This window comes from Indioceanicola profundi (assembly GCF_003568845.1).
Classification (GTDB): domain Bacteria; phylum Pseudomonadota; class Alphaproteobacteria; order Azospirillales; family Azospirillaceae; genus Indioceanicola; species Indioceanicola profundi.
Genome location: NZ_CP030126.1, coordinates 2,645,172 through 2,758,047, shown reverse-complemented (window position 1 = coordinate 2,758,047; position 112,876 = coordinate 2,645,172). Strand labels below are relative to the sequence as shown.

104 protein-coding genes, 2 tRNA genes and 1 pseudogene (2 of these 107 only partly in view) are annotated in these 112,876 nt (G+C 68.8%); 43 read left to right on the top strand and 64 right to left on the bottom strand.

Annotation, left to right across the window (positions count from 1 at the left end):
- On the bottom strand, positions 1-747 hold the 5' portion of the coding sequence (locus DOL89_RS13110) for a pirin family protein (RefSeq protein WP_119679554.1). The gene continues 117 nt to the left of window position 1, outside the view; the window shows 747 of its 864 coding nt (coding positions 1-747); the start codon lies at positions 745-747; the stop codon falls past the left edge of the window.
- Between the two features lie 237 nt (positions 748-984).
- Between DOL89_RS13110 and DOL89_RS13105 the strand changes: the two genes are divergently transcribed.
- Complete coding sequence (locus DOL89_RS13105) at positions 985-2,193, top strand: adenylate/guanylate cyclase domain-containing protein (RefSeq protein WP_119679553.1); 1,209 nt, start codon at positions 985-987, stop codon at positions 2,191-2,193.
- Between the two features lie 41 nt (positions 2,194-2,234).
- Here the strand turns inward: DOL89_RS13105 and DOL89_RS13100 are convergent, their stop codons facing one another.
- The 14 genes and pseudogenes from DOL89_RS13100 to DOL89_RS13030 all read right to left on the bottom strand — a co-directional run bounded on the left by DOL89_RS13100 (position 2,235) and on the right by DOL89_RS13030 (position 12,086).
- Positions 2,235-2,540 (bottom strand): hypothetical protein, encoded by a 306-nt coding sequence (locus DOL89_RS13100; RefSeq protein WP_119679552.1) that lies wholly within the window; start codon positions 2,538-2,540, stop codon positions 2,235-2,237.
- A gap of 85 nt (positions 2,541-2,625) precedes the next feature.
- A pseudogene (locus DOL89_RS13095) lies at positions 2,626-3,281 on the bottom strand (TerC family protein).
- 200 nt (positions 3,282-3,481) lie between these two features.
- Entirely contained in the window at positions 3,482-3,910 is a 429-nt protein-coding gene (locus DOL89_RS13090; protein WP_119679551.1) for a MarR family winged helix-turn-helix transcriptional regulator, read from the bottom strand.
- A 164-nt stretch (positions 3,911-4,074) separates the two neighbouring features.
- Positions 4,075-4,251 (bottom strand): hypothetical protein, encoded by a 177-nt coding sequence (locus DOL89_RS24910; protein WP_162937498.1) that lies wholly within the window; start codon positions 4,249-4,251, stop codon positions 4,075-4,077.
- A gap of 588 nt (positions 4,252-4,839) precedes the next feature.
- Positions 4,840-5,061 carry a hypothetical protein gene (locus DOL89_RS13075; RefSeq protein ID WP_119679548.1) on the bottom strand — a complete coding sequence of 74 codons (222 nt, stop codon included), beginning with the start codon at positions 5,059-5,061 and terminating at the stop codon, positions 4,840-4,842.
- A 122-nt stretch (positions 5,062-5,183) separates the two neighbouring features.
- Entirely contained in the window at positions 5,184-5,606 is a 423-nt protein-coding gene (locus DOL89_RS13070) for a DUF1622 domain-containing protein (protein ID WP_205574583.1), read from the bottom strand.
- Between the two features lie 107 nt (positions 5,607-5,713).
- A tRNA-Arg gene (locus tag DOL89_RS13065) sits at positions 5,714-5,790 on the bottom strand.
- An 84-nt stretch (positions 5,791-5,874) separates the two neighbouring features.
- Complete coding sequence (locus DOL89_RS13060) at positions 5,875-6,411, bottom strand: DUF1697 domain-containing protein (protein ID WP_119679547.1); 537 nt, start codon at positions 6,409-6,411, stop codon at positions 5,875-5,877.
- Between the two features lie 61 nt (positions 6,412-6,472).
- On the bottom strand, positions 6,473-7,642 hold the full coding sequence (gene hemW / locus DOL89_RS13055; RefSeq protein ID WP_119680421.1) for a radical SAM family heme chaperone HemW: 1,170 nt from the start codon (positions 7,640-7,642) through the stop codon (positions 6,473-6,475).
- A gap of 76 nt (positions 7,643-7,718) precedes the next feature.
- Positions 7,719-8,258, bottom strand: a complete 540-nt coding sequence (locus DOL89_RS13050; RefSeq protein ID WP_119679546.1) for a type 2 periplasmic-binding domain-containing protein — start codon at positions 8,256-8,258, stop codon at positions 7,719-7,721.
- A gap of 105 nt (positions 8,259-8,363) precedes the next feature.
- Complete coding sequence (locus DOL89_RS13045; RefSeq protein WP_162937497.1) at positions 8,364-8,990, bottom strand: outer membrane protein; 627 nt, start codon at positions 8,988-8,990, stop codon at positions 8,364-8,366.
- Between the two features lie 365 nt (positions 8,991-9,355).
- Positions 9,356-10,369, bottom strand: coding sequence for a cobaltochelatase subunit CobS (gene cobS, locus DOL89_RS13040; RefSeq protein WP_225889791.1), 1,014 nt, complete (start codon positions 10,367-10,369; stop codon positions 9,356-9,358).
- A gap of 44 nt (positions 10,370-10,413) precedes the next feature.
- Positions 10,414-11,019 (bottom strand): J domain-containing protein, encoded by a 606-nt coding sequence (locus tag DOL89_RS13035; RefSeq protein ID WP_119679544.1) that lies wholly within the window; start codon positions 11,017-11,019, stop codon positions 10,414-10,416.
- A 104-nt stretch (positions 11,020-11,123) separates the two neighbouring features.
- Complete coding sequence (locus DOL89_RS13030; RefSeq protein WP_119679543.1) at positions 11,124-12,086, bottom strand: DMT family transporter; 963 nt, start codon at positions 12,084-12,086, stop codon at positions 11,124-11,126.
- A 35-nt stretch (positions 12,087-12,121) separates the two neighbouring features.
- On the opposite strand from DOL89_RS13030, the gene DOL89_RS13025 reads away from it, so the two are divergent.
- Entirely contained in the window at positions 12,122-12,484 is a 363-nt protein-coding gene (locus DOL89_RS13025; protein ID WP_318658505.1) for a BolA family protein, read from the top strand.
- A 159-nt stretch (positions 12,485-12,643) separates the two neighbouring features.
- Positions 12,644-13,057, top strand: a complete 414-nt coding sequence (locus tag DOL89_RS13020; RefSeq protein ID WP_162937496.1) for a ribbon-helix-helix domain-containing protein — start codon at positions 12,644-12,646, stop codon at positions 13,055-13,057.
- Between the two features lie 21 nt (positions 13,058-13,078).
- Here DOL89_RS13020 and DOL89_RS13015 read toward each other — a convergent pair whose 3' ends face one another.
- Entirely contained in the window at positions 13,079-13,696 is a 618-nt protein-coding gene (locus DOL89_RS13015; RefSeq protein WP_119679542.1) for a DUF2889 domain-containing protein, read from the bottom strand.
- Positions 13,697-13,923: 227 nt separating this feature from the next.
- On the opposite strand from DOL89_RS13015, the gene DOL89_RS13010 reads away from it, so the two are divergent.
- Positions 13,924-14,754: a substrate-binding periplasmic protein gene (locus DOL89_RS13010; protein ID WP_119679541.1), complete on the top strand. Its 831-nt coding sequence runs from the start codon at positions 13,924-13,926 to the stop codon at positions 14,752-14,754.
- Positions 14,755-14,789: 35 nt separating this feature from the next.
- Here DOL89_RS13010 and DOL89_RS13005 read toward each other — a convergent pair whose 3' ends face one another.
- Positions 14,790-16,169, bottom strand: a complete 1,380-nt coding sequence (locus DOL89_RS13005) for an HlyC/CorC family transporter (protein WP_119680417.1) — start codon at positions 16,167-16,169, stop codon at positions 14,790-14,792.
- A gap of 271 nt (positions 16,170-16,440) precedes the next feature.
- Here DOL89_RS13005 and pyrF point away from each other — a divergent pair, with 271 nt between their 5' ends.
- Both pyrF and DOL89_RS12995 read left to right on the top strand, forming a co-directional pair.
- The gene (pyrF, locus tag DOL89_RS13000; RefSeq protein WP_119679540.1) at positions 16,441-17,166 is read left to right on the top strand and encodes an orotidine-5'-phosphate decarboxylase; all 726 of its coding nucleotides are present in this window, start codon (positions 16,441-16,443) and stop codon (positions 17,164-17,166) included.
- Between the two features lie 259 nt (positions 17,167-17,425).
- Positions 17,426-18,070: a phosphoribosylanthranilate isomerase gene (locus DOL89_RS12995; protein ID WP_119679539.1), complete on the top strand. Its 645-nt coding sequence runs from the start codon at positions 17,426-17,428 to the stop codon at positions 18,068-18,070.
- A gap of 40 nt (positions 18,071-18,110) precedes the next feature.
- Here the strand turns inward: DOL89_RS12995 and DOL89_RS12990 are convergent, their stop codons facing one another.
- Positions 18,111-18,545 carry a hypothetical protein gene (locus tag DOL89_RS12990; protein WP_162937495.1) on the bottom strand — a complete coding sequence of 145 codons (435 nt, stop codon included), beginning with the start codon at positions 18,543-18,545 and terminating at the stop codon, positions 18,111-18,113.
- Positions 18,530-19,210: a winged helix-turn-helix domain-containing protein gene (locus tag DOL89_RS12985; RefSeq protein ID WP_119679537.1), complete on the bottom strand. Its 681-nt coding sequence runs from the start codon at positions 19,208-19,210 to the stop codon at positions 18,530-18,532. The genes DOL89_RS12990 and DOL89_RS12985 overlap by 16 nt, the downstream gene beginning before the upstream one ends.
- A gap of 88 nt (positions 19,211-19,298) precedes the next feature.
- Here DOL89_RS12985 and DOL89_RS24905 point away from each other — a divergent pair, with 88 nt between their 5' ends.
- Together DOL89_RS24905 and prmB are read left to right on the top strand one after the other, a co-directional pair.
- A complete protein-coding gene (locus DOL89_RS24905; RefSeq protein ID WP_162937494.1) occupies positions 19,299-19,865 on the top strand; it encodes a hypothetical protein in 567 nt (188 codons plus the stop codon).
- A gap of 195 nt (positions 19,866-20,060) precedes the next feature.
- Positions 20,061-20,996: a 50S ribosomal protein L3 N(5)-glutamine methyltransferase gene (gene prmB / locus DOL89_RS12975; RefSeq protein WP_119679535.1), complete on the top strand. Its 936-nt coding sequence runs from the start codon at positions 20,061-20,063 to the stop codon at positions 20,994-20,996.
- 155 nt (positions 20,997-21,151) lie between these two features.
- Here the strand turns inward: prmB and DOL89_RS12970 are convergent, their stop codons facing one another.
- Entirely contained in the window at positions 21,152-22,108 is a 957-nt protein-coding gene (locus tag DOL89_RS12970; protein ID WP_119679534.1) for a LysR family transcriptional regulator, read from the bottom strand.
- A 161-nt stretch (positions 22,109-22,269) separates the two neighbouring features.
- On the opposite strand from DOL89_RS12970, the gene DOL89_RS12965 reads away from it, so the two are divergent.
- From DOL89_RS12965 to DOL89_RS12925, 9 genes are all read left to right on the top strand, one after another.
- On the top strand, positions 22,270-23,703 hold the full coding sequence (locus DOL89_RS12965) for a form I ribulose bisphosphate carboxylase large subunit (protein WP_225889790.1): 1,434 nt from the start codon (positions 22,270-22,272) through the stop codon (positions 23,701-23,703).
- Between the two features lie 29 nt (positions 23,704-23,732).
- On the top strand, positions 23,733-24,167 hold the full coding sequence (locus DOL89_RS12960) for a ribulose bisphosphate carboxylase small subunit (protein WP_119679532.1): 435 nt from the start codon (positions 23,733-23,735) through the stop codon (positions 24,165-24,167).
- Positions 24,160-24,885 (top strand): ribulose-phosphate 3-epimerase, encoded by a 726-nt coding sequence (rpe, locus tag DOL89_RS12955; protein ID WP_119679531.1) that lies wholly within the window; start codon positions 24,160-24,162, stop codon positions 24,883-24,885. Before DOL89_RS12960 ends, rpe begins: the two co-directional genes overlap by 8 nt.
- Positions 24,882-25,805, top strand: a complete 924-nt coding sequence (gene cbbX, locus DOL89_RS12950) for a CbbX protein (protein WP_225889789.1) — start codon at positions 24,882-24,884, stop codon at positions 25,803-25,805. Before rpe ends, cbbX begins: the two co-directional genes overlap by 4 nt.
- A gap of 239 nt (positions 25,806-26,044) precedes the next feature.
- Complete coding sequence (locus DOL89_RS12945; RefSeq protein WP_318658504.1) at positions 26,045-27,142, top strand: class 1 fructose-bisphosphatase; 1,098 nt, start codon at positions 26,045-26,047, stop codon at positions 27,140-27,142.
- A 13-nt stretch (positions 27,143-27,155) separates the two neighbouring features.
- Positions 27,156-28,031, top strand: a complete 876-nt coding sequence (locus DOL89_RS12940; RefSeq protein ID WP_119679529.1) for a phosphoribulokinase — start codon at positions 27,156-27,158, stop codon at positions 28,029-28,031.
- A 177-nt stretch (positions 28,032-28,208) separates the two neighbouring features.
- Entirely contained in the window at positions 28,209-30,254 is a 2,046-nt protein-coding gene (gene tkt / locus DOL89_RS12935) for a transketolase (protein WP_119679528.1), read from the top strand.
- Positions 30,255-30,453: 199 nt separating this feature from the next.
- Positions 30,454-31,584 carry a class II fructose-bisphosphate aldolase gene (fba, locus tag DOL89_RS12930; RefSeq protein WP_119679527.1) on the top strand — a complete coding sequence of 377 codons (1,131 nt, stop codon included), beginning with the start codon at positions 30,454-30,456 and terminating at the stop codon, positions 31,582-31,584.
- Position 31,585: 1 nt separating this feature from the next.
- Positions 31,586-32,395: an HAD-IA family hydrolase gene (locus DOL89_RS12925; protein ID WP_119679526.1), complete on the top strand. Its 810-nt coding sequence runs from the start codon at positions 31,586-31,588 to the stop codon at positions 32,393-32,395.
- 7 nt (positions 32,396-32,402) lie between these two features.
- Here DOL89_RS12925 and DOL89_RS12920 read toward each other — a convergent pair whose 3' ends face one another.
- From DOL89_RS12920 to DOL89_RS12905, 4 genes are all read right to left on the bottom strand, one after another.
- Positions 32,403-32,747, bottom strand: coding sequence for a hypothetical protein (locus tag DOL89_RS12920; protein ID WP_119679525.1), 345 nt, complete (start codon positions 32,745-32,747; stop codon positions 32,403-32,405).
- A 69-nt stretch (positions 32,748-32,816) separates the two neighbouring features.
- Positions 32,817-33,182 carry a sensory rhodopsin transducer gene (locus DOL89_RS12915; protein ID WP_225889974.1) on the bottom strand — a complete coding sequence of 122 codons (366 nt, stop codon included), beginning with the start codon at positions 33,180-33,182 and terminating at the stop codon, positions 32,817-32,819.
- A 156-nt stretch (positions 33,183-33,338) separates the two neighbouring features.
- Positions 33,339-33,412 (bottom strand) — tRNA-Gly (locus tag DOL89_RS12910).
- A 69-nt stretch (positions 33,413-33,481) separates the two neighbouring features.
- Positions 33,482-34,195, bottom strand: coding sequence for a GNAT family N-acetyltransferase (locus DOL89_RS12905; protein ID WP_119679523.1), 714 nt, complete (start codon positions 34,193-34,195; stop codon positions 33,482-33,484).
- A gap of 371 nt (positions 34,196-34,566) precedes the next feature.
- Here DOL89_RS12905 and apaG point away from each other — a divergent pair, with 371 nt between their 5' ends.
- From apaG to thpR, 5 genes are all read left to right on the top strand, one after another.
- Positions 34,567-34,959, top strand: coding sequence for a Co2+/Mg2+ efflux protein ApaG (gene apaG / locus DOL89_RS12900; protein ID WP_119679522.1), 393 nt, complete (start codon positions 34,567-34,569; stop codon positions 34,957-34,959).
- Positions 34,960-35,205: 246 nt separating this feature from the next.
- On the top strand, positions 35,206-35,838 hold the full coding sequence (gene folE / locus DOL89_RS12895) for a GTP cyclohydrolase I FolE (protein ID WP_225889973.1): 633 nt from the start codon (positions 35,206-35,208) through the stop codon (positions 35,836-35,838).
- 148 nt (positions 35,839-35,986) lie between these two features.
- Positions 35,987-36,343: a tRNA-binding protein gene (locus DOL89_RS12890; RefSeq protein ID WP_205574581.1), complete on the top strand. Its 357-nt coding sequence runs from the start codon at positions 35,987-35,989 to the stop codon at positions 36,341-36,343.
- Between the two features lie 31 nt (positions 36,344-36,374).
- Positions 36,375-37,418: an aldo/keto reductase gene (locus DOL89_RS12885; protein ID WP_119679521.1), complete on the top strand. Its 1,044-nt coding sequence runs from the start codon at positions 36,375-36,377 to the stop codon at positions 37,416-37,418.
- Positions 37,419-37,488: 70 nt separating this feature from the next.
- Positions 37,489-38,061, top strand: a complete 573-nt coding sequence (thpR, locus tag DOL89_RS12880) for an RNA 2',3'-cyclic phosphodiesterase (protein ID WP_119679520.1) — start codon at positions 37,489-37,491, stop codon at positions 38,059-38,061.
- Positions 38,062-38,094: 33 nt separating this feature from the next.
- Here the strand turns inward: thpR and DOL89_RS12875 are convergent, their stop codons facing one another.
- Positions 38,095-39,300 (bottom strand): S41 family peptidase, encoded by a 1,206-nt coding sequence (locus tag DOL89_RS12875; RefSeq protein ID WP_119679519.1) that lies wholly within the window; start codon positions 39,298-39,300, stop codon positions 38,095-38,097.
- Positions 39,301-39,511: 211 nt separating this feature from the next.
- On the opposite strand from DOL89_RS12875, the gene DOL89_RS12870 reads away from it, so the two are divergent.
- Both DOL89_RS12870 and DOL89_RS12865 read left to right on the top strand, forming a co-directional pair.
- Complete coding sequence (locus DOL89_RS12870) at positions 39,512-39,706, top strand: hypothetical protein (protein WP_119679518.1); 195 nt, start codon at positions 39,512-39,514, stop codon at positions 39,704-39,706.
- On the top strand, positions 39,703-39,963 hold the full coding sequence (locus DOL89_RS12865) for a hypothetical protein (protein WP_119679517.1): 261 nt from the start codon (positions 39,703-39,705) through the stop codon (positions 39,961-39,963). The genes DOL89_RS12870 and DOL89_RS12865 overlap by 4 nt, the downstream gene beginning before the upstream one ends.
- 34 nt (positions 39,964-39,997) lie before the next feature.
- Here the strand turns inward: DOL89_RS12865 and DOL89_RS12860 are convergent, their stop codons facing one another.
- The 7 genes from DOL89_RS12860 to DOL89_RS24900 all read right to left on the bottom strand — a co-directional run bounded on the left by DOL89_RS12860 (position 39,998) and on the right by DOL89_RS24900 (position 46,950).
- On the bottom strand, positions 39,998-40,489 hold the full coding sequence (locus tag DOL89_RS12860; RefSeq protein ID WP_119679516.1) for a hypothetical protein: 492 nt from the start codon (positions 40,487-40,489) through the stop codon (positions 39,998-40,000).
- A 14-nt stretch (positions 40,490-40,503) separates the two neighbouring features.
- Complete coding sequence (locus DOL89_RS12855) at positions 40,504-41,262, bottom strand: anti-sigma factor family protein (protein WP_119679515.1); 759 nt, start codon at positions 41,260-41,262, stop codon at positions 40,504-40,506.
- Positions 41,259-41,810 carry a sigma-70 family RNA polymerase sigma factor gene (locus tag DOL89_RS12850; RefSeq protein WP_162937493.1) on the bottom strand — a complete coding sequence of 184 codons (552 nt, stop codon included), beginning with the start codon at positions 41,808-41,810 and terminating at the stop codon, positions 41,259-41,261. The genes DOL89_RS12855 and DOL89_RS12850 overlap by 4 nt, the downstream gene beginning before the upstream one ends.
- Positions 41,811-41,958: 148 nt before the next feature.
- Positions 41,959-43,149, bottom strand: coding sequence for an NAD(P)/FAD-dependent oxidoreductase (locus DOL89_RS12845; RefSeq protein ID WP_119679513.1), 1,191 nt, complete (start codon positions 43,147-43,149; stop codon positions 41,959-41,961).
- A complete protein-coding gene (locus DOL89_RS12840) occupies positions 43,104-43,811 on the bottom strand; it encodes a methyltransferase domain-containing protein (RefSeq protein WP_205574580.1) in 708 nt (235 codons plus the stop codon). Before DOL89_RS12840 ends, DOL89_RS12845 begins: the two co-directional genes overlap by 46 nt.
- Positions 43,808-44,881 carry a type III polyketide synthase gene (locus DOL89_RS12835; protein ID WP_119679512.1) on the bottom strand — a complete coding sequence of 358 codons (1,074 nt, stop codon included), beginning with the start codon at positions 44,879-44,881 and terminating at the stop codon, positions 43,808-43,810. The genes DOL89_RS12840 and DOL89_RS12835 overlap by 4 nt, the downstream gene beginning before the upstream one ends.
- Before the next feature lie 74 nt (positions 44,882-44,955).
- On the bottom strand, positions 44,956-46,950 hold the full coding sequence (locus DOL89_RS24900; protein ID WP_162937492.1) for an AI-2E family transporter: 1,995 nt from the start codon (positions 46,948-46,950) through the stop codon (positions 44,956-44,958).
- Positions 46,951-47,076: 126 nt separating this feature from the next.
- Between DOL89_RS24900 and DOL89_RS12825 the strand changes: the two genes are divergently transcribed.
- The 4 genes from DOL89_RS12825 to DOL89_RS12810 all read left to right on the top strand — a co-directional run bounded on the left by DOL89_RS12825 (position 47,077) and on the right by DOL89_RS12810 (position 52,567).
- Positions 47,077-50,370, top strand: coding sequence for a DEAD/DEAH box helicase (locus tag DOL89_RS12825; protein WP_162937491.1), 3,294 nt, complete (start codon positions 47,077-47,079; stop codon positions 50,368-50,370).
- A 112-nt stretch (positions 50,371-50,482) separates the two neighbouring features.
- Positions 50,483-51,130, top strand: a complete 648-nt coding sequence (locus tag DOL89_RS12820) for a hypothetical protein (protein ID WP_119679510.1) — start codon at positions 50,483-50,485, stop codon at positions 51,128-51,130.
- 187 nt (positions 51,131-51,317) lie between these two features.
- On the top strand, positions 51,318-52,103 hold the full coding sequence (locus tag DOL89_RS12815; RefSeq protein WP_119679509.1) for an alpha/beta fold hydrolase: 786 nt from the start codon (positions 51,318-51,320) through the stop codon (positions 52,101-52,103).
- Between the two features lie 86 nt (positions 52,104-52,189).
- On the top strand, positions 52,190-52,567 hold the full coding sequence (locus DOL89_RS12810; RefSeq protein WP_119679508.1) for a hypothetical protein: 378 nt from the start codon (positions 52,190-52,192) through the stop codon (positions 52,565-52,567).
- Here the strand turns inward: DOL89_RS12810 and DOL89_RS12805 are convergent.
- The 3 genes from DOL89_RS12805 to DOL89_RS12795 form a co-directional block, all read right to left on the bottom strand.
- Entirely contained in the window at positions 52,564-53,505 is a 942-nt protein-coding gene (locus tag DOL89_RS12805) for an alpha/beta hydrolase (RefSeq protein WP_119679507.1), read from the bottom strand. The genes DOL89_RS12810 and DOL89_RS12805 overlap by 4 nt on opposite strands.
- Positions 53,506-53,656: 151 nt before the next feature.
- Entirely contained in the window at positions 53,657-56,443 is a 2,787-nt protein-coding gene (locus DOL89_RS12800; protein ID WP_119679506.1) for a TonB-dependent receptor plug domain-containing protein, read from the bottom strand.
- 538 nt (positions 56,444-56,981) lie between these two features.
- Complete coding sequence (locus tag DOL89_RS12795; protein WP_119679505.1) at positions 56,982-59,756, bottom strand: TonB-dependent receptor plug domain-containing protein; 2,775 nt, start codon at positions 59,754-59,756, stop codon at positions 56,982-56,984.
- A 594-nt stretch (positions 59,757-60,350) separates the two neighbouring features.
- Here DOL89_RS12795 and DOL89_RS12790 point away from each other — a divergent pair.
- Positions 60,351-60,572 carry a hypothetical protein gene (locus DOL89_RS12790; protein ID WP_119679504.1) on the top strand — a complete coding sequence of 74 codons (222 nt, stop codon included), beginning with the start codon at positions 60,351-60,353 and terminating at the stop codon, positions 60,570-60,572.
- A 49-nt stretch (positions 60,573-60,621) separates the two neighbouring features.
- Here DOL89_RS12790 and DOL89_RS12785 read toward each other — a convergent pair whose 3' ends face one another.
- The 4 genes from DOL89_RS12785 to DOL89_RS12770 form a co-directional block, all read right to left on the bottom strand.
- Entirely contained in the window at positions 60,622-60,840 is a 219-nt protein-coding gene (locus DOL89_RS12785; RefSeq protein WP_119679503.1) for a DUF1150 family protein, read from the bottom strand.
- A gap of 92 nt (positions 60,841-60,932) precedes the next feature.
- Positions 60,933-61,406 carry an Hsp20 family protein gene (locus tag DOL89_RS12780; RefSeq protein WP_119679502.1) on the bottom strand — a complete coding sequence of 158 codons (474 nt, stop codon included), beginning with the start codon at positions 61,404-61,406 and terminating at the stop codon, positions 60,933-60,935.
- 507 nt (positions 61,407-61,913) lie between these two features.
- Positions 61,914-62,213, bottom strand: coding sequence for a flagellar motor switch protein FliN (fliN, locus tag DOL89_RS12775; RefSeq protein WP_119679501.1), 300 nt, complete (start codon positions 62,211-62,213; stop codon positions 61,914-61,916).
- Positions 62,214-62,322: 109 nt separating this feature from the next.
- Positions 62,323-63,243: a methyltransferase domain-containing protein gene (locus DOL89_RS12770; RefSeq protein WP_119680412.1), complete on the bottom strand. Its 921-nt coding sequence runs from the start codon at positions 63,241-63,243 to the stop codon at positions 62,323-62,325.
- A 118-nt stretch (positions 63,244-63,361) separates the two neighbouring features.
- Between DOL89_RS12770 and DOL89_RS12765 the strand changes: the two genes are divergently transcribed.
- The 3 genes from DOL89_RS12765 (at position 63,362) to DOL89_RS12755 (ending at position 65,356) form a co-directional block, all read left to right on the top strand.
- A complete protein-coding gene (locus DOL89_RS12765; RefSeq protein WP_119679500.1) occupies positions 63,362-64,147 on the top strand; it encodes a ComF family protein in 786 nt (261 codons plus the stop codon).
- Between the two features lie 118 nt (positions 64,148-64,265).
- Positions 64,266-64,526, top strand: a complete 261-nt coding sequence (grxC, locus tag DOL89_RS12760; protein ID WP_119679499.1) for a glutaredoxin 3 — start codon at positions 64,266-64,268, stop codon at positions 64,524-64,526.
- Entirely contained in the window at positions 64,526-65,356 is an 831-nt protein-coding gene (locus DOL89_RS12755) for a carbon-nitrogen hydrolase family protein (RefSeq protein WP_119679498.1), read from the top strand. Before grxC ends, DOL89_RS12755 begins: the two co-directional genes overlap by 1 nt.
- 141 nt (positions 65,357-65,497) lie before the next feature.
- Here DOL89_RS12755 and DOL89_RS12750 read toward each other — a convergent pair whose 3' ends face one another.
- Positions 65,498-66,034 (bottom strand): Mpo1 family 2-hydroxy fatty acid dioxygenase, encoded by a 537-nt coding sequence (locus tag DOL89_RS12750; protein ID WP_119679497.1) that lies wholly within the window; start codon positions 66,032-66,034, stop codon positions 65,498-65,500.
- Between the two features lie 142 nt (positions 66,035-66,176).
- Complete coding sequence (locus DOL89_RS12745; protein ID WP_205574579.1) at positions 66,177-68,279, bottom strand: S8 family peptidase; 2,103 nt, start codon at positions 68,277-68,279, stop codon at positions 66,177-66,179.
- Positions 68,280-68,779: 500 nt separating this feature from the next.
- On the opposite strand from DOL89_RS12745, the gene DOL89_RS12740 reads away from it, so the two are divergent.
- A complete protein-coding gene (locus tag DOL89_RS12740) occupies positions 68,780-69,718 on the top strand; it encodes a LysR family transcriptional regulator (protein WP_119679495.1) in 939 nt (312 codons plus the stop codon).
- Here DOL89_RS12740 and DOL89_RS12735 read toward each other — a convergent pair.
- The 4 genes from DOL89_RS12735 to DOL89_RS12720 all read right to left on the bottom strand — a co-directional run bounded on the left by DOL89_RS12735 (position 69,715) and on the right by DOL89_RS12720 (position 73,578).
- The gene (locus DOL89_RS12735; protein ID WP_119679494.1) at positions 69,715-70,149 is read right to left on the bottom strand and encodes a response regulator; all 435 of its coding nucleotides are present in this window, start codon (positions 70,147-70,149) and stop codon (positions 69,715-69,717) included. The genes DOL89_RS12740 and DOL89_RS12735 overlap by 4 nt on opposite strands.
- 32 nt (positions 70,150-70,181) lie before the next feature.
- Positions 70,182-70,583: a response regulator gene (locus tag DOL89_RS12730; protein ID WP_119680411.1), complete on the bottom strand. Its 402-nt coding sequence runs from the start codon at positions 70,581-70,583 to the stop codon at positions 70,182-70,184.
- On the bottom strand, positions 70,484-72,853 hold the full coding sequence (locus tag DOL89_RS12725) for a PAS domain S-box protein (RefSeq protein WP_162937489.1): 2,370 nt from the start codon (positions 72,851-72,853) through the stop codon (positions 70,484-70,486). The genes DOL89_RS12730 and DOL89_RS12725 overlap by 100 nt, the downstream gene beginning before the upstream one ends.
- Positions 72,854-72,951: 98 nt before the next feature.
- A complete protein-coding gene (locus tag DOL89_RS12720; RefSeq protein ID WP_119679492.1) occupies positions 72,952-73,578 on the bottom strand; it encodes an ATP-dependent Clp protease proteolytic subunit in 627 nt (208 codons plus the stop codon).
- A gap of 249 nt (positions 73,579-73,827) precedes the next feature.
- Here DOL89_RS12720 and DOL89_RS12715 point away from each other — a divergent pair, with 249 nt between their 5' ends.
- Positions 73,828-74,973, top strand: a complete 1,146-nt coding sequence (locus DOL89_RS12715) for a DSD1 family PLP-dependent enzyme (RefSeq protein ID WP_119679491.1) — start codon at positions 73,828-73,830, stop codon at positions 74,971-74,973.
- Between the two features lie 75 nt (positions 74,974-75,048).
- Here the strand turns inward: DOL89_RS12715 and DOL89_RS12710 are convergent, their stop codons facing one another.
- On the bottom strand, positions 75,049-78,423 hold the full coding sequence (locus tag DOL89_RS12710; RefSeq protein WP_119679490.1) for an SIS domain-containing protein: 3,375 nt from the start codon (positions 78,421-78,423) through the stop codon (positions 75,049-75,051).
- Positions 78,424-78,544: 121 nt separating this feature from the next.
- Positions 78,545-79,150: a YceI family protein gene (locus tag DOL89_RS12705; protein ID WP_225889788.1), complete on the bottom strand. Its 606-nt coding sequence runs from the start codon at positions 79,148-79,150 to the stop codon at positions 78,545-78,547.
- 177 nt (positions 79,151-79,327) lie between these two features.
- On the opposite strand from DOL89_RS12705, the gene arsC reads away from it, so the two are divergent.
- Positions 79,328-79,663 carry an arsenate reductase (glutaredoxin) gene (gene arsC / locus DOL89_RS25555; RefSeq protein ID WP_225889787.1) on the top strand — a complete coding sequence of 112 codons (336 nt, stop codon included), beginning with the start codon at positions 79,328-79,330 and terminating at the stop codon, positions 79,661-79,663.
- Positions 79,664-79,670: 7 nt separating this feature from the next.
- Here arsC and DOL89_RS12695 read toward each other — a convergent pair whose 3' ends face one another.
- The 7 genes from DOL89_RS12695 to DOL89_RS12665 form a co-directional block, all read right to left on the bottom strand.
- Entirely contained in the window at positions 79,671-81,677 is a 2,007-nt protein-coding gene (locus DOL89_RS12695) for a sensor histidine kinase (RefSeq protein ID WP_119679488.1), read from the bottom strand.
- A gap of 136 nt (positions 81,678-81,813) precedes the next feature.
- On the bottom strand, positions 81,814-83,016 hold the full coding sequence (locus DOL89_RS12690) for a multidrug effflux MFS transporter (RefSeq protein ID WP_225889786.1): 1,203 nt from the start codon (positions 83,014-83,016) through the stop codon (positions 81,814-81,816).
- 225 nt (positions 83,017-83,241) lie between these two features.
- A complete protein-coding gene (locus tag DOL89_RS12685; protein WP_318658503.1) occupies positions 83,242-84,015 on the bottom strand; it encodes a creatininase family protein in 774 nt (257 codons plus the stop codon).
- Between the two features lie 49 nt (positions 84,016-84,064).
- Positions 84,065-84,979 (bottom strand): phenylalanine 4-monooxygenase, encoded by a 915-nt coding sequence (gene phhA / locus DOL89_RS12680; protein ID WP_119680409.1) that lies wholly within the window; start codon positions 84,977-84,979, stop codon positions 84,065-84,067.
- A 175-nt stretch (positions 84,980-85,154) separates the two neighbouring features.
- The gene (locus DOL89_RS12675; RefSeq protein ID WP_119679485.1) at positions 85,155-86,072 is read right to left on the bottom strand and encodes an alpha/beta fold hydrolase; all 918 of its coding nucleotides are present in this window, start codon (positions 86,070-86,072) and stop codon (positions 85,155-85,157) included.
- A gap of 106 nt (positions 86,073-86,178) precedes the next feature.
- Positions 86,179-86,553: a response regulator gene (locus DOL89_RS12670; protein WP_119679484.1), complete on the bottom strand. Its 375-nt coding sequence runs from the start codon at positions 86,551-86,553 to the stop codon at positions 86,179-86,181.
- Positions 86,554-86,664: 111 nt separating this feature from the next.
- Positions 86,665-87,249, bottom strand: a complete 585-nt coding sequence (locus tag DOL89_RS12665; RefSeq protein WP_119679483.1) for a class I SAM-dependent methyltransferase — start codon at positions 87,247-87,249, stop codon at positions 86,665-86,667.
- Between the two features lie 111 nt (positions 87,250-87,360).
- On the opposite strand from DOL89_RS12665, the gene DOL89_RS12660 reads away from it, so the two are divergent.
- Positions 87,361-87,786 carry a DUF1178 family protein gene (locus tag DOL89_RS12660; protein WP_119679482.1) on the top strand — a complete coding sequence of 142 codons (426 nt, stop codon included), beginning with the start codon at positions 87,361-87,363 and terminating at the stop codon, positions 87,784-87,786.
- A gap of 28 nt (positions 87,787-87,814) precedes the next feature.
- On the opposite strand, the gene DOL89_RS12655 is transcribed toward DOL89_RS12660, so the two are convergent.
- Both DOL89_RS12655 and ubiG read right to left on the bottom strand, forming a co-directional pair.
- On the bottom strand, positions 87,815-89,434 hold the full coding sequence (locus tag DOL89_RS12655; protein WP_162937487.1) for a sensor histidine kinase: 1,620 nt from the start codon (positions 89,432-89,434) through the stop codon (positions 87,815-87,817).
- A gap of 151 nt (positions 89,435-89,585) precedes the next feature.
- Positions 89,586-90,341, bottom strand: a complete 756-nt coding sequence (gene ubiG, locus DOL89_RS12650; RefSeq protein ID WP_119679480.1) for a bifunctional 2-polyprenyl-6-hydroxyphenol methylase/3-demethylubiquinol 3-O-methyltransferase UbiG — start codon at positions 90,339-90,341, stop codon at positions 89,586-89,588.
- 209 nt (positions 90,342-90,550) lie between these two features.
- Here ubiG and DOL89_RS12645 point away from each other — a divergent pair, with 209 nt between their 5' ends.
- Entirely contained in the window at positions 90,551-91,786 is a 1,236-nt protein-coding gene (locus tag DOL89_RS12645; protein WP_119679479.1) for an aspartate kinase, read from the top strand.
- 50 nt (positions 91,787-91,836) lie between these two features.
- On the opposite strand, the gene DOL89_RS12640 is transcribed toward DOL89_RS12645, so the two are convergent.
- From DOL89_RS12640 to DOL89_RS12620, 5 genes are all read right to left on the bottom strand, one after another.
- The gene (locus tag DOL89_RS12640; protein WP_119679478.1) at positions 91,837-92,226 is read right to left on the bottom strand and encodes a hypothetical protein; all 390 of its coding nucleotides are present in this window, start codon (positions 92,224-92,226) and stop codon (positions 91,837-91,839) included.
- Between the two features lie 8 nt (positions 92,227-92,234).
- Positions 92,235-93,368 carry a flavodoxin-dependent (E)-4-hydroxy-3-methylbut-2-enyl-diphosphate synthase gene (ispG, locus tag DOL89_RS12635; RefSeq protein ID WP_119679477.1) on the bottom strand — a complete coding sequence of 378 codons (1,134 nt, stop codon included), beginning with the start codon at positions 93,366-93,368 and terminating at the stop codon, positions 92,235-92,237.
- 105 nt (positions 93,369-93,473) lie between these two features.
- The gene (locus tag DOL89_RS12630; protein WP_119679476.1) at positions 93,474-94,793 is read right to left on the bottom strand and encodes a helix-turn-helix domain-containing protein; all 1,320 of its coding nucleotides are present in this window, start codon (positions 94,791-94,793) and stop codon (positions 93,474-93,476) included.
- Between the two features lie 157 nt (positions 94,794-94,950).
- Complete coding sequence (gene ptsP / locus DOL89_RS12625; protein WP_225889785.1) at positions 94,951-97,248, bottom strand: phosphoenolpyruvate--protein phosphotransferase; 2,298 nt, start codon at positions 97,246-97,248, stop codon at positions 94,951-94,953.
- 499 nt (positions 97,249-97,747) lie between these two features.
- A complete protein-coding gene (locus DOL89_RS12620; protein ID WP_119679475.1) occupies positions 97,748-98,782 on the bottom strand; it encodes an NAD(P)H-dependent flavin oxidoreductase in 1,035 nt (344 codons plus the stop codon).
- A gap of 259 nt (positions 98,783-99,041) precedes the next feature.
- Here DOL89_RS12620 and DOL89_RS12615 point away from each other — a divergent pair, with 259 nt between their 5' ends.
- The 3 genes from DOL89_RS12615 (at position 99,042) to prmC (ending at position 101,497) form a co-directional block, all read left to right on the top strand.
- A complete protein-coding gene (locus DOL89_RS12615; protein WP_119679474.1) occupies positions 99,042-99,395 on the top strand; it encodes a DUF1428 domain-containing protein in 354 nt (117 codons plus the stop codon).
- 141 nt (positions 99,396-99,536) lie between these two features.
- Positions 99,537-100,577: a peptide chain release factor 1 gene (gene prfA / locus DOL89_RS12610; RefSeq protein ID WP_404813497.1), complete on the top strand. Its 1,041-nt coding sequence runs from the start codon at positions 99,537-99,539 to the stop codon at positions 100,575-100,577.
- Positions 100,578-100,636: 59 nt separating this feature from the next.
- Complete coding sequence (gene prmC / locus DOL89_RS12605) at positions 100,637-101,497, top strand: peptide chain release factor N(5)-glutamine methyltransferase (protein WP_119679473.1); 861 nt, start codon at positions 100,637-100,639, stop codon at positions 101,495-101,497.
- 56 nt (positions 101,498-101,553) lie between these two features.
- Here prmC and DOL89_RS12600 read toward each other — a convergent pair.
- Positions 101,554-102,382 (bottom strand): IS5 family transposase gene (locus DOL89_RS12600; protein WP_119678677.1). Its coding sequence is split into 2 segments (ribosomal slippage): positions 101,554-102,012 and positions 102,014-102,382, totalling 828 coding nucleotides; the frame shifts between segments, so codons are not numbered across the junction.
- Between the two features lie 285 nt (positions 102,383-102,667).
- Between DOL89_RS12600 and DOL89_RS12595 the strand changes: the two genes are divergently transcribed.
- On the top strand, positions 102,668-103,102 hold the full coding sequence (locus DOL89_RS12595) for a DUF4167 domain-containing protein (protein WP_119679472.1): 435 nt from the start codon (positions 102,668-102,670) through the stop codon (positions 103,100-103,102).
- A gap of 186 nt (positions 103,103-103,288) precedes the next feature.
- Here the strand turns inward: DOL89_RS12595 and polA are convergent, their stop codons facing one another.
- Together polA and DOL89_RS12585 are read right to left on the bottom strand one after the other, a co-directional pair.
- Positions 103,289-106,225, bottom strand: coding sequence for a DNA polymerase I (gene polA, locus DOL89_RS12590; RefSeq protein ID WP_119679471.1), 2,937 nt, complete (start codon positions 106,223-106,225; stop codon positions 103,289-103,291).
- 136 nt (positions 106,226-106,361) lie between these two features.
- On the bottom strand, positions 106,362-107,723 hold the full coding sequence (locus DOL89_RS12585) for an OmpP1/FadL family transporter (protein ID WP_162937486.1): 1,362 nt from the start codon (positions 107,721-107,723) through the stop codon (positions 106,362-106,364).
- A 207-nt stretch (positions 107,724-107,930) separates the two neighbouring features.
- Here DOL89_RS12585 and DOL89_RS12580 point away from each other — a divergent pair, with 207 nt between their 5' ends.
- Entirely contained in the window at positions 107,931-109,493 is a 1,563-nt protein-coding gene (locus DOL89_RS12580) for a bifunctional metallophosphatase/5'-nucleotidase (RefSeq protein ID WP_119679469.1), read from the top strand.
- Positions 109,494-109,581: 88 nt separating this feature from the next.
- A protein-coding gene (locus tag DOL89_RS12575; protein ID WP_119679468.1) for an ATP-binding protein crosses the window boundary here: on the top strand, positions 109,582-112,876 show its 5' portion. Its footprint extends 707 nt past the window's final position; only the first 3,295 of its 4,002 coding nucleotides appear in the window; its start codon is at positions 109,582-109,584; its stop codon lies beyond the right edge, outside the window.

Sequence of the window (112,876 nt, the reverse complement as noted above, 5' to 3'; positions counted from 1 at the left end):
TTGGCCGTGGCCGAACAGGAGCACGGCGCCGGAGGCGGACTCGATCCGTATCTCATCGCCGTCGCGGCTCATCTCCACCAGATTGAACTGCGGCACCTTCCGTCCCGCCAGCGCGACCTCCCCCCGGACCACATAGAAGAAGACGTTGCGGTCCTGCGGCGCCGCCAGCGCCGCCTCCGCTCCTGGCTCGAGCGTGACGGTGGACATCATGATGCCGGTCAGGGACTGGATCGGGCCGGCCGTGCTGTCGAAGCTGCCGGCGATCAGGTTCATCCGTGCCTGGCCCCCGGCCAGGGAGAGAACGGGGATATCCGGCTGCTGAACGCCGGTATAGGCCGGCTGCACCATCTTCAGCCGGCCGGGCAGGTTGATCCAGAGCTGCAGGATCTCCAGCGGGCCGCCGCTGCGCTTGAAGCGGTCGGGCGACAGTTCGGAATGGATCAGGCCGGAACCGGCCGTCATCCATTGGATGCCGCCAGGACCGATGATGCTCTCATGACCGGCGCTGTCCCGGTGCGCCAGCTCCCCCTCCAGGATGAAGGTCAGCGTCTCGAACCCGCGGTGCGGGTGGGGGCCGAAGGGAAGGCCCTGGTTGCCGGGAGGGTAGGTCTGGGGGCCGTGATGGTTCAGGAACAGGAACGGATCGATCTGCGGCACGGCCGGACCGGGCAGCGGACGGCGCGTCTGCAGGTCGCGGATATCGTCCCGGTGGGCCGGGTGGACGGCCTTGAGGCTGCGTGCGGTCATGGGGAACCTCCTGGTCGGGAAAGCGCGACGCCTCGGCGCCATCGGATCGTCGTCATGTGCGCCGGGCAGTGGCGGGAACAATAGTCCGATCCTGGACGGAGTGTCGCCGCTGTCGCACAAATCGCGCTGAAGTCCGGTACGCCAAGCGCATCCGCCCACCCGCCGTCTGTAATGAGCGTCACCGACAGGGCGCGCGGAATCGGGCATACTGGGAATGGGATTGGGAGAGGCGGCACCATGCTTGACGGCGATATCGAGCGGATTTCCGCCTGGCTGGTCCAGAGCGGACTGTCCGGGGCGTCGGAGACCGAGCTGCTGACCGGACTGGCGGCACGGTGCTGCGAGGCCGGACTGCCGCTGGCCCGCGCCTTGGTGATGATCGACACGCTGCACCCCGTTCATGAGGGCCGGAGTTTCATCTGGCACGATGATGGCGGGGAGGACGGAACGGTCTTCGCCTATGGCCGCAGCCAGGAAGGCAAGGGGGCGGAGGCGTGGCGGCAGAGTCCTTTCTTCCACATGCTGGCCGATGGGTTGGACGAGCTGCGCTTTTCCCTGCGCGGGAACGAGCCGTTGGGGTTCCCGGTGCTGGAGCAGATGCGGGCCGACGGGCATACCGACTACGCGGCCATGATCCACCGGCTGACCGGCGGGCGCATCATCGGGGAGATGGATTGCGTCTATTCCTCATGGTCCACGCGCAGCCCCGAAGGCTTCACCGAGGCGGGCATGGCCGCCCTGCGGCGGTTGGCGCCGTTGCTGGCGCTCGGGGTGAAGAGCGCCTCGCTGGCGCGGGTGGCGGAGACGCTGGTGGAGGTCTATCTGGGCCGCGACCCCGGCCGCATGGTGCTGGGCGGCCGCATCTCCCGCGGGGAGACGGAGAAGATCGGGGCGGTGATCTGGTATTCCGACCTGCGCGGCTTCACCACCATCGCCGACGCAGCCCCGCCGGACGAGTTGATCCCGCTGCTGAACGACTATGCGGATGCCGTGATCTCCGCCGTGCACGATGCCGGGGGCGACGTGCTGAAGCTGATGGGCGACGGTGTGCTGGCGATCTTCAAGGCGGCGGACCCGGCCACCGCCTGCCGCTGCGCGCTGACCGCCGAAGGGGCGTTGCGCGAGCGGCTGCGGGCGCTGAATGCGCGGCGCGCGGCCGAGGGGCGCCCGGTCACCACGGTCTATCTGGGTCTGCATATCGGGGACGTGTTCTACGGCAATATCGGCAGCGAGGAGCGGCTGGACTTCACCGTGGTCGGCCCCTGCGTCAACGAGGCCAGCCGCATTGCCTCCATGTGCCGGTCGGCGGACCGGGAGGTGCTGGTTTCCTCGGAGTTCGCCGCGGCGACGCCGGAGCCGGAACGGCGTCACTTGGTCTCGGTCGGGCGCTACGCCCTGCGCGGCGTGGCCCGTGCGCAGGAGCTGTTCACGCTGGACCGGGCATAGGCCGGATCGCGGCTTCGATCCGGCCCGCGGGTGTCCGCCGGTTACTGCCCGGTGTCCTTGCCCACCGTCATGGTGGTGCCGGGGCCGCGATTCTGGGCGCTGCCGTCGGGATTGCGGGTGTCCTCGCTGCCCGCGGTGCCCATGCCGGTCCCGGATTTGGCGCCGGAAACCCCGCCGGCGCCGGCGCCGGCCGGCGGCATATGGGACGAACCGCCGGAGCCGGCGGCCTTGTCCCGGCCATTCTGGTCCTGTTCCTGGCCTTCCATGCCCTTGGGGGCTTGGCCGCCATTGGCATTGTCGGTGATGTCCACACCGCCGCCGCTACGGGTCGCGTGCTTCTCCGCCATGCTGTCCTCCTGACACTGATCGGACCCGCGCCAACAGGGATGGCGGATGCTGGTTCCGTGGGGATGGGGAGGGCAGTAGCGGCGATCAGCCGCCGGCGCTGTTCACGGTATCGAATACTTCGAACCCGCCGGTCCAGATCATGTTGACGGCCACCCAGCCGATCACGGCCAGGCCGATATAGGCGATCCAGTGGTGCCGCTCCAGCACGCGGGCGATCACGGTAGCCGCCACGCCCATCAGCACCACCGACATGGCCAGCCCCACCACCAGCACCCATTCATGGTCCTGGGATGCGCCGGCCACGGCCAGCACATTGTCCAGCGACATGGAGACGTCGGCCAGGATGATCTGGCGGATGGCGACTCCCACCGGCTTGGTGCCCTCATCGGGCAGCGCGTCGGCCCTCGGATGCGGGGCATGTTCGCCCGCGGCTTCCGCCACCAGCTCGGCTCCGGTGTCCTCCTCCGCCTGCTGGCGCAGTCCGCGCCAAAGTTTCCAGCAGACCCAGAGCAGCAGGACGCCGACCGCCAGCGTGATGCCGATGATGGCCAGCAGCTGGGTGGTCAGCAGGGCGAAGACGATGCGCAGCACGGCCGCCGCCGCGATGCCCCAGAAAATGACGGTGCGGCGCTGGCTGCGCGCCACGCCCGCGGCGGCCATTCCGACCACGATGGCATTGTCGCTAGCACAAGGTCGATGAACAGCACCTGTGCCAGGGCGTACAGCTCTTCCCAGATCATTTGCGCGGATAACTTCGACGGACGGCCCGGCGGACCCTGCCGGACCGGCGGGCGTGTATCCAAAAGGCCGCCAGAAGGCAATCCAGCTCACGCGCGCCGCAGCCCCGCCTGCAAAGGGCGGCGGCGGGACCGGCCGCACGCGATCGACGGCGCGCATCCGCTCCCCCCGGAAGCTGGGATGAACAGAAGCGGGAAGGGGATCAGCCGGCGCGGGCGCGGCGCAGGGGCGCTTCGTCGGCATCACCGCCGCGGCCGCCGCCCTGGCTGCCGTCACCGCCGATAAGCTCGGCCAGATGACGTGCCAGGGTGCGGCCCTTCGGGGTCAGGGTCACGATCTTGCGCCGGCGCTCGCGAGGGTCCTCCTCCGCCTGCACCAGATCGTGGCCCTCCTTGCCGAAGCTGTGCCATTTGGACAGCGCCGCCACATTGCGGCTGGCGCTGCTCTGCGCGATGCCCAGCCGCTCCGACAGGTCGCGGATGGACATGCCTTCATTCTGGGCGATGGTCAGAAAGCTCAGCGCGTACTGGATGGGCAGGTCCGGGTCCAGAAGGCGGAACGCCTCCAGCACCCGGACCAGCGGATCGAGCTGTTCAGGCCGCAAGCTTGCGGCTGCTCGGGTCTTGTCCATCGAACGTGGGTCCAATCGTGGGGCCTCCAATCGTCGGACCGCGGGTTTCCGGCCGCCAACGGGCCGGCGTGTAGATAACGTGCAGCCTGCCGAGCCAGATCAGGACTTCCCCATTCTCACGGCGGATGTCCAGGCCCCGAGGGGCGTCGGCCCAGCGGGCCAGCTCAATGAAGAATTTGGGCCCGGCGCCCAGCGATACGAAGATGCTCATGTCTTCCCTCTTTCAAACGATATTTGACGAGACGTCGCGCCTTGGGCGCGCCTTCCACGACGCCCGCGGCAAAGGGAGAGTTGGCGCACAGCAGGACGCCGGTCCCGTAGCTCATCAGGGTCATGGTCATGTCTCGATCTCCTTCTCGTTCAGAGGGGATTTCTCTTCTGACACCGCCGGAACCGGATCGTTCCGCCAGCTTCGTACACCGCTCTCACCGCCGGGCACGTCGAACCCGGCATCCACCGGCGGCAGTCAGGCCGCCAGCGAACCGGCAATGTTGTGCCGGAAATCCGAAACGGATGCAACAGCCGATCTGTCCCTCAACTCAACCAGTTCCGATGCCGGATGGGTCCGGAACGAAAAAGGACGCTTGGACGGGGCGGTATCCTGCTCCCGCGGAGAGACAGCGATCATCCGGATATGCGACCCGTCCAGCCCCACATCACGGAGCAGGTTTGGCGGAATTCCGCTGAAATCGGCCCGCGGCGGGCCGGAAACGAGGGCGCCGAGGCGCCTGAGAACATGCGCGATCATGGGAAATCTCCCGATACGGCCTGGTATTGGCGGGCCCACAGCAGATATGTGCGGGAAAGCAATACATCCTGTATCGGATGAGATTGGTCAAGCTGAGACGGCCGCATGGCGCCCATGCCCTACAAGGCGGGAACCAACCTGCGACCGTCGGTCGGTGCGGTTTCGGGAGTGCCGGACGGCGTCAGCCGGCTCCGCGGTAGCTGCGGCTGTCGGTGGCGCCGTGCTTCTCGGCCGGAATTTCGATCCAGGGCAGCGGCGGCGCCTTGGCGCCGTTGTTCAGGCGCTCGCAGACTTTTATGGCCGCATCCTCGCCGGCGGGAACAGGGCACCAGAGATTGGTCTGGCGGTCATGGATGCCCCAGTGCTTGGAAATTCGGGGCACACGGGTGACGACATAGGCCATGACAGACCCTCCCTGGATTGCGGCGCTTCCGGCTGATTGCACGGGGAACGCAGCCGGAGCCGCTTTGTTCCGTCCGGGGAGGGGAGCGGCACGTTCGGAGGAGGTGGCGCGCCGAACGGGCGTCAGCCGTGGCGGGAGATGCTGTCGGCCGGATCGGTGGGCTTCTGCCAGGGCCAGCGCCCCTCGATCTCCACTTCCAGGGAGAAGCTGAGGAAGGTGCGGATGATGACGATCAGGCCCAGCGCATAGAGATTGTCCAGGGTGGGTTCCACTGCCACTGTGCCGATGATGTCGGCGGCCACCAGGAATTCCAGCCCGAGCAGGATGCCGCGCGCCAAGCTGGTGCGCAGCCGGTGGTACGCCTTGGCCCAGCCGACCCCTCTCGACAGCGCCATGGCGAAGATCGCCACCGCCGCCAGGATGCCGAACGCGATCACAGCCACCCCGGCCAGTTCGATCAGCATGGCGGCGTAGTGGAGCGTCGCGTCGAACCAGGCCGGTTCCGCCACATCCATGCCCTGCGCGCCCGCACCATTCTCATTCATTCCGCCGGGTCCTTTCCGCACCTTCGTTCGGGGATGCAGGCAGAACAGCACCATACGCGGCAGCGTTGCGTGCCGGATGAACAGCGGGACCGAGGATGAGGTTGGGGTGGTGCGCCCGGCAGGACTCGAACCTGCTGCCTCAAGTTTAGGAAACTCGCGCTCTATCCTGATGAGCTACGGGCGCGCCGCGGCCAATTTAGACGGGGGCGCGCCGCTTTCCAACCCGAATCTGGGCAAGGCGGGGGTTCTATTCCAACGCGCGGGACCATCACCTCCCGGCGAGGTCCAGCAGCTTCATCGCGGTGGCGAGATTGCGCGTGGTACCGGCGTCCCCCAGCGCCTTGAAGGCCACCTCCGCCAGCCTGCCCGCCGATATGCCGTCCGGGCAGAGCAGATAGGCGGCCTGTCCGGTCACCGCGATCCGCTCCGGCGTCCAGTCGGTCGCTTCGAGCACGCGCAGCCGCTCCAGCCCGCCGGCATCCCCGACGAAAGCGATCAGCAGGCGGGCGGGGTCGACGTCGATATCGGCAAAGGGGTTCTGCGCGATGGCGGCCGCAAGCTCATCCGCGGGAAACACGAAGACTCGCGCCTTAATGCCGGCCGCGGCGGCAAGCGCGGCCTCGATCCGGGCCGCGATCCGCGCCGGCTCCTCCCCATCGGCGTCGAGCACCACATTGCCGCTGTTCAGAAGGGTGCGGACGCGGCCGTAACCCAGCTCCTCCACCAGCCTGCGCAGATCGGCCATGGCGATGCGCTTCGCCTTGCCGACATTCACCCCGCGCAGCAGCGCCGCATAGCTCGGCATGTTCCGCCTGTTCCGAGAGGATTCCAGCCCCCACTGTGATGGAGGCCGGGGCGGAAGTCACCTACACCAGCTCCGCCAGCACGCCGTTCAGGCGGGTCCGTCCCTCATGGCTGGCGCGCAGGCGCTCGGGCGACAGCTCCAGCAGGCCATGGCGGGACAGGCGGTCGATGCGGTCCAGCTTCAGCACCTCGCGCCAGTGCCGGCCCGCCTCCTCCTCCACCCGCGCCAGCGGCACGCCCTCGGCTAGACGAAGCCCCATCATCAGCAGCTCGGTCAGCCGGTCCTCATGGGCGATGGGCTCGAAGGGCTTGGCGCCGGTGCCGCCGGCTTCCACCCGTTCCAGCCAGATCTCGGGGGCGCGGTGGGTGTTGGTGCCGACCTTGCCGGCGTCCGGCAGCGTCAGGCGGCCATGCGCGCCCGGCCCGATGCCGACATAGTCGCCATAGCGCCAGTAGGTGAGGTTGTGCCGGCTCTCCTCGCCCGGACGGGCGTGGTTGGAGATTTCATAGGCCGGCAGGCCGGCGGCGGTGAGAAGCTCCTGCGTGGCATCGTACAGCTCGCCCTGCAGCTCCTCCTCCGGCATCACCAGCTCGCCCCGGCTGTAGAGGGTGTGGAACTTCGTCCCCTCCTCGATGGTGAGCTGGTAGAGGGAGAGGTGGCCCACCGCCTCTTCCAGCGCGCGCGTCAGCTCCGCCTGCCAGCCGGAAACGGTCTGGCCAGGGCGGGCATAAATCAGGTCGAAGCTGAAGCGGGGGAACAGCTCCCGCGCCAGACGGATGGCCCCCAGCGCCTCCTCCGCCGAATGCTCCCGGCCGAGGAACTTCAGGTCGGCGGCGTTCAGCGCCTGGATGCCAAGACTGACGCGATTGACGCCGGCGGCGCGGAAGGCGCGGAATTTGCCGGCTTCCACACTGGTGGGGTTGGCCTCCAGCGTCACCTCCGTTCCGGCGGGCAGGCCCCAGCGCTCATCGGCGCGCTTCAGCACGGCCTCCACCGTCTCCGCCTCCATCAAAGAGGGCGTGCCGCCGCCGAAGAAGACGGAGGTCAGGGTGCGGCCGGGGGTCAAATCGGCGAAATGGTCCAGCTCCCGCAGCAAAGCGGCGCGCCAGCGGGCGTGTTCCACCCGCGCGCGGACATGGGAGTTGAAGTCGCAATACGGGCACTTGGCCTTGCAGAAGGGCCAGTGGACATAGAGCGCGAAACCGGGGGCGGTGGGGGCGGGGCTGGTCATGCGGCCCCATATGGCGCGAAACGCGGCTGGACGGAAGAGGCCGGCGATGCCCGCTGCAGGGCGGGCCATGCCGGCGTTACTCGGCGCGGTCGGCGACCTGCACGTCGGACATGTCGAGAATGGTGTCGGCTCCCAGCGGAACGGCTGCCAGCCGGCCGTCCGGGATGCTGGCGGATGCGAGCCCGGCGGCTTGCTCCGCGAAGGCGCGGCTGACGCCGTCGCCGAGGTCGATCATGCGCAGGCGGCAGCTTTCCGGCAGGACCGCCAGCCGGATATCGTCCGGGCCGGACATGGTGGCCAGGGCGGGAATGTCGTCGGCGCAGACGGCCTGCACCGCCTCCTCCAGGGAAAGCCTCTGCCAGTGGGCGCGGTCGGCATCGCTCCAGCCATGGGCGTCGGTGAGCCGGGTCAGCAGCCGCCCGGTTCCGGGAGCCGCCGGGTCGATGGCGAGGCTGCGCCCGGCCAGCGACCAGAGTTGCCCGGCGAAAGCGCCGTCCCTGGCCAGGATCATCAGATACTGCCCGCCGGGCGGACCTGCCTCGACCGGGGCTGCGGCGGCGGGCGTCTGCAGCAGGGCGGCGAGAAGCAGGGCGGTAAATCCGATCCGGGTGCGCATGGCGGGCCTCCAAGAAAGTCCGCCCCTCCGGCGGGCAGGCCGGAGGGGCGGTAGATCGGTCACGACCCCAGGGGAGGGGCAGGCGCAGGGCCGCGGCCGGAACGGTCAGAACCGATAGGCGAGACCGACATTGACGGTGTGGGCGTTGGGCTCCAGCCCGCCGACGGAGGTGCCGACGGTCACGTCGTACTCGTCATAGTCGGTGTAGGTGTACTCGACGCGGCTCAGCAGATTGTCGGTGATCGCCACCTCGACGCCGCCGCCGAAGCGCCAGCCGTCAAAGGTGCGGTCGAAGCTGACCGCGGTGGTTCCGGCCGCAGCCGTGCCCTCGAACTCGGTCCACTGGTAGCCGACGCGGCCATAGGCCAGGACGGTCGGGGTCACCAGATAACCGGCGCGGGCGGACAGCCCGTAGGTCCAGTCGGTCTCGAAGCTGGTGGCCAGCCCGCCGACAGTACGGTCACCATCCAGGTCGGAGTAGGCGACCTCGCCCTCGCCGCCGACATAGAAGCGGTCGAAGGTCTTGCCGTAACCGGCATAGCCGCCGAAGGTGAAGCCATCGACACCGACATCGTCGGCGATGGCGCCAACCGTGGTCTCAACGTCGCCATCGCTGTAACCGGCGAAGGCGCCGACATACGGGCCGTCGAACGGGCTGCGGGCCATGGCCGGCGCGGTGGCAACCACCGTCAGCGCAGCACCAGCAAGCAGAGCGAAAGCAAAACGACGCATGATGCATCTCCTGATAAGGTTCCCAGCGGAGGGTCGGCGCTGATCCATAGTCCGGCCTGCTCCGTGGACTGGTATTCATGCCAGTCCATATTCCACTGGATCGGGGAGGTGACTTGCTGTCAGGCCCCGCCGTCCGTGATGGGATTTGTATAGGCCCGCATCTCGGGCCGAACTGTGCGGCCGGTCACAGGAGCAATGCAGCGAGCGGGGGAGGCGTCATGATGCAAGCGCATGCGGTGTGACGGCGCTCACGCCGCCATCCGACAGGCGCACGGACATGAAAAAGGCCGCTGGGTTCATCCAGCGGCCTTTTCCTCACGGGGAGTGGTGCGCCCCGGCGCTCACTCTTCAGACCAGACCGGCCTTCAGACCAGATCGGCCTGTACGCCCGACTGCGGCAGCTCCTTGCCGAAGCAGCGCTGATAATATTCGGCCACGGTGGGCCGCTCCATCTCGTCGCACTTGTTCAGGAAGGTCAGGCGGAAGGCGAAGCCGATGTCTCCGCCGAACATCTCCGTGTTCTGTGCCCAGGTGATGACCGTGCGCGGGCTCATGACGGTGGAGATGTCGCCGGCCATGAAGCCGGCCCGGGTCAGGTCGGCCAGCCGCACCATGGCGCTGATCTTCTTCCGCCCCTCGTCGCTGTCATAGCCCGGCACCTTGGCCAGGACGATCTCCGTCTCCTGGTCGTGCGGCAGGTAGTTCAGCGTGGTGACGATGGACCAGCGGTCCATCTGGCCCTGGTTGATCTGCTGGGTGCCGTGATACAGGCCCGTCGTGTCGCCCAGCCCCACCGTGTTGGCCGTGGCGAACAGGCGGAAGGCGGGGTGGGGGCGGATCACCTTGTTCTGGTCCAGCAGGGTCAGCTTGCCTTCCACCTCCAGCACGCGCTGGATCACGAACATCACGTCCGGGCGGCCGGCATCATACTCGTCGAAGACGATGGCGCAGGGGTTCTGCAGCGCCCAGGGAAGGATGCCCTCCCGGTACTCCGTCACCTGCTTGCCCTCGCGCAGCACGATGGCGTCCTTGCCGATCAGGTCGATGCGGCTGATGTGGCTGTCCAGGTTGACGCGGATGCAGGGCCAGTTCAGGCGGGCCGCCACCTGCTCGATATGGGTGGATTTGCCGGTGCCGTGATAGCCCTGGACCATGACGCGGCGGTTGTAGGCGAAGCCCGCCAGGATGGCCAGGGTGGTTTCCCGGTCGAAGCGGTAGGCCGGGTCGATTTCCGGCACATGCTCGGTCGGCTGGGAGAAAGCGGGCACCATCATGTCGCTGTCGATGCCGAACAGCTCGCGCACGGAAACCCGGATGTCCGGCAGGTTCGTGTGCGCCAGCGTCTGGGCGTGTGCGGTCGCGGCTTGGGTAGGTGCCATTTGGGATGCCATCTTCTCGTTCTGTGGATTGGTGCGGGCGTCGATCATTGGTCCTGCCGGGCGCCGGCGGCGAAGCTGGCCTTCAGAGTGTTATAGGCCTGGTTGATCCGCTTCAACTTTTCCTCGGCCGCCTTGTCCCCGCCATTGGCGTCCGGATGGTGCAGCTTGGCAAGCTCGCGGTAGCGGGCCTTCACCTTGGCCATGTCGGCCGGCGGTTCCAGGTCCAGCTCGGCCAGCGCCTCCTCCTCCGGGGTGCGGGCGCGCCGGCGGCGCTGCTCCCGCTTGGCCTCGCTGGAATCCGCGCCGGTCCAGCCGGCTCCGAAGGCGAAATCCTCAGCGAACACGCCCTCGCGCATGGCTTCCTCGCGGGCTTTCCAACTGCCCATCGGCCAGGTCGGACGCTGCCATGTGGTGTCCCGGCGGACATGCGCCTCGATCTCCTGCTCCGACATTCCGGCGTAGAAGTCCCAGGCCTTGTTGTAGGCCCGGACATGGTCCAGGCAGAACCAGAAATAGTCGTTCAGCCGGTCGCGGCCCTTCGGCGCCCGGTGTTCCCCAAGCTCCACGCAGCCGGGATGGTCGCAGGACCGCACATTGGCGCGGCCCGCTTCCCGGAAATCGAAGGACAGGTTCGGACGGTTCTTCTGCATGGGCGAAGTATGGGTGCGGCGCGCAGTGCTGGCAAGGCACCCGGGCGGGGTGCATGAGCGGGGCGCGCCGGGCGCGGGTTCAACGGCCCCAAGTCCCCGTGCGGTCAGCCTTTCCGCCGCTCCGCCAGCAGCACCATGACCAGCCCCGCGGCGATCAGCCCCAGCCCGCCCAGGTTGGTCGCGGTCACCCTCTCCCCCAGCAGCCAGGCGGAGGCCAGAAGCCCCACCACGGGCGTGCCCAGCGTGCCCAGCGAGGTGGTGATGGCCGGCAGCGCACGGTTCACCGAAACCAGGGCCCAGAAGCAGAAGGCGGTGGCGATAGGGCCGTTATAGGCCACCACCAGCGCCAGGTCCGTGCCCCAGACGATGGGCTTCCCCCAATCCGCCCAGACCGCCGCCGGCAGCAGGGCGGTCGCCCCCACCAGCATCTGCCACGGCCCCAGCGACAGCGGCGTGCCCTCCCATCGGTGGCCGCGGACCTGCACGATGTTGACGGCCCACAGCAGCGCCCCCAGCATCAGCAGCCCGTTGCCCAGCAGCACCGCATCGTCGGTCCAGTCGAAGGCGGCCGGGTTGAACAGCACGGCGACCCCGCCCAGCCCCAGCGCCAGGCCCAGGACCTTCAGCCTGTTCAGCCGCTCCCCCAGGAAGACCAGCGCCAGCGGCACCACCCAGAGCGGGGTGGTGTAGGCCAGGATGGCGGAGCGTCCGGCCGGCACGTACTGCAGGGCAATGCCGATGCAGAGCAGGAACCCCGCCATCTGCAGCAGCCCCACCGAGATGACGATGGGCAGGTCGTGGCGCGAGGGCAGGCGCAACTGACCCGCCATCGCCGCCACCCCGAACAGGGTGATGGCCCCCAGGAACAGCCGCAGGCAGGAGAAGGTGAGGGGCGGGATCAACTGCACGCCCACCTTCATCACCGGCCAGTTCACGCCCCAGAGCAGGATCACCAGCGCCAGCAGCACCGCCGCGGTTACCGGCCGGACGGGCCTGCTGGACCGGGGCGGCGGGGCGGTGGGTGCTGCCTGCGCGGCGGGGGCCGGGCTGGAATGGGTGTCTGGCATGATTGTTACTGGTCCGTGCGACGGGAATGGCGGGCATGAGCCGGTTGAATGGCGCCCGGCGGCGGGCCAAGCTGTCGGCCCTTCCGACCCAGACTGGAACAGGCGCGATGGATTACCGGACCCGCATGGAAACCAAACTCGTCCAGGCTCTAGCGCCGCAGGCGCTGACCATCAAGGATGTCTCGCACCTGCATGCCGGCCATGCAGGGGCCGATCCGGCGGGGGAGACCCATTTCAACGTCACCGTCGTCTCCGACCGGTTCGACGGGATGACGCGGGTGGCGCGCCAGCGGCTGGTCTACGACCTGTTGGCCGATGAGCTTCGGGAGCGGGTCCACGCCCTCCAGCTCCGCACCCTGACTCCCGCCGAACAGTCGGCCCGGACCGCACAGGAATAGGGTTTTCGGGCGAACCCGGTTGTGACCGGAGGATTCTTGACAACGCCAGCGATAAGGGGGTTGAAGCGGTCATATGTCTTAGCATTAATAATTATGCAGAGACCAGTTCGCGACCGTCCCTGTCATCGCAATGGCGGCCGCGCTTGACCGAGGGAGGCCATGTTGCCGCCGCGATCCAAACGCCTGTCCGCAAATGCCGCCCCCGGGGAATCCAACCTGGTGATCCGGAACGTCACCGTGCTGGGCAAGCGCACCAGCCTGCGGATGGAACCGCAGATGTGGGACGCGCTCATCGATGTGTGCGAGCGGGAACGGCTGACCGCCCACGACGTGTGCAGCAGGATCGCGGACCGCAAGGAACCGGAGGCGTCGCTGACCGGCGCCATCCGTGTGTTCCTGCTTTCCTACTTCCGGCATGCGGCGACGGAGGAGGGGCATCTGAGGGCCGGCCATGGCAACGGGCGGCTGCTGAACCTGGATGAGGTTTTCGCCGACACGCAGAAGCAGATGCAGCCGCGGCGTGGCCGCGCCAAGGCCCCGGCCGCCGGCAACTCGTCGGCGACGCCGGCCTGATGGGTCCATGACCGGCGGGCGTCAGTCCCGCCGGGACTCTGTTCCCGCCGCTTCCTTGTCGGGGCCGGTATAGAAGTCCGGCCAGGCCGCCTTGACGACGGGGCCGTCGCTACGGAAGGCGTGGCAGGTGTTCAGCAGGGGCGGTCGCTTCGGCGCCTGTTTCGGCGCACCGGCTGCTTCCGCGGCCTTCCGCCGTTCCTCCTGCTCCTTGTTCAGAAGCGGCATGATGGTCTGGAAGGCGGTGGTGGCTACCGGGCCCAGCAATTCCACCAGATGGGTGCAGCCCTGGATGCCGCTCAGCCGCTCCTTCACCGCCGCGGTCCAGCCGGCGGCGATGCGCAGCCCGATCAGGCGCTGGAAGTTTGGCGTGATGGCCGGGCAGACGGGGAAGGGCGAGTGGTCCGTCACCGCCTCCACCGCCTGGACGGTCAGCGTGTCGTCCACCGTCAACCGCACCCACATCTGGTGGATGAAGTCCCCCGGCTCCAGCCGGCCGCGGTAGGGATTCTCGAACGGATAGGTCTTCTCGTCGGTGATGTGTCCCTCGATATCCCAAAGCCCGTCCGCCCGGCGGTAGCCGGTGCAGGTGACCTTGCGGGTATGGATGTGCTGGCGCTCCACAGGCGGCGACAGTGGCATGACCGAACTCCGGATCTCCGTTGCGGTGCAGTATCCGGGTGGCGGGAAAGCAAGGTCAAGCCAATACGAACGTTCGCGCTTTTCCGGGCCTCGCCCTTGAGGGCTGCCGGCGACGCCCTCCGTCCCGCGCGATGCGAATACGCCGATATGCGAGTTGTTGGAAGCGCCGCGGAAATCATTATAGATAGATATATCAGGAACAGACTTACCCCGAACGAAGAGGCTCGATGGTCCGGTTGTCTCCCTGCCGCGCGGCCATCCTGCTGATGACGGTGTTCGCACTGGCGGGACCTTCAGCGTTTGCGGAAGAGGTGTCCTCTATCCGTCTGGTGAGCGGTCCCAGCTACGCGCCTCTTGTCGGTTCTGGTCTACCGGACGGCGGCATGCTGTCCAGGATCGTGCGGGCCAGCTTTGCCGCGGCCGGGCTGAACACCCGACCGGTCGTGTTCGAGCCGTGGCTGCGGGGCCTGGAAGGCACCGCAGCCGGGCGGTATGACGCGACGTTTCCGTATCAGGTCACGGACGCCCGGCTGAAGCGTTTCATCTTCTCCGATCCTCTGATCGAGGTGAAGACAGTGGCCGTCTTCACCGTGCAGTCCGGCCGTGAATACAAAAGCCCGGAGAGCGTCCGCGGCCTGCGGCTCTGCAATCCGCTGGGCTTCGCCCTGAACCGGGCGGTGTCGGCGCTGGTCCAAAGCGGGGATGTGGAGGAAATCCTGTCTCCGGATGTGGAGAGCTGCCTGCGCATGATGCTGCACGGCCGCCTTGATGTCTTCATCGGGAACGAGTTCCTTGTCCGCCATGCGTTGGCCTGTACGCCGGGCGGAAGGGAAGGGCTGAGCTACGCCGGCCAGCCGGTGGGCCATACGCCCCTGCACCTGGCCGTTCCCATGGACAGGCCGAATGCGAAGGCACTGGTGGACGCCTTCAATAAAGGGCTGGCGCAACTCCGGGCGACCGGGGAGTGGCAGCGCATCATCGACGCTTATCCAATGGGCACGGAAGACTGCTTGGAGGAGGAACCGGCGGACCCGCTTCGCGCTCCGCCGCCTGCCTGAAGCTTTTCGCCTGCCCGGAGCCGCTTTGGATCAGGTCACGCCGCCGGCTTTGGACCCTCGGCCCGTTCGCCCGCGGGGAGCTGGACGGCAGCGCCGGTCATGGCCGCGGCGCGGGTTCCGGGAGCCGCGACGCTGGGCAGGCTGATGCGCAGATGCTCCGGCGGGGTGACGCGCAGGGCCGTGATCTGGTTGCGCTGGCGGCGCAGGATCTCGAAACGGAAGCCGTAGAAGCTGAAACTCTGCCCCACCTCCGGAATCCGCCGCGCCTCGTACAGCACCAGCCCGGCGATGGTGCTGGCCTGCTCGTCCGGCAGGTTCCATTCATACTCGCGGTTCAGGTCGCGCAGCGTGACCCAGCCGTCGATGATGTAGGTGCCGTTCGGCTGCGGGCGGACACCGGCGACGTGGACGTCCAGCTCGTCGCTGATTTCGCCCACGATCTCCTCCAGGATATCCTCCAGCGTGACGATGCCCATGATGGTGCCGTACTCGTCCACCACCAGGGCGAAATGCTCCCGCCGCTTGCGGAACTGCTGAAGCTGGTCGAACAGGGTGGTGGTGTCGGGGATGAACCAGGGCTTGGCCGCCAGCGCCTTGACGTCGATGCCCGACGGGTCGCCCCCGCGCGCGCGCACCTCCCGCAGCAGCGCCTTCACATGCAGCAGCCCGACGATGTTGTCGGGATTGTCCTCGTACAGCGGCACGCGGGTGAAGGGGCAGGCTAGCACCTCGTCCACGATCTGCTCCGCCGGCTGGTTCACGTTGATGGCGATCACGTTGCGGCGGTGGGTCATGATCTCCAGCACCTCCACGTCGGCGAGGTCGAGGATGGAGCGCAGCATGGCCCGCTCGTGCCGCACCTCCTCCTCCGGACCCTGGTGCAGCTCGATGACGCCGCGCAGCTCATCGGCATGGTCGCCCACGGTGACATTGCGGACATCCGCCCCGATCAGCCGCAGAACGCCGCGGACGATGGCGGTAATGGCCATGGTGATGGGCGACAGCACGATCACCACCATCCGCACCACCGGCGCCACCGCCAGCGCGGCCCGGTCGGCATAGTGCAGCGCATAGGTCTTGGGCAGCACCTCGCTGAAGATCAGGATCAGCAGGGTCATGGCCAGCGTCGCCACCGCGACCCCCGCTTCCCCCACCAGGGTGATCAGCAGGGAGGTGGCAAGGGCGGAGGACAGGATGTTGACCAGGTTGTTGCCCAGCAGGATGGCGCCGATCAGCCGGTCCTTCTGCTCCCGCAGCTCATTGACCATGGCCGCACGCTTGTCGCCTTCCTTGGCCATGGAATGCAGCCGCGCCTTGCTGGCCGCCGTCAACGCCGTTTCCGAACCGGAGAAGAAGGCGGACAGGATCAGCAGCACCAGGATGGCGCCGACCATCATCCACATCGTCAGGTCCATGATCGTACTCCAGGCAAAGGCGGGGCCGCGCGCCCGATCCGCGGCGCCCTGCGGTGTGGCGGTACGGGACGGGAACGGCCCGATGCTGTCAAGCATCAGTGGAACAGGCAAAGGGCCCGCATGTCGGCCCCTCCGGCCTGCGCATGGCAGGCAGGGGCAACAGCGGGCTTCGCCTCGGGCGTGATTGACGCTACATGGTTGTCCGGCCCCGCCGCCGTCAAGGGCGCGCGGCGCTGGGCCGCGGCAATCGAGACAGAGCTGAGGCAGCGCCATGACCATCCCGCCCCGACCCACCGACCGCATCTTCGTGGCGCTGGACATGGCGGATGTGGCCGGCGCCCGCGCCATGGCGGCGCAGGTCGCAGGGCTCGCGGGCGGGGTGAAGCTGGGGCTGGAGTTCTTCATGGCCCAGGGACCGGCCGGCATCCGAGCCGCCATGGACGGGCTGGAGCTGCCGCTGTTCCTGGATGTGAAGCTGCATGACATCCCGAACACGGTGGCGGGGGCCGTGCGCTCCGTGGCCCCGCTGGCCCCGAAATTCCTGACCGTGCATGCCGGCGGCGGCCCCGCCATGCTGCGCGCCGCCGCCGACGCGGCGGGGGAGGCGGCGGACCGGCTGGGCGTGCCGCGCATGAAAATCCTGGCCGTCACCGTGCTGACCAGCCTGAACGAACAGGACCTGGAGGCGGTGGGCCAGCGCGGCCCGGTGGCCGACCAGGTGCTGCGGCTGGCGGAAACGGCGCGGGCGGCCGGCGCGGACGGCATCGTCTGCTCCCCCGCGGAGATCGCGCCGGTGCGGGCGCGGCTGGGCCGGGAGCTGGTCCTGATGGTTCCCGGCATCCGCCCGGCCTGGGCCGCCGCCAATGACCAGAAGCGCATCATGACCCCGCGCGAGGCGGTGGAGGCCGGCGCCGACCATCTGGTCATCGGCCGCCCCATCACCGCCGCCCCCGACCCCGCCGAAGCCGCCCGCCGGATCGCGGCGGAGCTGGGGTGAGACGAGGCGACCCGCATGTCCTCGCCCTAGCCGCCTTCGGCGTCTGCCTTCGGCAACGACAGGCTCAGGGTGAGGAATTGCTGATCAGCCGGCCTACCCGGCCCATTAAGAATACAGAACTCAGGGGGCACCCTCACCCTGAGCTTGTCGAAGGGCGAGGGGGCGAGTCTGAGTACCCTGAGCCTGTCGTTGCCGAAGGCGGCCAGGGCGAGGGTGCGGGTCTCGCTGTCACAGCAAACGCCGGATTTGAGAGGACATCATGGCCACCCAGGTCAAAATCTGCGGCATCAACCATCCCGACGCCATGCAGGCGGCGGTGGAGGGCGGGGCGCGCTATGTGGGGCTGGTGTTCTATGAGCGCTCGCCGCGCCATGTGCCGGGCCCGCTGGCGGCCCAGCTTGCCCGTCTGGCGCCGACCGGCGTGCGGGTGGTGGGGCTGTTCGTGGACCCCGACGACCGGTATCTGGACCAGATCGTCACCACCGTGCCGCTGGACATGATCCAGCTCCACGGGGAGGAGACGCCGGCCCGCGTGGCGGAAATCCGCAAGCGCTACAATATCGAGGTGATGAAGGCGGTGAAGGTGGGCGAGGCGGCCGACCTGGACCGGGCCGCCGCCTATCTGGACAGCGCCGACCGGCTGCTGTTCGACGCCAAGCCGCCGAAGAACGTGGCGGCCCTGCCCGGCGGCAACGGCCTGTCCTTCGACTGGACCCTGCTGGCCGGGCGGAGCTGGGCCAAGCCCTGGATGCTGTCCGGCGGCCTGAACCCGGACAATGTGGCCGAGGGCGTGCGCCTGACCGGGGCCGCCTCCGTCGACGTCTCCTCCGGCGTGGAGAGCCGCCCCGGCAGCAAGAGCCCGGAGAAGATCCGGGATTTCCTGAAGGCGGCCATGAACGGCTAGCCCGGCCCGAAGCCCGTCGGGGAAGCGGGCGGCCGGCCCGCTACCCGTTTCCGCCCAGGCCCCGCCGCGCGACGATCATGGCGCCCACGATGCAGGCGCCGAACAGCACGCCTTCCAAGGCGCCCGTCGCGACCTGGCTGATCGGCCCGAAACCGCTCTCGCCGAACAGGCCGCCGATGTGGTCCAGCCGCAGGCGGGATTCCGGGAAGCTGCGGGCCAGCAGGTCGAGGCTGCCGCCCATCAGCCGCCCTCCCAGCAGTGTTATGAGGATGCCGGCGGCAGCGCCCGACAGGGCCGCCATGGCGATGCCGCTGCGGAGCGAGAGGGTGCCCGCCCCGCGGTTCGCCAGCCAGAACCCCAACCCGACCGCACCGCCCAGGACCAGCCCCTCGGCCGCCCCGGTGATGTTGCCCGGCGACCGGCCGAACAGCAGGTTGAAGGCGTCCAGCCCCAGCAGTTTCACGACGGCCCCCACGACCAGCCCCCGGCCGCACCGCCGGCGACGCTCCACTGCCATAGGCGGCTGGAGGCGAAGCCCGCCGCCGCGATCCCGAAACTGACCCCCGCGCCCCCGACCAGCGCCATCAGGATGGTGAGGCAGGTCAGGACCAGCAGCACCGAGACGGCCCCCATGCCGGGCTGCAGCGGGTGCGAGGCCCCCACGAAGCCGTAGAACAGGCCGCCGATGATGCCGGACACCCCGGCGCCGGTCATTCCGGCCCCGCCGAGCAGGAGGAACTGCTGCCAGGAATAGGGCCGCGGGGCTATTGCCGTAGAAGATGCGGGGACCGCGGCTTGCGCGGGCGGCGCGGCTTCATGACCGACCCATTCGACGGGCGCTATGAAGCGGTAGCCATGCTTCGGGACCGTCTCGATGAAGCAGGGGCTGGCGGCGCTGTCGCCGAGCTGCCTGCGGAGCGTCTTGATGCATTGGGTCAGGGCCTCGTCGGTGACGGGCACGCCCCGCCAGACCTCTTCGAAGAAGCGGTCCTTGGAGACGAGCTTGCCCTGCTCGCGCACCAGCAGGACCAGGGCGTCGAAATACCGGCTGTTCATCTCCACCGGCACGTCGTCCAGCAGGAGCTGGCGCTCGCGGGTGTCGAGGAAGAAACGCTGGAAGCGGAAGCCGCCGGAATCCATTGCTCAGCAAAACCTCAGAAGTTTCTCATGCCGCTCACCAGCCCCGCGGGCAAGGGTGGAAGCCTCACCCAAGCATGGAGGCAAGGCAATGACGGAAAATGAGGGGAATGGTGGCGTGCGGCGCGGGAACGGTTGGAGAGGGGCGGGCTGGGGCGCCGCTTGTGTCCTGTTCCTGCTGCCCGTCATCGGGGAGCTGGTCACCGATGAAATGAACTGGGGCGCCGAGGATTTCATCATCTTCGGCGCGATGCTGGCCGCCGCCGGGGGTGCCTTCGAGCTGGCCGTGAGGATGTCGGCCAGCACGGCTTACCGGGTCGGCGTCGGCGTCGCCCTCGCCACTTCGTTCATCCTCGTCTGGATGAACCTCGCCGTCGGCATCATCGGGTCCGAGGACAACCCCGCCAACCTGATGTATGCCGGCGTGCTCGCCATCGGCATCGTCGGCGCCCTCATCGCACGTTTCAGGCCCCATGGAATGGCGCGCGCGCTGGTCGCGACCGCCATCGCCCAGGCGCTGGTCGGCCTGATCGCCCTGGTCGCCGGCTGGGGCTTCGTCCTGATCTTGACGGCGGGCTTCGTCGCGCTGTGGCTGCTGTCGGCTTGGCTGTTCCGGAAGGCGGGGCGGGAGCAGACCTCCGCGCGCACCGCATCCTGAGGGCTGGGCAGTCCAGCTTCCCGTTCACCACGGCCCCAGGGCGGGGAACCGCTCCGCCCGGGGCCGTGGCTCCCGCCGGCCTTCCCGGCCCGCGGAAATGACGATTTGGGGAGGGGCGGGCCTCGCCCTTGCTGAGGAAGCCGCCGGCCTGATAATCAGGCCCTGCCCATTCCTCCACACCGGAACCGCCCCGCCGTGACCAAGACCATCACCGTCGATGCCGCCGCCGCCGCGGCCGAGCTGCGCACCGTCCGCGACTTCATCCGCCACGGGGTGAGCCGCTTCCGCAGCGCCGACCTGTTCCACGGCCACGGCGCCACGACCCCCTTCGACGAGGCGGTGTTCCTGGTGCTGGAAACGCTGAAGCTGCCGGTGGACCAGCTCGACCCCTATCTGGATGCCCGGCTGACGGCGGTGGAGCGGCAGGCGCTGGCGGACATCATTGAGGCGCGGGTCGCCACCCGCAAGCCGGCCGCCTACCTCACCCAGCGCACCTATATCCAGGGCGTGCCCTTCTATGTCGATGAGCGGGCGATCGTGCCCCGCAGCTATATCGGGGAGCTGCTCTTCTCCGACATCGTCGGCGGGGAGGAGTTCACCATCGTGGAGGACCCCGGCGAGGTGGAGAAGGTGCTGGACCTCTGCACCGGCTCCGGCTGCCTCGCCATCCTGGCGGCGCTGGTCTTCCCGGACGCTGTGGTGGATGCGGTCGACCTCTCCAAGGACGCGCTGGAGGTGGCGAAGATCAATGTCGCCGACCACGGGATGGAGGGGCGGGTCAACCTGATCCACGGCGATCTGTTCAAGCCGCTGAAGGGCCGCAAATACGACCTCATCATCACCAATCCGCCCTATGTGGACGCCGACGCCATGGCCGCCCTGCCGCCGGAATACCGGGCGGAGCCGGAGATGGCGCTGGCCGGCGGGCCGGACGGGCTGGACATCGTGCGCCGCATCCTGAAGGAAGCGCCCAAGCACCTCACCGCCGATGGCGGCCTGCTGGTGGAGATGGGCACCGGCCGCGAAATCCTGGAGGAGGAGTTCCCGGACACGGACTTCCTCTGGCTCCAGACCGCCGAAAGCTTCGGCGAGGTCTTCTGGCTGAGCAAGGAACAGCTCGACGATATGTAAGAAGGCACAACTCCCGCCCCCTCTCCCCCACGGGGAGAGGGCTGGGGAGAGGGGGTGGCCCTCTCCAGCCTGCCCGGTGCAGGCAAAACCACGATATGTGAGGAGGCGCAACTCTGCCCCCTCTCCCCGCGGGGGAGAGGGGGCTTACGCGCGGATCACCCCGCCGCCCGCGCCGCCCCCATCTGCTGGTGCCTGGCATCCAGCTCGTCGATGATCTCCTGGCCGCGGCGCAGCAGGAAGTCCTGCAGCCGCGCATGCACCGGCAGCAGCGGCAGGCTGCGGCGGTGGGCCACGTACCAGGCCCGCATCAGCGGCAGCCCCTCCACATTCATCACCCTCAGCATGCCCAGCCCCAGCTCCAGGCTGATGGTGTGGCGGGAGATCAGGGCGATGCCCATGCCGGCCATCACGGCCTGCTTCAAGGTCTCGTTGCTGCTGCTGGTCATGACGATGCGGGGCGTGAAGCCCTGCTTCTGGAAATAGCTTTCCGTCATGGCGCGGGTGCCGGCCCCCTGTTCCCGCGCCACGAACTCCTCCTCCGCCAGATCCAGCAGCTTCAGCTTCGGCGCATCGGCCAGCGGGTGGTTGGGGGCGCAGACGATCACGCTAGGATGCTGGGCGAAGGGCTCGGCGACGACGTCCGCATCCTCCAGCGGGCGGCCCATGATGGCTAGGTCGACATCGCCCCGCGCCACCGCCTCGTTCACCTCCCGCCGGTTGCCGTCCTGGAGATGGACGGACACGCCGGGCCGGTCGGCCTGGAAGCGGGACAGCATGTGCGGGACGATGTATTTCGCAGTACTGACCAGCCCGATATTGACGTGCCCGCCGGTCAAGTCTTTCAAACTCTGCATACGCCGGTCCGCATCGGTCAGCGCCTTCAGGATCACGCTGGCATGTTCCAGCAGGCCGCTTCCCGCCTCCGTCAGCACCACGCGCCGGCCCACCCGCTCGAACAGGGGGAAGCCGCAATGCCCCTCCATCTGCTTGATCTGGAAGGAAACGGCACCCGGAGTCAGCCCGAACTGCTCCGCCACGCGGGCAAAGGACAGGGTGCGGGCGGCGGCGGCGAAGATCTGCATCTGCCGCAATGTGGCGTGCTGAAGGGTCATCGGCCAGCCTCCATACGTGAGGAATCCCTCACCATAACCGTCAGCATATTTGAATTTAGCTATCCAGACCAGCTTGGTACCGTTTCCCCACGCCCAAGACCACCGCACTCACAGGCGAGGTAATCAAAATGAATTTCGTGGCAGGGAAGGAAACGTCCGACATGAAGGCCCGGTACAAGCCCGGCGTCCTCAAGTATCGGCAGATGGGATACTGGGTACCGGACTACGAACCGAAGGACACGGACGTCCTCGCCGTCTTCCGCATCACCCCGCAGGAGGGTGTCGAGCCGGAGGAGGCCGCCGCGGCCGTTGCCGGCGAAAGCTCCACCGCCACCTGGACCGTGGTGTGGACCGACCGCCTCACCAATTGCGAGCACTACCGCGCCAAGGCCTACCGGGTCGATCCCGTGCCGGGCGCGCCGGACCAGTTCTTCGCCTACATCGCCTACGACCTCGACCTGTTCGAGGAGGGGTCGATCGCGAACCTCACCGCCTCCATCATCGGCAACGTCTTCGGCTTCAAGCCGCTGAAGGCCCTGCGGCTGGAGGATATGCGCATCCCCACCGCCTACATGAAGACCTTCCAGGGTCCCGCCACCGGCATCGTGGCGGAGCGGGAGCGGATGAACAGCTTCGGCCGCCCGCTGCTGGGCGCCACCATGAAGCCCAAGCTGGGCCTGTCCGGCCGCAACTACGGCCGCGTGGTGTACGAGGCGCTGAAGGGCGGCCTCGACTTCACCAAGGATGACGAGAACATCAACTCCCAGCCCTTCATGCACTGGCGGGACCGCTACCTCTACTGCATGGAAGGCGTCAACCGCGCCATGGCGGAGACGGGGGAGATCAAGGGCACCTACCTGAACGTCACCGCCGCCACCATGGAGGACATGTACGAGCGCGCCGAGTTCGCCAAGTCGCTGGGCAGCGTCATCATCATGATCGATCTCGTGATCGGCTACACGGCCATCCAGTCCATGGCCAAGTGGGCGCGCAAGAACGACATGATCCTGCACCTGCACCGCGCCGGCCACTCCACCTACACAAGACAGAAGTCGCATGGCGTCAGCTTCCGCGTCATCGCAAAGTGGATGCGCATGGCCGGCGTCGACCATATCCACGCCGGCACCGTGGTGGGCAAGCTGGAGGGCGATCCGAGCGTGATCCGCGGCATCTACGACACCTGCCGGGAAACGAACGTGACCCAGAACCTGCAGCACGGCATCTTCTTCGACCAGCCCTGGGCCGGCCTGAAGCGCATGATGCCGGTGGCGTCGGGCGGCATCCATGCCGGCCAGATGCACCAACTCCTGACCTACCTCGGCGAGGATGTGGTGCTTCAGTTCGGTGGCGGAACGATCGGCCATCCGGATGGCATCCAGGCCGGCGCCACGGCCAACCGCGTCGCCCTCGAGGTGATGGTCAAGGCCCGCAACGAGGGACGCGACATCTGGAACGAGGGGCCGGAGATCCTGCAGGAGGCCGCCCGCTGGTGCAGCCCGCTGAGTGCTGCCCTCGACACCTGGAAGGACGTCACCTTCAACTACGCCTCCACCGACAGCGTGGATTACGTCCCCACCCCCACGGTCGCCGCCTGAGCCGGCGCTTCAGATAGAGGAGCAGACCCATGCGACTGACCCAAGGCCAGTTCTCCTTCCTGCCGGAGCTGACGGACGAGGAGATCACGATGCAGGTGCAGTACGCCCTGGACCAGGGCTGGGCCGTGGCGGTGGAGCACACCGACGATCCGCACCCGCGCAACACCTACTGGACCATGTGGGGCACCCCCATGTTCGACCTCCGCGACGCCAAGGGCGTGATGATGGAGGTGGATGCCTGCCGCAAGGCCAACGCGGACAGCTATGTGAAGGTGCTCGCCTTCGACAGCTCCGAAGGGTTCGAGACGGTGCGGATGTCGTTCATCGTCAACCGCCCGGCGGTGGAGCCCGGCTTCGAGCTGGTGCGGGCCGAGGGTCCCGGCCGGCAGGTCAACTACACGATCCGCAGCTACGCGACCAACCGCCCGGCCGGCCAGCGCTATGCGGAGGCGGGTCATGGCTGAGCGTGTGAGGGGGCAGCGCCTTGCCCCCTCCATCCTCTCCGCCGACTTCTCCCGCCTGGGGGAAGAGGTGGAGCGGGTGGTGGAGGCCGGGTGCGACATCATCCATTTCGACGTGATGGACAACCACTATGTGCCGAACCTGACCATCGGCCCGCTGGTGTGCGAAGCCATCCGTCCGCGGACGAAGGCCCCCATCGACGTGCATCTGATGGTCCGCCCGGTGGATGCTTTGGTGCCCATGTTCGCCAAGGCGGGCGCCGACATCATCAGCTTCCATCCCGAGGCGTCGGACCATCTGGACCGCACCCTGTCCCTGATCCGCGACCAGGGCTGCCGCGCCGGGCTGGCGTTCAACCCGGCCACGCCGCTGCACTATCTTGACCATGTGATGGACCGGCTGGACCTGATCCTGGTCATGTCGGTCAATCCCGGCTTCGGCGGGCAGAGCTTCATCCCGTCGGCCCTGGACAAGATCGCGGACATCCGCCGCCGCATCGACGAGCATGCGGCGCGCACCGGGTCCGACATCTGGCTTGAGGTGGATGGGGGCATCAAGCCGGCCAACATCCGCGCCGTGGCCGATGCCGGGGCCGACACCTTCGTCGCCGGCTCCGCCATCTTCGGCAGCCCGGATGCGGGCGGCGGCTATCGCGGCGTGGTGGGCCGGATGCGCGATGAGCTGGCGGCGCCCCTGGCGGCGCAAGGGAGGGCAGCATGACCTCGGCAGCCGAAATGCTGGACCGGGCGGACGCGGCTCCGCCCGCCGCCGCCGCCGGCACGGTGGACCTGGACGCGCTCTACCGCGAGTCCGGTATCGGGGAGATACTGGGCCAGATGGACCGGGAGCTGGTCGGGCTGAAGCCCGTCAAGACCCGCATCCGGGAGATCGCCGCCCTGCTGCTGGTGGAGCGCGCCCGGCGCAAGCTGGGGCTGGAGGCGGAACCGCCGCCGCTGCACATGTGCTTCAGCGGCAATCCCGGCACCGGCAAGACCACGGTGGCCCGCCGCATGGCCGGCATCCTGCACGCGCTGGGCTATATCCGCCGCGACCATGTGGTCAGCGTGACCCGCGACGATCTGGTGGGTCAGTATATCGGCCACACCGCGCCCAAGACCAAGGACGTGCTGAAGCGCGCCATGGGCGGCGTGCTGTTCATCGACGAGGCCTACTATCTCTACCGGCCGGAGAATGAGCGCGACTACGGGCAGGAGGCGATCGAGATCCTGCTCCAGGTGATGGAGGACAACCGGGACGACCTCGTGGTGATCCTGGCCGGCTACAAGGACCGGATGGACACCTTCTTCAAGTCCAACCCCGGCATGGCGTCGCGCATCGCCCACCATGTGGACTTCCCGGACTACGAGGCCGGCGAGCTGATGCAGATCGCCCGGCTGATGATGGACGGGATGAGCTACCGTTTCACCCCGGAGGCCGAGACGGCCATGCAGGACTACATCCTCCGCCGCATGGAGCAGCCCCGCTTCTCCAATGCCCGCTCCATCCGCAACGCGCTGGACCGCGCCCGCCTGCGCCAGGCCAACCGCCTGTTCGAGCAGCGCGGCGAGGCCATCGGCATCGAGGCCCTCCAGACCATCACGGGGGAGGATATCCGGAAGAGCCGCGTCTTCGCGCAATAGCCGCGCTAGGCTGAAATCAGCTCCCTCTCCCCAGCGGGGAGAGGGATGGGGTGAGGGGGTATCGGAGCCGTCGCGGGTCAGGACGGTGAGGAACCGCCCCCTTTCCCGGCCTCTCCCCGCTGGGGAGAGGGGAAAATGACCAAACCAGCCGCCCGCGAATGGCGGCGGACATAAAGAGAAGCGTGGTCGAACAGGAAGGCCGCACGAAACACGGGGGAAACGCAATGCCGCATCGTCGAATGACGTTCAGCAAGTTCATCATCGAGGACCAGCGCCGCCGCGGCGGTTGCGACACCGACCTGACGGCGCTGCTGAACGATGTGCAGACCGCCTGCAAGTTCATCGCCACCGCCGTTGCCCGCGGTGCGCTGAAACAGGCCCCCGGCCCCGCCGGAACCCAGGCCGCCGCCCCCGGCACCAACGTGCATGGCGAAGCGCAGAAGCCGTTGGACATCATCGCCAATGAGATTTTCCTGCGCACCTGCGAATATGGCGGCCAGCTCTGCGGCATGGCGTCGGAGGAGATGGAGGAGCTGTACCGCATTCCCCCGCAATATCCGCGCGGCCGCTACCTCCTGGTCTTCGATCCGCTCGACGGCTCCTCCAATCTGGACGTCAACGTCACGGTCGGCACCATCTTCTCCATCCTGCGCGCCCCCGAAGGCATCGACGAGCCGGAGCTGGAGCACTTCCTGCAGCCCGGCACCGAGCAGGTGGCCGCCGGCTTCGCCCTCTACGGCCCGGCGGACATGATCGTCGCCACCTTCGGCGCCGGCGTGCACGGCTTCACCCTGGACCGGGAGATCGGCGCCTACACGCTGACCCATCCCAACATGCGCATCCCGGAGAATGCCTGCGAGTTCGCCATCAACAGCTCCAACGAGCGGTTCTGGGAGCCCCCCGTCCGCCGCTATGTGGAAGAGTGCGTGGAGGGCAAGGCCGGCATCCGCGGCCAGGATTTCAACATGCGCTGGATCGCCAGCCTGGTGGCGGAGGTCTACCGCATCCTGATCCGGGGCGGGCTGTTCATGTATCCCCGTGACACCCGCCCCTCCTGCAAGCCGGGCCGGCTGCGCCTGCTCTACGAGGCCAACCCCATCGCCATGGTGGTGGAGCAGGCCGGCGGCGCCGCCACAACGGGCCGGGAGCGCATCCTGGACATCCAGCCGGAGTCGCTGCACCAGCGGGTTCCGCTGATCCTGGGATCGAAGGCGGAGGTGGAGCGGCTGGTCGCCTACCACACGGCCCACGACAAGGGCGAGGATCTGGAATTCTCCGCCCCCTTGTTCGGCACCCGCTCCCTCTTCATCACCCCCGTTCCCGCCACCCAGGACTGAGGAGGCCCCGCACATGTCGGTCAAGCATCCGATCATCGCGATCACCGGCTCCTCCGGGGCCGGCACCACCACCGTCACCCGCACCTTCCAGCAGATTTTCCGGCGCGAGGGGGTGACGGCCGCCATCGTGGAGGGCGACAGCTTCCACCGCTACGACCGCAAGGAGATGCGGGGCAAGATGAAGGAGGCGCAGGAGAAGCAGCTCACCAGCTTCAGCCATTTCGGCCCCGACGCGAACCTGTTCGAGGAGCTGGAGGAGCTGTTCCGCGGCTATGGCGAAACCGGCAGCGGCCGCACCCGCAAATATCTCCACGACGACAAGGAGGCGGAGCCCTACGGCCAGGAGCCCGGCACCTTCACCCCCTGGGAGGATGTGGAGCATGGCACCGACCTTCTATTCTACGAGGGCCTGCACGGCTGCGTTCAGACCGAAACGGTGGATATCGCGCGCTATGTCGATCTGAAGATCGGCGTCGTCCCCATCGTGAATCTGGAATGGATCCAGAAGATCCACCGCGACCGCAACATGCGCGGATATTCGGAGGAGGCGATCGTGGACACGATCCTGCGCCGGATGCCGGACTATGTGAAGTACATCTGCCCGCAGTTCAGCGTCACCGACGTGAATTTCCAGCGCGTCCCCATGGTGGACACCAGCAATCCCTTCGTCGCCCGCGACATCCCGACCTCCGACGAAAGCATGCTGGTGATCCGCTTCGCGAAGCCCAAGGGGATCGACTTCCCCTATCTGCTCTCGATGCTGAAGGACAGCTTCATGAGCCGCCCGAACACCATCGTCTGTCCGGGCGACAAGATGGCGCTGGCCATGCAGCTCATCTTCACCCCCATGATCTGGCAGCTCATGGACCGGAAGAAGCGGGCGTTCTGAGGGAAAACCGTCACCCAGGCCCGTAGGTCGGATTAGCGCAGCGTAATCCGACATTTCCTGCGCAGCGTGTCGGATTACGCGGGCATCCGCCCGCCAATCCGACCTACGGGTCTCGCCGACGACGCCCATGGGCGTCCAGGCCCAGTGAAAAATAAACAGCAGCGGAGGAGACCGCCAATGACCGCGACCGTCGAGGTCCGCGAACAGGACCGCCTTGCCCCGATGCAGGCCGGACTGCACGACCGCCGCCGCCTGGCGAACGCGATCCGGGTTCTCGCCATCGACGCGGTTGAAGCCGCGAAGTCCGGGCATCCCGGCATGCCCATGGGCATGGCCGACATCGCGGAGGCGCTGTGGCGGCGCAATCTCCGCCACAACCCGGCCGACCCGCGCTGGCCCGACCGCGACCGCTTCGTGCTGTCCAACGGCCACGGCTCCATGCTGCTCTACGCCCTGCTGCACCTCACCGGCTACGATCTGCCGATGGAGGAGCTGAAGCGCTTCCGCCAGCTCCACGCCAGGACGCCGGGCCACCCCGAATACGGCATCACGCCGGGGGTGGAGACCACCACGGGCCCGCTGGGCCAGGGCATCGCCAATGCCGTCGGCATGGCGCTGGCGGAGCGGCTGCTGGCGGCCGAGTTCAACCGGCCGGGGCATGAGATCGTCAACCACCGCACCTGGTGCTTCGTCGGCGACGGCTGCCTGATGGAGGGCATCAGCCACGAGGTCTGTGGCCTGGCCGGAACGCTGGGGCTGGACAAGCTGGTGGTGTTCTACGACGACAACGGCATCTCCATCGACGGGCATGTGCAGGGCTGGTTCGCGGACGACACGCCGGGCCGGTTCGAGGCCTATGGCTGGCGGGTGATCCGCGGCGTGGACGGCCATGACGGCGCCGCCCTGGACGCCGCCATCGCGGAGGCGATGGAGCCCTGCGGCAAGCCCACCCTGATCTGCTGCCGCACCGTGATCGGCTGGGGCAGCCCCGGCAAGGCCGGCACCCACGATGTCCACGGCGCGCCCCTGGGAGCCGAGGAGACCGCCGCCGCCAGGGCGGAGCTGGGCTGGACCTCCGCCCCGTTCGAAATTCCGGACGATGTCCATGCCGGCTGGGACGCCCGCGCGGCCGGGGCGGAAGCGCAGAGCCGCTGGCAGTCCGCCTTCAACCGCTACGCAGGCGAGTTCCCGGAGCTGGCCGCGGAATTCACCCGGCGGATGAGGGGCGGCCTGCCCGCCGACTTCGCGCGGAAGGCCGATGACTGGATCGCGGAAACCGCCGCCCGCACCGATACCGTCGCCAGCCGCAAGGCGTCCCAGCAGGCGATCCAGGCGCTGGCCGCCATGCTGCCGGAAATGCTGGGCGGCTCCGCCGACCTCACCGGCTCCAACCTCACCGACTGGAAGGGCTGCGCGGATGTGCGCAAGACCGGCGGGGGCAGCTACATCCATTACGGCGTGCGGGAGTTCGGCATGGCCGCCGTGATGAACGGCATCGCCCTGCATGGCGGCTACCTGCCCTTCGGCGGCACCTTCCTGGTCTTCTCCGACTATGCCCGCAACGGGTTGCGGCTGGCCGCACTGATGGGGATCAGGGTGGTTCATGTCTTCACCCATGACAGCATCGGCCTCGGCGAGGACGGCCCCACCCACCAGCCGGTGGAGCATGCCGCCAGCCTGCGCCTGATGCCCAACATGGATGTCTGGCGGCCCTGCGACGCGCTGGAGACCGCTATCGCCTGGCGCTCCGCCGTGGAGCGTGCGGACGGCCCGACCAGCCTGCTCCTCTCCCGCCAGGGTCTCCCCGCCCAGACGGGCGAGGGCCGGGCGGAGGGAGCGGCGCGGGGCGGCTACATCCTGGCCGATGCGCCGGACGGCCGGCCCTCCCTGGTGCTGATCGCCACCGGCTCGGAGGTGGTGCTCGCCATGCAGGCCCGCACCCTGTTGGCCGACCGCGGCATCTCCGCCCGTGTCGTCTCCATGCCCTGCTGCGAGGCCTTCGACCGGCAGGACGGGGCATGGCGGCGGGAGGTGCTGCCGCCCGGCGTGCCGCGGCTGGCGGTGGAGGCCGGGGCCGGCGACCTCTGGCGCAAATATGTGGGCCTCTCCGGCGACGTGGTCTCGCTCGACCGCTTCGGCGAATCCGCCCCCGCCGGCGACCTCTTCACCTATTTCGGCTTCACCGCCGAGGCCGTGGCGGACCGGGCGGCGGCGCTGCTGTGACGGCCTGAACCGCGGACGGAGGGGCCGGGGCGGCCCCTCCTCTCCGTCATCCCGGCGAAAGCCGGGACCCAGGAGTCACAAGCACCGGTGCAAGCGGCCCCTGGGCCCCGGCTTCCGCCGGGGTGACGGATGAATGTGAACGGGAGGGCATGGGACCCGGCCCGCACCAGAATGACGAACCGAACAGGAGAGGACCCCGATGGCCCTGATTTCCCTTCGACAGCTCCTGGACCATGCCGCCGAGCATGGCTATGGCGTGCCCGCCTTCAACATCAACAACATGGAGCAGATCCAGGCCATCATGCAGGCGGCCGAATCCTGCAAAAGCCCGGTGATCCTCCAGGCCTCCGCCGGAGCGCGGAAATATGCCGGCGAGCCGTTCCTGCGCCGGATGGTGGAGGCGGCGGTGGAGATGTGGCCGCAGATCCCGATCTGCCTGCACCAGGACCATGGCGCCAGCCCGGCCATCTGCCAGCAATCCATCCGCTCCGGCTTCACCAGCGTGATGATGGACGGCTCCCTTATGTCGGACATGAAGACCCCGGCCAGCTACGACTACAATGTCCGGGTCACGGCCAAGGTGGTGGAGTTCGCCCATGCCGTCGGCGTCTCGGTGGAGGGGGAGCTGGGCTGCCTCGGCTCGCTGGAATCCGGCATGGCGGGGGAGGAGGACGGATCGGGGGCGGAGGGCAAGCTCAGCCACGACCAGCTCCTGACCGACCCGGACGAGGCCGCGGATTTCGTGGCGCGGACCGGGGTGGACGCCCTGGCCATCGCCATCGGCACCAGCCACGGCGCCTACAAATTCACCCGCCAGCCCACGGGCGACGTGCTGGCCATCTCCCGCATCCGGGAAATCCATGACCGCATCCCCAACACCCATCTGGTGATGCACGGCTCCTCCTCTGTCCCGCAGGAATGGCTGGAGGTGATCCGCGCAAACGGCGGGACGATCAAGGAGACCTATGGCGTGCCGGTGGAGGAGATACAGGAGGGCATCCGCAACGGTGTGCGCAAGGTCAACATCGACACCGACATCCGCCTCGCCATGAGCGGTGCGGTGCGCCGGCTGCTGACGAAGAAGCCGGACGAGTTCGACCCCCGCAAGTTCCTGGCGGAGGCGACGAAGGCCGCCCGCGACCTCTGCGTGGAGCGGTTCGAGGCGTTCGGCTCCGCCGGCCAGGCGGAGAAGATCAACCCGCTGCCCTTGGAGCGGATGGCCGCCCTCTACGCCGCGGGCGCGCTCGATCCCGCCATTCCCGCGGCTCCGCCCGCGGCGCGCGGGGCAGGGGTCATGCCGGCCGCCGCCGTGGCCCACCGGGAGGTGTAGGATGCCGCCGTCCGAAGCGGCAGGGTGCCCTGTGGCCGCGCCCCGGTCCGGGCCGGCCGCCCGTCCCCGCGCCATCATCTTCGACGTGGACGGCACATTGGCGGAGACGGAGGAGCTGCACCGTCTCGCCTTCAACGGCGCGTTCCGGGAGTTCGGGCTCGACTGGGACTGGAGCCCGGACCTCTATCGCCGCCTGTTGAAGGTGACCGGCGGCAAGGAGCGGCTGGCCCACTACATCGCCGCCCACACCCCGTCCCGCGGGGCGGAGATGCTGGAGCGGGTGGCGGAGCTGCACGCCGCCAAGACGGCGCGCTACACCGCCCTGGTCGAGACCGGCCCCACCGTGCTCCGCCCCGGCATCGCCCGGCTGATCCGGGAGGCGCGGGCGGAGGGTGTCGCCGTCGCCCTCGCCACCACCACCAGCCCGGAGAATGTGGCGGCCCTGCTGCGCGCGGCCGGGCGGGAGGTGGAGAAGGCGGTGGGCGTGATCGCCGCCGGCGACATGGTGGCCCGCAAGAAGCCGGCCCCCGACGTCTACCACCTCGCTTTGCGCATGCTGGAGCTGGAGGCGGAGGAGTGCCTGGCGGTGGAGGATTCCGCGGCCGGTGTGGCGGCGGCGCGGGCGGCGGGGCTGCCGGTGCTGGTCACCTGCTCCAGCTACACCGACCCCGGCCCGCTGGAGGGCACGCTCTGCGCCCTCAGCGACCTGGGGGAGGCGGACGCCCCTTGCCGCCGGATCGGCGGCAGCGCCGCGGCGGACGGGCCCATGGTCACCCTGGCCACGATCCGCCGCTGGATGGCTGCCGCCTGATCCTGGCTCAGCCCCGGTCCGGGGCGGACCCGCCGCCCTGGCCGACCTTGCCGATGTTCCCCGGCGCGCCGGTCTCCGGCCGCATGCCGCCTGGCTGAAGGCCGGAGGACACGCCCGTGGACGCCGCCGGGCCGCCGGCCACGGTGCCGCCGGCACCGCCACCGCCACTGCCGCCGGCGGCTGCGGGCGGCAGGCCGTGCTCCTTCGGGTTCTCGGCGGGCGACCGCTCAACCGGTGCGCCATGCCCGCCGCCGCCCGTGGCGCTGCCCTGGGAGGAATGGCCCTTGCGCTGGAGGTCCACCTCCGGCACCTGGGGGTTGGTGGGCGGCTGGTCCTTGCGATCCGTCGTCATCGGCCTTGTCCTCTGCTGCGACAGTTGGACGGTTCCAACAGGCCGCACGGGTGCGGGTCACGCGGTTCCCTAATCCTCGGCATAGGCGATGGTGGACAGCAGCGCATTCTCGGCCTGCCGGCTGTCCAGGCGGGTATGCTGCACCACCACCGGCACGTCGGACACGATGGTGCTGGCATATTCGGTGCCCAGCGGCACCGGCTCCGGGTCTTTCAAGTCGTTGAACCGCACATGCCGGGTGCGCCGGGCCGGCACGGTCAGCCGGTAGGGGCCGGCCGGGTCGCGGTCGCTGAAATAGACCGTGATCTCCACCTGTGCGTCCTGGCTGCCGGTATTCAGGATGCAGACCGATTCATGGCTGGTCATCGTGGGAGCCGGCCCGTTGCTCCCCTCCGGAATATACCCCTCCGCAACCGCCCACCGCCGCCGCCCCATACCCATCCCGCATCTCCCGCCGCTGCATGTTCCGCTTCGGAACCGCAACAGCGCCAGGGCCGCGGGATCGCGGAGATGCGCACGCACGCTATCGCTGCCGGCGGAAGCCGGAGCGGTTCACAAACTGCGATGCGGGGTTCGGTGGCCGGAAGAGATTGGAGCGGGTGAAGGGAATCGAACCCTCGTCGTAAGCTTGGGAAGCTTCTGCTCTACCATTGAGCTACACCCGCGCCGGCCCCGTGTTTATAAGCGGTTCGGGGACGGTGTTCAAGCGGTCCGTGATGCGCGGAAGCGGTGGTTCAGCGCATCGAACGGCGTAGGCGTCGTCGGCTGCCGCCAGCCGCCGCGGCCAGCGGGGCCGCCGCCATCATGTCCGCATCCGCCTGCACCTCGGCCGCGGCCGGGGCGGGCAGGCCCTGGATCACCGTGCCGTCCTGGGCGGTCGGGGCGATGCTGCGGATGCGGGCAGCGGCACCGGATCGAACAGCCCCCCGCAGGGTGGCGCGGGCCGGGGCGGCGCGGCCGACCATGCCGGTCAGGCCGTCCATGGCCCCCTCCGCCAGCTCCAGCCCCAGGAACCGGTCGGGATCGACCGGGCCGGGCAGGGACAGGCCCAGGGCCTTCTCCCGGCTGAAGCCGAAGCGGACATAATAGGGGGCGTCGCCCACCAGGATCACGATGCGGTGGCCCAGCAGCTTCGCCTGCTCCAGGCTGTAGCGGATCATCGTGGCGCCCAGGCCGGCGCTGCGGTAGGCGGGGTCGACCGCGATCGGGCCCAGCATCACGGCCTGCACCGAACCGCCGATCAGCACCGGCCAGTAGCGGATGGTCGCGACCAGCTTCTGCCCGCCCTGGCCGTCATCGTCCATGGCCACGAAGGACAGTTCCGGAAGGTGGGCCACGCCGCGGCGCAGCTTGTAGACGGTCTTGGTGTGACGCTTCGGGCCGAAGGACCCGTCGAGCAAGGCTTCGATGGCGCCGGCGTGCGCCGGCAGCTCATGGGTGATGATCATTGGGTTTGGGTGTCCCGGCATCCAGAAGATGGGCCGCCGCAGGGGCGGTGGGGGCCGGGTCCCCCGTCGCGTCAACCGCGCCGCAGGACCCCGGCCGCAACGATGCGCCGCCCGGCAAACGGGCGTGCCATCGGTCGTCGTCGCAGGCAGAGGGGGCGCAGCATCGCGCGGCTCATGGGTGGTTTCACCTGGACCGCTATATGAGGCCAATGCCCCCTTCACGCAAGACCCATTTTCGGGCAAGGCGGCTACGTGATTTCCGCAAGGTTCGGCGACGCAACCGTGTGCCCGGAAGAGATAAGGATTGTGCCCTGCGCGGCGGCGTCTATATCTGCGCACGAGCCCGTTCCGAGCAATAGAGAGCAGCGCCGGTGTACAGTGCCACGACGCGGTCCATCGCGGTGACCGTCACCCCCACCTACCTGGAAGACCAGTCCTCGCCGGCCGAAGGCCGCTATGTCTGGGCCTATCAGGTGCGACTCGAGAACAAGGGCGATCTGACGGTCCAGCTCCGCTCCCGCTATTGGAAGATCACGGACGCCCTGGGACGGGTGCAGGAGGTGCGCGGTCCCGGCGTCGTCGGCGAACAGCCGGTTCTGGAGCCCGGCGGCGAGTACGAATACACCTCCGGCTGCCCGCTCACGACCCCGTCCGGCATCATGGAGGGCAGCTACCAGATGGTGGACGATCTCGGCGACCGGTTCGATGTCCAGATCCCCGCCTTCTCCCTGGACAGCCCGCACCAGGCACGCAGCCTGAATTAGGCCGGCGCTGGCACCGCCGTGACGCCATGTGCTAATTCGTCGGCTCCAATGTGCCGGGGCCGCTTGAACCGGGTCCCGTCCGCGCCACCTGCATGTGGCGGAGCGCACCGCCGCCGGTCCTTCGCCGGCCAGCGGCCCCGCCCCGGCCACCCTGCGTTTTAAGACCCGCCAGCGCCGGTTTCCGGCCGTCTGGCGTCGAGAAGGAGCCTGCCCGTGACCTCATCCAATTCCTCCACCGCGGAAAAGATCGTGGCCGGGCCCGTCCATCAGCGCCGCACCGCGGCGGCTCCGCAGAAGCCGACCCGCGCCGAGGCGGAGGAGGCGGTGCGCACCCTGATCCGCTGGGCCGGCGACGATCCGGCGCGGGAAGGGCTGCTGGGCACGCCGGACCGTGTCGTCCGCTCCTACGAGGAGTTCTTCGCCGGCTATGACGAGGACCCGGTGGAGCTGCTGAAGCGCACCTTCGAGGAGACGGGCGGCTATGACGAGATCGTGCTGCTGAAGGACATCCGGTTCGAGAGCCATTGCGAGCACCACATGGTGCCGATCATCGGCCGGGCGCATGTCGCCTATCTGCCGCGCACCCGCGTGGTGGGCATCTCCAAGCTGGCGCGGGTGGTCGAGGTCTATGCCAAGCGGCTGCAGATCCAGGAGAAGATGACCGCCCAGATCGCCAACACCATCGAGGAGGTGCTGCAGCCCCTGGGCGTGGCCGTGGTGATCGAGGCGCAGCACCAGTGCATGACCACCCGCGGCGTGCATAAGCCCGGCGTCAGCATGGTGACCAGCCGGATGCTGGGCGCTTTCCGCGACAATCCCACCACCCGGCGGGAATTCCTGTCCATGGTCGGCAACCCGTCCTCCCGCGTGGAGGCCTGAGCCGCTTCGGGGTTTTGAGAAGGGCGCGCGGGCCGGTCCGGTCCGCGCGCCCTTTTTCGTTCCGGGCCGCGTTGGCCGCAGGGCGGGCTTGCCCGCCGGGCGGCCTGTCCTATGATGCGCGGGTCGTTCAAGAACCGGAACAGGACCGATGACAGACTCCGCCGCTATCGGCACCGTGACCTATGACGATTTCCAGGCCGTGGACATCCGCGTCGGCACGGTGGTGAAGGCCGAGCCGTTCCCGGAGGCGCGGCGGCCTGCCATCAAGCTCTGGGTGGATTTCGGGGAGCCGATCGGCGTCCGCAAATCCTCCGCCCAGATCACCCGGCACTACACGCCCGAAACGGTCGTGGGGCGGCAGGTGATGGCGGTGGTGAATTTTCCGCCGCGGCAGATCGGCAAATTCATGAGCGAGGTCCTGGTTCTGGGTGTTCCCGACAAGGACGGGGAGGTCGTGCTGCTACGGCCCGATCTCTCCGTTCCCGATGGCGGCCGGATGTACTAGGGCCGCCTTCCGTTTCCTCCAGGAGTTTCCGATGCAGAACCGCCCCCTTGGCCGCACCGGCATCACCGTTCCCCCGGTCTGCCTCGGCACCATGACTTTCGGGGCCGCCACCGACCCGGACGGCGCCTTCGCCCAGATGGATTTCGCCGTCGACAACGGCCTGACCTTCTGGGACACGGCGGAGATGTATGCCGTTCCGCCCTCGCCGGAGAGCTATGGCCGGACGGAGGAGATCATCGGCGACTGGTTCGTTCGCACCGGCCGGCGGGATGAGATATTCCTCACCAGCAAGGTGATCGGCCGCCCGCGCGGCGGCTTCGAATGGATCAGGGACGGGAAGAACCGCCTGGACCGGGCCAACATCACCCGCGCGGTGGAGGACAGCCTGCGCCGGCTGAGGACGGACCGTATCGACCTCTACCAGATCCACTGGCCCGACCGCCCCATGGCGCTGTTCGGCTCCGGCACGGTGGAGGGGGAGGCGGGGGACCAGGGCGTACCGATCCCTGAGACGCTCGAGGTGTTGGGCGATCTGGTGAAGGCCGGGAAGATCAGGGCTGTCGGCGTCTCCAACGAGACGGCCTGGGGCCTGATGACCTGGCTGAAAGCGTCGGAAACGGCGGGGCTGCCGCGCATCGTCACCATCCAGAACGCCCTGAACCTCCTGAACCGCACCTTCGAGGATGCGCTGATGGAGGTCTGTCTGCGGGAAGGTGTGGGCCTGCTGGCCTATTCCCCGCTGGCCGGCGGCACGCTGACCGGTAAATATCTCGGCGGCACCATGCCGGAGGGATCGCGCCGCGACCTCGACCCGCGCAGGTCACGTTACGACCGCCCGCGCGGCGACGAGGCCACCGCCGCCTATGTGGAGATCGCCCGCCGGCACGGGCTGGAGCCGGCGCACATGGCCATCGCCTGGGTGCGCAGCCGGCCCTATGTCACGGCCACCATCATCGGGGCGACCCGGCTGGACCAGCTCAAGCGCAACCTGCCAGCCTTCGACGTCCAGCTCACCCCGGAGGTGCTGGAGGAGATCGAGGCGGTGCACCGCGCCATTCCGAATCCCTGCCCCTGATCTTCCTGCCCTTGGAGCCGCCGCCTGCAATGCGGCGGCCCGCCTGAAATCCGAGCTGGGGAGGACGCACATGATCCGTCTGTTCGCCGCCATTCCGCTGCCCGAGGCGATGCGGGAGCGGCTGTCCCGCCTGAATGGCGGGGTTCCCGGCGCCCGCTGGGTGGCGCCGGAGAACATGCACATCACCCTGCGCTTCATCGGCGAGGTGGATGAGGGCCGGGCCCAGGATATCGACGCGGCGCTGGACACTGTCACGGCCCAGCCGTTTCCGCTGACTCTCTCCGGCCTTGGAAATTTCGGCCGCGGTCACCGGGCGCACACGCTCTGGGTGGGGGTGGAGAAGAACCCGGCCCTGCACCACCTGCGGGACAAGGTGGAATCCGCTGTGGTCCGCGCCGGCCTTCCCGCGGAGGAGCGGAAATACAGTCCGCACATCACCCTGGCCCGGCTGAAGGACACCAATTCCGCCAAGCTGGGCCGGTTCCTGGAGGAGAACGGCATGTTCCAGGACGGCCCCATCATGGTGGAGCGGTTCTGTCTTTATGAGAGCATCCTCGGCCGCAGCGGTCCCGTCTATCATGAGGTCCGCAGCTATCCGCTGGGCGGCTGGTCCCCGGGCGGGGATGAGGCGGGTGAGGAATAGAGGCAGCGGCGGTCTTCCCGCCGAGGCCCGACCTCACGCACCCGTGCGCAGCAGGGACAGGGCAAGGGCGAGCTGCGGATCGGCGCCGGCTTCGGCCTGTGCCGAAGCCCCGCCCGCCGGGTCCGGCATCGCTACCTGATGGTCGGGCGAGATGCCGACCTGATCCACCGGATGGCCTTCCGGCGTGCGGTAGCGCGCGGTGGTCAGCTTGATGGCGCCGCCGTCATGGACAGGCAGGAAGGACTGGATCACGCCCTTGCCATAGGTCCGCTGCCCGACCAGCACGGCCCGGCGATTGTCCTGCAGGGCGCCGGCCAGGATTTCCGCGGCGGAGGCGGACTTGCTGTCCACCAGCAGCACCAGCGGCAGCCCGCCGGCGACATCACCCTTATGGGCATGCTCGGTCGGCCCCTCGGCGCCGGCGCGCAGTTCCTGGCGCAGGATCACGCCGCCCTCAAGAAAGGCGTCCGCCGTGTCCACGGCCGCCTTCACCAGCCCTCCCGGATTGCCGCGGAGGTCGAGGATCAGGCCCCGCAGCATCGCCCCCTTTTCCTTGCGCAGCGTTTCCACCGCCCGGGTGACGCCGGGATAGGTCTGCCGGTCGAAACGGGCGATGCGTACATAGCCCACATCGTCCATGGCCTTGTATTCGACGGACTGGAGCGTCAGCAGGTCGCGGGCCAGGGTCATGCTCACGGCCTGCCGGGCGTCCGTGCCGCCGCGCTCCACCAGAAGCCGTACGGTCGAGCCGCGGGGACCCTTCAGCGCCTTGGTGGCGGTTTCCTGATCCATGCCGCCGGCCGGCACGCCGTCAACGGCGGTGATCAGATCGCCCGCTTGCAATCCCGCACCGGCGGCGGGCGACCCCTCGACGATGGAGGTCACGGCAAGGCCGGCGTCCGAGCGCGTATAGGTCAGACCCAACCCCACCATCGCGCCGTCGCGCTTCAGCCGGGTCTCCTCGTACTGGCCGGTGGAGAGATAGGTGGACCAGCGGTCCTGCTGCACCATGGCGCGGGCCGCGGCCTCCGCCAGCTCCTGCGCGGGAACCGGGTCCACATAGCTGGTCCGGACGGCGCGGAAGGTCTCCAGGAACAGCTTCACCGCCGCTTCCTCCTCCGCCCGCGCCGCTTCCGTCTGCGGGGCGGCCGAGACGGGGCGCGCGGCAGGAACGGCGTTGGGCACGCCGGTGGTCAGCAGAAGGGCGACGGCGGCAAGGGCGAGCGGGCGCTGGCGCATGGAACCGGACCTGAACTGGGGTGTACCGGTTCAGCATCGCAGAAGTTCCTTAACGCGTCGGTTAACGGGCATTTCCGGAATCGCAGCGGAAATCTGCCACTTTCGAAGGGATTAGCTCCCTGTTTATCTCCGGAATTCCCGCCTGCGCGAGGGATGAACCGCTTACCCTGAACGTTGTTCCTGCATTGATCAGCACCAGGGATGCCTTGCGATGCAGACCGTCGGCCGCGAACCCGCCGGGATTCCGCGCACCATCCGTTCCTTCATGCGGCACAGCACGGGGGCGCCCGAGCGCGACCTGGAGCGGGCCCGCCGCATCATGCAGCGGCTCTGGCGCCTCAAGACCGGCGAATCTCCGCGGGAAGCTCCGCCGGCGCGCGTGGCGCGGCTGTGGATCGCGCCATGACCCGCTTTCCGATCTCCACGCCGGCCGGCACCATAATGTTCGATGAGGATGCTGCCTTCATCACCCGTCTGGTGGCGATGGCGATCCGTCATGGGGTGGAACTCGGCGGCAGCCCGTCCGACCATCTGGCGGAGGCGCTGACCACCATCGCCATCCGTTGCGGGCTGGATGCAGAGGATCTGTTGGAAATCGCCTTCGACATCGCGAACGATCCCGCCGCCCGCCTGGACGATCTGGCGATCTTCCGCCGGGATTAGGGCCGCGCGCCGGCCTCCCGCGCCTGCGGCGGCGTCAGTCGCCGACCGGCACCGGCAGGTCCCGCCGGCTGCCATCCCTCCACTCATAGCGCGCCGCTGCCACCCGTCCCTCACGGCAGGACAGCACTACCCGGCGGGGCAACCGCCCGCGTGCATCTTCCAGCATGGGCAGGCTGATGACCTGCCCGTAGCGATGCACTCCATCCTCCCCGTCCGTGGCGGGGCGGAACTCCAGGCTGATCCCCGGCTCCGCCGCGGTCCCGTCCAGGGGACCGACGCGAAGGGGCAGGTTCCTGGATGCGGCCCGCAGAAGATCCAGCGGCAAGGCGATGTCCGCATCGCTGCCGCCGATATCGCAGGTGGTATGAAGGACCTCGGTCAGGGCGGAGCGGGAGCGGTCGACGGCAAAGACGATGGCAGCCATGGTGACCAGTGTCAGACCGGTCGCTCCGGCGGCCAGGAGCCGTCGGCGCCCCCATCGGCTGGGGCGCTTCCGCTTGCCGTCCAGCGTGGCGGCGCCATCCATCGCAGCCCCTCCGGTCAGGGTCGCGGCGCGCCGACCGCCGAGGCGATCTCCGCCATTTGCAAGGGGGTGGATTTGGCGATCAGCGCATAGGCGAAGCGCTGGCCCCGCCAATAGCCGACGATGAACCCGTCGGCCTCCTGAAGGTGGAGCTGGTCCGGACCCTCAAGCTCGTCCGGTGCGAGGGAGAAGGTGAGGCGCTTGTGCTGCGCATCCTCATAGATCAGCACCGCGCCGGCCCCGTCCTCCGTGCCCATCAGGCGGGCACCGACCAGTTGCAGGCCCATGGAGCGCAGCTCCGGCACCTCCACCGGTTCGCCGAGCTTGGCGGAAAGCCAGCGGACCACATCGTTGCGGTTGCCGGCGGGCAGCTCGATGGAGGCTTCCAGCGGTTCGGCGAAGGCCTCGTGCGATTGCAGCGCCTCCCGCGCATAGGCCGGCAGGCCGCCGCGGGCCAGATGGTCCGCCACGCCGTGCGCGACCCAGCCCAGGGCGAAGGTCAGCACGATGGCGGCCGCTTGCGCCATCCGGGGCAGTGTGCGGGGGCGGAGGGCTCGAGCATGGGCCGCCGGAGCGGCGGGGATGGGGCGCAGGCTGTGCCGCAAGTCGCCATCCAGGGTCGCCGCGCGCAGCAGCAGGTTCTGCTCCGCAATGGCGCGCATACGCTCCTTCGCCTCCGGATTCACCTCCAGCCAGGCCAGCAGCTCCTCTTCCCGCTCGGGGTCGAGCTGCCCGTCCAGATAGGCCTGGAGGTCCAGATCGCCGATGCCGTTCATTTGTCCTGTCCCCGCTTGCCGCCCCCGACAATCCTCAACGGCGGTGGTCGCCGCTTCCCGTCCGCCTGCCGCCCCTCCATGATGTTGCGCAACGCTTCCCGTCCCCGCGACAGGCGCGACATGAAGGTTCCGACGGGAATACCCAGCCGGCGGGCCGCATCCTCATAGCGCAGATCATCCAGCGCCACGGTCAGGATCACGTCCCGCTGCGTTTCCGGCAGGGCCTGCAACGCGTCGACGACCTGGCGCGCCTCCAGCCGCAACTGTTGATTCGGGTCCAGATGCGTCTCCCACTGCTCGGCCGCATGCACGCGCTCCCGGACCTGCCGCTTGCGCATCAGGCTGATGTGGGAGGTGTAGAGAATGCGGAAGAGCCAGGCGCGGAGGTCGGTCCCCGGCTGCCATTGTGCGGACGACGCCATTGCCTTGACCATGCAGTCCTGCACCAGATCCTCCGCCTCCGTACGATTGCGGGTCAGGACGATGGCGTAGCGGCGCAGCGCATCCAGATGCGCGGTAAGCTGGTCTTCGAACTCAAGCGTCGCCATGGCCGGCCCGCACCCCGGGAGAAAGTGGCCCCGCCGCCGCGTGGGGCTGCGTGCGGCGGCGGAGCCAGTTCGTATGGATGCGAACCGTCCCACAAACGTGCGGGTCCGCCGCTTCATCCGTGCTTTCCGGAAAGCATATCGCTTTTTTTTACAGCGCGGCGCGGTCCCGCCCGGAATGGTTGGCGTCATGGGCCAGCCTGGTGCGTGCCGCCGCCCAGGACAGCAGTCGGGGCAACCTGGACGCGGCGGCCAGTACCGCCCGTTGCAGATGCGGTCCCTCCATCGCCCGTGCCGCGCGGGCGGCCAGCCGCACGCCGGCGAAGCGCCGTGCGGCGGCAAGGTGATAGTTTGCCGCCCCGTCGCCGCCCGTCCCCTGCGCCTCCGCCCAGGCGTCCACCGCCAGCCGGGCGGAGCGGAGCGCGATGGCGATGCCGTCCCCGGCGAAGCTGGGAATCACCGCCATCTGGTCGCCCAGCCGGTAGACCGGCCCGACCTCCTCCGGCGCGACATGGCCGTAAGGCACGCCATAGATGGACAGGGGCCGCTGCCACAGCTCCCGCGCCCCGGCCATCCGCGCCCGCCAGAGGGGCGACCCGGCGGCCAGTTCCGCCATCAGCCGGGGCCAGCAGCGGTCCAGCCGCTGGTACCGTTCCCGCCGGACCAGCAGGCACAGATTGGCGCGGTTCCCGTCCACCGGCTGCAAACCGGCATAGCCGCCGGGGAACAGCAGCAGCTCGGTCGCCCCCGCCAGGTCGGCGGCCTGCGCCGGGTCCAGCGCCAGATGCATCTTCAGCCCGATCATCCCGGTCTGGATGCCAGGTCCCCGCGCCATCCCGCGCAGCTCGTGCTTGCCGGTCGCCAGGAACAGGGTACGGGCGGTGACCTCCCCGCCGTCGGACAGCAGGATGCGGACGCCATCCGGTGCGACCTCCACCCCGCGCGCGGCGACGCCCCGGCGCAGCTCCGTACCCCGCGACGCCGCCAGCTCCAGCATGGCCTCGTCCAGCACCCGGCGGGACAGGCTCATGGCCGGGAAGGGCAGGGGCGACTGGGCGGCCCGCCCGCCGCCCACCAGCCGCACCCGGTCGATGGGCACCGCGCCGAGCCCCTCCAGGTCGAGACCGAGCCCGCGCAGCAGCCCCACCGCCTCCACGCTCACGAATTCGCCGCAGACCTTGTCGTGGGGACCGGCGGTGCGTTCCAGCAGGATCACGCGCGCACCCGCTTCCGCGGCCCAGGCGGCGGCGGCGCTGCCGGCCGGGCCGCCGCCGATGATCGCGATGTCGGCCCCGCTCATCCCGCCATCCAGCCCACGCCCCAGCGGAAGGGGAAGTGCCATTCCACGGTGACGCCCTCCAGCTCCGCCCTGCGGATCAGCCGGTCCCAGTCCGCACGGGTGAAGCTGCGGGCCACGGACAGCGGCGCGTCGTGCCGGACCAGCCGATTGACGGGCAGCAGCCGCGCCGCCGCGCCGACGAAGCCGTAGGGGATAGGGTGGCGGTGCAGATCGTTGATGAACCAGCCGGCCCGCGCCCGCTCCCGCATCCAGCGTAGGAACCGCACCAGCTCCGCATCCGGCAGGTGATGGGTGAACAAGGCGCTCAGCACCACATCCACCGGCTCGTCCTGCCGCCATTCGAAGACGTCGCCGACATGGTAGGCGATGGGCATGTCCGGCGGGGTGGCCGCCTGGGCGGAGCGGGCGGACCAGGGGCTGAGGTCCACGCCCACCAGCCTGACCGGCACGCCGCGCGCCCCGGCCCAGCCGGCGACCCGGCGCAGCATGTCGCCATGGCCGAAGCCCACATCCAGGATGGTCAGCGGCGCGGCGGCTCCCCGCCGTTCCACCAGCCGGTCCAGCCAGCGCAGGGTGGGGCGGTAGCCCAGCGAGGCGCGGTTGATCCGCTCCAACTGCCGCAGGCAGTCCTGGAACTCGGGATAGGGCACCTGCTCCGTATCCATCAGCTCCAGGGCGCGGCTGCGGCCGGCCAGCACGCTCACGCGGCACCTCCGGCGGAACGGAACACCATGGTCTCCGCCGTCAGGCCGGGGCCGAAGGCCATGGCGACGCCGGCCTGTTCCGGCTCCGCCTCCTCCATCAGCGCCTTCAGCACGAACATCACGGTGGGCGACGACATGTTGCCGTAGCTGCGCAGCACCTCCCGGCTGGCGGCCATGGCGCTGGGCGGCAGGTCCAGCGCGCCCTCCACGGCATCCAGCACCGACCGTCCGCCGGGATGCACGGCCCAGAGCGCCAGATCGTTGATGCGGAAGCGGTTGCGCAGGCCGTCCATCACGCCGGGCAGGCCGCGGGCGATCGTGCCCGGCACCCGGCCGGACAGGCGCATGTCGAAGCCCTGGCTGCCCACCCGCCAGGTGATCTGGTCGTCGCTGTCCGGGATCACGGCGGCCCCGAACCCCTTGATCTCCAGCCCTACCGGCTCCGCACTCACCAGGCTGGCGGCGCAGCCATCGGCGAAGACCATGAAGGACAGCAGCGTGTCCAGATCCTGGGTTTCCTGCATGTGCAGGGTGCACAGCTCCACATTCACCATCAGCACCTTGGCCGCCGGCTCCGACCGCACGATGTGGTGCGCCAGCTTCAGCCCGTTGATGGCGGCGTAGCAGCCCATGAAGCCCACCACCGTGCGCTCCACCCCGCCATCCAGCCCCAGCCGGCGCAGCAGGTCCAGGTCGATGCCCGGCGCGTGCAGCCCGGTGCAGGTGGTCAGGATCAGATGGGTCGGCTGCTCGGCCTCCGTCAGCTTCAGCCGCTCCACCCCCTCCGCCGCCAGCTCCGGGGCGTGCCGCTCGTACAGCTCCATGCGGGCCTGGGTGCCGGGGAAGGCCCCGCGCTGGAACAGGCCGGTGCTGTCCAGCCGCTCTGGCTCCGGATCGGGCTCCAGCACGGAATAGCGCGCCTCGATCCCCGACCGCTCCGCCATGCGGTTCAGCAGCTTGCGGCGGCGGGTGTCCTCCAGCAGTGCGGGCGCATAGTCCAGGAACTTGCCGTGAACCTCATGCGGCGGGACCGCCGTGGCGATACGGTTGATATAGGCGGTTGCCGTCATGCACTGACTCCGGAGCGGGTGCTTCTCTGAAGTATCGAACAGTTCGCCGGGCGAAATGGCCGGCCGCTACTACGTCAGGAAGCGGCTACAGTGGTTCCTGTCTCGGGACGGGTCCCAGTGTCGGTTCCGAGATGGGTGACCAGGGCCACCGCCTCCGCCAGTGACCGTGCCACGGCATCTGCGCCGGTCACCTGCGGCCGGGCCGTTTCCTGCGCTTTCGCGTCCGTATCCTCTTTCAACTCGCCATCCGCTTGGATCGTCGGGGTCCAGTCTCCGATCACTACCGGCATCTGCGGCCCGAAATGACGCTTCAGCCGCCGAACCAGCCGCGCCGCATGCCGGCCCGACCCGATGTCGAGGTAGGAGACGACCAGGGCCTCCACCCCTTCCCGCCCCAGTCGGGGCAGGGTGCGCACACCCACCGATTCGCAGGGCAGGACCTCCGCCTCCAGCCCCTTGTCGTGCAGCAGGTCGGCCAGCAGAACCCCCGCCGCCTCGTCCAGATGCCCGCGGGAACTGATGCACAGCACGCGGCCGGCGCCGGGCGGCACCGGCTGGTCCTCGTCGTCGCGCCCGTCGATCAGGTGGTCCACCAGGGCTTCAACACCCTGCAGGATCACCGCCTGGCTTTCCTGGGACAGCTTGGCTGTCCGCCGGTCCTGCTCCGCCATACGCAGGGCGGGCAGCAGCAGCGTGTCGTAAATCCAGGTCGCCCCCTTCGGCTCCGTCGGCTGGTCCACCGCCTCGGCTTCGCCCTCTGTCCGGGCCATGTCGTTGGCGATCAGCGCCGCTTCGTCCGGTGCGCGCGCCAGCAGGCGCTGATAGATGCGGGCAGGGGCGGGCAGGGCCGGCTGGTTGCCCAGCAGCACCTCCAGGAATCCCAGTTGCGGAACATGCTTGCCCAGCACCACCAGGCAGACCGTCAAGGGGGTGGCCAGCAGCAGCCCCACCGGCCCCCAGAGCGCAGTCCAGAAAATGGCGGCCAGCACCACGGCGAAGGGGGACAGGCCGGTGCTGCTTCCGTACAGCCACGGCTCCAGCACATTGTTGCTGAACAGCTCCAGCCCCATGAACAGGGCGATGGTCAGGACCGGCAGGGTCCAGCCGGGATCGACCGCGACGGACAGCGCGACGGGGAAGCTGGCGGCGATCACCGGTCCCAGGAACGGGATGAAGCGCAGAACGGTCGCCAGCAGCCCCCAGAGCGCCGGGTTCGGCACCCCGATCAGCCACAGCCCGATGCCCACCGGCACGCCGTACAGCAGGTTCAGCACCAGATGGGTCAGCAGATAGCGGCTGACCCGCTGCCCCGCCTCGTCCAGGGCGGCTGTCGCTCGGCGCATGTCGCGGGTGCCGGCCAGGCTGATCATCCGGTCGCGAAGGTCGTAGCGCTGCAACAGCATGAAGATGACGAAGACCAGGACCAGCCCCGCCGTCGCGGCCGGCGCGATCACCGGTCCCGCCACCTCGCGCAGAACTTCGAACGGCGTCGCCGGCGCCGGTTCCACCCGGACCAGGACGGGTTCCTTGGGCGCGTCGGCAGGTCTCTGGCTGATGGGCGCGCGGGGGGAGGTGGGCGGAGGCTCTTCCTTATCCTGGCCGGAGATCTCCTGGCCGATATCCTCGATCACCGCCGCCGTCCGCTCGAACAGACCGCCGCCCGCGGCGCCGGACTTCAGGTCGCGGATCTTGGCGCGGATGTTCGTCTCGTACTGCGGCAGATCCTCCGCCAACTGGATGAGCTGGCCGCCCAGGACAGACGCGACCCCCACCAGCACCGCCATGGCGATGGCGACCGCCAGCAGCACCGACCCGATCCGGCCCAGACGCCAGCGCTGGAACCGCGCCACCAGCGGCGCCAACGCGAAGCTCAGCAGCGCGCCCAGGGCCAACGGGACCAGCAGATCCTGCCCGACATAGAGAGCCACCACCACCGTGACCCCGATGGCGAGCACGGTCAGCGCATCTGCCCGTGGCCCTGCGGAAGGCAGGGCAATGCTGGGGCGGTCTGCGGCGGGCGGATCGGCCGCGGGAAGTATGCCCGGTGGGCTTGGGATATCGGCCGGCATGGAGGTGAGAACCCGGCGATGCCGCGCCGGTTCCCGCCTCATCCTTCATGGCGGTCCGTTCCCCGCCGCCGCAACGGCAGAGGCCCGCCGGCTGTTGTCGGCAGCCCGCGATATGGAGAGTTCACCGTGGATGCACAGACCGCCGCCGCGTCCGAGACCCGCCCCCTGACAGAGGGCGAAACGGCGGTACGCCTGATCGCGGCGGCGCGGGCCGCCGGTCGCCGCGGACTGGTCCATGTGGCCCGCTCGTCCGACCGGGCGGACCGGCTTGCAGCCCTCGCCAGGGCGCTCGACCCGCATCTGCCCGTGCTGGCGCTGCCGCCCTGGGACTGCCTTCCCTATGACCGCGCCCCGCCCTCGGCGGAGGTGATGGGGCGGCGCATCGCCGCCATGGCGCGGCTGGCGGCCGGGATCGACGGGCCGCATCTGGTCGTCTCATCAGCCTCCGCGCTACTCCAGCGGGTGCCGCCGCGGGATGTCTGGGCCCGCTCCATCCTCCGCCTCCGGCCGGGGCAGGAGCTGGATATGGAGGAGCTGCGCGCCTTTCTGCTGCGCACCGGCTACTGGGTGGACGACCGGGTGGATGAGCCGGGCGAGGCCGCGATCCGGGGAGAGGTGGTGGATCTGTTCCCCGCCGGAGCCGCCGGCCCCTGCCGCATCGACCATGCCGACGGGCGGGTCGCCGGCATCCGCAGCTACGACCCCGCCACCCAGCGCACCATCGGCGAGATCGACCTTCTGGAACTCCACCCGGCTTCCGAAGCGGTGACGGAACCCGGGGCGGAGCGGCCCTTGGATATCGAGCATCACCTCCCCGGCCTTTACGGGCGGCTGGAAAGCCCCTTCGAACTGATGCCGGAGGCGGAGCTGGTGTTGGAACCGGAAGTGCCGGACCGGCTGGAGTCCTTCCTGGAGCTGATCCGCGACGCCTACAGCACGCGCACCCGGCTGGCCGCCGGCCGTCGATCGGACTCCGGCCCCCGTCCCGGCCCGGAGGAGCTGTTCCTGACGGCGGAAGAGTGGGAACAAGCCCTACAGGGCCGCACCAGTCGTCAACTGGAGCAGGACGGCGCCGGCGAGCGCCCGCCCCGTTTCGCCACCCAGCGCGATCCCGGCCGCCGCTTCGCCGCCTTCGCCGCGGACTGCCGCGGACAGGGCGACCGGCTGGTGCTGACCGGTCCTGCCGGCCCGGTTCTGCGCCGCCTGTCCCGCTTCGCCGAGCGCAGCCTGGGCGCGACCCCCCGGCGCGTCGCCGGCTGGCAGGAGGTGGAGCAGGCCCCGCCCGGTTCCGTGCTGCTGCTGGCTGCCGATCTGGCGGAGGAATTCCGGTCGGATGGCGTCGTGGTTCTGACCGCTGGCGGCGTGCTGGGCAGTCGTGCCGCCAGCGCCGGTCCCGACCCGTCCCCCTTCGCCAGCGCCACCGCCGCCCCGGCGCCGGGCGAGGCGGTGATCCATGCCGACCACGGGCTGGCCCGGCTGGAAGGGCTGGTGCGGGTGGATGGACCCCAGGGTGCGGCCGAGACGGTGCGTCTGGTCTTCCGCGACGGCGACACGCTGATGCTCCCCACCACGGAGTTGAGCCGGGTCTGGCGCTACGGCGGCGACGCGGACAGCGTCAGCCTGGACCGCATGGACGGGGCAAGCTGGGCCAAGCGCCGCGACAAGGTGGAGGCGGAGGTTGCGGAGGCGGCAGCGGAGCTGGTGCGCCGCGTCCAGGACCGGCTGGGCCGGGAGGCCCCCGTGCTGGTCCCGCCCCGCCAAGCCTATGAGCGCTTCGCCGGCCGTTTCCCCTTCACCGAAACGCCGGACCAGTCAACCGCCATCGCCGCGGTGCTGGACGATCTGGCCGCCGGCCGGCCCATGGACCGGCTGGTCTGCGGCGATGTCGGCTACGGCAAGACGGAGGTGACCTTGCGCGCCGCTGCCGCTGCCGCCCTGGCCGGGAAGCAGGTGGCCGTGGTGGCCCCCACCACCGTGTTGGCCCGCCAGCATCTGGAAACCTTCCGCAGTCGCTTCGCCGGGACGGGGCTGGAGATCGGCCACCTCTCCCGCCTGGCCGGCACGGCGGAGGCCAGGGCCGTCAAGGCCGGCCTCAAGGACGGGCGCGTCCGCATCGTCGTCGGCACCCATGCCCTGGCCGGCAAGGGGATTGAATTCCACGATCCCGGCCTGCTGATCGTGGATGAGGAGCAGCGCTTCGGTGCCAAGGACAAGAACGCCCTGCGGCAGTTGGGGGAGGGGCTGCATGTGCTGACCCTCACCGCGACGCCGATCCCGCAGACCCTGCAATCGGCCATGGTGGGGCTGCGCGACCTCAGCCTGATCACCACCCCGCCCGCCCGTCGCCAGCCCATCGCCACCTTCACCGTGCCCTGGGACCCGGCCACGGTGCGCGAGGCCCTGATGCGGGAGCGGCAGCGGGACGGGCAGAGCTTCATCGTCTGCCCCCAGGTCAAGGACCTGGAGCGTCTACAGGCCGAACTGGCGGAGCTGGTGCCGGAACTCGACATCCTGGCCGCACACGGCCAGATGAAGCCCGAGGTGGTGGACGACGCCATGGTCCGTTTCGCCGGCGGGGATGGGGACGTGCTGCTGGCCACCAACATCATCGAAAGCGGCCTCGACGTGCCGCGGGCCAACACCATGCTGGTCTGGCGGGCCGACCGCTTCGGCCTGGCCCAGCTCCATCAGTTGCGCGGGCGGGTCGGGCGCGGGCGGGTGCGCGGGGTCTGCTACCTGATGACAGCTCCGAACAGCGACCTCGGCGACACCGCGCTGGAGCGGCTGCGCACGCTGGAAGCTTTCGACCGGCTGGGCGCGGGATTCGCCATCAGCGCCCGCGACATGGATCTGCGCGGGGCCGGCCACCTGCTGGGGGAGGAGCAGGCCGGGCATGCCCGTCTGGTCGGCATCGGCCTCTACCAGCACATGGTCGCCCGCGCCATGGCCCAGGCCAAGGGGGAGCCGCCGCCCCAGGACTGGACGCCCGATATCCGCATCGGCGGCGTGCCCTCCGCCATGCCGGAGGAGATGGTGCCGGAGCAGGAGCTGCGTCTGCGCCTCTATGCCCGCGCCAGCCGGCTGGACAGTGCGGAGGCCGCCGCGGATTTCGCGGACGAGGTGGAGGATCGCTTCGGCCCGCCCCCGCCCGCCATGCAGGCCTGGCTGAACCTTGTGGCCCTGCGCCCGGACTGCTACCGCCACGGCATCAAGCGGCTGGAAGCCGGGCCGAAGGGGGCCGTCGCCGACTTCCAGGACGAGGCGGCGCGGGAGCGGGCGCGCACGGCGCTGTGCGAGGGCGGCGACGGGCTGGGATGGAGCGGGGAACGGTTGCTGCTCCGCCGCGCGGCGGAAACGCCGGAGGCGCGGCTGGCCGCCGCCCGCGACCTGCTGGACAGCCTCGGCTCCGCACCGGGCTGACGCCACCGGGCTTGCCCCCTACCATTTTGCACTGCACCATGGGCGGGGTCCCTATGTTTTGATGGGCATCGGGAATCAAGCAAGGACGCCACCGGCGTCCTGGGAGGATCAAATGGCAGAGAACGACACCAACCAGCCGGCCGACCAGACCAACCAGTCTGCAGAGGCTGCCGAGACGAAGCGGCGCAGGAAGGCGGCGTCCGCCCCCGACAATGCCTTGGCCGACACGGCGCGGGAGGCTACGGCTGCCGGCGCGGAGGGAGCGGAGAAGGCGATCGACGCCGCCGTGCATGCCACCACCGGCATCACCGAGGAGACCGGTCACAGTACCGAGAACCTGGTCGGCGCCGGCGCTGGAGCCATGAGCCGGGCCATGGAGGCAGGGCGGGCCGCCGCAGCCGGTCTTGCCGCCGCTGCGGAGCCGCCGCGGCCGCGCGCCGTGGCGGGAGCTGCCTTCCCGCCGGCCGTAGCCGCCGGTTCCGCGACGGACGGTGCTGCCAAGGCGGCTAAGGCCGGCAGCGATCAGATCGCCGCCGCCGCGGGCGAGCTGTCGGAACAGCTCTCCGCCCTGATGGAGGACAATGGGGAGCTGTTCGAGCGGCTGACCCAGGCCCGCAGCGTGCCCGCGGTCCTTTCCGCCTATCAGGGCTGGATGGTGAAGCGGATGGGCCGCGCCGCCGGCCTGAACTGGGCGATCTGGAACGCCTGGACCCGCACCGTCCAGTCCTCCATCTCCTCCCAGCCCGGCCCCGGCCGGTAAGGGCATCGGAGAATAGGGCGGCGGGACGCTTCATCCCGCCGCCCCGTTCCGCGGAGACCGGGCCCGGCGTCATGGCAGGGCATTCATGCTGGACATGGGTCGGTTGGGGAGGATGGGGGCGCATCGCGGCCCCGCCATCTGCTAGCATCGCGGCAGCATCCGACAGATTGAACGAGCAGACCGATCCATGTCCGACAGCCTGCCCCTGACCTTCCTCGAAGCACATCCGCAGCAGCCGACTGGGCGCACGCCGCTGGTGATCCTACATGGACTCTTCGGCTCCGCCCGGAACTGGCAGATGTTCGTGAAGCGGTTCGGGCAGAGACAGGACGCTTACGGGCTCGACCTGCGCAATCACGGCGGCAGCCCCTGGAACGACCGCATGGACTATCCCGCCATGGCGGGCGACCTCGGGCGGTTCCTGGATGATCGCGGCCTGGACCGGGCCGTGGTTCTGGGCCACTCCATGGGCGGCAAGGCGGCCATGACCCTGGCGCTGACCGCGCCGGAGCGGGTGGAGCGGCTGATCGTGGTGGACATCGCCCCCGTTTCCTACACTCACACGCACCTGCCCTATGTGAAGGCGATGAAGGCGGCGGACCTCACCGGGCGCAGCCGCCGGTCGCAGGTGGACGAACAGCTCCGCGATGCGGTTCCGGACCCGAACCTGCGGGCCTTCCTGCTCCAGAACCTGGAGGTGGAGGATGGGGGGCTGCGCTGGCGCATCAACCTGGATGCGCTGGAGGCAGGGATGGACAATCTCATCGGCTTCCCCGACCTGGGCAGCGCCCGCTATGACGGCCCGGCCCTGTTCATCGGCGGGGCCAAGTCGGACTATGTGACGCCGGAGTACGAAGGCGACATCCGCCGCCGCTTCCCAGCCGCGGAAATCCGGATGGTCGCCGACGCCGGCCACTGGCTGCATGCCGAAAAGCCGGAAGCTTTTACGTCCCTGGTCGAAGCCGTCCTCTGACCGGCGTTGTTTACAGCGTGGAGGTGTTGCGACCGCCCGCGATGGTCACGGCAGGGGCGGTCGATTGCAGGTCCGGCACAACCCATATGCATGCTTTGTCCCCGAAGGTCGGGGCCGCGCCGTGGACCGGGCGCGGAGTGGAGGACAGGTTGGATCAGGACGGCAGGGTAAACATCACGGATCTTCTGGAGCCGGTGCTTCAATCGCAGGAGGCCGACCTGACCGGCCTCGCCCAGTCGGTCACCCTGGTGGCGGAGGCGATGGCCGTGCTGGGGATCACCGTCACCGGCCCCGCCGGGCGGCCGCTGCCCGGCGTCACCGATGCGAAGGCAGTGCTGCATCTGCTGCGGCTCTACCGCCAGTGCCTGGCCCGTGACGGCCGGCTGGAAGAGGCCATGGTGTTGCGCGACCTTGCCCGCCGGATCGAGCGGCTGGACATGACCGGCCCGGCCGGCAAGAGCTAGGGCCGTCCCGCTTCTCCCTCCAGCAGGGCCGTGATCTGGCGGCTGATGTCCGCCCAGGCGGCGGAGGTCGGGTCGATCAGTTCGAAGTGCCCCGCGCCGGGATATTCCAGCACCGTCACCATTTCTCCCGCCGCCTCGGCCTTGTCGCGGTAATTGCGACCGAAAGCCGGCGGCACGATGTGGTCCAGCTCGCCCGATACGATGATCTGGTCGATCTGCAGCGGCGTCATGGCGGCGGGCGAGGTGTCCGCAAAGAGGTCGGTGCCGGGCCGCTCCTTCGCACCGGTCAGCCCGTCGATGGTGTCCGGCCCGCCGCAGGTGTCCGGCCCGCCGCAGGCGTCCGGCCCCTCCGCCCGGTAGGCTTCCAGATCGTTGATGCCGGCCAGGGTCAGCACGCCCTTCAGCTTCAGCGGGTCCGGCGTGTGCAGCGGACTCTCCGTCCCGATCACCGGCCGCGCCCCGGCCCAGAGCGCCAGATGGCCGCCGGCGGAATGGCCGACGCCAACCAGGCGGGACAGGTCCAGCGGGTGGGACTTCGCCACCTCGCGCAGATGGTCCACGGCGGCGACGTCCAGGAAGGTGCCGGGATAGCCGGCCCCCGGCGTGCCCAACCGGCGGTACTCCACATTCCAGACGGCGATACCGCGGCGGCGCAGATCCTCGGAGATGTAGGCCATCAGCTCCACCCCCGGCAGGCTGGCCAGCCAGCAGCCTCCATGCACCATCACCACGGTCGGGTGCGGGCCGGGCCCGTCCGGCAGCCACAGCTCCCCGAACTGGTCGGGCAGGGTGCCGTAGGGGATACGGATATCGGTGCCGGGCCGCTCCCGCCCCAGCAGGTCCTTGAAGGTGATCGGCTGGGCCGCGGCCGGCGCGGCGGACGCCATGGCAAGACCGAGGGCCAGGGCCGCCCTGGGAGCAAAATGTGCCAACCGCATCGTTCCTCCATGCCTTCCGCCCGGGCCGGCCTGACCGGCCGGGACCGTGGGCGGAAACCATAAGGGGCCGGCGCGCAAAAAAGAAGCGCCGGAGCTTTCGCCCCGGCGCGGAGTTTTCACGGAAAGAAAACGAAACGGTACTGATCACACCTTAGAAGCGAATGGACGCGTTCATGAAGAAGTAGCGGCCGAGCACGTCGTAGGTGTTGGTATCCGTGTTCGCCGAAATCGTATCCGGCAGAATCGGCGGATTGCGGTCGAACACGTTGTTCACACCAGCGGTCAACGTGATGTTGTCGCTGATGCGATACTGGCCGGAGATGTCGCTGTAGACGACAGAGCCGACTTCCTCCACCGCCAGCACCGGCGCCGGGTCGCCGATCGCCTCGGCGTCGGCAAAGGCACGGTGCTCAACGGCATTGATCCAGCGGAACCGGTAGGAGAGCGACCAGGGGCCGCCGTCATAGGTTACGCGGGCGTTGATCTTCCAGTCCGGGATGGCGCTGTCATCCGTGGAGATGGTGCCGGCATACTCGTACACCGCCGGCTGGGCCGGGTTCGGGGTGAACTCGTAGCTGTTGACCCAGGTGACCAGGACGTTCGCCGACAGGCCGTGGCCGTTCGGCAGGTCGAAGCGGGCATCGGCCTGGAAGTCCACGCCGTCCGTCTTCAGGTCGGAGATGTTGGCCTGCGGCAGGTCGAACGGGATGATCTCGCCAGTGGAGTCGCGGCGGATCGGCTGTCCCAGGGGCGAGCAGGCCGCGCTGTTGGCATCGCCGGAGGCGTAGCAGGCCGCCAGCGCCGGGCCGAGGCCGCCGCCGAAGGTCTGGATCGCGTCCTCGATCTTGATGTTGTAGTAATCGACAGACAGGGTCAGCCAGTCGGTCGGGTCGACAACGGCGCCGAAGGTCCAGGTATCGGACTTCTCTTCCTGGAGATCGGGGTTGCCGACGAAGGTGACTTCGATCTGACCATCATCTTCGAACGTGCCGAGCAGACCGGCCGGCAGGCCCTGCTGCTGGCAGACGGCCAGCACCGCCGCGGACGGGTTGCTGGAGGCGCTGCACGGATCGGAAACCGGTTCGAAGGACTGCTGCGCCGCCCCGTACAGCTCGGAGATGGACGGAGCGCGGATGGCGCGCTGGTAGATCGCGCGCAGCCGGACCTCGTCGATCGGGCTGTAGGAGCCGCCGGCCTTCCAGGTCGTCACGCTGCCGATGTTGGAATAGTCGGAGTAGCGGAAACCAGCCTCGACGGACAGGTCCTCGACATAGGCCAGACCGCTCAGCAGCGGCACGGCCACTTCGCCGAAGATTTCATAGACGTCGAAGCTGCCGGACACCGGGCCGGCATTGGTGCCGCCCTGCAGGTCGCCGGTGCTGGCGAAGAAGTCCGGGCTGTAGCTGCTCTTCTCCTGGCGGTACTCACCGCCGAGCGCAACGCCCACCGGGCCGGCCGGAAGGTCGAAGACTTCGCCGGAGATGGAGGCGCCGAGCACTTCCTGCTGCACCACGGTCCGGTCACGCGCCGGAACGGTGACATAGGCGGCCGCCTCGGGGGAGATCGTGTCGGGGCCGAACGGGTTCAGCGGCACGCAGCCCGGCGTGGCGTTGGCGCCGTAGCAGTCGACGGCAGCCTGGAAGCGGGAGGTGGCGACCAGTCCGGTGGACTGCTCCTCACGGACCACGCGGCCGTAATTGTAGTAGGCGTCCCAGTCCCAGGTCCGCTCCAGCGCCTCGAAGTCGCCGCGCAGGCCGGTCACGAACCGGTAGGTCTGGCTCTCATACTGGTTGTTACGCGGGCCGACCTCGGTGGTGCGGCGGCGGATGCGGATCGGCGCATCCGGGTCGGCGCGGTTGGCCAGAACCTGACGGGCCTGCGCCGACAGGAACGGATTGTCGGCCTGAACGATAATGCCCGTGACCGGCGTGGCCGCCAACTGGGTGTTCACCTGGCTGTTCACATAGAAGGCCTCGGCATAGGCCTCGATGTTGTCCGCCAGGTCATAGGTGGTCATGGCCGCCAGATTGTACCGCTTCTGCGGGGTCTGGAGGTAGTTGTCCGGGGCGAAGTTGTAGGTGTCGCCGTAGCTGTTCGCCGTGCCGCCCTGGAACGGACGGATGGTGCCGTCGGGCAGGAAGGCGTAGGGCGCATCGTCCGGCAGGCCGGAACCGGCGTCGATACGGCCGGACGGGGTGGTCGTGGAGCCCAGCAGCTCAAGGGCGCCGGAGCTGTCCGTATAGGTGTCGCGGGAGAAGGACCGCGCACCCTGCAGCAGGCTGTCGCGGTTCAGATAACCGACCGACACCACCGCGTTGCCGCGGCCATCGGCGAAGTTGCCGCCCATGGTGACGCTGGCGTCATAGGTCTTGGCATCGCCGCGGTCGGAGATGCCGTAGTTCAGGTCGGCCTGAACGCCCTCGAAATCGTCCTTCAGGATGAAGTTGACGACACCGGAGATGGCGTCGGACCCGTACACGGCGGACGCGCCGCCGCTCACCACCTCGACGCGCTCGATCAGGGCGGCCGGGATGTTGTTCAGGTCGACGGTGCCGTCCTGGGAGGAGCCCACGAAGCGACGGCCATTGACCAGCACCAGCGTGCGGTTCGTGCCGAGACCGCGCAGATCGACGGTCGCCGTTCCGTTGTTGCCGTTGTTCGTGGCGGAGGTCAGACCGGCCACCACCTGCGGCAGGTCGTTCAGCAGGTCCTCGACATTGACCGTGCCGCTGAAGGTCAGCTCTTCGGAATTGAGCTGGGTAACCGGGCTGGAGCTGACCACGTTGGCCCGCGCGATGCGCGATCCGGTGACGACGATCTCCTCAAGGCCGGCCGGGTCCTGTGCCTGGGCGGCCATCGGAACGACAAGGGCGACAGCGGCGGCGCCGAACAGGCAGCGGAGCCGGAAGCCTCCCTTCGTGCGACTGGAATGACTCACTTGTTAGTTCCTTTCCCAGAATGGACCCGGCCTGAAACGGTCGGCTCCACAGTTACTGGGAAGCGGAAATATCAGAGACGTTCATGGAGCTGCAATAAACCCCGAGAGGGCGAGGCGGCGTATTGAGTCCGGTCGTGGCAAAGCCGCATCAGGAACTTAAGCAATATCGCATCGATAGCAAGTGCGACTTGATAGGCCAGACTTTCATCTTACATAGCGGAATGAAATGCTCGACATGTCATATCGAACCGGCATGTATGGAGCGGAAGTTGCGCCGCGCTTCCGTTAACAGGTTCATCTGCTGCGTTCCGGCGCGTATGGTGGGCAATCAACCCTATGCTCAACGCCGGGGCTGGACTCCGCCTGTCCTATCGGATCGATAAGGCGGCTTGTGAGGCCGCCCTCGGGAAATCTCTGGTCCGAAACAGAAAACGGCGCCGGGGCGATGGCCCCGGCGCCGGACATGGATTCACGGAAAGGTGATCAGGTCTGAGTTCCAGGGCCGGCGGCAACAACTCCGCCAGCCCTGCCGCGCGGTTTAGAACTGGGCGCGGAAACCGGCATAGAAGAAGCGGCCGATCGGGTCGTACACGTCGGCAGCCGTCTCGGTGCCGGTCACGTTCACGGCGAACGGGGCCGGGATGATCGGCGGCTTGCGGTCGAAGACGTTATCCACGCCCACGAACACCTGGTAATCCTCCAGGAACGTGTAGCGGAGCTGGATGTCGTTATAGACCATGGGATCGATCTCGTTCCCTTCGAAATCATCCTCGGGGTCGATCTTCGCCTCGCCGATGTAGCGGAACAGCCAGGACACGGTGAACGGGCCGCTCTCCCAGGTCGTGCGCAGGTTCCACTTGAACTCGGAGTAGCCGACCTGGGTTGCAGACTCGACCGGATCGGCGCCGGGGAAGGCGGTGTTCTGGTTCTCGATCAGGTAGGTGCCGACAAAGTCGAAGTTCAGCAGGCCGTAGTCGCCGACCACGTCCGCCAGATCCAGCGCGTAGTTGGCCTGCACGTCGATGCCGCTGGCGGTCTGGACGGCCACGTTGTCGACCCGCAGATCCAGCCCGGTGATGAAGCCGGTCGTCGGGTCACGGGTGACCAGGGCGCAGAACGGGTTGTCTGGATACTGGGCCTGGCCCACGCACTGGTCGACCGCCGTCTGGCGGGCGAAGCCCTGGATGGCGTCCTTGATCTCGATATCCCAGTAGTCAACCGTGACCGAGAAGTTATCGAGGAATGACGGGGTCCAGACCGCACCGATGGTCAGCGTGTCCGCCTTCTCTTCCTGAAGGTTCGGATTGCCCGAGTTGAAGCCAGGGATCGAGGACAGGTCGAGCTGGGTCGGGTTGAAGCCGCCGGCCGCGATGGCCTCGCCCACGCCCGGGGTCGCCGCGCAGTTCGCCTGAACCGTGGCGCTGGCGTCCAGGCGGCGGTTGTCGGCGCAGGGGTCGGTGACGGAGGAGAAGGTCTGCTGCGCCGGCTGGAACAGCTCGCCAATGTTCGGCGCGCGGACGGAGCGGGCATAGGTGCTGCGGAAGCGCAGGTCAGGGATCGGGGCGTACTCGCCGCCGAACTTGTAGCTCCAGACGCTGCCGACGGTGCTGTAGTCGGCATAGCGGACGGCCGCGTCGACGCCCAGATAGTCCACGAAGTCCATGCCGCTCAGCAGCGGGACGTTCGTCTCGGCATAGACCTCCCAGACGTCGTACTCGCCCTCGCTGGGGGCTGAGGCGTTGCCAGAGCTGATGCCCGCGATGGACAGGGCATCCGGACGGAACTCGCTCTCCTCCTTGCGGTACTCCAGGCCCGCGGCGAAGCCGACGGCGCCGGCCGGCAACTCGTACACCTCGCCGGACAGGAACGCGCCGGCGGTGTTCTGCTGGATCGTGCTGTCGAAGGTGGAGTTGGCGTTGACGTAGGACAGGGCGTCCTGGGAGACGGCGCCGGCGCCGAACAGGTTGATCGGCACGCAGCCCTGGGCGCGGGCCAGCTCGCTGGCGCACTGGAAGGTGCCGTCGGCAGCCACCTCGGCGTTCAGCGCCTCCTGCATGCGGGCGACGTTGAACACGCCCGTGGACACCTGATCCTGGGTCACCGTGCCGTACTGGTAGTAGGCCTGCCAGTCCCAGCCATTGTCGAACTCGCCTTCCAGTCCGGTCGCGATGCGATAGGTCTGGCGGGTGACTTCCGACTGGCGCAGCCCCAGCTCGTTGAAGCGGCGGGCGAAGGTGAACTCCTCCGTGCCGGCCGGGATCAGGTTACGCAGGGCCTGCGGGATCAGCGGGTTGGTGACCGGGATGGAAAGGATCGGCGCATCGACGGCCGTGCCGACAGAGGTGTTGTTGCCGAAGGCGATCGCCTCGGACTGGGACGAGGTCTCCGTCCGGGCGTAGGTGCCCTCGACGAAGAAGTTGATCCCCTCGAACAGCTCGTAATTGGCGATGGTGCTCAGCAGCTGACGCTCGATCGGCACGGAGATCAGGCGGTCGGCGTTGCGGTTATAGCCGTTCGCGATCGTGTCGAACGGGGTTCCGTCCGGATTGTAGGACACGCCGTCGATGATGAAGCGGCCGCCCGGCCCGAAGGAGCTGAAGGCCTGACGGTCCACGAAGGTATCCGGATCGTAGAAGGCGTCGGTGGCCGAGATGTCGCGGTCCTTGGACGCGACCTCTTCCGTCTTGTCGTAGGTGACGTTGACGATGATGTTGCCGCGGCCATCGGCGAAGTTGGTGCCCATGGTGGAGGAGATATTGTAGCTCTCCCCGTCGCCCTCGCCGGTGATGCCGGCCTGGCCCGAGACGCTCACGCCTTGGAAGTCGCGCTTCAGGATGAAGTTCACGACGCCCGCGATGGCTTCGGAGCCGTAGACCGCGGATGCGCCGCCGGTCACCACTTCGACACGCTCAATGAAGTCGGCCGGGATCGAGTTCAGGTCGACGGAAGTGGAGCCCTCGGAACCGCCAACATGGCGGCGGCCATTCACCAGCACCAGCGTACGGTCGGTGCCCAGATTGCGCAGATCGACCAGGTTCAGGCCGGTGGCGCTGACCAGGAAGTTGGAGTTGGTGGAGGAGACGCCCGGAATGCCCGCAGCCGGCAGCTCGTTGATCAGCTCGGCGGCATTGGTGGTGCCTTTGAGCTGGATCAGCTGCTCGTCCAGGATCTGGACCGGGGTGGGGGCGGTCAGGTTGGAGCGCTGGATGCGCGACCCGGTGACGACGATTTCCTCAAGGCCGGCTGGCGGAGCATCCGTCTGCGCCTGAGCCGCAAGCGGCATGGTAAGAGCGACGGCAGCGGCGCCGAACATGCAACGGAGCCGAAAGGCCCGCTTCCCACGACTGGAGTAACCCACTTGTCAGTTCCTTTCCCAGAATAGAGCCGACCGGCAACAACCGACTCCGTAGTTTCTGGGATGCGCAATTAACAAATATGTTCATCAAGTCGCAATAATGTTCCTGCTATCAACCTCCTACAGTGCCCATGACCGTGACAAACCTGCATCAGCCATTTTGCGCAGGTCGCCACTGTATCTTGCGCTTTAATTAGTTTGCGTTTGTTTTATTTTGGGTCGGGATAATTCTATATTTATGATATATCGATTCGTAGCACTGAGTCAGAACCTTGCGCCCGAGTTGCGTGAACGATGAAATTCGAAGAAGCTCTGCGCCATTGGAGAAATTAAATTTCATGAGGGCCGCCGGAAGGTCTCGCCAACTTCTATCGGCGCGATAAACCGAAATCGCGGATGGAAAAACGGTTGGGGCGAGGCGACGCAGACATACTTCCTCTTTGGGAAATGCGCCTCCTAGGGATGACCGCTCCGAGCTCGGGAGAGGACGGCCCGGAACGGCCTTCCGGGCCACCTGTTCATGCGGACGAATTCAACACCGGAGGATCGGAGATGACGGAGCGCAGCAAGAGCGGGGATTCCCCTTTCGCCGAGCAGGTGCGTCGCTCGCCCCAGGAGAATGCCCGGGCGGCGGAACGGGAGATGAGCGAGGATGAGAAGCGCCGCGAGGTCGAACAGGCGCAGGCCAACAAGCAGGAAGCGCAGAAGGAAAAGCGCAGCGACACGCTGGGCAGCGTCGCCGACGTCAATACTGCGATGACATCGCGGGACTGATGGAAGGATGGCCGGGCCGGCGCGCAGCCCGCCCGGCCATCGCTTGAATTCAATGCACGCTCAGCGCTTCCATGTCGTTCTGGCGGACGGTGGCGAGCGCCAACTGCTCATTCGGCACGACGGTCAGCGGGGTGCCGTCGGCGGCGTGGATCGCGAATCCGGCCGCGCCATCGCGCTCGATGCGCTTCACATAGGCGACGTCGTTCAGGCCGAAGGCCGCGAAATCCTGCGGCGAGAGCTGGCGGAGAAAAAGGGTCGTCGGGTTCATCTCTCGTGCCCTCCTGGGGCCAAGGCGCCGGGGGCTCCGCTCGGGCTGCCCACGGACGCGGGTGGAATCTTCTTGTCCGGCAGAAGCGGGGCTCAGCCCCGGTTGTCCGGAGAAACGTCGATGGTCTGGGGCCCGCTCTGATCCACGCCTTCGGCCGGCGCATTGATCCGGATGGTCCGCACCTTCGGCTCCGGGATCGGCCGGCGCAGGTCGACATGGAGCAGCCCGTTGTCCAGGCTGGCGTCGATCACCTCGATCCCTTCCGCCAGCACAAAGCTGCGCTGGAACTGGCGCGCTGCGATGCCGCGGTGCAGGTAAAGGCGGGACTTGTCGTCGTTCTGCTTGCCGCGAATGACGAGCTGATTGTCCTCCATCTGGACCTGCAGGTCCTCGGAGGTGAAGCCGGCGACGGCCAGGGTGATCCGCAGGCGATCATCGCCGATCTGCTCGATATTGTAAGGCGGGTAGCCCTCATTGGCGCTCTTGGCGATCCGGTCGAGCGTCCGCTCGAACTGGTCGAAGCCAAGCAGGAAGGGGCTGTTGAACAGGGACAGGCGGGTCGTCACGTGCGTCCTCCTCTGGTGAGCGAGCGCGAGAAGCGGGACCCCATGCCGGGCGCAGCCGGGCCTTTGCCGGCGCCGCGCAGAAGACCGGAACAAGGTCGGCTCCCGGAGCGGACGGCCCGTACTGGCACCGTCCGCTGCTTAAATGGGTATTGCGGGTCAAGGATCAAGGCAAGAGGAACCGCCGCCCATGGGCGGAGCAGGCCGGTATCAGGCTTTCCCCAGAATCTGTGGAAAAGTCTGTGAGCAGAGGCGAGTCGGGCCTGCCGGCTCTTGGCTTCTGACCTGTTGCCCGTTTTTTGGGCAGTGCGCAGGCCAGCGCGAAATGCCTGGAACCTGCACTGTTCCCGCAGGGCAACACGCAACCGCAACCGCGTACGGACGCGCTTGCGAAGCGGCGGGGATGCTCCGCCGCGCTGTGGATAAATTTGTGGAATCATGGCGTGAAACCCCGGAATCACGGTGTCCCTCAAAGGGTGGACAGGTGAGGGGAGACGCAATTCCAGCCAGCTATTCGCCCGGTCCGGGGCCAAGCGGTTCGCGCCCGCGAACGGCCTGGGGCATCAGTTCGACAATGGTCAGACCCAGGCGGCCATCCACGACCACCAGTTCCCCGCGGGCAACCAGGCGGTCATTGACGAACAGGTCCACCGGCTCCCCCACCGCACGCTCCAGGTCCACGACATCGCCGGGGGCGAGGCGCAGCAGTTCGCTGATGCGCAGGCGGCGACGCCCCAGGCGCACGGACACCTGGACAGGGACTGAAAGGATGCTGGACCGGTCGATCTCGCCGGACGCTGGTTCTGGCATGCCGCCGCTCTTCGTCGCTGGTCAGGACAGGGCGGCACTATCGCACAGATTCCCTAACGAAAGGGAGTGCCTCCGCCATCCGGATGCGCGACGCCAGGGCGGAAGCCGCTCAATGCGGCTTCACGCCGGTCCCGATCTCCCGCGTGTTCAGGGCGTCGGCCAGCCGGGTGTTGGCGCTGCCGCGGCGGGCGGGCTGCTGCTGGGTGCTCGGGTCGGGGGACCAGCCGGCCAGGTACAGGATCTGGAAGGTGGCGGGAACGGTCCCGTCCTCCTCCTGGTACAGCTCGGCATAGCGCTCCGCGGCGCGGGCCAGCACGGCGGGTCGGGTCGGGATCTTCAGCCGCTGAAGGGCGGCATTCGTCTCTCCCATCCCGCGCAGGTCCTGCATCAGCCGGAACGGGTTGGGATAGCTCACGGTCAGCGTATCGGTATCCGCCACCGGCAGGGCGAAGCCGGCCCGCTGGAGCAGCCCGGCGGCGTCGCGCAGGCCGGCCATGGGGCTGATCCGTGGGGACAGGCCGCCGGACACCTCCATCTCCGCTTCCATCAGGGCACGGCGCAGCTCGAACAGTGTGTCGCCGCCGAACATGGCGGCCAGGAACATGCCGTCCGGCTTCAATGCCTGACGCACCTGGACAAGCGCGCCGGGCAGATCGTTCACCCAGTGGAGGGACAGGTTGGAGACGACCAGATCGAAGCTGCCGGGCGCGAAGGGCAGGAACTCCTCATCCGCCGCGACTGCGAACCCGCCCGCCCGCCGCGCCGCCGCAGCCATCGCGGGTGACAGGTCGGAATGCACGATAGTTTCGATGCCGGAACGGTTTCCCAGGGCCGCCGCCATCTCTCCGCCATGGGACCCAAGGTTCAAGGCGCGGGGGAATATGCGCCGAATATCCGCCAGCCTCTCCACCAGCCTGCCCGCCACCTCGCGGCGCAGGAAGTCGTGCTCCGTCACCGATCTGGCTGCGCGGTCCCGGTGCAGGCGGACTACGCGGCGGTCGAAGACGGTCATCTGGTCGGCATCGGACATGGCGGTCACCCCCATTGAGCTTTGCCCGATAGCATTCACAGTCCACCGGCTCAACCGCCCTCTCGCCCATCCGTCCCGATTCGCCTATGCTCCCCCGATCGACGGCAACTTTGGCGGGATGATGGTCTGGCAGCGGCTCGCAATCCGGTCAGGGCAACTGGTCTCCCGCGCCCTGGACCTCATCCTGCCGCCGCGCTGCCTCGGCTGCGGCGCGGATGTCGGCGCGCCGGGAACCCTCTGTCCGGCCTGCTGGAAGGCGGCGGCATTCATCGCCCCGCCGCTCTGCGCCTGCTGCGGCCTGCCGTTCGAGTTCCAGACCGACGGGCAGAGCCTGTGCGGGGCCTGCATTGCCCGTCCGCCGGCCTTTGACCGCTGCCGCGCGGTGCTGGTCTATGACGATGCCAGCAAGGGCATGGTGCTGCGCTTCAAACATGCCGACCGCACCGACGCCGCTCCCGGCTTCGCCGCCTGGATGGCACGGGCGGGGGCGGACCTGCTGGCGGAAGCGGACCTGATCGTGCCGGTGCCGCTGCACCGCTGGCGTCTGTTCCGTCGCCGCTACAACCAGTCGGCCCTGCTGGCGCTCCACCTCGGGCGTCTTTCGGGGCGGCCTGTGACGCCGGACCTTCTGGTGCGGAAGCGGCCCGGCACCCAGGGCGGGCAGTCCGCGCGGGGACGTGTCCGAACCGTGGTCGGCGCCTTCGCCCTGCCGCCCGCCGCACGGGAGGCGGTAAGGGGTCGGAGGGTCCTGCTGGTGGACGACGTCTTCACCACGGGCGCCACAGTCGGCGAATGCGCCAAGGTGCTGAAGCGTGCGGGCGCCGCTGGGGTGGACGTGCTGACCCTGGCGCGGGTGGTGCGGGCCCAGCGGCTTGAACCCGCGGATGGTTCGGCGGGGCAATGATGCATCGCCATGGCTGCTTTGCCGCAGGCACCTGCCGGACGGGGGTGGAGCCTGCACCTTGCAGCCCCAACTCTGTTGCAGCACCATGTTCCCATCCTTCAGCAAGAGCCGACGATCCATGCCGAAGATCGAAATCTACACCAGCCCGTTCTGCGGCTACTGTTCCCGCGCCAAGCGCCTGCTCACCTCCAAGGGGGTGGAGTTCCAGGAATACGACATCATGGAGGAGCCGACGCGCCGCCGCGAAATGCTTCAGCGCGCCAACGGCCGCACCAGCGTGCCGCAGATCTTCATCGACGGGCAGGGGGTCGGCGGCTCCGACGACATCCACGCGCTCGACCGCGAGGGCAAGCTCGACCCCATGCTGGGTCTGGCCTGATGCAGGGCGGCAGCCGGCTCAAGGTCGCGGCCGTCCAGGTGAATGCCGGGACGGAGATCGCGGCGAACCTGGACAAGGCGGGCGATCTGGTCCGGCAGGCGCGCGCCGCCGGGGCGGAGCTTATCTGCCTGCCGGAGAACGTTTCCATGATGGTGCAGGGCCGCGCCAAAATCGCCGCCCGCGCCAAGCCTGAGGCGGAGCATCCCGGCGTTCCCTTCTTCCGCGACCTCGCGCGCGAGACCGGGGCCTGGCTGATGACCGGCAGCCTTGCCGTGGCGCTTGAGGATGGTCGCTTCGCCAACCGCTGCTATGTGGTGGGACCGGACGGGCAGGTCGTTGCCAGCTACGACAAGATCCACATGTTCGATGTCGATCTCGGCGGCGGCGAGAGCTATCGGGAGAGCGCCACCTACAAGCCCGGAGAGCGGGCCGTGGTGGCGGAGACGCCGTGGGGCGGGCTGGGGCTCAGCATCTGCTACGATGTGCGCTTCGCCTATCTCTACCGGGCGCTTGCCAAGGCGGGCGCCAGGATCATCACCGTTCCCGCCGCCTTCACCGTGCCCACGGGCCGCGCCCACTGGCATGTTCTGCTGCGGGCACGCGCCATCGAGACCGGCTGCTACGTGATCGCCCCGGCCCAGACCGGCACCCATGATGAGGGCCGCAGGACCTACGGCCACGCCTTGATCATCAGCCCCTGGGGCGAGGTGCTGGCCGATGCCGGCGAGGAACCGGGCTTCGTGCTGGCGGATATCGACCTTGCCGAGGTGGATGCCGCGCGCGGCAAGGTGCCGTCCCTGACGCACGACCGGACGTTCGAGGGGCCGTAAGGGAAAACCCGACCATTCCCGTTCCAATCTCCGTCACCCCGGCGAAAGCCGGGGCTCAGGAGTCACGGGCACCGGAGCAATCGGCCCTGGGTCCCGGCTTTCGCCGGGATGACGGCGCGTGAGAATGCTACTGCCATTGCTTCACACCATTGCGGCCTTGCCGCCGCCCGCCGGCCCCATCTGCCGGACCCGCCGCTCCACCTCCGCCTCGACATCCTTCTTCAGGCCCAGTGCGAAGAACAGCTCCGCCGTGAGGAACAAGGGTGCGACGAAGATCTGGAGAAGGTTCTGGGTCAGGGCCGGCTTGTTGCCTTCGAACTTGTGGCCGATCAACTGGACGATCCAGCCGCCGACGAAGGTGGCCAGGAACACCGTCCACACCACCGCGCCGCCCTGGGCCGCCACCAGATGGGCCAGCCACAGCACCGCGACGGTGAACAAGGCCATGGCGAAGCCCACGGCCAGATCCAGCCATAGGTAGATTGCGATCATCACCGCCACGAAGGCAGTCGCCAGGGTGACCGGCACGCCGGCGATGCTGAAGCCCAGCGGCACGCAGGCCATGGCCAGCAGGATGGCGAAGACAATGGTGGGCACGCCGAACACATGGGTCAGCTTGTTGCGCGGGTCCTGATGATAGGCCGCGTAGAACGTCATATGCTCTGCCAGACGGCTCATGTCTTCCTCCCCTGGATGGTGCGCTGGCCCCTCCCGGTCTCGGATGCCGGGTTAAGCTGCGGGGCCGGCCGCACGCCGTGCGGTCATGGTCCATGCAATAGCAGAAACGGGACCGGCGGGGAATCCGCCAGCACCACCTGCCTTAGAACCGCACGCCGTAGCGGACGCCCACCAGCGTCGCCTGCTCGCCCTTCACATGGCCGGCATCGAACTGTTGGCTCACCCCCAGCGCCAGCATGGTGCCGTTGGCATCATGCCGCGCCCAGCCCAGCGACAGGTCGAGGTGGCGGCCCGACGGCTCGGCAGCGGCCGTGAAGCGGTCGACGCCCGTGCCGGTCGGCAGGGCGAAGCCCAGCCTGCCGCTCTCCGCCCGCAAGGGCTGGCGCAGGGCGGCGGTCAGGGTGCCGCCGGCAACATCCTCCTGCGACAACCCCAGACCGAATGCGGTGCTGACCATCTCCGCCTGCTCCAGCAGGCTGCCGGGATCGTGTCCCCGCTCGCTCGTGCCCAGATGGGCCTCCACCGCCAGGCTCATCCCGCCGACAAGGCTGTAGCCGGCCTGGATCGAGGCGAAGCGGCTGTCCGTGGTCGCTCCCTCGAACCCGCCGAACAGCTCGGCCCCCATGAAGGTCTCCCGCTCCCGCACCATGCCGACGCTGAAGGCGAGGTCCAGCCCCTCCATGCCCCGCCAGGCCAGGGTGGCGGCCGCGGCCGCGCCGCTGCGGTCGTTGGGTGCTCCGGCGGCGGTGACCGCCAGGGTCCAGCCCGCTTCCAGTACGCCGCGGTAGCTCACCGCCAGCCCTTCGCCCAGACCGGTCATGAAGGGATGGGCCATGCCGGCGAAGGCGGGGCGCATCCCGCCGGTTCCCGTCAACCCGGCCAGGTCCTGCATGCCCTGCGCCCCGCCGCCATGGCTGAAGCTCAGCATGCCGCCGGCCATGCGCAGGCGCGCGCCCACCCCCGCCTCGTCGGCCAGGGCGCCGTCCACCTCGGTGGTGAAGAAATACTGGCCGAAGCCGCTGCCGTCCGGACCGGGCAGGCCAGTCAGGAAACCGCCGGTGGTCGGGCCGGCCAGATCGCGGATCGAAGCGGCGAAGCGCTCCCGACGGCGGATATCGTCCAGGCTGCCGACGAAGGCGCCGGCCGGGATCAGGAAGTCGCGGGCGAAGCCATCAATGACGCCGACGCCGTGGCCCGTCACGCCCCGTTCCACCGCGTCGCCCACCGGACCGTCCAGGGGACTGATGCCGGTGGCTGCCATCTCCGCGCCGTGTCCGGCCAGGGTCGTGGTGCCGACCGGGCTGAACACCCGCGCGATGTTCAGCGCCCCCCGCCCATAGATAGCATCCGTGCCGGCATCGCCCAGATCGTCCGCCGTCAGGAACAGGATCTGGCGGGCCTGATCGGCCGTCAGGTTGGGCCAGGTCTCGAACATCAGGGCCAGCGCGCCGCTGACGATGGCGGTGGAGAAGGAGGTGCCGTTGCCGCGGTAGAAGTCGTTGCCGGCCACCTGCCCGATGATGCCGGTGGCAGGGGCGCCGATGCACCAGTTGGCGGCCACGCCGCAGGCGTTGCTGTCCGCCCAGCGTGCGCCGGTCGCGCTGTCGATACCCATGACCGCCAGCCACCCGGCCTCCAGCTGCGGATAGGTGGCGGGGACCTGCGCCTCCGGGCTGGGCTGGGCGAAGCCCTCGTTCCCGGCGGCCCAGACGCTAACGATGCCGTTGGCGATGGCTTGGCTGTAGCTGTCGACCAGCTGGCGGAAGATGCCGTTTCCGCCCAGTTGGCCGTCGCTGTCCGCCCCCCAGCTATGGTTCACCACACGGGCGCCGTTCTGCGCGGCTGCCGTGTTGATGCGCGCCATGGCGGTGATGAAGGAACTGGACCCGGTATCGAAATCGCCGTCCGTGTTGAAGATCGTAACCGGGATGATCTGGGCGTTATAGGCGACGCCGTGGGTGCCGACCTCGTTCTTGCGGCCGGCGATCACGGTGGCGACGAAGGTGCCATGGTCGAAGTCGGCCGAGGTGCCGGCATCGCTGGGCAGGTCGAAGCCGCCTGCGGCGATTTTCCCGGTCAGCTCCGTCACCTCGGTGATCTTGCTGTCCACCACCACGATCTTCTGCCCGGCGCCGGTGATGCCGCGGGCATAGGCCTCATTGGCGCCGGTCAGGAGGGTGCCGGGCTGGTCCCGGTACTCCCGCGTCTCGAAGACGGACGGCTCCTGCACGCGCGGCGGTAGCAAGCGCCCGCGCACCGGGTCGCCGGCATGGTCGGGGTCCGCCGGCTCACTCGCCGGAGGAGGCGGTGGTGGGGGGGGAACCGGTGGAGGCGGAGGAGGGGGCGGCGGAGGAGGAGGAGGAGGGGGCGGTGCGGCCGGCGGCGGCGGTGGCGGCGGGACCGAAATGTTGGGCCCGTCCGAGGACCCGCCACCTCCGCCCCCGCATCCCGCAAGCGTCAGCGACGCCCCGACCATCAAGCTCGTTACGATCTTTGCCCTGCGGCGCATCTGACCACTCCGACGATTTTGCGGACCCGCCGCCCTATCCCGCATGCCTCCGGCCTGAGGAGCGCTTCCGGGGACCTGACCCCGGCCAGCCCGATCGAGGCCAGTCAGAACGACCATATGGCCGGGGCATTGAGAAAGCGCTAATAGGGAGCAGCGGCTGTGGAAACGCGGGGACTTCCCATGGGCCTATTACCGCTGTAGCTCTGGTCCGACGCCCCCGACCATGAGCCGAACCCGTGACACTGGACCGCCTCGACCTCAATCTTCTGCGGGTATTCGAGGCGGTGTATCTGGAGCGCAGCGTGACCCGCGCCGGGCGGCGGCTGGGGATGGAGCAGTCCAGCGTCAGCAACGCCCTAGGCCGGCTGCGCGTGGCGATGGGGGACGAGCTGTTCGTGCGTACCGCCCGCGGCGTGGAGCCGACGGAACGCGCGCACGCTTTGGCCGGCCCCCTGGTCCAGGCGCTGGCCGGCCTGCGCGATGCCTTCGCCGCCACGGCCGGTTTCGATCCCGGAACGGCGAAGGGCCGGGTGGATATCGGCCTGTCGCTGGAGGCGGAGATCATGCTGGGCGCCGGCCTGCTGCGCCGGTTGGCAGCCGATGCGCCCGGTCTTTCGCCGCGCTTCCACATGGTGACGGCAGAATCGCTGCCCGAGTTGCTGATGCGGGACGATATCCTCCTGGCGCTGGGCGATCCGCCCGATCCGCCGGCCCAGATCACCGCCCTGTCCCTCATCCCTGACGCATACGCCGTGCTACTACGGCCGAACCATCCCGCCTTGGAGCAGGACTGGACGCTCGACCGCTATTTGGCCCAGGAGCATCTGGTGCTCACCTGCGGCGGGGTGGATGGGGCGGTGGATCGGAGGCTGGCGATGGCGGGGCCGGGCCGGCGGCGTGTGGCGGCGTCCATGGCCCATCCGCTTCCGGCGGCGGCGGTACTGGCAGAAAACGATCTCTGCTGGACGGTGACCGGCAGCCTGGCCCGCCTACTCGCCCCCGCTTTCGGTTTGCGGCATCTGCCCTTGCCCCTGGACCTGCCCCCGCCGCAGCTCAGCCTCTGCTGGCACCGGCGGCATGACGGGGACGGGCGGCATATCTGGCTGCGCCGCGTGGCGGCCGAAGCTGTCCGTGACGCCGGGAATGAGGTCGCCGGCCGGCTTCCGGCCAGCTAGGGTCGCCAGCTGGCAGTCGGGGCCTTGCGGATCGATTTGGCGATCTGGCGCAGCTTGACCTCGAGCTGCGCGCCGGAGAAGGGCTTTACGATGAAGGCGGAGACGCCCTTGTTGCGGGCCTCCAGCACATGGTCGCGGGTGCCGTGCCCGGTCTGCATCAGGAAGGGCATCGCCGGATGCATCAGCCGCACTTCCCGCAGCAGCTCGATTCCGCTCATCCGCGGCATGGCCCAGTCGCAGACGATGATGTCGATGCGGTCCCTCTGCTGGCGGACGGTTTCCAGCGCCTCGATCCCGTCGGATGCCATCAGGATTTCGCGCACGCCCATGGCCCGCAGAAGGTCGGCGATCCAGGCGCGGACCTGCATCTGATCCTCCACCACCAGGATGCAGAGCTGTTTCAGCGGGTCTTCGGGCAGGTTGTGCAGCATGTCCGGTGGGGTGCGGGTTCGGAAGCGGATCGTCAGCCGGGTTCGGCCACCCGCTCCCGCCGGCGGGCGAGGGCGCCGGCGACCGCGGCCTTGAGCGCCGGAAGGTCCAGTGGCTTGTAGAGGATGGTGGCGTCGCTGGGAAGGTCCGCCGCCGCATACTGGCCCCGCGACGGATAGCCGGTCATGAACAGCACCGCGACGCCAGGGTCCAGCTCCTTGACCAGTTGGGCCAGCCTGGCCCCGCCCAGCTCCGGCATCACCAGATCGGTCAACAGCAGGTCGATGCCGCCCTGCTCGAACACCTCCAGCGCCTCGACCCCGTCGGCGGCCGTCATCACGTCGTGCCCGTCGGCCAGCAGCGTGTCGCGCACCAGCGCCAGCAGGTCGGGCTCATCCTCCGCCACCAGGATGGTGGCGGGGCCGCGGCCCTGCATGGCCGGGTCTGGGACGGGGGCGGCTTCCGCCGGGCTGGCCGGGGCGGGGGCGAGGGGAACCACAGGCGGAAGGTGGTGCCCTGGCCGGGCTCGCTCTCCACCTCCACCGCCCCGCCGGACTGGCGCATGGTGCCATAGACCATGGACAGACCCAGGCCGGTTCCCTGGCCGGGCGGCTTGGTGGTGTAGAAGGGCTCGAAGATGCGGGCAACCACGTCGGCGGACATGCCGGTGCCGCCGTCGGTGACGCGCAGCACGGCATGCGCGGCACCGGTCAGTTCCTGCGGGCGGTGCGGCGCCGGCCCGTCCTCCTCCGGCAGCTCCAGCGCCACGGCGAGCGGCCCGCCGGTGGGCATGGCATCGCGGGCGTTGATCGCCAGATTGACCAGCGCCTGGGCCACCATGTCGGGATCGACGCTGCTCCACACCGGCTGGCACGGGACATTCATGGTGAGCGCGATGGTTTCCCCCAGCAGGGGCTTCAGCAGGAATTCCTGGTTCCGCACCACGGCGGCCAGATCCACGGTACGGGCCTGCGCCACCTTGCGGCGGGAGAAGGTCAACAGCTCGCGGGTCAGGGCGGATGCCCGCTGCACCCCTTGTCCGATCTTGGCCAGATGCGGCTGCACCGGCGCATTCTCCGGCAGCATGGTGCCGGCCAGGGTGGCATAGCCGCCGATCACCGACAGGATGTTGTTGAAGTCGTGCGCGACGCCGCCGGCAAGCTGGCCAAGGGCATCCATCTTCTGCGATTGCAGAAGCTGGGCCTCCAGATTCTTCTGCTCCGTCACGTCGGTGAACAGGGCGACATAGCCGCCGGCCGGCATGGGGAAGTGGCGCACCTGCAGCCACCGGCCATTGGGACGCCGGCGTTCGCTGAAGAACTCGCCCACGGCGCGGATCTGGTCGTATCCGGCCATGGTCTGCTCGACGGTCTCCTCCGGATATTCGCCGTGTTCGGCCAGATAGCGCAGCACGTCGCGGTCGCGGGTGCCGGGCTTCAGCAGCTCCTGCGGCAGGTCCAGCAGCTCCGCCAGGCGCTGGTTGGCGATCAGCAGATAGCCGTCCGCGTCATAGACCTCGATCCCGACGCCGACGGACTCCATCATGGCTTCCAGGATGCGGGTCTTGTCGTCGATCTCCCGCTGGGCGCGCTTCTGTTCGGTGATGTCGCGGATATAGGCGGTGAAGCGACGGCCGGGGCCAAGCGGCACCTCCGTGATCGCCAGCTCCACCGGGAACATGCTGCCGTCGCGGCGCACCGCCTCCACCTCGATGCGCCGGCCCAGCGCCCGCGGGCGTCCGCCGACGCGCAGCCGCTCCATCCCGCTTTCATGCAGGTGACGGTGGCGGTCGGGGATCAGGACCGACGCCATGTCGCGACCGACCACCTCCGCCCGCTTCCAGCCGAAAGCCCGCTCCGCCGCCGGGTTGAATTCGATGATGCGCCCGTCGGCGTCGATGCTGACGATGGCGTCCAGGGCGGTGTCCAGGATGGAGCGGGCGCGGGCCTCGCTCTCCCGCAGCCGCAGGCCCGCCGCTGCCTCGCCGGAGACGTCGCGGAACAGGCACAGCACCAGCCGCTCTCCCCCGCTCTGGAAGGGAACGGCGGAAACGTCGGTGGTGACCTCCGCCCCATCGACCCGCCGCAGCCGGATGCGCACCTGGGAAATGGTCTCGCCGTTCAGCACGACCCGGCGCATCAGCGCTTCCGCCAGCGGCCGTGATTCCTCGGTGGCGAAACCCAGCACATGCAGGCGGCTCGGCTCATCTCCCTCGTCGACCCCGAGGATGCGGCGGCCGGCGCTGTTGATGAAGCGGCCGACGCCGCGCGTATCGTGTACGGCGATGCCGTCGGGGGAGATGTCCACAAGCTGGCGATAGCGCCCCTCGCTGTCGCGCAGGTCGGTCTCGCGCCGCTTCAGTTCGGTGATGTCGGTGCGGATGCAGACGGTGCTGCCATCCTCGGCCTTATGGTCGGCGACCAGCACCCAACGGCCGTCGGCGGTCTGGAACTCGAAAGGCTCGCCGGGATAGCGGAAGCGGAACAGGCGGTCCTGGACATAGCCTTCCATCGCCAGGGCGGCCCCGCCCGGCGCCTCCCCCTCCTCGACGGATGCGCGCAGCAGGTCCTCATAGCGCGCTCCGGGCACCATGTGCCGGGAGGAGATGCCGCAAAGATCCCGGAACTTGGCGTTGACCAGCACCAGCCGTTCGTCGGGATCGAACAAGGCGAACCCGTCGGAAATCGCCTCCAGGGCCTCGGTCAACCGCCTTATGTCCAAGCCGCGCCCCATCAAGGCAGTGGGTCAGTACCTCAGTCTTGCAGCAGCGCGGCCCGATCCGCAAGACGCCTCGCTAAGCGGCGTCACTCCATCAGGGCGGTGACGACGTTGGCCTGGTCCTGGGCGAGTTGGGCGGCGCTGGTGCGGTAGTCGTTCAACCCGCTGAAGCCGCCGGCCGCCTTCACCCGCTCGATCCAGTCGGTAGAAGCGCCCAGATTGACCAGCCGGTCGATCATCCGCCCGGTGGAACGGATGGTGACCGTGCCGCTGTTCAGCCCGCGCGGGGCATGCACCATGAACTGGGCGGTGGGGGCGGCGTAGCGGGCCTCCCCGGCCATGAACAGGCCGACGCACATGCTCTCGCAGATTTCCCGGCCGCGCACCACGGTGATGACGCGGCGGCCCTTCTGCCGCTCCGTCATCAGCCGGTCCATCATGTCATAGCCGGCGCTGGTGTAGCCGCCGGGGCTGTTCAGCTCCAAGGTCAGGGGAGCGCCGGCCGGCATGGCGTCCAGGGCGGCCTTGAAGTCGGCAGCTACCTCCGGCGTGATCACCCCGTCGATGCGCAGAACCTGCATATCAACGGCTTGGGTGACGGTCACCTTCGCTGGCGTCAGCTTCACCCGCGCGGCGGCGGTTTCCGCTGCTTGACAGGCAGACAAGGGGAGGGCGACCGAAAAGAACAAGGCGAGGCTGGCGGCGCGAAGCATCTTAACCCTCCGATGTCACGAAGGGATGATGTCCGCCTTCTCCTTACCCGTCGGTTAACTCCGCACTACCACCAAATAGCCATAATGATTGGTCACAGGCAGCCGCAGATCTGCGGCTGCGTAGGGGCGGCTTCGGCGACGAACCCGGTATCGGATTATCGCCTGTGACCAGCCCTTTCGTCTCCGGATGCGCCTATACAGTCGGCGCGCTATTCTGGACCGCGCCCTCCTGCCGGATCTCACGAAATCATGACCTCAGCCGATATCCTTGCCGCCCTGCCGACACCCAGCCTCATCCTGGATGAGGGCCGCATGCTGCGGAACCTCGCCCGGTTGCGAAGGCATCTGGACACGCTTGGCGTCGCGCTGCGACCCCACCTGAAAACGGTGAAGTCGGTGGAGGCTGCAAAGCGGGTGCTGACCGGAGGCAACGGCCCGGCCACCGTCTCCACCCTGAAGGAGGCGGAGGTCTTCGCGGAGGCGGGTGTACGGGACATACTCTATGCCGTCGGCATCGCGCCGCAGAAGCTGGACCGCGTGCTGGCCCTGTGCGCCGCAGGCTGCGACCTCACCGTGGTGCTGGACTCGGCGGAGCAGGCAGCTGCGGTGGCCGAGGCCTCCCGCCGGGCCGGCGATGCGATCCCGGTGCTGATCGAGATCGATTCTGACGGACACCGATCCGGCCTGCGGCCCGACGATCCCGCCGTGACCGCCATCGGCCGCATCCTCCAGGACGGCGGGGCGGAGCTGCGCGGCGTCGTTACCCATGCCGGGGAAAGCTACGGCGCGGCCGGAGCCGATGCGCTGGCCGCCTTTGCGGAGCGTGAGCGGCAGGCGGCCGTCGGCGCTGCGGAAGCATTGCGGGCTGCCGGCCTGCCTTGCCCGGTGGTGAGCGTGGGCTCCACCCCCACGGCGCATTTCGCGCGGGACCTGTCCGGCGTTACGGAGGTGCGTGCCGGGGTCTTCGTCTTTTTCGATCTGGTGATGGCGGGGATCGGCGTCTGCACGCCGGACGACATCGCCCTGTCGGTGCTGGCGACCGTGATCGGGCACCAGCGGGACCGCGGCTGGATCATGGTGGATGCGGGCTGGATGGCGATGTCGCGCGACCGCGGCACGGCGAACCAAGCGGTGGACCAGGGCTACGGCGTGGTCTGCGACATCGATGGCCGGGTGCTGGACGATCTGATCGTGGCATCCGCGAACCAGGAACACGGCGTCATCGCCCTACGTCCCGGCAGCGGGCGCAGCCTGCCGGAACTTCCGGTCGGCACCCGGCTGCGCATCCTGCCCAACCACGCCTGCGCCACGGCGGCGCAGTTCGACGGTTACGAGGTGCTGCCGGCCGATGCCGCGGCGGCGCCGGCCTACTGGCCCCGCTTCCGCGGCTGGTAAAGAGGCATTCCGATGCCCGCCCCCGATCTCGGGGCGGGCACTGGAGTTTCCTGGCGGTTCGGGCCGCCGCAGCCCTTATCCCCGCAGCAGGTCCGTCACCGTGCGGAACAGCAGGTCGCGGGGGCTGGCGCGGTCCATGAAGGTGGCGAAGTCCACCGCCCCGCCGTTCAGCCCGGCCTCATGGAAGGCGTCGAACAGATCCTCGTAGAGCCGCAGCTCCTTCAGCAGGGCCGTCTTCTGCTGCAAGGAGGTCTGAGGAGCGACGCGCGCGTGCAGCAGGACCAGCCCGTTGATCTCCCACTCGCCGGGATCGAAGACCGGCAGCAGGATCAGGTTTTCCTGACCGCTACGCCCGGCGGCCAGCATGCCCCGGCCCAGACGCAGGGCGCGGCGCTTGGTGCCGGTCACCACCCGGGGCGTGTCATAGCTGGTCGGCCGGTCGGCGGAAATGCCGGCGGCACGCACGGTCCGCAGCGTGTGCTCGCCCTCAGCCCCGGTCTCCACCACCTCGTAGAAGAGGCCGCCGGCGATGCCGGTCAGGACGGGAGACAGGGCTGTCAGCATCTGCCGGTCATGCTCCGCCAGCCCGGTCAGCGCCACGCCCAGATCGGCCAGGGCGGCCTGTAGGGCGGGGCTGATCTCGCGGGCCGGACGGGAGATGCCCACCGTGACCGTCTTGGCCTGATGGCGGATGGTGTCGATGGGCCGGCTGGTCTCTTCGAAGCAGTCGCGCAGCACGGTTTCCGTCTCGGTCAGCAGGCCGGCCACTGCGGATGCCGGCATGCCGCCGGCCGCAGCCAGCCGCGGGGTCAGCAGGGCCAGCTTCGCCGCCAGCCGGGGCGGCAGCGCCGCGTCCAGCTCGCCCCGCGCGATGCGCTCCAGCTCGCCGCCGATCCGCCCGGCGATGTCGTCGCAGGGCACGGCCCCCTTGCCGGTTCCCGCCCGGGCGGAGCGCTCGTCCACCAGGCTGCGCAGCTCCCGGAAGGGGATGGAGCCCTTGTCGATGGCGCGGGCGGCATGGAAGCCCCAGAGGTGGCCGGCCACGGTGGCCAGCACGAAATCCAGCCCGGCCCCCGCCGACGGCACCCGGATCACCGCCTCGGCATAGGCGTCGAAGCAGCTCTCCCCCTTGGCGGCGATGACGATGGGCTTGCCGGCATGGGCCTTGAAGATCGCCACCTCCTTGGCCGTGTCCTGCGCCAGCAATGCTGGCAGGTCGTTGGCGATGACGATGGTCAGCGGCTCGGTGGAAAGGTCGATGTGCTTCTTGTCCTCGGTGTAGTCCACCGGGATGGATTTGTAGCAGAGCTCCGACAGCTTGATCCGGATCTCCTCCGCCGCGATGCGGTTGGCGCCGTTGCCGACACAGGCCCAGTAGCGGTTGTAGGGCGCGTATTTCTCCGCCACCTCGGCGATGGCGGCCTCGTCGTCCAGCACCTCCTGGATTCGGGCCGGCAGGGCCTCCAGCGCCAGCAGGTCGCTGGTGATGTCGGACTTGGACATGGTGCCCAGCGCATCGGCCAAGCAGAGCGCCGTCAGCTTGCCGGCCGTGACCTGGCTGTAAAAGGCCTTGGTGCTGGCCACCGCCATCTCGATGTCGCGGCCATCGCTGGTGAAGAGATGGCTGTCCGACTTGCGCACGAGGTCGGAATTGCGGCGGTTCACGATGCCGTGAATCCAGGCCCCGGCGGCGCGGGCCAAGTCCACCGTGCGGTTGGTGTCGGTGGTGGTGCCGGACTGGCTGATGGCGATCACCAGCGCGTCGTCCAGGTTCCGCCCCTCCAGATTGGCCGACAGCTCCGACGCCTTCTCGCTCTCGACATGGATCGCGGCGCCCGCCAGCGCGACGCGCAGCAGGTGGGCCACACCCATGGCGGCGATGGCGGCGGTGCCCTGGCCGGTCACCCAGATGCGGCGGACCGGCGGGCGGTCCGGGCTGTTCAGCCGGCCGCGCAGCAAGGCCCAGGGGCCGCCCTCCATCTGGAAGCTGGCCTCGCGCCCGACGCGCCTGTAGCGTCCGGTCAGGGTCTTGCGCACGCTGGCGGCGGCCTCGTGCACCTCCTTCTCGAAGAAGTGGTCGAAGCCGCCGCGGAAGATATCGCGGGAGAAGATCTCGATGGGGTCGGCCTTCAGCGCGGCGGTGACGCCGTCCTCCGCCGTGCGGGCGGTCACGCCGGGCTCGCCGCCAGCGGTGGACAGGGTGACCTGCAACCCGCCCTGCTGCACCTGGGACAGGGCAATGGAGGCGCGGGCGCGCGGGGCCAGCCCGTAATTCTCCGACGCGATGATGACGCCGTCGCGCACCTCGGCCACGAACAGGCTCTGCCCGCTGCCCTTCTGGCCCAGATACAGCCGCTCCGGGTCCTCCGGATGCTGGATCACGATGGCCATGGAGCCTTCCATCTGGCGCAGCATGGCCATGACCCGGTCGGCCCTGGGGGCGTTGCCGCCCTGAAGCCGGAACAGCACCGGGATGATCTTGGCGTCGGTGGTGATCTCCGCCGGGATGCGGTGGCCGGCGGCTTCCACCAGCGCCTCGCGCAGGGCGCGGTAATTGTCGACGTCGCCGTTCAGGGCGCCGACGGCGTCGGCGTCGCCGTTCAGGGCGGCGGCGTCCTCCCCGTCCAGCCGGCCGTTCAGCGGGTGGCAGTTCGGCAGGTTGATGGCGCCGTGGCTGGCCCAGCGGGTATGGGCGATGGCGCTCATCCCGCCGGCCTTCGCCGCCAGCCGCCACAGGGCGGCATGGGCGGTGACCTTGGCGCGGATGGCGGCGCCATTGTCGCCCAGCCGGCCGATGAGCTGCGCCACCTTGAAGGTGAAGCGCGCCGTGGCTCGCCCGTCGGGCAGGGCGTGCAGGGCGATGCCGCCGTCCATGTCGCCGAAGGCGATGCCTTCCGCCGCCAGCTCGCCCCGCAGGGCGCGCAGGTCGAGCGGCGGCTCCAGCACCATCTGCACGGCGATGCCGGCGCTGTCCCGGCCGCGCACTTCCAGCCGTTCCAGGTTCTCGATAACCTGCCCGATGCCCCAGGCTATCATGTGCTGGGCCCGGTTGGCGCTGGGGGCGTCGGGCAGCAGGGCGGCGGTGCGGTCGATATTGCCCAGCACCTCGGTGGCGAGCTGCCAGCCATAGTCGCGCAGCCGCTCGGCCAGCCGCTCCACCTGCGGCTCACGGGCGTTCGGGCCGGCGGCCAGTTCCGCCTCCAGCGCCTTGGCGCGGGCGGCCATGTTTTCCAGCCGGTTGCGCACCGCCGGATTGGCGATGGCGGCCATGTGGGTGGAAAAGGCCATCAGATCGTCGAACCGGGCGGCCAGCGCGTCGATGGCAGCGGCCAGCCCGGCCGGGTCGGCGGCATCGGCCCTGGTCAGCCCCGTATCCACATGGGCCAGCCAGCCCAGGTCCGGCTCCATTTTCCAGGCCTGGTTGGAAAGAAAGCCGGCAATCCCGCACATGATCGGTATCCGCTGGTAGAGTTACGCCACAATATTGCGATGCACCACACTGGGAGTGGTGCGTCAAGCCTGCTTGGCGGGGCGGCCGGTGACAACCGAGCGCAGGAAGCGCCGCGGGACCTTATTCCTGCTGGATGCCTTCCAGCCCGATGACGATCTCCACCTCGTCGCCGACCAGATTGCCCTCAAGCCCGTAGGTCATTCCGAACTCGCTGCGCCGGATGGCGCCCCGCGCCTCCGCCCCCACGGCATGGTGCTTGTCGCCGAAAGGATAGCGCCGGCTGCCGTTGTAGGTGAGGGTGAAGGTGACGGGCCTCGTGACGCCCCGTAATGTCAGGTCGCCCGTGATCCGGCCGGTGCGCTCTTCCGTCCGCTCGGTTCCCGTGCTGACGAAGCTCATGGTCGGATGTTCCTCCGACCAGAGGAAATCCTTCTTGCGCAGATGCGCGTCGCGTTCCTTGTGGCCGGTGTCCACGCTGTCGGTCGCCACCTCCACCTTGACGTCGGAGATGGTCATCGCCTCCTCGTCGAAGGTGAAGCTGCCTTCCACTTCGCGGAAGAAGCCAGTCACGTGCGCCAGCCCCATATGGCTGATCCGGAAGGCGAAGCTGGCATGGTCCGGATCGATCCGGTAGGTCCGCGGCTCCGCCGCAGCCGGCCCGCCGGACAGGGCCAGCCCGATTCCAAGGGCCAGCATCAGGACCGTCCGGTGAAGCCCCGGTTCCATGGTCGCCTCCCCCGCTGCCGTGCCCGCCGCCGATGGCCGGGTCCGAGCCCTCATCATGCAGGGCGGGCCGCCGCGGACGCCAGCCCCCCATTTGGTGGGCAGGCGCTGCCACTCTTGCGCAGGACCGCTTCGGCGCTAGCATGCGCGGCCGTCGAACTCCAGGGAGGGCAATGGCCCGTGACCGTCACCATCTGGCACAATCCGAAATGCGGCACCTCGCGCAAGGTGCTGGAAGCATTGCGCGGTCAGGGCATAGAGCCCCGGATCGTGGAATATCTGAAGACCCCGCCCACGCGCGACGAGCTGGCAGAGGCGGCCGCCCGCATCGGGGAGGGGCCGCGCGCCCTGCTGTGGACCAAGAACAACGAGGCGCTGCTGGAGGACAACCCGTCCGATGGCGAGCTGCTGGACCGCATGGCGGCGAATCCTGAACTGATCGAACGGCCGGTCGTGATCACGCCCAAGGGAGCGGCTGTCTGCCGCCCGCCGGAAAAGCTGGCGGCCTTGCTTTGAGGTTGCCTTACTCCGCGATGGCCGGGATGCGGGCGCGCTGCTCCGCCCCTGCCGCGGTCAAGGGTACGGTGAAGCTCACCACCGTCCCGTCGGCAGGGCTGCTGCTGACCTTCAACTCGCCGCCATGACGCAGCACCAGGTCCCGCACCAGCGTCAGGCCCAGCCCGGTGCCGACCTCGCCCTGGGTGCCCGGCCGGCTTGCCTGGCCGGTGCCGGGATGCAGCAGCGCCTGCACCTGCTCCGGCTCCATGCCGATGCCGCGGTCGGTCACCGCGACCTCCAACCGGTCGCCCAGCGCGCGGGAGGTGATGTGCACCAGCCCACCGGGATGGCTGAACTTCACCGCATTGACCAGCAGGTTGCGCAGGACGGCCAGGATCATGGTGCGGTCGGCCAGCACCCAGCGATCGCCGACGGCGTCCAGCACGGTGATGTCCTTGGCCTCGGCGGCGGACTGTACGTCGCGGATCGCGTCCGCCACCAGATCCCGCAGGGCGAAGACGGAGGGGGCAAAGGGCTTGCCCGACATCTGCACCCGCGACCATTGCAGCAGATTTTCCAGCAGCTCGAATACTTTGCGGGCCGACTGGTGGGTGGTGCGGGCGAAGTCTGATACGTCCTCGGGCGTCATCTGCGGCGCATGTTCCGCCAACTCCTGGGTCATGCCCAGCAGCGCGTTGAAGGGGCCGCGCAGATCGTGGGAGATCAGCGAGAAGAAACGGGTCTTCTCCCGATTCAGAAAGTCCAGCTCGTCATGGGCGGCGCGCAGATCGTCCAGGGCCCGTTCGGAGGCGGCGCGAACCGTGCGTTCGGCCGTTACCGCGCTCTCCCGCTCCGCCACGGCCCGCCGCATCATCCGCAGGCTCAGCGCCAGCACGAGGGCCAGCAGCAGGGCCAGCAGCCCCAGTGAGCCGAAATCCCGCAGCAAGGTGGGCAGCAGCACGGCGTTCCGTGGCACCGCATGGACCAGCATGAGCGGCGCCCGGTCCAGCGCGGTCGCGGAGAGATACAGCCCGCCATGGGCAGCCGTCTCCGAATCCAGCCCGGCCATCACGGCGGCCGACGGAATGGGCGTCGGCGGGGCAGCGTCCGTTCCGGTCGTTTCCGCCAGCACGCGCCCGTCGCGATCCGTAAGGATCAGGCGTCCCGCCTCATGCTGCGACGGCCCCAGGTTCCGCAGAACCTCGGCAAGGTCGATCTGGGCGGCGACGATGCCGACGAAAGCGCCGTTCTTCGTCAGCGGCAGGCCCACCGTGCTGTACTGCTCCGGCGCCATTCCCATGGCGCGGGGTTGGGACGGACCCTCGACCGCGGCGCCGGTTGCCGGCCCGGCCGCGGCCACCAGGGACCAGAGGGGGGCGGCATCCCCGGCCCTGGCGGCCGCCCGGTAGACCGGGCCGACCGGATAGCTGTCCAACAGGCTGCTGGCGGCGCTGGGCTCCCAGGGGGAGAAAGCCACGACGCCCGTGGCGGCGCCAAAATAGATGCGGGGCAGATCGGGCATCCCGGCGCGTATGCCAGCCATGGCCGGCAGCAGTTCCAGCCCCAGCGCCGCATCCCGCACCCAGCCCGACGGGTCCGGCCGCGCCAAGCCGGGCCGGCGGCGGGCGGCCATCGTGTTCAAGGCGACCATATTGCCCAGCTGGTCCGCCTCGAAAGGCGGCGGCATCCGGTCCAGGCTATAGAGCCGCGTGCTCGCCTCCTCCGGATTGCTCTCCAGAAAGGCGGAGAGCAGGGGCGAAGGCGGGGAGCCGCCGGCTCCGGAACCCGCCAAGGCGAAAGCACCGGCCTGGGCGCGCAGGATTTCGAGTTGGGTAACGACCAGATCGAACCGCCCATCCAGCAGCTCGGCCTGATTCTTGAGATCGCGGGAGATTTCCAGCCGGGCGGCTTCAAGGCAGCGCTGGGTGTGCCCGTAAAGGACGGCAACGACCAGAACCGCCCCGGTCGCGACCGTGACAGGCAGTACCCGGTCCGGTCCCAGTGAGGTCAGCCAGCCTTTCCAGCCCTTCATCCGTGCCCCGCCCGGTTCCGCCTGCGTCCGGCGGCAATCCGCGATCCTGTCCTCCGGTCACGAATAAGTATCACCAGCTTGGCAGGTGCTTCAATCGCAACCTACGCGGTCGGAGTAATTCTTAAGTTCGAAAGTTTCAGGCGGCGCGATCCTCGGGCTGGGCAGGCTGCAGCAGCCGGCCCTTCTCGGTCACCAGGACGACTGCCAGCGCCGCCGCTCCCAGGGCTGCGAAGCCGAACACCAGGGGGCGTGCCGTGCCATCGAAGCTCTGGCCGATCAACCAGCCGCCGAACGCTCCCATCACGGTGGTCAGGAAGCCGATGAAAGATGACGCCATCCCCGCCACGCGGCCCAGCGGTTCCATGGCAATGGCGTTGAAGTTCGGCATCAGCAGGCCGAAGCAGAAGAAGCATGCGCCGAGATAAATGCCCAGCAGGGCCAGCGGCGGCTTCGCCGGAAAGCCTGCCGCCGCCATCACGGCCGACAGCCCGACCAGCCCGATCAGCGCCAGATGCGACAGCCGGCGCGTTCCCATGCGGGCCACCAGACGGGCATTGACCATGGAGGCGACGGCGATAGCGCCCGCCAGCGACCCGAACATCAGCGGGAACAGGTCGCCCAGCCCGTATACTTCCACGAACAACTGCTGGGCGCTGCCGACATAGGACATCAGGATGGCAAACAGGAATCCGGTCGCGACCGTGTAGCCCAGCGTGATCCGGTTGCTGACCACAAGCCAGGCGGCGCGGGCCAGATATGAGGGAGTAAGCGGGGTCCGGTCCTCGGCGCGGCGGGTCTCCGGCAGGCGGAACGCCACCCAGGCGGCGGTCACGGCCGCGGCGACCATCAGCAGCGCGAAGATGCTGTGCCATCCGCTTGCCATCTGGATCACCGTGCCCACGGCCGGGGCGACGATGGGAACCAGGATGAACACCGTCATGGCCATCGACATCACCCGCGCCATCTCCCGGCCGGAGAAGCAGTCGCGCACCACGGCATTCGAGACGACCCGCGCCGCAGCGCCGCCGAAGCCCTGCAGCAGCCGGGCGATCAGCAGCGTCTGGAAGTCCGGCGCCCAGGTGGCCAGGGCGCTGCCCACGGCAAAGATCGACAGCCCCAGCATCAGGACCGGCTTGCGCCCGAAACGGTCGGACAGCGGCCCGTGGATCGGCTGGCCCAGCCCGAACCCGATCAGGAAGGTGGTGACGACCAGCTGCCGGTCATTCTCCCCGGCCAGGGCGAAATCGGCCGAGATGGCGGGCAGGGCCGGCAGCATCACGTCGATGGACAGGGCGGTCAGCGCCATCATCAGGGCGACGATGGCGACGAACTCCGCCATCGGCACTTGCCGGCCGGCGGTGGAAGGAGATGGCTGGGTTGGCATCTTGACTGTTCGTGCACGGTGTAGTGCGCGCAATAGGGCCTGACCGGTCCGTGTTGCGCAAGCGAAGCGTTGCGCATGGCCGCTCCGCCAGCGGAGTCCGGGACCTTGGCGGCGGAAAGCTGTTTCCGGCCTTCCACCGCATTTCCGCACCGCGAAAAGAAGAATGCGCGCAGGCCGGCCTCAGCGGCCGCCGCCCTCCAGCCCTGCCCAGGGGCGGTAGCGTTCGGCGAGATCCTCCACCGCCGCCGCCATCAGCCGCTCCCCATGTTCGGGCCGCGACAGGGCCGGGTTGGAACCGATTCGCCCGTCCGGATGGCGGGCGCGGTAATCCAGCGCATCGGTCCAGGGGCCGTTGGACGGGGCCACCTGCGGGTCCAGAACCCGGTCCTGCACCCGGTCGGGATGCAGCGCCCAGGTGACGGAGACCTCGCTGGCGGTGGCGTGGCTGCCTTCCTGGCTGCCATAAAGCTCCCGGCTCAACCCCTTCACCCGCGGACCGTCCCACCAGCTCGCCAGATGCGCCGTGACCGGCGACGGCATGCCGGCCAGGGAGGCGGCGGCATGGATCTCCTGGATCGCGGTGTTGACGGTGGCGATGTTCCCGCCATGACCGTTGACGAACAGAACCCGCTGGAAGCCGTGCCGGGCCAGCGACGCGACAACGTCCTGTACCACCGCGATCAGCGTGGTCGGCCGCAACGTCATCGTGCCTTTGAAGGCCAGATGGTGGTGCGCCATGCCGATGGACAGGCAGGGCGCCACAACAGCCCCCACCGTCTCGCCCAGCCGGATGGCAATGGCGTCCGCAGTCAGCGCATCCGTGCCAATCAGGCCGGTCGGGCCGTGCTGCTCGGTGGAGCCGATGGGCACGATCACGTCGCGCCGGTTCTCCAGATAATGCTCGACCTCCGGCCAGGTCATCAGTTGCAGCCGCATGTTCGCCTGCCTGCTCATCGAAATGGGGCTCCCAGGCTAGTCAGCCGGGGCGGATGGCTCAAGCTTCTCACTCCGCCGCCTGACTCTTCCCCAGCTTCCTTGCCCCGGTGCCGCGGGTGTAGATGCGGTCGGTGGGCAGCACGGCATCGGCGGCAATCGCCGGCTGGCCCTTCAGCCGCTCATAGATCGGGCCGAAATCCTGCTGCGTCTCGGTGAAGAGCTGGTCGTAGCTGTCGATGACGAAGTAGGTCTCCTGATAGTCGTCGATGCGGTACAGGGTCCGCATCACCCGCTCCAGATCGAAGGCGACACGGTTGGGCGAGGAGTCCTCGATGGAATAGGGCGTCTCCCCTGCCGAGGACAGGATGCCGGCGCCATAGACCTTCAGCCCGTTGTCGCCGTCACGGATCAGCCCGAACTCCACCGTGTACCAGTACAGACGCGCAAGCTGGTCCATGGTGCCAAGCTTCATGGCGCGCAGCCCGCCCTTGCCATAGGCCTCCATATAGTCGGCGAAGACCGGATGCATCAGCAGCGGCACATGGCCGAAGAAGTCGTGGAAGACGTCCGGCTCCTCCAGATAGTCCAGCTCCGCCTCGGTCCTGATCCAGTTGGTCACCGGAAAGCGGCGGCTGGCCAGATGGCCGAAGAAGGCATCCTCCGGGATCAGGCCGGGCACGGCCACGATCTCCCACCCTGTCGCCTGGCGCAGCTTGGCGGAAGCGCGCTCGAAGTCCGGGATACCGTCCCCGGCGTCCAGCCTGGACAGGCAATCCATATATTCAGGGGCGGCGTAGCGCGGCAGCAGCCTGGACTGCCGCTCATACAGACGGCGCCAGCGGTCATGCTCCTCCGCGCTGTAATGGCTCCAGCCCTGGTCGATGGTGAAATCGTCGCGCATGGCCGAGTAATCGCCGCGCAGCGGCTTGGCGGTCTTGCCGGAGTTGGCCGTCTTCTCCTTGAAGCCATCACCCGTCGACATGGTTCGGTTCCTCCCGCCGGTGAATTCTGTTTCCAGCATTTTATCGCGGCATGCCGGGCCATTTCCTTGCGATCCGGCTATGGTGCCCCATTCTCAGGGCAATTTCCTGCTTCAATCCAGGCGGCTGCCGCAACCTTCCGCCGCTGGCCGTTTCGCAGTGCGGCAATGCCGCCTTTCATCCCCGCCGATCCGTTGAGAGCAGCCCGCCCAGGATTTCCGCATGGTACTTGTAGATCAGGGAGAAATGGCCCTCCCCTTCGATGAAGTGCCCCCGCGCGCCTGGAATATTGGCCGCGTACCAGCGGCTGGCCTGCGGCGGCACCGTCCGGTCGGCCAGCCCGTGCCACACGGCCACGGGCGTGCGGATCGCCGACACGTCGAACCCCCAGGGGCTGGCGAAGCACCGGGCATCGTCCAGCGGTCCTTCCACCCCCTGGCGCAGCGCCTCGCGCCAGCCCTCCACGATCAGCTCGTCCGCCCCGCCGCCCAGCACATCCATCTGCGCATAGGCCATGCCGAAGCCGCGGCGCAGCCGGCGGGCGAGGTTCAGCGGATCGCCGCGGTGAATCACCCGGTGGGCGACGCCGGCCGCCAGCCGCATCATCCGCTTCCGCCGCCCCAGATGCAGCAGAAGCCCCGCCGGGCTGTAGCCGCCCAGTCGCCGGCCCGCCGGTCCCAACGGGCAGACCAGCGCCGTGCCGACGATCCGCTCCGGCAGGGCATAAGCGCAGGCCGCGGCGAAGGGGCCGCCGCCCGACATGCCCAGCAGATGCGCCCGCTCGATCTCCAGCGCGTCCATCAGCGCCGCCACATCGTCCGCCCAGTCCAGCAGGGTGCGCCCCGGCCGGGGATCGGACATTCCGTAGCCCGGCCGGTCGAGGGCGATCAGCCGCACGTCGCGGACAGGCAGCAGCCCCGCTTCGCGCCGGCAGTTGGGATAGCCGTGGAAATACAGGACCGGCGGTCCTTCCGGGTCGCCATAGACGGCATAGCCCAGCCGTCGCCCGTCCTTCAGCCATATGGCGTCTTCGCTACGCGCCCGGCATGGGGTTACGGGAATGGTTTCAGGCGGCGCGGTCCAACTCGCGAACATCGAATCCTCAGACGCACTCAGACTGGGCAGGGACGCTCATCCATCCTGCAACGCGCCGCCGGGGGCCGAAGTGCCCTGCCACTCCTCCTGCGCCTGCGGATGCCTCCTAAGCCTCCGCGTCCAGCAGGCTGCGGATCGCCGCCAGCACTTCCTGCGGGCTCAACGGCTTGGTCAGGATCAGGGTATGCGGCCCGGCCAGGATTTCCGAATCCTCGCGCCGGTAGCCGGTGGCGATGATGACCGGCAGGTCCGGCCGGTCTTCCCGGACCCGGCGCACCAGCTCCGCCCCCGACAGCTTCGGCATGCGCAGGTCGGTCACCAGCAGGTCGGCCGGATCGCGCTCATGAATGTCCAGCGCCGCCTGTCCGTTGCCGGCCAGCGATACCCGGAACCCTTTGCGCGTCAAGGCGCGCTCCAGGGCGAGGGCGCTGATCATCTCGTCGTCAGCGACGATCAGGTGACGGGATGCCGTTCCGTCCATGCATGGCCCTCCTCGGTTGGGACCATTCGCGTTTACTCCGATCTCGCGGTCAAGAACGGATGCATGGACGGTTCGTCCTGGCGGACCCCATCCTTGTCACGGACAGCTTTCTCAGGGTGTTGGAAGAGGCCGCGGCTCCGGGTCGCCGTCCAGGTCTGGCGCGGGAGACAGGTCGTTGACCGCGCACAGTCGCTGGACCACAGCGGCCTTGGGGCTCGCCACCTCCCCATGCTCGTAGGCGACCACCTGCAGCCGGTCCCGCGCAAGCTCCAGCAGCTCCCCGCTACGCAGCAGGAAGGCGGAGGAAGAGGGACGGCCCAGCCGCCCGTTGCCGCGGGCGAAGGTCTCATAGATCAGTAGCCCGCCCGGCTCCAGCACCTCTGGCAGGATGGGCAGCAGGGGGCGGTAGAGATAATTGGTCACCACGACCGCGGCGAAGCGCTCCAGCCCCAGAGGCCAGGGATTGCCGTTCTCCAGGTCGGCCCCGACCAGTCGGACGCCGTCGGCCCCCTGCAGGTCGGCGACGCCGCGCAGGTCCAGATCCACTCCGGTGACCGGGTGGCCGCGGTCGTGGAACAGGCGCAGATGCCGCCCCGAGCCGCAGGCCAGGTCCAGCACGGGGCCATGGCTGCGCACCAGCGGCGCGAAGCGGACCACCCAGGGGGAGGGCGGGGACAGGGCGGCATGCGGCAACATCGCGGGCGTCCGGTGATTGTCCAAATTCGTTTTTCCTACCATATTCAGGAAACCATACGACAACCCGGTCGCGGGCGTGCCGGCGCCGCCCGCCCGTTCCTGATAACGGTCATGATCAAGTTCGAACTGAAATGCGCGGAAGGCCACCGGTTCGAGGCTTGGTTCCGCAACAGCGACAGCTATGAGGAGCAGGCGGCGGCCCACGCTATTCACTGTCCCGCCTGCGGCGGCAGGGACGTGGGGAAGGCCCCGATGGCGCCCAGCATCGCCCGCTCCGGCTCCAGACAGCGCGACGTCGGAGCCGATGCCGCCAAGGCGGCGGAACTGATGCAGCAGCTCCGCGAACTGCGTCAGAAGGTGGAGTCCTCCGCCGACTATGTCGGCGACCAGTTCGCGGAAGAGGCGCGGAAGATTCACTACGGCGAGGTGGAGACCCGCGCCATCTATGGCGAAACCACGACGAAGCAGGCCGAGGAGTTGAAGGAGGAGGGAATCTCCTTCGCCCGCATCCCATGGGTTCCGACCCACAATTCCTGACGGACGCCAGCCGGGAAACGGGCGGGCCTCAAGCGGCGGAGCGGTGTTCTCCCGGCAGTTCCACGCACCATACCGAACCGCCGCCCTGACGTGCGCTCTGCTCCAGGCGGGCGCCCACCTGCTCCGCCAGGGATCGCACCAGCGTCAGCCCGATCCCGCCGCCGGTTGCGCCGGAAGGCGGCAGCCCGATTCCGTCATCCTCGACGCGGAGCAGGATGCTCCCGTCGGCGGCCGAGGTCAGCATGACCCGAAGGACTCCGCGCCGCCCATTGGGGAAGGCGTGCTTGAGCGCGTTGGTCAGCAGCTCGTTGACCAGCAGCCCCATGGGAATTGCCGTTTCCAGGTCCAGCGCCAGCGGCTCCGCCTTCATCTCCAGGACAACGCGATCCGGCATGTCCAGATTGGATTCGGCCACGCAGGAGGCGAGGGCCTCCAGATACTCCCCGAAATTCACATTGGCGGGTTGGTTGCTGCGGTACAGCAGCTCGTGCACCAACCCCATGGAGTGGATGCGGTTCAGCGTGTCCTCGAAATTACCGCGCACCTCCGGCGGCATGCGCATCGATTGCAGGCGCAGCAGGCTGGCGATGATCTGAAGATTGTTCTTCACGCGGTGATGCACCTCGCGGAACAGGGTCTCCTTGTCTTTCAGGGCGTTGGACAGGCGGGTATTGGCCTTGGTCAGGGCGGCGGTGCGATCGGCCACCCGGCTTTCCAGCGTGCGGTTGGCCAGTTCCAGCCCCGCCCGCGCCCGCCTTTCCCGCGACGCCCAGCCGATCGCCAGCACCGTCAGGGAAGTGATGCCGACCAGGGACACCGACATGAAGGCCGTGTGCTCCACCACATGGCCCATCCAGCGGTCCTCGACGCTCTGCACGTCCAGCCCGACCAGCACCCAGACATCCTGATGGCCGATCCGATTGATGGCGATGATCCTGTCCATCCCGTCCAGCGGATACACGCCGCGGGCCAGCTCCTCGTCCGGCATCGTCTCAAGCCCCTTCACGGGGGCGGTGTAGCCGACGGCGGCCTGTGCCGGCGGCTGCTGCACCAGCACGCGCCCGTCCTCCCGGACAAGCGCGATGCTCAGCGGGTAGCCGATATCGATGCGGTCGAAGAAGTCCTTGTAATGGGTCGTGGACATCAGGACGGCGGCAACCCCGATGAATCGCCCTTCCGAGCGGATCGGACGCATGATGCCGATCGTGGGCTCTCCGGCGAAGGCGCTGAAGGGATGGCGGCCGACCACCAGTTCGACCTCGCCCGCGGCCAACTGCCGGAAACTGTAGGCGTTGTTGAGATTTACCGGATGCGCCGGGAAAGCCAGGCTGGACAGGATCACCTGTCCCTTGGCGTCCGCAACGAAGGCAGAGTGGATGTGCGGACCGGCTCGGACCAGATCGCGCAGACGCTGGTGGTCCGCCAGGGAAACCGGCGCTCCCTCCGCGGCATGGGCGATGTCCGCCACCTCCCGGACCAGGAACTCGCTCTGCTCGAACAGGCTGTCGGCATGCTGCTCAACCAGAACCGCCGTATGTTGCGCCAGCTTTTCCGCCGTGCGGAACTCCTCGACCCGGTCGTCCCAGGCGCCGTAGCCGAGAAGAAGGGCTACGAACAGCGCCGCCACCGCCCCTACAAGAAGGATCAACCGCGTCCTGGCATTGGACGACCGAAAAGATGCCGCAGAGTCCACGTTGATGGGCATGGGACACGGTTTGTTGCCGCACTCACATCAGAGTGTGCAGTGTTCTCTATCGTCTGTCGACGGAAAGAGACAAATTTTAGCGAACCTATACCTTTTAGACAGCTCGAATGGCATGGAACATGTAGTTCACGTCAAGATCAGTAGAGGATAAGGTAAACCGGTCGTTAACGGGGTTATAGACTACGCCCTTCACTTCCCTGACCTCGGCCCCGTGCCGGCGCAGCCCGTTGATCAGTTCGGACGGGCGCAGGAACTTCCGCCATTCATGCGTTCCGCGCGGCAGCCAGCGCAGCACGTACTCCGCCCCCACGATTGCGAACAGCCAGCTCTTGGGCGTGCGGTTGATGGTGGACATGAACAGCATCCCGCCGGGCCGCGCCATCCGGGTCAGCGCCTCCAGGAACAGGTCGACATCGGCCACATGCTCCACGATCTCCAGCGCCACCACCACGTCGAAGGTCTCGCCGGCGGCGGCCAGCTCCTCCGCCGTGGTGGCGCGGTAATCCACAGCGACTCCGCCTTCCGCCGCATGGGCGGCGGCCGTCTTCACGTTCCGCTCGGCGGCGTCGATGCCCACCACCTCGGCCCCCATCCGGGCCAGCGGCTCCGCGATCAGCCCGCCGCCGCAGCCCACATCCACGATGCGCACGCCGGCCAGCGGCTGCGGCGAAAGCGGATCACGACCCAGATGGGTGCAGACGGCATCGCGGATATAGGCCAGCCGCAGCGGGTTCAGCTTGTGCAGCGGCCGGAACTTGCCCCTGGGGTCCCACCATTCGGCCGCGATCGCCGAAAAGCGCTCGATCTCTCCGGCATCCACGGTGGTGCGGGCGCTGGCCTGTGCGGTCATGGCGGGTTTCCGTTCCTGGCGAAAGAATATGTCAAAGGCATGCGTTCCGGCGGAGGTAGCATTGCCGACCCGACTCCGGAGCCCGGCTTGCATGCCGGGCGCGGGGCGGAGTATGGATAGCCCGCCCCGATCCGGCAAGCCAGCGGCCACAACGCCGCGCGCCGGGCGGGCCGATCAACCTTTCAACAGCCCGGAACGGGAAGTCTGTCATGGCGCGGCTGGTCCTGAAATTCGGCGGAACCTCCGTCGGCGACATCGAGCGCATCAAGAACGTGGCGCTCAAAGTCAAACAGGAGGTCGATGCCGGGCACGAGGTCGCCGTGGTCGTCTCCGCCATGTCCGGCGTGACCAACCAGCTCGTCGAGTATTGCCGCTCCATCTCCCGCATTTATGACGCCCGCGAGTACGACGCCGTGGTCGCGTCGGGGGAGCAGGTGACTAGCGGGTTGCTCGCCATCGCCCTTCAGGAGATCGGCATCCAGGCCCGCTCCTGGCAGGGGTGGCAGATCCCGCTGCGCACCGACGACGTCCACGCCAAGGCCCGGATCGAGCGGATCGAGACGGAAGAGCTGTCCAAGCGCATGTCCACGGGGGAGGTGGCGGTGGTCGCCGGCTTCCAGGGCGTGTCGGCGCGCAACCGCATCTCCACCCTGGGCCGCGGCGGCTCCGACACCTCGGCGGTGGCGCTGGCGGCGGCCCTTGGCGCGGACCGGTGCGACATCTATACCGACGTGGACGGGGTCTACACCACCGACCCGCGCATCGTCACCAAGGCCCGCAAGCTGTCCCGCATCACCTATGAGGAGATGCTGGAGATGGCCTCGCTGGGCGCCAAGGTGCTGCAGACGCGGTCGGTGGAGATGGCCATGAAGCACCGGGTGCGGGTGCAGGTGCTCTCCACCTTCGAGCAGGCGGCGGGCAGCTCCATCCCCGGCACCCTTGTAGTCGATGAGGACGAAATCGTGGAACAGGAACTGGTCAGCGGCATCGCCTACAGCCGGGATGAGGCGAAGGTCACCCTGGTGGGGGTGGAGGACCGCCCCGGCGTCGCCGCCCGCATCTTCGGGCCGCTCACCGATGCGGCGATCAATGTGGACATGATCGTCCAGAACGTGTCGGAGGACGGCAACAGCACCGACATGACCTTCACCGTCGGCAAGGCGGACCTGGACCGCACCGTGCAGGTGCTGGAAAAGGCCAAGACCGACCTCGGCTTCCGCAAGCTGGTGGCCGACAGCAACGTGGTGAAGGTCAGCGTGATCGGCGTCGGCATGCGCAGCCATGCCGGTGTGGCCCAGCGCATGTTCAAGGCGCTGGCCGACCGCGGCATCAACATCCAGGTGATCTCCACCAGCGAGATCAAGGTCTCGGTCCTGATCGCCGAGGAATATACCGAGCTGGCGCTGCGCTCCCTGCACACCGTCTACGGGCTGGACAAGGCCTGACGGCCGGAAACCGCCGCCCTTCTCCGCGGGGGAGGGGCGGCTGGCTGCCTTCAAAGCCGGTCGCAGACATCCCGCGTGCTGGGAACGGGCGCGCAGTGTCTGGTGTGATTGCCGGGACGCACTTCCTGCGTCGTCAGGAAGACGGAATGAACGGTCCAGCCGGGACTGGTGAAATCCTCCAGCATCTCCGGCGTGACCTCGTCAGCGCAGAGCAGCAGGAATTCCGATCCGGCCCGGTCCGCCGCCACCCCATACATCTCGGGACATGACATCCGGCGGCGGCTCAGGAACTTCGTCAGCTTCACCTGATCGGACCCGACGATCTCCGCGATCGGCCGGTCGGTGATCTCCTGTGCTTCGGCAAGCTGCGGATCGTCCGACCCGCAGGCGGCCAACGGAAGAAGAGCGAGCAGCGGCAGGAGCGTCAACCTGCGGAGCATGGCCCGGCTCACTCCGCCGCCACGGCCGCTTCGGCCTGCTTCGCCGCCTCGACCTCGGCAGCCTTGGCTTCGACCAGCTTGACCAGATGGTCCACGATGGCCTCGTCCTTCAGCCGATGGGCCGGCAGACCGCCCAGATAGACCTGATGCGTGCCCTTGCCGCCGCCGGTGAAGCCGATGTCGGTCATGGTGGCTTCGCCCGGTCCATTGACGACGCAGCCGATCACGCTGACGGTCAGCGGCGTGGTGATGTGGGCCAGCCGCTCCTCCAGCACCTCCACCGTCTTGATCACGTCGAACTGCTGGCGGGCGCAGGAGGGGCAGGAGATCACGGTGACGCCGCGGCGGCGCAGGCCCAGGCTCTTCAGCATCTCGTACCCGACCTTCACCTCTTCCACCGGATCGGCGGAGAGGGAGACGCGGATCGTGTCGCCGATGCCGGACCAGAGCAGCATGCCGAGGCCGATGGAGGACTTCACCGTGCCGGCGCGCAGGCCGCCGGCCTCCGTGATGCCGATGTGCAGCGGGTAGTCGCAGGCCTCCGCCAGCCCCTGGTAGGCGGCGACGGCCAGGAACACGTCCGATGCCTTCACCGAAATCTTGAACTCCCGGAAATCGTGGTCCTCCAGGATGCGGGCATGGTCGAGGGCGCTTTCCACCAGCGCGTCCGGGCAGGGCTCCCCGTACTTTTCCAGCAGGTGCTGTTCCAGCGAACCGGCATTGACGCCGATGCGCATGGAGCAGCCATGGTCGCGCGCGGCCTTCACCACCTCCCTGACGCGGTCGGCGCTGCCGATGTTGCCAGGATTGATGCGCAGGCAGGCAGCACCGGCCTCCGCCGCCTCGATGGCGCGTTTGTAGTGGAAGTGGATGTCGGCCACGATCGGGACGCTGGACGCCTTGACGATCTGCTTCAGCGCCGCCGTGCTCTCCACATCGGGGCAGGAGACGCGGACAATGTCGGCCCCGGCCTCCTCCGCCCGCCGGATCTGGTCGATGGTGGCCGCGGCGTCCGCCGTGACCGTGTTGGTCATGGTCTGGACGGTGATGGGCGCGTCGCCGCCGACGGGCACGTTGCCGACCATGATCTGGCGGCTCTTGCGGCGTTCGATCTGGCGCCAGGGGCGGATGGCAGCGGTCATAGCGGACTTCCGGTCAAAAGGGGTGCCGGCCCCCGAACGGCCGGGGCGCCGGACAGCAGTAAGGTGCGGGTCCCGCCCGGCGGGATCAAGGGGCAGGCCGGAATATCAGCCCTGGCCTCCCTGCTGGTTCAGCCGTTCGAGCAGGTCGCCCGGAACCAGGGACACGTTGCGGACCACCCGGCCGCGGCCGCCCAGCGGCGGCAGATCCTGCCCATCGACATTCACCACCACGCCGGCGGCGTTGCCGACCACCGACAGGGCGAGGCCCGGCACGTCGGGCGCGCGGAAGGTGTCGCCGGGGCGCAGGTTGCGGGCGGCCCAGAGCGTGCCGCGGGCATCCCTGATCTCCACCCAGCTATCCTCCACCGCGCGCACCGTGACGCGCACCTGCCCCTCGGTCTGGCCGAAGACGCGCCCGCTGGCGGGCGGCTGGGCCGGCGGCTCCGGAGCGGCAGCCGTCTCCGCGGGCGGTTCGGCCGCGTCCTCCGCCTGAGCCGGACCAGCAGCCGGAGGCGTATCCGCATCCGCGACGGGCGGTTCGGCGGCAGGTGCGGAGCCCGTCGGTTGCTGGACCGCCGGTTCCTGGGCAGGAGGCTGGACCGGTGCGGCGGCGTTGACGGTCGGCTCCGGAGCCGGCGACTCCACCGGGCGGCCATCGGCGTCCACGGTGGGGGAGACGGACAGGTCCGGCGGCAGCTCCACCGTCTCGCTCTCCTCCCCCTCGGCCGCAACGTCGGCGGCGGGGTCGGCCGCGGTCTGGGGGGCGGTGTTCAGGCTTGGGGCGTCAGGCGGAAGCATGGGCGCGCCCGGCCCGGCCGGCGCGTTGCTGGCGCCCACCTCCGGCGCCGTGGGCTGCGACTGGCCGATCAGCTCCTCCACCTGGGTCGGCGGCAGGACCTGGGCCGGTTCAGGCTCCGGCGCCGGTTCGGGAGGCTCCGTTCCGCCGGGGATCAGCCCGGCCATGCGGGCCGGCAGCTCCTGGACCGTTTCCACCACGTTGCGGTCGCTGTTGCTCAGCGCGTACCAGCCGCCATAGGCCACGCCGGCCAGCAGCAGCGCCACGATGATCAGCGCGCCGCCGGGCACCCGGCTCTCATCCGCCGCTTCGGGGAAATACAGCTCGGCCGGCTGCTCCGTCCCCGCCGTCTCCTGCTTGAAGCGGGAGAGGATCGGTCCCGGCTCCAGCCCCACGGTGGTGGCGTAGGTGCGCAGGAAGCCGCTGGTGTAGGCATGGCCGGGCAGCTCGTGCCAGCGGCCCTGCTCGATCGCGTCCAGATAGGGCTGCCGGATGCGGAGGGTCGCGGCCAGATCGGCCAGGGTATAGCCCTTTTCCTCCCGACGGCGCCGCAGAACCTCGCCCACATGGCGCGGGGAGGGGACGTCACCTCCGCCGGGTCCGGGCTGTGCCGTGTCACTCTGAGTCACGTCGGAAATCCTGCGCTAGCCTCTGGTCCGTCCGGCTTTCCATCAGACCTGCCGGAGCCGGAAGCGCCGCCCTGGCCGCCGCCGGACAGGGCCGAACTCTAGCCAATCCGCCCCGCGCACCGCAACCGGCCTGAACCCGGCGGCAGCCCTCTACCCGTTATAGCCGGACCCCATGGTCCCGCGCATAGGCCTTGAGCTGCGGCCGCAGCGAGTGGTCGGGCGACAGGTACAGCCGCTCCATGTAAGCGGAGAGGGAGCCGACATCGAGGGAGCGGACCATGGCCTTCACCTCGAAGAAGGCCGGCGCCGACATGGACAGGCAGCGGATGCCCAGCCCCAGCAGCGCCATGGCGTCCAGCGGCTTCGACGCCATTTCCCCGCACAGCGACAACTGCACCCCCGCCTTGTCGCAGGCCTCCACCAGCCCGCGCAACATGCGCAGCATGGCCGGCGACAGCAGGTCGTAGCGGTTGTTCATGATCGGATTGCCGCGGTCGGCGGCGAACAGGTACTGCAGCATGTCGTTGGAGCCGACGGAAACGAAATCCACACGGCCCAGCAGCGCCTCCAACTGGAACAGCAGGGACGGCACCTCCATCATCACTCCGACCTTGAGGTCGGCGGGCGAGGGATAGCCGTCGGCGGTGAGCTTCTCCAGCTCCAGCTCCAGCACCCGGCGGGCGCGGTCCAGCTCCGCTACCTCCGCCACCATGGGGAACATCACCCTGAGGGCGCGGCCGGCCCCGGCGCGCAGCAGGGCGCGGAGCTGCTTGCGCAGCATGCTGGGCCGGTCCAGCCCGATGCGGATGGCCCGCCAGCCCAGCGCCGGGTTCTCCTCCCCCAGCTCGGGGAAGTAGGGCAGCATCTTGTCGCCGCCGACATCGAGCGTGCGGAACACCACCGGCTTCCCGCCCGCCTCGTCCAGCACCTTGGCATAGGCCTCCTGCTGCACCGACACGTCGGGATAGCTGGGCCGGACCATGAAGGGGATTTCGGTGCGGTAGAGGCCGATGCCGTCGGCGCCCGTGACCTGGAGCTGCGGCAGGTCGATGTGCAGCCCGCAATTCAGCATGAGCCGCACCGGCACCCCGTCGCGGGTCACCGCCGGCAGGTCGCGCAGCCCGGCGAACTCCGCGGCCCGGCGCTGCCGCGCCACCAGCGAGGCGTGGAACAGCTCCTGGATGTCCTCCGCCGGGCGAACGAAGAGCTGGCCGTTGTCCCCGTCCACGATCAGGAAATCCAGCGTCTCCACCCGGGTCAGCACTTCCGAGCACTGGCCCACCACGGGAATGTCCAGCGCCTTGGCCACGATGGCGACATGGCTGTAGGCCGCCCCTTCCTCCAGCACCAGCCCGCGCAGCTTCCGGCGGTCGTAGTCCAGCAGCTCGGCCGGGCCCAGGTTGCGGGCGACCAGGATGCACTCGTCCGGAAGGGTGCCGCCCATGGCGTCCACCGGCTTGCCGGTGAGATGCATCAGCAGCCGGTTGGTGATGTCGTCCAGATCCAGCAGCCGGTCGCGCAGATAGGGATCGGCGATGGCCTGCATGCGGGCGCGGTTGTCGTTCTGCACCCGCTGCACCGCGGCTTCCGCCGTGAGGCCGGTGCGGATCGCCTCGCGGATGCGGTTCAGCCAGCCGCGGTCGGAGGCGACCAGCCGGTAGGTCTGCATGATCTCCGCATGCTCGCCATCCGATTCGCCCACCGCGATCATCATCTGGTCGATGGCGGAATGCATGCTGTCCACGGCCTGCTTCAGCCGCACCAGCTCTGCCTCCGGATCGTCGGCCACCATCTGGCGCACGGTGAGCTGGGGCCGGTGCAGCACGGCCAGCCCCATGCCGACGCCACGGTTCAGGCTGACCCCGTCCAGGCGCGACGGCAGCAGCACCAGATCGTTGACCAGCGACAGCTCCCGGCTGTCCACCAGGTCGCCGGCGGCCACCAGCTCCGCCACGATCATGGCGATGGTCTGGAGTGTCTCCACCTCCTGCTCGTGGTAGTCGCGGCGTTCGGTGTGCTGGATCGCCAGCACGCCGCGGACCCGGCCGCCGCGCAGGATCGGCACGGCCATGAAGCTGTTGAACGGGTCCTCGCCCGTTTCCGGGCGGTAGGCGAAGTTGGGATGGCTCTGCGCGTTGGCCAGCGCCACGGGACGGGAATGGGCCGCGACGTCGCCGACCAGACCCTCGCCCACCCGCAGGCGGGTCTTGTGCACGGCGCCGGGATTCAGACCGATGGTGCTGAACAGCTCCAGCACCTCGCCGGCCCGCATCACGTAGCAGGAGCAGACATCGGCCCCCATCTCATGGGCGATGGTCTTGACGATCTTGTCCAGCCGGTCCTGGGCGGAGCCGCTGCCGGCCATGACGTCCCGCAGCCGCGCCAGCAGCCGCCGCGCGCCCGATGCGGGGTCCGGCGGCTCGCCCCGTCCCATGATGCTCGACAGAATGCTCATCGACTGACCGCGTCCTCTACCATCGGTCCCTTCTAGCATCGGACCGGCCCCCTGTCACAGGGGAGTGCAGGGGGCGGACCGGCGCATCCCGCATGAACGGCAGGTGGATGAAGTGGAACGCCGTGCAGAGGATTCCGGGGCGGGGCTCCCATCAGTCTTTTCTAATGCGAGGCGATCCGCAGGACCACGGCTCAATGCGCTATAACGCCCATAACGCGTCTCTTGACGCACCTAACGCAACGCTCGCCGGCCCCTGTTCCTCACCTGTCCCAAGACCCGGCCGCGGAGGGCACGGCGGACGGAACATAGCAGGGATTAGGATTATTGTCTCGGGATGTTCGGTGGGTTCGGGCAAGCGGGGTGTCGCAATTCGGCCCTGCGGGCCTGCTTGCGACCTACGGCGAGGTGAGGGCCCGGCGCGTAGGTCGCATGGAGCGGAGCGGAATGCGACGGTGGGGCGGGCTTGGGGGATGTCGCATTCCGCTGCGCTGCATGCGACCTACGGCGATGGGGGGGACATCCGCCCGGACAAGGCCGCTTCGGCCTGTTGCACCAGCTCGGCCAGGATGTCGGCGCAGGGCTGTTCCCGGGTGACCAGACCCACGGACTGGCCGGCCATCACGGAGCCGGTTTCGACATCGCCGTCCACCACGGCGCGGCGGAGCGCGCCGGCCCAGAAATGCTCGATCTCCAACTGGGCGGCCTTCTGGTCCAGCTCGCCGCGGTTGAAGCGCTCGATCACCTCGCGCTGCTTCTCCATGAAGCGGCGGGTGCCCTCGTTCTGGAGGGCGCGGACGGGGATGACGGGGAAGCGGGGGTCGATCTGGACGCTGGGGATGGCGTCGCGCGCACCGGCGCGGATGAAGGCCTTCTTGAAGTTGGGGTGCGCCCGGCACTCGCTGGCGCAGACGAAGCGGGTGCCGAGCTGCACGCCGGCCGCCCCCATCTCCAGATAGCTCAGCATCGCCTCGCCCCGGCCGATGCCGCCGGCGACGAAGACCGGGACATCGCGGATTTCCGGCAGGATCTCCTGCGCCAGCACGGAGGTGGAGACCGGGCCGATATGGCCGCCGGCCTCCATCCCCTCGATCACCAGCGCGTCGACGCCGCTGCGCACCAGCTTCTTCGCGATGACCAGGGCCGGGGCGAAGCACATCACCTTGGCCCCGCCCTCCTTCAGCGCCTTGATCGCGGTGCCGGGCGGCAGGCCGCCGGCCAGCACCACCACGCCCACCCTCTCCTCCAGGCAGACCTGGACGAGCTGGTCGAGCTGGGGATGCAGGGTGATGAGGTTGACGCCGAAGGGCCTGGCCGTCAGTTCCCGCGTGGCGCGGATCTCCGCCCGCAGCACCTCCGGCGGCATGGAGCCGGAGGCGAGGACCCCGAACCCGCCGCCATTGCTGATCGCGGAGACCAGGTGCCGGTCGCTGACCCAGGTCATGGCCCCGCCCATGATGGCAAGCTCCGTGCCCAGGAAATCGCGGCCACGCTGCCAGAGACGGTCCAGCCGGCTGCGGGCGGATGTGGCGGTCATGAAAGAATCCTCAACGGTCAAGCACCCGCATTGTTCGGCGGGGTGGTGGAAAACGGGCCGGAATGTGACACTGCACCGCAGCAAGGGCAAGGGAATGCCGCGGGCGGCCGGGAGCGTGGCGGGGGCGGCCGGCGCTGGGATGTCGCAATCCGCTTCGCTGCTTGCGACCTACGGGCGTCGCGGAAAAAACTTCGGCGGGGCTGTCGGGACGGCGATCCCCCGTACGTCCTTGGGGCAGGACCATATAAGGGAGGCATTCATGTCCTATGTCGACGGCTTCGTGCTGGCGGTGCCGAAGCAGAATATCGAAGCCTACAGGAAAATGGCCCAGACGGCCGGGGAGGTTTGGAAGGAGCATGGCGCCCTGGCCTATGTGGAATGCGTCGGGGACGACGTTCCCTATGGCGAGCTGACCTCCTTCCCGCGCGCGGTGCAGGCCACGGAGGACGAGACCGTGGTGTTCGCCTGGATCGTCTATGAATCCCGCGAGCAGCGCGACGCCGTCAACGCCAAGGTCATGGCCGATCCCCGGCTGAAGGACAGCATGACCAACGCGCCCTTCGACGGGAAGCGCATGATCTATGGCGGGTTCAACACATTGCTGGAGATGTGAGGGGCGCTCATCCTCCGGCCCGGCGGGACGCTTCCCTGGTGACCCCGCGGCCGGGATGGCCTATATCCACGGGCCGGAGGATGAAGTCCCGTGAATTTGAGACTGGAAGACCGTTTCGCGGAAGCGCTGGGCAAGGTGGCCATGCGCTTCGACGAGCTGCGCGACATGCTGGCGTCCGGCACGCTTTCCGGCGACGCCTTCGTGCGCGCCAGCCAGGAATATGCCGAGCTGGAGCCGGTGGCAGCCGCCATCGCCGACCTGAAGCGCGCCCGCGCCGACCTGGACGAGCTACGCGCCATGGCGGAGGACCCGGCGGCGGATGCCGACATGCGGGCGCTGGCGGAGGAGGAGCTGGACGCGGCCCAGCGCCGGCTGCCGGAGATCGAGCACAAGATCCTGCTGGCCCTGCTGCCCAAGGACGAGGCGGACGAGAAGAACGCCATCCTGGAGGTGCGCGCCGGCACCGGCGGGGAGGAGGCGGCCCTGTTCGCCGCCGAGCTGTTCGAAATGTACCGGCGCTATGCCGGGCTGCGCGGCTGGCGCTTCGAAACCATCGAGGTGAACGAGACCGGCCTTGGCGGCTACAAGGAGGCCAGCGCCACCATCACCGGGCGCGGCGTGTTCCGGCGGCTGAAATTCGAGAGCGGTGCGCACCGCGTGCAGCGCGTGCCGGAGACGGAGGGGGGCGGGCGCATCCACACCTCCGCCGCCACCGTGGCGGTGCTGCCGGAGGCGGAGGATGTGGACATCCAGATCGATGACAAGGACCTCCGCATCGACGTCTTCCGGTCCCAGGGCTCGGGCGGGCAGTCGGTGAACACCACCGACAGCGCCGTGCGCATCACCCACCTGCCCACCGGGCTGGTGGTGCAGTGCCAGGACGAGAAGTCCCAGCACAAGAACAAGGCCAAGGCGCTGAAGGTGCTGCGCGCCCGCCTCTACGACGCCGAGCGCAGCCGCGCCGACGCCGAGCGCGCCGCAAACCGCAAGAACCAGGTCGGCACCGGCGACCGGTCGGAGCGCATCCGCACCTACAACTTCCCCCAGGGCCGCGTCACCGACCACCGCATCAACCTGACGCTCTATAAGATCGACAAGGTGATGGTGGGCGAAGCGCTGGATGAGCTGGTGGACGCCCTGATCGCCCAGGACGAGGCGGAGCGGCTGGCGGAGCTGGAGTAGGGGCGTGCCCGGATTTCCAACCATGGCGGCCATCAATCTCCGTCACTCCGGCGAAAGCCATGGCTGAACAGAGGACCCTTTCCGACCTCCTGAAATCCGCCGAGGCGCGCCTTGCCGCCGCCGGGGTGGACAGTCCGGCGCTGGATGTGCGCTGGCTGGCGGAGCATGCCTTCGGCCTGACCCGGACGGAGCTGCGCAGCCGGGGCAGGGACCTGCCGGACCCGCAACGGGCCGCCGCGTTCGAGCAGCTGCTGGCACGACGGGAGAAGCGGGAGCCCTTGCAGCGGCTGCTGGGAAGCTGGGAGTTCTGGGGGCTTGAGCTGGCGTTGGGGCCGGACACGCTGATCCCGCGCGCCGATACGGAAACGCTGGTGGAGGCCGTGCTGCGCCGCCGGCCGGACCGGGCGCGGCCCTGGCGCGTCCTGGACCTCGGCACCGGCACCGGGGCGATCCTGTTGGCGCTGCTGCACGAATACCGGGCGGCCGCCGGTGTCGGCGTGGATTTCAGCCCCGGCGCGGCCTCCGTCGCGTCGTTGAATGCAAGACGGCTGGGCCTGTCGGACCGGGCGGTTTTCCTGGTGGGAAGCTGGGCGGACGCGCTGGGCGGCGGGCAGTTCGACATTCTGGCGTCCAACCCGCCCTATATCCCGGACGCGGATATCGCGGGGCTGGAGCCGGAGGTGGCGCTGCATGAGCCCCGGCTGGCGCTGGCGGGCGGGGCGGACGGGCTGGACCCCTATCGCCACCTTGCCCGGGAGGCGCTCCGGCTGCTGGCGCCCGGCGGGCTGATTGCGCTGGAGCATGGGTTCGACCAGGGGGAGGCCGTGCGGGAGCTGTTGAACCAAGCGGGTCTTTCCGGGGCCGAAACGCTGGCCGATCTGGGCGGGCGACCCCGTGTGACCTGTGCAACGCTCCCCTGAAGAGCGGGTTTGAGCGAAAGAATTGTGTTGGAATGGGCTGCGCTAGCGTTTAGAACCTATTTCAGTAGGCAGACGAACTCCCAGACGGTGATGGCGCAGACGAAGTGGAGCATGGCTTCATAGGTGTCGGCGCGCTTTTCCCATCGGACGAGGATGCGGCGGTATCGGTTCAGCCAGGAATGTGCCCGCTCGATCATCCAGCGGCGGGGTTGGTGCGGGTGGGCGGGCGTTGCCGTGCGATCCTCACCCCTGCGGCGGATGTGGGTCGTGAGCCTGTAATCATACCCAAGCTGCCGCGGCCCGTCATAGTCGTAGCCCTTATCGAGGCAGAGATGCTGAGGATGCGCTGGGGTGGGCTCAGGCCGCGGCACGACAACAGCCTCAAGCGTCTGCTCCAGCAGCTTGAAGTCGATCACGTTGGCGCCAGCGACCGCGAGGCCGAGGGGGAGGCCGCGTCCATCGGTCAGCAGGGACCGCTTGGTGCCCAGCTTGGAGCGGTCGGTCGGGTTGGGGCCGACTTTTTTCCCCGCCCAACGGTGCCTTGGTCATTGCTCCGTCTGCCGACATCCAACTCCAATCAATCCCGACCAGGCCGTCATAGGCCAGCAGCCCCTCACGCCAGAAGGCCTCGAACACACCGGCCTCGGTCCATTCGCGAAAACGGCGGTAGGCGGAAGATGGCGAACAGATGCCGGTGGCTTTGAGCGCCTGCCACTGACTACCCGTGCGCAGGACAAAGAAGATCGCGTCCATCGCGGCGCGATCTGGAACCCGCGGATTATGGCAGCCCAGCGGATGCGCTGGACGCTCCGGCAGCAGCGGCTCCATGCGCCACCAGAGCTCATCCGGCAACCGCCAGCCATCGTCCTGGACCAATCTCCCCATCGTGACCTCCACCCGTTGAAGAGCAAAAGTCCAACAGCCCAGATACGGCAAGCTCCCTACTGGAATAGGCTCTTAGGGTCGCAGCCATGCGGAAACCGCCGTTTTCGGCTGATTCCGCCTGATGCCCCCGGATTGGGGCCTCACCGTGGACAATTTCCCGGGGACCGGCCTCGCGCGATGCGCGGGACGCAACCTCGTCGGAGTCCAGGGTGCGGGATCCGCGGCGATGACGCCCGGATCGGAATTCCGGCGGCGCAAACTTAATCGGGGCAGAGCAATATCCGTATGAGACAGGGACAGAACTCTCGGCGCTCGCGCGGCCGCGGCGGCAACAACAATTCCGGTGGCGGTGGTGGCGGCGGTGGCGGTGGCGGCAATCGCCGCCAGAACGTGCCGCTGCGGCATCAGAACTTCGACAGCAACGGCCCGGACGTCCGTATCCGCGGCAGCGCCTTCCAGGTCTATGAGAAGTACCTGGCCCTGGCCCGCGATGCGCAGACATCCGGTGATCGGGTCGCGGCGGAGAACTACTTCCAGCATGCGGAGCATTACTTCCGCATCATCAATCAGATCAATGAGCAGGAAGGCCGCCAGCGTCAGGGCAATCCCCGCCATGACGGCAACGGCTACGGCCAGCCCAACGGCGCCGAGCAGGACGGCGATGAGGGCGAAGGCGATGCCGGCGGTGGCGACGACGACCGCGAAGCGGTCACTGTCTGAGGCCATCCGGTCCTGATCGATGAGGTGAGCCGGCCGCGGTCTTCGCGGCCGGCTTTGGCGTGTCTGCTGTTTGCTGTGCTGGAAACGTCGCAATCCGCTGCGCTTCTTGCGACCTACGGCGGATGAGGGTGCCGTAGGTCGCAAGGAGGCCGAAGGCCGGATTGCGACAACCCGCCCCGATCCGCCTCAGTGCGCCTCGTCCCAGTTGGGACCGAGGCCGGCTTCGGCGACCAGCGGCACGCCCAGCGTGGCGGCCCCTTCCATCACTTCGCGCACCAGCCTGGACGTAGCTTCCGCCTCCGCCTCCGGCACTTCGAACAGAAGTTCGTCATGGACCTGGAGCAGCATGCGGGCATTCAGGCCGGCATCCTTCAGGGCAGGGGGCAGGCGCACCATGGCGCGCTTGATGATGTCGGCGGCCGTGCCCTGGACGGGGGCGTTGATGGCCTGCCGCTCGGCATAGGCGCGGCGGTTCGCGTTCTTTTCCTGGATGCCCTGAATCCAGCATTTGCGGCCCAACAGCGTCTCCACATAGCCGTGGGTGCGGGCGAACTCCTTGGTGGTCTCCATGTAGTTCTGGAGTTCCGGGAACCGCTCGAAATACTGCTTGATGAAGGCCCCGGCCTCGCCCGGCATGATGCCGAGCTGCCGGCCCAGCCCGAAGCTGGAGATGCCGTAGATGATGCCGAAATTGATGGCCTTGGCCCGACGGCGGATTTCGCCGGTCATCTGGTCCAGCGGCACGCCGAACACCTGGCTGGCCGTCATGGCATGGATGTCGATGTTTTCCTGGAAGGCGCGCTTCAGGGCCGGGATCCCGGCCATGTCGGCCACCAGCCGCAGTTCGATCTGGCTGTAATCCACCGACAGGATCAGATGGCCGGGGGCGGCCACGAAGGCGCGGCGGATCTTGCGCCCCTCCTCCGTCCGGATCGGGATGTTCTGGAGGTTCGGCTCCGAGGAGGAGAGGCGACCGGTGGAGGTCAGCGCCAGGGCGAAGCTGGTATGGACCCGGCCGGTTTCCGGGTTGATCTGGCTGCCCAGCGCGTCGGTATAGGTGCTCTTCAGTTTGGAGATCTGCCGCCAGTCCAGCACCTTCTGGCAGATGTCGTGGCCCTGTTCGGCCAGCGCCTCCAGCACGGAGCTGTCGGTGGAATAGGCGCCGGTCTTGCCCTTCTTGCCGCCCTTGATCCCCATCTCCTCGAACAGCACCTCGCCCAGCTGCTTGGGGCTGCCGACATTGAAGGGGTGGCCGGCCAGACGGTGGATTTCGGCCTCCGTCTCCGCCATGCGCACGGCGAAATCGGCGGACATGGCCTTCAGCACGGCCGGGTCCACCAGCACGCCCGCCATCTCCATCTCCGCGATCACGGGGATCAGGGGGCGCTCGATGGTCTCGTACAGGGTCACGGCGCGGCCCTGGACGACGTCATGCTTCAGCACCTGCCAGAGGCGCAGGGTGATGTCCGCATCCTCCGCCGCATATTCGGTGGCCTTGTCCAGCGGAACCCGGTCGAAGGTGATGCGCGCCTTGCCGGTGCCGGTGACGCTGTCATAGCTGACGCAGCTATGGCCCAGCAGGCGGACCGCCAGCTCATCCATGCCGTGCCCGTGCTTGCCCGCGCCCAGCACGTAGGACAGCAGCATGGTGTCGTCCAGCGGCGCGATACGGAGGTCGCCGCCCGCGGCCTTGCGCAGGACCTGGAGGTCGAACTTCACATTGTGCCCGACCTTCAGCACCGCCGGGTCCTCCAGCAGCGGGCGCAGCCGGCTGATGGCGTCCTCGACGGCGATCTGCTTCGGGGCCGACGGGGCGGTGCCGAAATCCAGGCCGCCCGCGGACGCCGCCGGGGCGGACGGGTCCACATGGCCCAGCGGGATGTAGCAGGCGCGGCCCGGCTCGACGGACATGGAGATGCCGACCAGCTTGGCCGACATGGGCGTCAGCCCCACTGTCTCCGTATCCACCGCCACCACTCCGGCTTCCGTCGCGCGGGCGATCCAGCCGTCCAGCGTGTCCAGATCGGTGACGGTGACATACTCGACCGTGGCGGGCCTGACCGGGACGAAGTCGCCGCTGCGCGCCTCCACCGGCTGGGGGGCGTAGCTGCGGTTGTTGAGCTGGGCGCGGGCCTGACCGGCATCGGAGGGGGGCGGCAGCAAGGCTCCGGCGGCGCTGGCGGCGGCATCCACCAGCCTGCCATCCTCCGCCAGCTCCGCCTCCACCTTGTGGATCACGGTGCGGAAGCCCTGGATCTTCAGCCAGTCGATCAGCTTCCGGTGGTCCGGCTCGCGCACCTTCAGCTCATCCACGTCGACCGGCACCGGCACATGCTGGTCCAGCCGGACGAGCTGCTTGGAGATGCGGGCCTGGTCCGCAAAGGTGGTCAGCTTCTCCCGCCGGCCGGCCTGCTTGATCTCATGCGCCCGCTCCAGCAGGGCTTCCAGGCTGCCATATTCGGTGATGAGCTGGGCGGCGGTCTTGACGCCGATGCCGGGCACGCCGGGGACATTGTCCACGCTGTCGCCGGCCAGGGCCTGGACATCCACCACCTTCTCCGGCGGCACGCCGAACTTCTCCGCCACCTCCTCCGGCCCGATGAGCTTGTTCTTCATCGGGTCCATCATGCGGATACCGTCGCGGACGAGCTGCATCAGGTCCTTGTCGGACGAGACGATGGTGACCGGCCGGCCCTGCTCATTGGCGAGGCGGGCGTAGGTCGCGATCAGATCGTCGGCCTCATACCCTTCGAGCTGGAGGCAGGGCAGGCAGAAGGCGTCCACCGCCTCCCGGATCAGGGCGAACTGGGGGCGCAGATCCTCCGGCGGTTCCGGCCGGTGGGCCTTGTACTCGGCATAGATCTGGGTGCGGAAATTCTCGCGCTTGCTGTCGAACACCACGGCGACGGCATCGGCCTTCTGGTCGGCCAGCAACTTCATCAGCATGTTGGTGAAGCCCAGCACGGCATTGACCGGCGTGCCGTCCGGCCGGTTCAGCGGCGGCAGCGCGTGATAGGCGCGGAAGATGAAGCCGGACCCGTCCACCAGATAGAGCGGAGCCTGCTGCTGGCCGGCCACGGGGGCGGAGGTGTCGGTGGCGGCCGTGGCCGTGTCGGTGGTCATGCGCGCATGTCCGGGCTATCGGGATCGGTCGCCCGGAACATGGCGCAGAGAGGGGACGGAGTCCATGGCCGTGGGAGGGGGGCGGGGTTTCGCCTCCGCTCATCGGGCCCGGAGGCTTCCGCCCCCTCGCCAGTTCTTAGAACTGGTAGCGCGCGGCGACGGTGAAGATGTCCGCGGTGCTGTCGAACTGGCCGGCCAGACGGTTGCCGGTGCCGGTCGTGATGTCGATGTCGGCGTTCTTGACGAACAGGTGGGCGTAGCCGGCGTCAACCGACAGGCCGTCCATGGGCTGCCAGCTCACGCCGGCGCTGATCCAGGTCCGCTCCTCATCCGGGATGCGGGGGGTGCGGTACTGGGTCTGGGAGGCGCGGCCGTCATGCGCCACGCCGGCACGGAACTGCAGGCTGTCGCTGGCCCGGTAGGTGCCGCCCAGGGACAGGAACCAGGTGTCCTGGTAGAACTGCTCATCCACCGCGTCCGGCTGGGCCGGGTTGGCGAAGCGGATGCGGATCTCCTCGAAGCTGGACCAGTTGGTCCAGGCCGCGGTGGCGTGCAGGCCAAAGGCGCCGATATCCTGGCTCAGGCTGAACTCCACCGTTTCCGGGGTGGTGAGGTCGGCCGTCGCGGCGGATTCGGGGGCGAAGGCCTGGATGCCGGCGGCGGTGAGCACGGCCCGCACCTGCGCCGGGGCGTCGAAGCTGGCCGTGCCTTCCAGCGTGTGGTCGATCTCGGACCGGTAGGTCACGCCGAAGCGGGTGCCCTGGACCGGCTCCACCAGCAGGCCCAGCGTATAGCCCCACGCCCAATCGTCGCCCTGCACCTCGGCGAAGCCGTCGGCGGTGGTGGGGAGGAAGCCGGGAATGCCCTGGGCGGCCAGGATGGCGCCGAAATCCACGGCGTTGGTCAGCTCCGCCTCCGCCCGCTGATAGGAGACGCCGCCGCCGATGCTCACCCCGTCCAGCGGCTCCCACGCCGCGGTCAGGGCCAGATTGGCGGTTTCCAGCTTGGACTTGATGGCGCTGTAGCGGCCAACCCAGTCGTCGTCATAATCCGTCTCCAGCCCGTAGGGGACGGTGGCCGCGAAGCCAAGACGGACAGGCAGGTTGGATGGAGCCCACATCAAATAGCCGGCCGGGACATAGAGCGGGTCCTCCGACTTGCCCTCGCTGCCGGCGATGGGGCGGCCCAGCGCGTCGGTGGAGGTTCCCTCGAACTCGGCACGGGGCCAGACGACGCTCAGCACCGCCTCGGCGCCGCTCTGCTCCAGCAGGGTCATACCGGCGGGATTGTTCCAGACGATGGACAGGTCGCGGGCGTCGGAATTCAGGCCGGCGAAGGCCGTGCCCAGCATGGCGGCGCTGTTCTCCCGGACCTGGAAACCGGCGGCATCGGCCTGGCCGGCCATCAGCGCTCCGGCGGCGACGCAGCCGGCAGCCGCTGCGGTGAGCCGCACGGGACGGCGAGCCGCAGGGGCGGAGGTCGGATGGGTTTTTTTCACGTTTCTTGTCCTGTTCAAAACGAAGACGGGCTGGCGGATCGCCGGATTAACATGGCGTCCCTCGCGGGGTTGCGGCCCGATGCGGCGAAAAGTGGGCTGGATTGCCGCAGGGGTGTCGCCGAAGTATGCTCCGGGTCCAGCGCCGCATTCCCGCGGCTCCGCCCACCGCCCCGCGGCCGACGCCGTCCGGGCTTCCGACCGGTCCCCATGTTCCTGAACCGTCACCCGATCCCGGTTTCCCTTGCGGGGCTGCTCCTGGCCTTCTGCCTCCTGCTGCCGCCGCGGGCGGCGCTGGCCGCGGCGGCGGAGATCACGCTGCTGTTCGTTGCGCGCACGACTGAGCTGACCGAGGCGGACAGGCGGGGCGGATTCGCGCGGCTTGCGGCGCTGGCGAAGGCGGAGAGGGCGCAGGGTCGGCCGGTGCTGTTCATCCATGGCGGCGACACGCTGAGCCATGGCGTGCTGTCCGCCTTCGACCAGGGCGCCCACCAGATCGACCTGCTGAACGCGCTGGAGATCGACGCCTTCGCGGTGCAGCCGCGCGAATATAATCATGGGGAGGATGTGCTGACCCGGCGGGCGGCGGAGGCGGCTTTCCCCATGGTGGCCAGCAATGTGCGCGACAGCGCCGGCGGCGGCACGGTGGAGGGAATGGAGGAATCGCTGGTCCTGTCCGCCGGTCCGTTCAAGATCGGGCTGATCTCCATCATCGGCACGGACGATCTGGTCCGCTCCGCCGCGCGCCGCAGCCGCCCGCTCGATCCACTGCCGACGGCGCGCGCGCGGGCGGAGGCGCTGAGGGCCAGGGGGGCGGATCTGGTGGTGGCCATGACATCCGACCGGCGCGGCCTGGATGTGGAACTTCGCGACAGCGGCATCGCGGACATCGTGTTCACGGCCGAACGGCCGGACATGCGGGCGGCGGTGGAAGTGGATGCGAAGACCCTGTTCGCCGCGCCCGCCAGCAATGCGCGCTGGGCCGTGGCGCTGGACATCGTCGCCGATCCGGCAGTCCGCCGGCCGGACGGAAGGCTGGACTGGCGCGCCACGGGGCGGGTGATCGACAGCGGGCTCTACCCGCCGGACCCGGCGGTGGGCCGGCTGGTGCAGTCCTATCTGGACCGGTTGGCGGCCCAGCAGGAAACGCCGGTGCTGACCCTCGCCACCGCCGTGGACACCCGGGCGGAGGCGGTGCGGACGGGGGAGAACGGCTTTGCCAATCTGGTGGCCGACACGGTGCGCGTCGCCATGGACGCGGACGCGGCCCTGCTGAACTCCGGGCTGATCCGGGGCTACCGGCAGTATGAACCCGGCCATGTGATGACACGGGGCGAGGTGCTGGCGGAACTGCCCTTCCGCAACCGGGTGCTGCTTCTGGAGCTGACAGGGGAGCAGCTGCGCACGGCCCTGGAGAACGCCCTGTTCGATGCGGAGAACCGGGGCGGAAGGGTGCCGGACGGGCGCTTCCCCGCGATTTCCAACATCCGTCTCTCCGCCGACCTGAGTCGCCCGCCGGGCGGAAGGCTGCTGGAAGTGCGGGTGGGCGGCCGTCCGCTGGATGCCGCCGCCGTCTACCGCGTCGCCACCACCGATTTCCTGGCCAGCGGCGGCGACGGGTACGGCGTCCTGTCCACGGCTCCCCGGCTGGTGGGAGAGACGGAGGCGGACCAGCTCAGCACCATCGTGCTGTCCGCCTGGAGCCAAATGGACAGCGCCGCCCCCGCGACGGACGGGCGGATCGAGTTGAAGACCCGGACGGGCCGGCGGTGAGAGGCGGGCGGCGCTGACGGGTGGGAAGTCCTGTGCTAGGATCGCGCCTGCGGCTCACCGTCGCGCCGTTCCTGGAAAAGCCCGGCCCATGTCGCCCATCGCCGCCGATCCCCCGCTTCCGGTCAGTGCGGGCCCCGCCCGCCGCCGGGCGGGCATCACCCTGCGGGTCACCGCCGGGCTGGTGGCGATGGCGGCCTTCGTGCTGGTGTCGGGCGGCCTTTCCCTCTTCGCCTTCAGCGAGGTGGAGGAGGATCTCTCCTCCCTCACCGGCCGGACCCTGCCGCGCATCACCGCCAGCGCCGAGTTGACCGGCGCCGTCCAGCAGTTGCTGACGCTGGTGCCGCTGCTGGCGGAGGCCGGTTCCCAGGCGGAGCGCCGGATGGCGCTCGACGGGCTGATGCGGCAGTCGGCCCTGACCGAAACGCGGCGCAAGGCGCTGGGCGGGCTGTCCGACGCGGAGGCGGAGATGTGGAGCCGCCTGTCGGACGAGGTCGGGACCTCGCTGGCTCAGCTCCAGACCACCATCGCCGAGCTGGACCGGGTCGTGGAGCGGCGGATCGAGGCGCAGGCCCGCGCCGGCGTGGACCTGGACGCCCTTTCCACCCTGATCGCCGCCGAGGCGGACCAGCCAGGGCCGGCGGACGTGGCGCCGGAAACCGCCGCGCGGCTGGTGGAATGGGAGCGGACCCTGGGCGCGCTGCTGGCCCGCCTGTCCGACCTGTCGCGGGCCAACCGGTTGAGCCAGCTCCGCGCCGACCGGCAGGCGGCTGAAAGGCATCTTGCCAGCCTGGACGGGATCGCCGCCAGCCTGCCCGCGGGGGAGCGGGAGCGGCTGACCGCCCAGCTCGACCGCATACGCGCCATCGTACTGGGCACGCCCGCCGCGCCGGGAGGCCCGCCCGCCTTCGGCCTGATCGATGCGGTGGAGGAGGCGCTGCAGGCGGAGACCCGGGCCAATGCCATCCGCAACCAGACCCACGCCCTGGCGGAAGGGGTGGAGTATGCCGCGCGCGAAATCTTCGCCACCGTCAACACCCAGGCCGCCCGCGACGCATCGGGGCTGGCGGCCATGCTGGACCATGAGCGGCGCATCGTCCTGCTGATCGTCCTGGCCTCCCTGCTGGTGGCGGCGGCGGTCTATGCCTGGTTCCGGGTGTTCCTGACCAGCCGGTTGACGGACCTGTCGGCGGCGGTGCTGGACCGGGTGGACGGAAAGCCGACCCCGGTGCCGGTCAGCGGCAATGACGAGATCACCGATATCGGCCAGGCGCTGTCCTGGTTCGTCGAGACCATCTCCGCCCGCGAGCAGGACCTGCTGGAGAGCGAGGGCCGCTTCCGCGATCTGGTGGAGGGGGCGCTGGTCGGCATCTACATCCATCACGAGTTCGAGATCGTCTTCTCCAACGAGACTTTCGCCCGGATGCTGGGCTACGGCTCGGTGGAGGAACTGATGCAGCAGCGCAGCCTGCTGGCCTACATCCCCGAGGAGCTGTGGCCCTTCGCCCGGGAGAACTACCGGATGATCGTCTCCGGCCGGGAGATCGGGCGGCACCGGGTCCATTCGCGCCGCCAGGACGGCAGCTATGTCTGGCTGGACCTGACGGAACGGCCGGTGGAATGGATGGGCCGTCCGGCCATCCAGTGCACCGTGGTCGACGTCACCCGCGAGGTCGAGGCGGAGACGGAGCTGGCGCGCAAATCCGCCCAGTTGCAGGCGGCGCTGGCCGCCATGCCCAGCGGCATCCTGATGGTGGGGCGGGACTTCACCATCCAGCTCGTCAACGACCGGGCGCGGGAACTGTGGGACGGCCCGCCCGAGCTGCTGCAGGTGGGGGCGAATGTCAGCGAGCTGGCCCATGTCGATGCCGCCCGGCGGGGAGAGCCGGCGTCCGTCGCCGACGAGCGGCTGCGCCGGCTGATCGATCCCGGCAACCCGGCCCGGCTGCTGTCCGAGGAGCGGGCGATGGCCAACGGGCGCATCCTGCTGATGCAGGGGCGCATGGTGCCCGATGGCGGGGCGGTGCTGACCTACACCGACATCACCCAGTTGAAGCGCATCCAGGCGGAGCTGAGCCAAGCCAGGGACGAGGCGGAGCAGGCGACCCGCGCCAAATCACTGTTCCTCGCCACCATGAGCCATGAGATCCGCACGCCGATGAACGGCGTCGTCGCCATGGGCCAGTTGCTGGCGCAGACCGACCTTTCGCCCGAACAGGCCATGATGGTGCGGGTGATCGGGGATTCGGCCCAGGCGCTGCTGACAATCATCAACGACATCCTGGACTTCTCAAAGATCGAGGCCGGCCATCTCGACCTGGAACGGGTGGAAATGCCGCTGGCCGATCTGGTGGAGGGGGTGGCGGACCTGCTGGCCCTGCGCGCCGCCGACAAGGGGCTGGCCTTCCAGGTCTTCATCGACCCGGCCCTGCCGGACCGCGTCGTCGGCGATCCCGTGCGGCTGCGGCAGGTGCTGCTGAACCTGGCCGGAAACGCCGTGAAATTCACCCAGGCCGGCCGGGTGGAGCTGACGGCGGAGCCCGGCAGCCATCCGGACCGGGTGCGGTTCCGGGTCTGCGACAGCGGCATCGGCATGTCGCCGGAACAGCAGTCCCGCCTGTTCCAGCCCTTCATGCAGGCCGATGCCAGCACGTCCCGCCGGTTCGGCGGCACCGGCCTCGGCCTGTCCATCAGCCGCCGGCTTGTGGAGCTGATGGGCGGGACCATCGAGGTGGAGAGCATGCAGGGCCAGGGCTCCACCTTCCAGGTGGAGGTGCCGCTTCCGGCGGTGGAGGGGGCGGTGACCCGGCCCGACCTTTCCGGCCTGCGCGTCGCCATCGCCACGGACGATCTGTGGCTGGACACCATCCTGTGCCTCTATCTCGCCGCCGCCGGGGCGGAGCCGCTGGCCCTGGTGCGGCCGCGCACGGTCGCCGGACAGCCGGAACTGGCGCTGCCCGACGGGGACGCGCCGCAGATCGCGCTGGTGGACATGCAGGGCTGGGGCGGGGCGGGGGCTGCCCTGCTGCCGGCGGTGGAGGCGCTGCTGCCAGGAACGGCCCGCATCCGGATCGGCGGCGGCAGCCAGAGCCGCGCCCTGGTCGGCGGCGGCCTGCCCGATCCGGTTCTGGCGAAGCCGGTGCGCCGCGCCCGCCTCTGGCGCGTCCTGGCCGCGGCCGCCGGCCGGCCGATGCCGGCGGAGGAGCATGGGCCGGGCGGCGGCCTGCCGCACTGGTCCGCCCCGACGCGGGAAGCGGTTGAGGCGGCGGGCGCCCTGATCCTGGTGGCGGAGGACAATCCCACCAACCGGCTGGTCATCCGGCACCAGCTCGAACGGCTGGGCTGCATCGCCGACATCGTCGCCAATGGCGAGGAGGCCCTGACCG

Bases quoted from the DNA above. Each gene is read 5' to 3' on its own strand.
- DOL89_RS13105 (WP_119679553.1), top strand. From the start codon at position 985: ATGCTTGACGGCGATATCGAGCGGATTTCCGCCTGGCTGGTCCAGAGC.
- DOL89_RS13100 (WP_119679552.1), bottom strand. From the start codon at position 2,540: ATGGCGGAGAAGCACGCGACCCGTAGCGGCGGCGGTGTGGACATCACC.
- DOL89_RS13090 (WP_119679551.1), bottom strand. From the start codon at position 3,910: ATGGACAAGACCCGAGCAGCCGCAAGCTTGCGGCCTGAACAGCTCGAT.
- DOL89_RS24910 (WP_162937498.1), bottom strand. From the start codon at position 4,251: ATGACCATGACCCTGATGAGCTACGGGACCGGCGTCCTGCTGTGCGCC.
- DOL89_RS13075 (WP_119679548.1), bottom strand. From the start codon at position 5,061: ATGGCCTATGTCGTCACCCGTGTGCCCCGAATTTCCAAGCACTGGGGC.
- DOL89_RS13070 (WP_205574583.1), bottom strand. From the start codon at position 5,606: ATGAATGAGAATGGTGCGGGCGCGCAGGGCATGGATGTGGCGGAACCG.
- DOL89_RS13060 (WP_119679547.1), bottom strand. From the start codon at position 6,411: ATGCCGAGCTATGCGGCGCTGCTGCGCGGGGTGAATGTCGGCAAGGCG.
- hemW (WP_119680421.1), bottom strand. From the start codon at position 7,642: ATGACCAGCCCCGCCCCCACCGCCCCCGGTTTCGCGCTCTATGTCCAC.
- DOL89_RS13050 (WP_119679546.1), bottom strand. From the start codon at position 8,258: ATGCGCACCCGGATCGGATTTACCGCCCTGCTTCTCGCCGCCCTGCTG.
- DOL89_RS13045 (WP_162937497.1), bottom strand. From the start codon at position 8,990: ATGCGTCGTTTTGCTTTCGCTCTGCTTGCTGGTGCTGCGCTGACGGTG.
- cobS (WP_225889791.1), bottom strand. From the start codon at position 10,369: ATGGCACCTACCCAAGCCGCGACCGCACACGCCCAGACGCTGGCGCAC.
- DOL89_RS13035 (WP_119679544.1), bottom strand. From the start codon at position 11,019: ATGCAGAAGAACCGTCCGAACCTGTCCTTCGATTTCCGGGAAGCGGGC.
- DOL89_RS13030 (WP_119679543.1), bottom strand. From the start codon at position 12,086: ATGCCAGACACCCATTCCAGCCCGGCCCCCGCCGCGCAGGCAGCACCC.
- DOL89_RS13025 (WP_318658505.1), top strand. From the start codon at position 12,122: ATGAGCCGGTTGAATGGCGCCCGGCGGCGGGCCAAGCTGTCGGCCCTT.
- DOL89_RS13020 (WP_162937496.1), top strand. From the start codon at position 12,644: ATGTTGCCGCCGCGATCCAAACGCCTGTCCGCAAATGCCGCCCCCGGG.
- DOL89_RS13015 (WP_119679542.1), bottom strand. From the start codon at position 13,696: ATGCCACTGTCGCCGCCTGTGGAGCGCCAGCACATCCATACCCGCAAG.
- DOL89_RS13010 (WP_119679541.1), top strand. From the start codon at position 13,924: ATGGTCCGGTTGTCTCCCTGCCGCGCGGCCATCCTGCTGATGACGGTG.
- DOL89_RS13005 (WP_119680417.1), bottom strand. From the start codon at position 16,169: ATGGACCTGACGATGTGGATGATGGTCGGCGCCATCCTGGTGCTGCTG.
- pyrF (WP_119679540.1), top strand. From the start codon at position 16,441: ATGACCATCCCGCCCCGACCCACCGACCGCATCTTCGTGGCGCTGGAC.
- DOL89_RS12995 (WP_119679539.1), top strand. From the start codon at position 17,426: ATGGCCACCCAGGTCAAAATCTGCGGCATCAACCATCCCGACGCCATG.
- DOL89_RS12985 (WP_119679537.1), bottom strand. From the start codon at position 19,210: ATGGATTCCGGCGGCTTCCGCTTCCAGCGTTTCTTCCTCGACACCCGC.
- DOL89_RS24905 (WP_162937494.1), top strand. From the start codon at position 19,299: ATGACGGAAAATGAGGGGAATGGTGGCGTGCGGCGCGGGAACGGTTGG.
- DOL89_RS12970 (WP_119679534.1), bottom strand. From the start codon at position 22,108: ATGACCCTTCAGCACGCCACATTGCGGCAGATGCAGATCTTCGCCGCC.
- DOL89_RS12965 (WP_225889790.1), top strand. From the start codon at position 22,270: ATGAAGGCCCGGTACAAGCCCGGCGTCCTCAAGTATCGGCAGATGGGA.
- DOL89_RS12960 (WP_119679532.1), top strand. From the start codon at position 23,733: ATGCGACTGACCCAAGGCCAGTTCTCCTTCCTGCCGGAGCTGACGGAC.
- rpe (WP_119679531.1), top strand. From the start codon at position 24,160: ATGGCTGAGCGTGTGAGGGGGCAGCGCCTTGCCCCCTCCATCCTCTCC.
- cbbX (WP_225889789.1), top strand. From the start codon at position 24,882: ATGACCTCGGCAGCCGAAATGCTGGACCGGGCGGACGCGGCTCCGCCC.
- DOL89_RS12945 (WP_318658504.1), top strand. From the start codon at position 26,045: ATGACGTTCAGCAAGTTCATCATCGAGGACCAGCGCCGCCGCGGCGGT.
- DOL89_RS12940 (WP_119679529.1), top strand. From the start codon at position 27,156: ATGTCGGTCAAGCATCCGATCATCGCGATCACCGGCTCCTCCGGGGCC.
- tkt (WP_119679528.1), top strand. From the start codon at position 28,209: ATGACCGCGACCGTCGAGGTCCGCGAACAGGACCGCCTTGCCCCGATG.
- fba (WP_119679527.1), top strand. From the start codon at position 30,454: ATGGCCCTGATTTCCCTTCGACAGCTCCTGGACCATGCCGCCGAGCAT.
- DOL89_RS12925 (WP_119679526.1), top strand. From the start codon at position 31,586: ATGCCGCCGTCCGAAGCGGCAGGGTGCCCTGTGGCCGCGCCCCGGTCC.
- DOL89_RS12920 (WP_119679525.1), bottom strand. From the start codon at position 32,747: ATGACGACGGATCGCAAGGACCAGCCGCCCACCAACCCCCAGGTGCCG.
- DOL89_RS12915 (WP_225889974.1), bottom strand. From the start codon at position 33,182: ATGGGGCGGCGGCGGTGGGCGGTTGCGGAGGGGTATATTCCGGAGGGG.
- DOL89_RS12905 (WP_119679523.1), bottom strand. From the start codon at position 34,195: ATGATCATCACCCATGAGCTGCCGGCGCACGCCGGCGCCATCGAAGCC.
- DOL89_RS12890 (WP_205574581.1), top strand. From the start codon at position 35,987: ATGACAGACTCCGCCGCTATCGGCACCGTGACCTATGACGATTTCCAG.
- DOL89_RS12885 (WP_119679521.1), top strand. From the start codon at position 36,375: ATGCAGAACCGCCCCCTTGGCCGCACCGGCATCACCGTTCCCCCGGTC.
- thpR (WP_119679520.1), top strand. From the start codon at position 37,489: ATGATCCGTCTGTTCGCCGCCATTCCGCTGCCCGAGGCGATGCGGGAG.
- DOL89_RS12875 (WP_119679519.1), bottom strand. From the start codon at position 39,300: ATGCGCCAGCGCCCGCTCGCCCTTGCCGCCGTCGCCCTTCTGCTGACC.
- DOL89_RS12870 (WP_119679518.1), top strand. From the start codon at position 39,512: ATGCAGACCGTCGGCCGCGAACCCGCCGGGATTCCGCGCACCATCCGT.
- DOL89_RS12865 (WP_119679517.1), top strand. From the start codon at position 39,703: ATGACCCGCTTTCCGATCTCCACGCCGGCCGGCACCATAATGTTCGAT.
- DOL89_RS12860 (WP_119679516.1), bottom strand. From the start codon at position 40,489: ATGGATGGCGCCGCCACGCTGGACGGCAAGCGGAAGCGCCCCAGCCGA.
- DOL89_RS12855 (WP_119679515.1), bottom strand. From the start codon at position 41,262: ATGAACGGCATCGGCGATCTGGACCTCCAGGCCTATCTGGACGGGCAG.
- DOL89_RS12850 (WP_162937493.1), bottom strand. From the start codon at position 41,810: ATGGCGACGCTTGAGTTCGAAGACCAGCTTACCGCGCATCTGGATGCG.
- DOL89_RS12845 (WP_119679513.1), bottom strand. From the start codon at position 43,149: ATGGCACTTCCCCTTCCGCTGGGGCGTGGGCTGGATGGCGGGATGAGC.
- DOL89_RS12835 (WP_119679512.1), bottom strand. From the start codon at position 44,881: ATGACGGCAACCGCCTATATCAACCGTATCGCCACGGCGGTCCCGCCG.
- DOL89_RS24900 (WP_162937492.1), bottom strand. From the start codon at position 46,950: ATGCCGGCCGATATCCCAAGCCCACCGGGCATACTTCCCGCGGCCGAT.
- DOL89_RS12820 (WP_119679510.1), top strand. From the start codon at position 50,483: ATGGCAGAGAACGACACCAACCAGCCGGCCGACCAGACCAACCAGTCT.
- DOL89_RS12815 (WP_119679509.1), top strand. From the start codon at position 51,318: ATGTCCGACAGCCTGCCCCTGACCTTCCTCGAAGCACATCCGCAGCAG.
- DOL89_RS12810 (WP_119679508.1), top strand. From the start codon at position 52,190: ATGCATGCTTTGTCCCCGAAGGTCGGGGCCGCGCCGTGGACCGGGCGC.
- DOL89_RS12805 (WP_119679507.1), bottom strand. From the start codon at position 53,505: ATGCGGTTGGCACATTTTGCTCCCAGGGCGGCCCTGGCCCTCGGTCTT.
- DOL89_RS12795 (WP_119679505.1), bottom strand. From the start codon at position 59,756: ATGTTCGGCGCCGCTGCCGTCGCTCTTACCATGCCGCTTGCGGCTCAG.
- DOL89_RS12790 (WP_119679504.1), top strand. From the start codon at position 60,351: ATGACGGAGCGCAGCAAGAGCGGGGATTCCCCTTTCGCCGAGCAGGTG.
- DOL89_RS12785 (WP_119679503.1), bottom strand. From the start codon at position 60,840: ATGAACCCGACGACCCTTTTTCTCCGCCAGCTCTCGCCGCAGGATTTC.
- fliN (WP_119679501.1), bottom strand. From the start codon at position 62,213: ATGCCAGAACCAGCGTCCGGCGAGATCGACCGGTCCAGCATCCTTTCA.
- DOL89_RS12770 (WP_119680412.1), bottom strand. From the start codon at position 63,243: ATGTCCGATGCCGACCAGATGACCGTCTTCGACCGCCGCGTAGTCCGC.
- DOL89_RS12765 (WP_119679500.1), top strand. From the start codon at position 63,362: ATGATGGTCTGGCAGCGGCTCGCAATCCGGTCAGGGCAACTGGTCTCC.
- grxC (WP_119679499.1), top strand. From the start codon at position 64,266: ATGCCGAAGATCGAAATCTACACCAGCCCGTTCTGCGGCTACTGTTCC.
- DOL89_RS12755 (WP_119679498.1), top strand. From the start codon at position 64,526: ATGCAGGGCGGCAGCCGGCTCAAGGTCGCGGCCGTCCAGGTGAATGCC.
- DOL89_RS12750 (WP_119679497.1), bottom strand. From the start codon at position 66,034: ATGAGCCGTCTGGCAGAGCATATGACGTTCTACGCGGCCTATCATCAG.
- DOL89_RS12735 (WP_119679494.1), bottom strand. From the start codon at position 70,149: ATGCTGCACAACCTGCCCGAAGACCCGCTGAAACAGCTCTGCATCCTG.
- DOL89_RS12730 (WP_119680411.1), bottom strand. From the start codon at position 70,583: ATGCAGGGCCGCGGCCCCGCCACCATCCTGGTGGCGGAGGATGAGCCC.
- DOL89_RS12720 (WP_119679492.1), bottom strand. From the start codon at position 73,578: ATGCTTCGCGCCGCCAGCCTCGCCTTGTTCTTTTCGGTCGCCCTCCCC.
- DOL89_RS12715 (WP_119679491.1), top strand. From the start codon at position 73,828: ATGACCTCAGCCGATATCCTTGCCGCCCTGCCGACACCCAGCCTCATC.
- DOL89_RS12710 (WP_119679490.1), bottom strand. From the start codon at position 78,423: ATGTGCGGGATTGCCGGCTTTCTTTCCAACCAGGCCTGGAAAATGGAG.
- DOL89_RS12705 (WP_225889788.1), bottom strand. From the start codon at position 79,150: ATGGAACCGGGGCTTCACCGGACGGTCCTGATGCTGGCCCTTGGAATC.
- DOL89_RS12695 (WP_119679488.1), bottom strand. From the start codon at position 81,677: ATGAAGGGCTGGAAAGGCTGGCTGACCTCACTGGGACCGGACCGGGTA.
- DOL89_RS12690 (WP_225889786.1), bottom strand. From the start codon at position 83,016: ATGGCGGAGTTCGTCGCCATCGTCGCCCTGATGATGGCGCTGACCGCC.
- DOL89_RS12685 (WP_318658503.1), bottom strand. From the start codon at position 84,015: ATGAGCAGGCAGGCGAACATGCGGCTGCAACTGATGACCTGGCCGGAG.
- phhA (WP_119680409.1), bottom strand. From the start codon at position 84,979: ATGTCGACGGGTGATGGCTTCAAGGAGAAGACGGCCAACTCCGGCAAG.
- DOL89_RS12675 (WP_119679485.1), bottom strand. From the start codon at position 86,072: ATGTTCGCGAGTTGGACCGCGCCGCCTGAAACCATTCCCGTAACCCCA.
- DOL89_RS12670 (WP_119679484.1), bottom strand. From the start codon at position 86,553: ATGGACGGAACGGCATCCCGTCACCTGATCGTCGCTGACGACGAGATG.
- DOL89_RS12665 (WP_119679483.1), bottom strand. From the start codon at position 87,249: ATGTTGCCGCATGCCGCCCTGTCCCCGCCCTCCCCCTGGGTGGTCCGC.
- DOL89_RS12660 (WP_119679482.1), top strand. From the start codon at position 87,361: ATGATCAAGTTCGAACTGAAATGCGCGGAAGGCCACCGGTTCGAGGCT.
- ubiG (WP_119679480.1), bottom strand. From the start codon at position 90,341: ATGACCGCACAGGCCAGCGCCCGCACCACCGTGGATGCCGGAGAGATC.
- DOL89_RS12645 (WP_119679479.1), top strand. From the start codon at position 90,551: ATGGCGCGGCTGGTCCTGAAATTCGGCGGAACCTCCGTCGGCGACATC.
- DOL89_RS12640 (WP_119679478.1), bottom strand. From the start codon at position 92,226: ATGCTCCGCAGGTTGACGCTCCTGCCGCTGCTCGCTCTTCTTCCGTTG.
- ispG (WP_119679477.1), bottom strand. From the start codon at position 93,368: ATGACCGCTGCCATCCGCCCCTGGCGCCAGATCGAACGCCGCAAGAGC.
- ptsP (WP_225889785.1), bottom strand. From the start codon at position 97,248: ATGAGCATTCTGTCGAGCATCATGGGACGGGGCGAGCCGCCGGACCCC.
- DOL89_RS12620 (WP_119679475.1), bottom strand. From the start codon at position 98,782: ATGACCGCCACATCCGCCCGCAGCCGGCTGGACCGTCTCTGGCAGCGT.
- DOL89_RS12615 (WP_119679474.1), top strand. From the start codon at position 99,042: ATGTCCTATGTCGACGGCTTCGTGCTGGCGGTGCCGAAGCAGAATATC.
- prfA (WP_404813497.1), top strand. From the start codon at position 99,537: ATGCGCTTCGACGAGCTGCGCGACATGCTGGCGTCCGGCACGCTTTCC.
- prmC (WP_119679473.1), top strand. From the start codon at position 100,637: ATGGCTGAACAGAGGACCCTTTCCGACCTCCTGAAATCCGCCGAGGCG.
- DOL89_RS12595 (WP_119679472.1), top strand. From the start codon at position 102,668: ATGAGACAGGGACAGAACTCTCGGCGCTCGCGCGGCCGCGGCGGCAAC.
- polA (WP_119679471.1), bottom strand. From the start codon at position 106,225: ATGACCACCGACACGGCCACGGCCGCCACCGACACCTCCGCCCCCGTG.
- DOL89_RS12580 (WP_119679469.1), top strand. From the start codon at position 107,931: ATGTTCCTGAACCGTCACCCGATCCCGGTTTCCCTTGCGGGGCTGCTC.